This is a genomic window from Planomonospora sp. ID91781 (assembly GCF_015711595.1).
GTDB lineage: Bacteria > Actinomycetota > Actinomycetes > Streptosporangiales > Streptosporangiaceae > Planomonospora > Planomonospora parontospora.
The window spans coordinates 3894903-4006625 of record NZ_JABTEY010000001.1 but is presented as its reverse complement, the minus strand read 5'-3'; the positions used below and the strand labels follow the sequence as shown (position 1 = coordinate 4006625).

Annotated in this window: 106 protein-coding genes (1 of these 106 cut by a window edge); 33 read left to right on the top strand and 73 right to left on the bottom strand. The window is 74.1% G+C overall.

Annotation, left to right across the window (positions count from 1 at the left end; translation table 11 throughout):
- A protein-coding gene (locus HS048_RS18165; protein ID WP_196467591.1) for a sulfotransferase crosses the window boundary here: on the top strand, nucleotides 1-526 show its 3' portion. It extends 464 nt beyond the left edge of the window; the window shows 526 of its 990 coding nt (coding positions 465-990); its start codon lies off the left edge, out of view; the stop codon is at nucleotides 524-526.
- A gap of 126 nt (nucleotides 527-652) precedes the next feature.
- Here HS048_RS18165 and HS048_RS18160 read toward each other — a convergent pair whose 3' ends face one another.
- The 7 genes from HS048_RS18160 to HS048_RS18130 form a co-directional block, all read right to left on the bottom strand.
- Nucleotides 653-1639 (bottom strand): hypothetical protein, encoded by a 987-nt coding sequence (locus tag HS048_RS18160; RefSeq protein ID WP_230880872.1) that lies wholly within the window; start codon nucleotides 1637-1639, stop codon nucleotides 653-655.
- Between the two features lie 154 nt (nucleotides 1640-1793).
- Nucleotides 1794-4451: a fumarate reductase/succinate dehydrogenase flavoprotein subunit gene (locus tag HS048_RS18155; protein ID WP_196467590.1), complete on the bottom strand. Its 2658-nt coding sequence runs from the start codon at nucleotides 4449-4451 to the stop codon at nucleotides 1794-1796.
- Nucleotides 4452-4459: 8 nt separating this feature from the next.
- Entirely contained in the window at nucleotides 4460-5245 is a 786-nt protein-coding gene (locus HS048_RS18150) for an ABC transporter ATP-binding protein (RefSeq protein ID WP_196467589.1), read from the bottom strand.
- Complete coding sequence (locus tag HS048_RS18145; RefSeq protein WP_068901648.1) at nucleotides 5242-6009, bottom strand: ABC transporter permease; 768 nt, start codon at nucleotides 6007-6009, stop codon at nucleotides 5242-5244. Before HS048_RS18145 ends, HS048_RS18150 begins: the two co-directional genes overlap by 4 nt.
- Nucleotides 6009-7457 carry an ABC transporter substrate-binding protein gene (locus HS048_RS18140; RefSeq protein ID WP_068901650.1) on the bottom strand — a complete coding sequence of 483 codons (1449 nt, stop codon included), beginning with the start codon at nucleotides 7455-7457 and terminating at the stop codon, nucleotides 6009-6011. The genes HS048_RS18145 and HS048_RS18140 overlap by 1 nt, the downstream gene beginning before the upstream one ends.
- A 14-nt stretch (nucleotides 7458-7471) precedes the next feature.
- Nucleotides 7472-7699 (bottom strand): ferredoxin family protein, encoded by a 228-nt coding sequence (locus HS048_RS18135; RefSeq protein ID WP_196467588.1) that lies wholly within the window; start codon nucleotides 7697-7699, stop codon nucleotides 7472-7474.
- Nucleotides 7690-8487: a GntR family transcriptional regulator gene (locus tag HS048_RS18130; protein WP_068901654.1), complete on the bottom strand. Its 798-nt coding sequence runs from the start codon at nucleotides 8485-8487 to the stop codon at nucleotides 7690-7692. Before HS048_RS18130 ends, HS048_RS18135 begins: the two co-directional genes overlap by 10 nt.
- 287 nt (nucleotides 8488-8774) lie before the next feature.
- Here HS048_RS18130 and HS048_RS18125 point away from each other — a divergent pair, with 287 nt between their 5' ends.
- Nucleotides 8775-9311 carry a hemerythrin domain-containing protein gene (locus tag HS048_RS18125; protein WP_196467587.1) on the top strand — a complete coding sequence of 179 codons (537 nt, stop codon included), beginning with the start codon at nucleotides 8775-8777 and terminating at the stop codon, nucleotides 9309-9311.
- A 58-nt stretch (nucleotides 9312-9369) separates the two neighbouring features.
- Here HS048_RS18125 and HS048_RS18120 read toward each other — a convergent pair whose 3' ends face one another.
- Entirely contained in the window at nucleotides 9370-9714 is a 345-nt protein-coding gene (locus tag HS048_RS18120; RefSeq protein WP_196467586.1) for a ferredoxin family protein, read from the bottom strand.
- Nucleotides 9711-11306: an FAD-dependent oxidoreductase gene (locus tag HS048_RS18115; RefSeq protein ID WP_196467585.1), complete on the bottom strand. Its 1596-nt coding sequence runs from the start codon at nucleotides 11304-11306 to the stop codon at nucleotides 9711-9713. The genes HS048_RS18120 and HS048_RS18115 overlap by 4 nt, the downstream gene beginning before the upstream one ends.
- A gap of 407 nt (nucleotides 11307-11713) precedes the next feature.
- Here HS048_RS18115 and HS048_RS18110 point away from each other — a divergent pair, with 407 nt between their 5' ends.
- The 5 genes from HS048_RS18110 (at nucleotide 11714) to HS048_RS18095 (ending at nucleotide 15070) form a co-directional block, all read left to right on the top strand.
- Nucleotides 11714-11995: a heavy-metal-associated domain-containing protein gene (locus HS048_RS18110; RefSeq protein WP_196467584.1), complete on the top strand. Its 282-nt coding sequence runs from the start codon at nucleotides 11714-11716 to the stop codon at nucleotides 11993-11995.
- Nucleotides 11996-12137: 142 nt separating this feature from the next.
- The gene (locus tag HS048_RS37265) at nucleotides 12138-12311 is read left to right on the top strand and encodes a hypothetical protein (protein WP_230880871.1); all 174 of its coding nucleotides are present in this window, start codon (nucleotides 12138-12140) and stop codon (nucleotides 12309-12311) included.
- On the top strand, nucleotides 12296-12973 hold the full coding sequence (locus HS048_RS18105) for an MFS transporter (RefSeq protein ID WP_307832530.1): 678 nt from the start codon (nucleotides 12296-12298) through the stop codon (nucleotides 12971-12973). Before HS048_RS37265 ends, HS048_RS18105 begins: the two co-directional genes overlap by 16 nt.
- Nucleotides 12974-13173: 200 nt before the next feature.
- Nucleotides 13174-13455: a metal-sensitive transcriptional regulator gene (locus tag HS048_RS18100; protein ID WP_196467583.1), complete on the top strand. Its 282-nt coding sequence runs from the start codon at nucleotides 13174-13176 to the stop codon at nucleotides 13453-13455.
- A 442-nt stretch (nucleotides 13456-13897) separates the two neighbouring features.
- Nucleotides 13898-15070, top strand: coding sequence for a multidrug effflux MFS transporter (locus HS048_RS18095; RefSeq protein WP_196467582.1), 1173 nt, complete (start codon nucleotides 13898-13900; stop codon nucleotides 15068-15070).
- Nucleotides 15071-15216: 146 nt separating this feature from the next.
- Here HS048_RS18095 and HS048_RS18090 read toward each other — a convergent pair whose 3' ends face one another.
- The 14 genes from HS048_RS18090 to HS048_RS18025 form a co-directional block, all read right to left on the bottom strand.
- Nucleotides 15217-16359 (bottom strand): LLM class flavin-dependent oxidoreductase, encoded by a 1143-nt coding sequence (locus tag HS048_RS18090; RefSeq protein ID WP_196467581.1) that lies wholly within the window; start codon nucleotides 16357-16359, stop codon nucleotides 15217-15219.
- Nucleotides 16359-17540: an SfnB family sulfur acquisition oxidoreductase gene (locus HS048_RS18085; RefSeq protein WP_196467580.1), complete on the bottom strand. Its 1182-nt coding sequence runs from the start codon at nucleotides 17538-17540 to the stop codon at nucleotides 16359-16361. The genes HS048_RS18090 and HS048_RS18085 overlap by 1 nt, the downstream gene beginning before the upstream one ends.
- An 88-nt stretch (nucleotides 17541-17628) precedes the next feature.
- Nucleotides 17629-18822: an MsnO8 family LLM class oxidoreductase gene (locus HS048_RS18080; protein ID WP_196467579.1), complete on the bottom strand. Its 1194-nt coding sequence runs from the start codon at nucleotides 18820-18822 to the stop codon at nucleotides 17629-17631.
- The gene (locus tag HS048_RS18075) at nucleotides 18819-19274 is read right to left on the bottom strand and encodes an LLM class flavin-dependent oxidoreductase (protein ID WP_196467578.1); all 456 of its coding nucleotides are present in this window, start codon (nucleotides 19272-19274) and stop codon (nucleotides 18819-18821) included. The genes HS048_RS18080 and HS048_RS18075 overlap by 4 nt, the downstream gene beginning before the upstream one ends.
- On the bottom strand, nucleotides 19271-20449 hold the full coding sequence (locus tag HS048_RS18070) for an LLM class flavin-dependent oxidoreductase (protein ID WP_196467577.1): 1179 nt from the start codon (nucleotides 20447-20449) through the stop codon (nucleotides 19271-19273). The genes HS048_RS18075 and HS048_RS18070 overlap by 4 nt, the downstream gene beginning before the upstream one ends.
- Nucleotides 20446-21843 carry an NtaA/DmoA family FMN-dependent monooxygenase gene (locus HS048_RS18065; RefSeq protein WP_196467576.1) on the bottom strand — a complete coding sequence of 466 codons (1398 nt, stop codon included), beginning with the start codon at nucleotides 21841-21843 and terminating at the stop codon, nucleotides 20446-20448. Before HS048_RS18065 ends, HS048_RS18070 begins: the two co-directional genes overlap by 4 nt.
- Nucleotides 21844-22041: 198 nt before the next feature.
- Entirely contained in the window at nucleotides 22042-23286 is a 1245-nt protein-coding gene (locus HS048_RS18060) for an RNA polymerase sigma factor (RefSeq protein WP_196467575.1), read from the bottom strand.
- A gap of 8 nt (nucleotides 23287-23294) precedes the next feature.
- Nucleotides 23295-23705: a YciI family protein gene (locus HS048_RS18055; RefSeq protein WP_230881731.1), complete on the bottom strand. Its 411-nt coding sequence runs from the start codon at nucleotides 23703-23705 to the stop codon at nucleotides 23295-23297.
- A gap of 5 nt (nucleotides 23706-23710) precedes the next feature.
- Nucleotides 23711-24799, bottom strand: a complete 1089-nt coding sequence (gene egtD, locus HS048_RS18050) for an L-histidine N(alpha)-methyltransferase (protein WP_153054528.1) — start codon at nucleotides 24797-24799, stop codon at nucleotides 23711-23713.
- Nucleotides 24769-25539: an ergothioneine biosynthesis protein EgtC gene (egtC, locus tag HS048_RS18045; RefSeq protein ID WP_068901672.1), complete on the bottom strand. Its 771-nt coding sequence runs from the start codon at nucleotides 25537-25539 to the stop codon at nucleotides 24769-24771. Before egtC ends, egtD begins: the two co-directional genes overlap by 31 nt.
- Nucleotides 25540-26865, bottom strand: a complete 1326-nt coding sequence (gene egtB, locus HS048_RS18040; protein WP_196468022.1) for an ergothioneine biosynthesis protein EgtB — start codon at nucleotides 26863-26865, stop codon at nucleotides 25540-25542.
- Between the two features lie 56 nt (nucleotides 26866-26921).
- Entirely contained in the window at nucleotides 26922-28112 is a 1191-nt protein-coding gene (egtA, locus tag HS048_RS18035; protein WP_196467573.1) for an ergothioneine biosynthesis glutamate--cysteine ligase EgtA, read from the bottom strand.
- A 219-nt stretch (nucleotides 28113-28331) separates the two neighbouring features.
- On the bottom strand, nucleotides 28332-29090 hold the full coding sequence (locus HS048_RS18030) for a hypothetical protein (protein WP_196467572.1): 759 nt from the start codon (nucleotides 29088-29090) through the stop codon (nucleotides 28332-28334).
- Between the two features lie 158 nt (nucleotides 29091-29248).
- Nucleotides 29249-30250, bottom strand: coding sequence for a CapA family protein (locus tag HS048_RS18025; RefSeq protein WP_307832529.1), 1002 nt, complete (start codon nucleotides 30248-30250; stop codon nucleotides 29249-29251).
- 163 nt (nucleotides 30251-30413) lie between these two features.
- On the opposite strand from HS048_RS18025, the gene HS048_RS18020 reads away from it, so the two are divergent.
- Nucleotides 30414-31532: an LLM class flavin-dependent oxidoreductase gene (locus HS048_RS18020; RefSeq protein WP_068901940.1), complete on the top strand. Its 1119-nt coding sequence runs from the start codon at nucleotides 30414-30416 to the stop codon at nucleotides 31530-31532.
- Nucleotides 31533-31608: 76 nt separating this feature from the next.
- A complete protein-coding gene (locus HS048_RS18015) occupies nucleotides 31609-32250 on the top strand; it encodes an FMN reductase (RefSeq protein WP_068901678.1) in 642 nt (213 codons plus the stop codon).
- Nucleotides 32251-32371: 121 nt separating this feature from the next.
- Here HS048_RS18015 and HS048_RS18010 read toward each other — a convergent pair whose 3' ends face one another.
- Nucleotides 32372-32974 carry a phosphoribosylanthranilate isomerase gene (locus HS048_RS18010; RefSeq protein ID WP_196467570.1) on the bottom strand — a complete coding sequence of 201 codons (603 nt, stop codon included), beginning with the start codon at nucleotides 32972-32974 and terminating at the stop codon, nucleotides 32372-32374.
- 250 nt (nucleotides 32975-33224) lie between these two features.
- Here HS048_RS18010 and HS048_RS18005 point away from each other — a divergent pair, with 250 nt between their 5' ends.
- The 5 genes from HS048_RS18005 (at nucleotide 33225) to HS048_RS17985 (ending at nucleotide 36616) form a co-directional block, all read left to right on the top strand.
- Nucleotides 33225-33581, top strand: coding sequence for a helix-turn-helix transcriptional regulator (locus HS048_RS18005; RefSeq protein WP_196467569.1), 357 nt, complete (start codon nucleotides 33225-33227; stop codon nucleotides 33579-33581).
- Nucleotides 33578-34087: an SRPBCC family protein gene (locus HS048_RS18000; protein ID WP_307832528.1), complete on the top strand. Its 510-nt coding sequence runs from the start codon at nucleotides 33578-33580 to the stop codon at nucleotides 34085-34087. Before HS048_RS18005 ends, HS048_RS18000 begins: the two co-directional genes overlap by 4 nt.
- Nucleotides 34084-34563: a VOC family protein gene (locus HS048_RS17995; RefSeq protein ID WP_230880870.1), complete on the top strand. Its 480-nt coding sequence runs from the start codon at nucleotides 34084-34086 to the stop codon at nucleotides 34561-34563. The genes HS048_RS18000 and HS048_RS17995 overlap by 4 nt, the downstream gene beginning before the upstream one ends.
- A 145-nt stretch (nucleotides 34564-34708) precedes the next feature.
- On the top strand, nucleotides 34709-35677 hold the full coding sequence (locus HS048_RS17990) for an adenylate/guanylate cyclase domain-containing protein (protein ID WP_196467568.1): 969 nt from the start codon (nucleotides 34709-34711) through the stop codon (nucleotides 35675-35677).
- Nucleotides 35678-35944: 267 nt separating this feature from the next.
- Nucleotides 35945-36616, top strand: a complete 672-nt coding sequence (locus HS048_RS17985) for an HD domain-containing protein (protein WP_196467567.1) — start codon at nucleotides 35945-35947, stop codon at nucleotides 36614-36616.
- A 12-nt stretch (nucleotides 36617-36628) separates the two neighbouring features.
- On the opposite strand, the gene HS048_RS17980 is transcribed toward HS048_RS17985, so the two are convergent.
- The 4 genes from HS048_RS17980 to HS048_RS17965 form a co-directional block, all read right to left on the bottom strand.
- Nucleotides 36629-38329, bottom strand: coding sequence for a penicillin-binding transpeptidase domain-containing protein (locus HS048_RS17980; RefSeq protein WP_196467566.1), 1701 nt, complete (start codon nucleotides 38327-38329; stop codon nucleotides 36629-36631).
- 196 nt (nucleotides 38330-38525) lie between these two features.
- Nucleotides 38526-39725 carry an acetyl-CoA C-acetyltransferase gene (locus tag HS048_RS17975; RefSeq protein WP_068901688.1) on the bottom strand — a complete coding sequence of 400 codons (1200 nt, stop codon included), beginning with the start codon at nucleotides 39723-39725 and terminating at the stop codon, nucleotides 38526-38528.
- Nucleotides 39726-39735: 10 nt separating this feature from the next.
- Nucleotides 39736-40353 carry a TetR/AcrR family transcriptional regulator gene (locus tag HS048_RS17970; RefSeq protein ID WP_191897848.1) on the bottom strand — a complete coding sequence of 206 codons (618 nt, stop codon included), beginning with the start codon at nucleotides 40351-40353 and terminating at the stop codon, nucleotides 39736-39738.
- 14 nt (nucleotides 40354-40367) lie between these two features.
- On the bottom strand, nucleotides 40368-41141 hold the full coding sequence (locus tag HS048_RS17965; RefSeq protein ID WP_196467565.1) for an SDR family oxidoreductase: 774 nt from the start codon (nucleotides 41139-41141) through the stop codon (nucleotides 40368-40370).
- Between the two features lie 145 nt (nucleotides 41142-41286).
- Between HS048_RS17965 and HS048_RS17960 the strand changes: the two genes are divergently transcribed.
- From HS048_RS17960 to HS048_RS17940, 5 genes are all read left to right on the top strand, one after another.
- Entirely contained in the window at nucleotides 41287-42168 is an 882-nt protein-coding gene (locus tag HS048_RS17960) for an enoyl-CoA hydratase (protein ID WP_196467564.1), read from the top strand.
- Nucleotides 42158-43291 carry an acyl-CoA dehydrogenase family protein gene (locus HS048_RS17955; protein WP_068901695.1) on the top strand — a complete coding sequence of 378 codons (1134 nt, stop codon included), beginning with the start codon at nucleotides 42158-42160 and terminating at the stop codon, nucleotides 43289-43291. Before HS048_RS17960 ends, HS048_RS17955 begins: the two co-directional genes overlap by 11 nt.
- Entirely contained in the window at nucleotides 43288-44382 is a 1095-nt protein-coding gene (locus tag HS048_RS17950) for an acyl-CoA dehydrogenase (RefSeq protein WP_196467563.1), read from the top strand. Before HS048_RS17955 ends, HS048_RS17950 begins: the two co-directional genes overlap by 4 nt.
- A gap of 476 nt (nucleotides 44383-44858) precedes the next feature.
- Nucleotides 44859-45287 (top strand): SSI family serine proteinase inhibitor, encoded by a 429-nt coding sequence (locus tag HS048_RS17945; RefSeq protein ID WP_196467562.1) that lies wholly within the window; start codon nucleotides 44859-44861, stop codon nucleotides 45285-45287.
- Between the two features lie 187 nt (nucleotides 45288-45474).
- Nucleotides 45475-45918 (top strand): hypothetical protein, encoded by a 444-nt coding sequence (locus tag HS048_RS17940; protein ID WP_196467561.1) that lies wholly within the window; start codon nucleotides 45475-45477, stop codon nucleotides 45916-45918.
- Nucleotides 45919-46041: 123 nt separating this feature from the next.
- Here HS048_RS17940 and HS048_RS17935 read toward each other — a convergent pair whose 3' ends face one another.
- From HS048_RS17935 to HS048_RS17920, 4 genes are all read right to left on the bottom strand, one after another.
- Entirely contained in the window at nucleotides 46042-47115 is a 1074-nt protein-coding gene (locus HS048_RS17935; protein ID WP_307832554.1) for a nitronate monooxygenase, read from the bottom strand.
- Nucleotides 47115-47867 (bottom strand): CoA-transferase subunit beta, encoded by a 753-nt coding sequence (locus tag HS048_RS17930; protein WP_068901700.1) that lies wholly within the window; start codon nucleotides 47865-47867, stop codon nucleotides 47115-47117. The genes HS048_RS17935 and HS048_RS17930 overlap by 1 nt, the downstream gene beginning before the upstream one ends.
- Complete coding sequence (locus HS048_RS17925; protein WP_196468012.1) at nucleotides 47864-48775, bottom strand: CoA transferase subunit A; 912 nt, start codon at nucleotides 48773-48775, stop codon at nucleotides 47864-47866. Before HS048_RS17925 ends, HS048_RS17930 begins: the two co-directional genes overlap by 4 nt.
- Before the next feature lie 95 nt (nucleotides 48776-48870).
- On the bottom strand, nucleotides 48871-49623 hold the full coding sequence (locus HS048_RS17920) for an enoyl-CoA hydratase family protein (RefSeq protein WP_196467560.1): 753 nt from the start codon (nucleotides 49621-49623) through the stop codon (nucleotides 48871-48873).
- A 155-nt stretch (nucleotides 49624-49778) separates the two neighbouring features.
- On the opposite strand from HS048_RS17920, the gene HS048_RS17915 reads away from it, so the two are divergent.
- On the top strand, nucleotides 49779-50681 hold the full coding sequence (locus HS048_RS17915) for an SDR family oxidoreductase (RefSeq protein ID WP_196467559.1): 903 nt from the start codon (nucleotides 49779-49781) through the stop codon (nucleotides 50679-50681).
- Between the two features lie 27 nt (nucleotides 50682-50708).
- Here the strand turns inward: HS048_RS17915 and HS048_RS17910 are convergent, their stop codons facing one another.
- The gene (locus tag HS048_RS17910) at nucleotides 50709-51188 is read right to left on the bottom strand and encodes a MarR family winged helix-turn-helix transcriptional regulator (RefSeq protein WP_196467558.1); all 480 of its coding nucleotides are present in this window, start codon (nucleotides 51186-51188) and stop codon (nucleotides 50709-50711) included.
- Between the two features lie 81 nt (nucleotides 51189-51269).
- On the opposite strand from HS048_RS17910, the gene HS048_RS17905 reads away from it, so the two are divergent.
- Together HS048_RS17905 and HS048_RS17900 are read left to right on the top strand one after the other, a co-directional pair.
- Nucleotides 51270-51998, top strand: a complete 729-nt coding sequence (locus HS048_RS17905; protein ID WP_196467557.1) for a hypothetical protein — start codon at nucleotides 51270-51272, stop codon at nucleotides 51996-51998.
- Nucleotides 51995-52753 carry a CPBP family intramembrane glutamic endopeptidase gene (locus HS048_RS17900; protein ID WP_196467556.1) on the top strand — a complete coding sequence of 253 codons (759 nt, stop codon included), beginning with the start codon at nucleotides 51995-51997 and terminating at the stop codon, nucleotides 52751-52753. The genes HS048_RS17905 and HS048_RS17900 overlap by 4 nt, the downstream gene beginning before the upstream one ends.
- Before the next feature lie 433 nt (nucleotides 52754-53186).
- Here the strand turns inward: HS048_RS17900 and HS048_RS17895 are convergent, their stop codons facing one another.
- The 3 genes from HS048_RS17895 to HS048_RS17885 form a co-directional block, all read right to left on the bottom strand.
- A complete protein-coding gene (locus HS048_RS17895) occupies nucleotides 53187-54029 on the bottom strand; it encodes an alpha/beta fold hydrolase (protein ID WP_196467555.1) in 843 nt (280 codons plus the stop codon).
- On the bottom strand, nucleotides 54026-54463 hold the full coding sequence (locus HS048_RS17890; protein ID WP_196467554.1) for a MarR family winged helix-turn-helix transcriptional regulator: 438 nt from the start codon (nucleotides 54461-54463) through the stop codon (nucleotides 54026-54028). Before HS048_RS17890 ends, HS048_RS17895 begins: the two co-directional genes overlap by 4 nt.
- Nucleotides 54464-54600: 137 nt before the next feature.
- A complete protein-coding gene (locus HS048_RS17885) occupies nucleotides 54601-56301 on the bottom strand; it encodes an AMP-binding protein (RefSeq protein ID WP_196467553.1) in 1701 nt (566 codons plus the stop codon).
- Between the two features lie 268 nt (nucleotides 56302-56569).
- On the opposite strand from HS048_RS17885, the gene HS048_RS17880 reads away from it, so the two are divergent.
- Nucleotides 56570-57376 (top strand): SDR family oxidoreductase, encoded by an 807-nt coding sequence (locus tag HS048_RS17880; RefSeq protein WP_196467552.1) that lies wholly within the window; start codon nucleotides 56570-56572, stop codon nucleotides 57374-57376.
- A gap of 28 nt (nucleotides 57377-57404) precedes the next feature.
- Here the strand turns inward: HS048_RS17880 and HS048_RS17875 are convergent, their stop codons facing one another.
- Nucleotides 57405-58136, bottom strand: coding sequence for a class I SAM-dependent methyltransferase (locus tag HS048_RS17875; protein ID WP_307832527.1), 732 nt, complete (start codon nucleotides 58134-58136; stop codon nucleotides 57405-57407).
- Between the two features lie 361 nt (nucleotides 58137-58497).
- Between HS048_RS17875 and HS048_RS17870 the strand changes: the two genes are divergently transcribed.
- Complete coding sequence (locus HS048_RS17870; RefSeq protein ID WP_196467551.1) at nucleotides 58498-59031, top strand: calcium-binding protein; 534 nt, start codon at nucleotides 58498-58500, stop codon at nucleotides 59029-59031.
- Nucleotides 59032-59122: 91 nt separating this feature from the next.
- Here HS048_RS17870 and HS048_RS17865 read toward each other — a convergent pair whose 3' ends face one another.
- From HS048_RS17865 to HS048_RS17855, 3 genes are all read right to left on the bottom strand, one after another.
- Complete coding sequence (locus tag HS048_RS17865) at nucleotides 59123-59773, bottom strand: TetR/AcrR family transcriptional regulator (RefSeq protein WP_196467550.1); 651 nt, start codon at nucleotides 59771-59773, stop codon at nucleotides 59123-59125.
- 215 nt (nucleotides 59774-59988) lie between these two features.
- Nucleotides 59989-61221, bottom strand: coding sequence for a pectate lyase (locus HS048_RS38895; protein ID WP_196467549.1), 1233 nt, complete (start codon nucleotides 61219-61221; stop codon nucleotides 59989-59991).
- Between the two features lie 490 nt (nucleotides 61222-61711).
- The gene (locus tag HS048_RS17855; protein WP_196467548.1) at nucleotides 61712-62800 is read right to left on the bottom strand and encodes an epoxide hydrolase family protein; all 1089 of its coding nucleotides are present in this window, start codon (nucleotides 62798-62800) and stop codon (nucleotides 61712-61714) included.
- 291 nt (nucleotides 62801-63091) lie between these two features.
- On the opposite strand from HS048_RS17855, the gene HS048_RS17850 reads away from it, so the two are divergent.
- Nucleotides 63092-63532 carry a MarR family winged helix-turn-helix transcriptional regulator gene (locus HS048_RS17850; RefSeq protein ID WP_068901728.1) on the top strand — a complete coding sequence of 147 codons (441 nt, stop codon included), beginning with the start codon at nucleotides 63092-63094 and terminating at the stop codon, nucleotides 63530-63532.
- Nucleotides 63533-63598: 66 nt separating this feature from the next.
- On the opposite strand, the gene HS048_RS17845 is transcribed toward HS048_RS17850, so the two are convergent.
- The 7 genes from HS048_RS17845 to HS048_RS17815 all read right to left on the bottom strand — a co-directional run bounded on the left by HS048_RS17845 (nucleotide 63599) and on the right by HS048_RS17815 (nucleotide 71180).
- Entirely contained in the window at nucleotides 63599-64792 is a 1194-nt protein-coding gene (locus HS048_RS17845) for a lipid-transfer protein (RefSeq protein WP_196467547.1), read from the bottom strand.
- The gene (locus HS048_RS17840) at nucleotides 64789-65346 is read right to left on the bottom strand and encodes a MaoC family dehydratase (protein WP_307832526.1); all 558 of its coding nucleotides are present in this window, start codon (nucleotides 65344-65346) and stop codon (nucleotides 64789-64791) included. The genes HS048_RS17845 and HS048_RS17840 overlap by 4 nt, the downstream gene beginning before the upstream one ends.
- Nucleotides 65343-66581, bottom strand: a complete 1239-nt coding sequence (locus tag HS048_RS38540; RefSeq protein WP_304609659.1) for an acyl-CoA dehydrogenase family protein — start codon at nucleotides 66579-66581, stop codon at nucleotides 65343-65345. Before HS048_RS38540 ends, HS048_RS17840 begins: the two co-directional genes overlap by 4 nt.
- A complete protein-coding gene (locus HS048_RS37240; protein ID WP_230880869.1) occupies nucleotides 66581-67771 on the bottom strand; it encodes an OB-fold domain-containing protein in 1191 nt (396 codons plus the stop codon). The genes HS048_RS38540 and HS048_RS37240 overlap by 1 nt, the downstream gene beginning before the upstream one ends.
- Complete coding sequence (locus HS048_RS17825; RefSeq protein ID WP_196467546.1) at nucleotides 67768-68934, bottom strand: acyl-CoA dehydrogenase family protein; 1167 nt, start codon at nucleotides 68932-68934, stop codon at nucleotides 67768-67770. Before HS048_RS17825 ends, HS048_RS37240 begins: the two co-directional genes overlap by 4 nt.
- Nucleotides 68935-68972: 38 nt before the next feature.
- Nucleotides 68973-70220: an NADH:flavin oxidoreductase gene (locus HS048_RS17820; protein WP_230880868.1), complete on the bottom strand. Its 1248-nt coding sequence runs from the start codon at nucleotides 70218-70220 to the stop codon at nucleotides 68973-68975.
- A gap of 198 nt (nucleotides 70221-70418) precedes the next feature.
- Nucleotides 70419-71180, bottom strand: a complete 762-nt coding sequence (locus HS048_RS17815) for an SDR family NAD(P)-dependent oxidoreductase (protein WP_196467544.1) — start codon at nucleotides 71178-71180, stop codon at nucleotides 70419-70421.
- 286 nt (nucleotides 71181-71466) lie between these two features.
- Between HS048_RS17815 and HS048_RS17810 the strand changes: the two genes are divergently transcribed.
- Nucleotides 71467-73260 carry a class I adenylate-forming enzyme family protein gene (locus HS048_RS17810; protein WP_307832525.1) on the top strand — a complete coding sequence of 598 codons (1794 nt, stop codon included), beginning with the start codon at nucleotides 71467-71469 and terminating at the stop codon, nucleotides 73258-73260.
- Here the strand turns inward: HS048_RS17810 and HS048_RS17805 are convergent.
- Nucleotides 73244-74404 carry a steroid 3-ketoacyl-CoA thiolase gene (locus HS048_RS17805; protein ID WP_196467543.1) on the bottom strand — a complete coding sequence of 387 codons (1161 nt, stop codon included), beginning with the start codon at nucleotides 74402-74404 and terminating at the stop codon, nucleotides 73244-73246. The genes HS048_RS17810 and HS048_RS17805 overlap by 17 nt on opposite strands.
- Nucleotides 74405-74630: 226 nt before the next feature.
- Between HS048_RS17805 and HS048_RS17800 the strand changes: the two genes are divergently transcribed.
- Entirely contained in the window at nucleotides 74631-75560 is a 930-nt protein-coding gene (locus HS048_RS17800; RefSeq protein WP_196467542.1) for a 3-oxoacyl-ACP reductase, read from the top strand.
- Here HS048_RS17800 and HS048_RS17795 read toward each other — a convergent pair.
- The 3 genes from HS048_RS17795 to HS048_RS17785 all read right to left on the bottom strand — a co-directional run bounded on the left by HS048_RS17795 (nucleotide 75529) and on the right by HS048_RS17785 (nucleotide 78769).
- A complete protein-coding gene (locus tag HS048_RS17795; protein ID WP_196467541.1) occupies nucleotides 75529-76770 on the bottom strand; it encodes an MFS transporter in 1242 nt (413 codons plus the stop codon). The genes HS048_RS17800 and HS048_RS17795 overlap by 32 nt on opposite strands.
- 161 nt (nucleotides 76771-76931) lie before the next feature.
- On the bottom strand, nucleotides 76932-77762 hold the full coding sequence (locus HS048_RS17790) for an NmrA family NAD(P)-binding protein (protein WP_196467540.1): 831 nt from the start codon (nucleotides 77760-77762) through the stop codon (nucleotides 76932-76934).
- 146 nt (nucleotides 77763-77908) lie between these two features.
- Complete coding sequence (locus tag HS048_RS17785) at nucleotides 77909-78769, bottom strand: LysR family transcriptional regulator (RefSeq protein WP_196467539.1); 861 nt, start codon at nucleotides 78767-78769, stop codon at nucleotides 77909-77911.
- 62 nt (nucleotides 78770-78831) lie between these two features.
- Between HS048_RS17785 and HS048_RS17780 the strand changes: the two genes are divergently transcribed.
- On the top strand, nucleotides 78832-79812 hold the full coding sequence (locus tag HS048_RS17780; protein ID WP_196467538.1) for an aldo/keto reductase: 981 nt from the start codon (nucleotides 78832-78834) through the stop codon (nucleotides 79810-79812).
- A gap of 100 nt (nucleotides 79813-79912) precedes the next feature.
- On the opposite strand, the gene HS048_RS17775 is transcribed toward HS048_RS17780, so the two are convergent.
- Together HS048_RS17775 and hsaA are read right to left on the bottom strand one after the other, a co-directional pair.
- Entirely contained in the window at nucleotides 79913-80530 is a 618-nt protein-coding gene (locus HS048_RS17775) for a TetR family transcriptional regulator (protein ID WP_068901751.1), read from the bottom strand.
- A 121-nt stretch (nucleotides 80531-80651) separates the two neighbouring features.
- Entirely contained in the window at nucleotides 80652-81818 is a 1167-nt protein-coding gene (gene hsaA / locus HS048_RS17770; protein ID WP_196467537.1) for a 3-hydroxy-9,10-secoandrosta-1,3,5(10)-triene-9,17-dione monooxygenase oxygenase subunit, read from the bottom strand.
- 197 nt (nucleotides 81819-82015) lie between these two features.
- Between hsaA and HS048_RS17765 the strand changes: the two genes are divergently transcribed.
- Both HS048_RS17765 and HS048_RS17760 read left to right on the top strand, forming a co-directional pair.
- Nucleotides 82016-83173: a Rieske 2Fe-2S domain-containing protein gene (locus HS048_RS17765; protein ID WP_068901754.1), complete on the top strand. Its 1158-nt coding sequence runs from the start codon at nucleotides 82016-82018 to the stop codon at nucleotides 83171-83173.
- The gene (locus HS048_RS17760; protein WP_196467536.1) at nucleotides 83170-83469 is read left to right on the top strand and encodes a ferredoxin; all 300 of its coding nucleotides are present in this window, start codon (nucleotides 83170-83172) and stop codon (nucleotides 83467-83469) included. The genes HS048_RS17765 and HS048_RS17760 overlap by 4 nt, the downstream gene beginning before the upstream one ends.
- A gap of 144 nt (nucleotides 83470-83613) precedes the next feature.
- Here the strand turns inward: HS048_RS17760 and HS048_RS17755 are convergent, their stop codons facing one another.
- The 10 genes from HS048_RS17755 to HS048_RS17705 form a co-directional block, all read right to left on the bottom strand.
- Complete coding sequence (locus HS048_RS17755) at nucleotides 83614-84225, bottom strand: hypothetical protein (protein WP_196467535.1); 612 nt, start codon at nucleotides 84223-84225, stop codon at nucleotides 83614-83616.
- 353 nt (nucleotides 84226-84578) lie between these two features.
- Nucleotides 84579-86051, bottom strand: a complete 1473-nt coding sequence (locus HS048_RS17750) for an FAD-dependent oxidoreductase (protein ID WP_196467534.1) — start codon at nucleotides 86049-86051, stop codon at nucleotides 84579-84581.
- The gene (locus tag HS048_RS17745; RefSeq protein WP_068901766.1) at nucleotides 86048-86956 is read right to left on the bottom strand and encodes a VOC family protein; all 909 of its coding nucleotides are present in this window, start codon (nucleotides 86954-86956) and stop codon (nucleotides 86048-86050) included. Before HS048_RS17745 ends, HS048_RS17750 begins: the two co-directional genes overlap by 4 nt.
- 30 nt (nucleotides 86957-86986) lie before the next feature.
- Nucleotides 86987-88171: an acyl-CoA dehydrogenase family protein gene (locus tag HS048_RS17740; RefSeq protein ID WP_196467533.1), complete on the bottom strand. Its 1185-nt coding sequence runs from the start codon at nucleotides 88169-88171 to the stop codon at nucleotides 86987-86989.
- Between the two features lie 8 nt (nucleotides 88172-88179).
- A complete protein-coding gene (gene dmpG, locus HS048_RS17735) occupies nucleotides 88180-89199 on the bottom strand; it encodes a 4-hydroxy-2-oxovalerate aldolase (protein ID WP_068901769.1) in 1020 nt (339 codons plus the stop codon).
- Nucleotides 89200-89326: 127 nt separating this feature from the next.
- Nucleotides 89327-90223 carry an acetaldehyde dehydrogenase (acetylating) gene (locus tag HS048_RS17730; protein WP_374058778.1) on the bottom strand — a complete coding sequence of 299 codons (897 nt, stop codon included), beginning with the start codon at nucleotides 90221-90223 and terminating at the stop codon, nucleotides 89327-89329.
- A 66-nt stretch (nucleotides 90224-90289) separates the two neighbouring features.
- Nucleotides 90290-91075 carry a 2-keto-4-pentenoate hydratase gene (locus tag HS048_RS17725; RefSeq protein WP_068901772.1) on the bottom strand — a complete coding sequence of 262 codons (786 nt, stop codon included), beginning with the start codon at nucleotides 91073-91075 and terminating at the stop codon, nucleotides 90290-90292.
- Between the two features lie 172 nt (nucleotides 91076-91247).
- Nucleotides 91248-92453 carry a ferredoxin--NADP reductase gene (locus HS048_RS17715; RefSeq protein WP_230880867.1) on the bottom strand — a complete coding sequence of 402 codons (1206 nt, stop codon included), beginning with the start codon at nucleotides 92451-92453 and terminating at the stop codon, nucleotides 91248-91250.
- A 118-nt stretch (nucleotides 92454-92571) separates the two neighbouring features.
- Nucleotides 92572-94332 carry an FAD-binding protein gene (locus HS048_RS17710; RefSeq protein WP_307832524.1) on the bottom strand — a complete coding sequence of 587 codons (1761 nt, stop codon included), beginning with the start codon at nucleotides 94330-94332 and terminating at the stop codon, nucleotides 92572-92574.
- Nucleotides 94329-95165, bottom strand: a complete 837-nt coding sequence (locus tag HS048_RS17705) for an alpha/beta fold hydrolase (RefSeq protein ID WP_230880866.1) — start codon at nucleotides 95163-95165, stop codon at nucleotides 94329-94331. Before HS048_RS17705 ends, HS048_RS17710 begins: the two co-directional genes overlap by 4 nt.
- A gap of 388 nt (nucleotides 95166-95553) precedes the next feature.
- Here HS048_RS17705 and HS048_RS17700 point away from each other — a divergent pair, with 388 nt between their 5' ends.
- On the top strand, nucleotides 95554-96162 hold the full coding sequence (locus tag HS048_RS17700; RefSeq protein ID WP_084008842.1) for a flavin reductase family protein: 609 nt from the start codon (nucleotides 95554-95556) through the stop codon (nucleotides 96160-96162).
- 241 nt (nucleotides 96163-96403) lie between these two features.
- On the opposite strand, the gene HS048_RS17695 is transcribed toward HS048_RS17700, so the two are convergent.
- Nucleotides 96404-96568, bottom strand: coding sequence for a hypothetical protein (locus HS048_RS17695; protein ID WP_157237501.1), 165 nt, complete (start codon nucleotides 96566-96568; stop codon nucleotides 96404-96406).
- A gap of 251 nt (nucleotides 96569-96819) precedes the next feature.
- Between HS048_RS17695 and HS048_RS17690 the strand changes: the two genes are divergently transcribed.
- A complete protein-coding gene (locus tag HS048_RS17690) occupies nucleotides 96820-98334 on the top strand; it encodes a glycosyltransferase family 39 protein (RefSeq protein WP_068901779.1) in 1515 nt (504 codons plus the stop codon).
- A 124-nt stretch (nucleotides 98335-98458) separates the two neighbouring features.
- On the opposite strand, the gene HS048_RS17685 is transcribed toward HS048_RS17690, so the two are convergent.
- The 8 genes from HS048_RS17685 to HS048_RS17650 form a co-directional block, all read right to left on the bottom strand.
- The gene (locus HS048_RS17685) at nucleotides 98459-99343 is read right to left on the bottom strand and encodes an IclR family transcriptional regulator (RefSeq protein ID WP_068901781.1); all 885 of its coding nucleotides are present in this window, start codon (nucleotides 99341-99343) and stop codon (nucleotides 98459-98461) included.
- 207 nt (nucleotides 99344-99550) lie between these two features.
- Nucleotides 99551-99793 (bottom strand): hypothetical protein, encoded by a 243-nt coding sequence (locus HS048_RS17680; RefSeq protein ID WP_068901783.1) that lies wholly within the window; start codon nucleotides 99791-99793, stop codon nucleotides 99551-99553.
- 259 nt (nucleotides 99794-100052) lie between these two features.
- Complete coding sequence (locus tag HS048_RS17675) at nucleotides 100053-101045, bottom strand: Ca2+-dependent phosphoinositide-specific phospholipase C (protein ID WP_196467530.1); 993 nt, start codon at nucleotides 101043-101045, stop codon at nucleotides 100053-100055.
- A 179-nt stretch (nucleotides 101046-101224) separates the two neighbouring features.
- Nucleotides 101225-103885 carry an exo 1,3/1,4-beta-D-glucan glucohydrolase gene (locus HS048_RS17670; protein ID WP_196467529.1) on the bottom strand — a complete coding sequence of 887 codons (2661 nt, stop codon included), beginning with the start codon at nucleotides 103883-103885 and terminating at the stop codon, nucleotides 101225-101227.
- Between the two features lie 408 nt (nucleotides 103886-104293).
- Entirely contained in the window at nucleotides 104294-104989 is a 696-nt protein-coding gene (locus tag HS048_RS17665) for a sulfotransferase family protein (RefSeq protein WP_230880865.1), read from the bottom strand.
- Between the two features lie 90 nt (nucleotides 104990-105079).
- A complete protein-coding gene (gene cutA, locus HS048_RS17660) occupies nucleotides 105080-105424 on the bottom strand; it encodes a divalent-cation tolerance protein CutA (RefSeq protein ID WP_196467528.1) in 345 nt (114 codons plus the stop codon).
- Nucleotides 105425-105474: 50 nt separating this feature from the next.
- Nucleotides 105475-106485, bottom strand: a complete 1011-nt coding sequence (locus HS048_RS17655) for a hypothetical protein (protein WP_191896859.1) — start codon at nucleotides 106483-106485, stop codon at nucleotides 105475-105477.
- 307 nt (nucleotides 106486-106792) lie between these two features.
- Entirely contained in the window at nucleotides 106793-109180 is a 2388-nt protein-coding gene (locus HS048_RS17650; RefSeq protein ID WP_196467527.1) for a bifunctional diguanylate cyclase/phosphodiesterase, read from the bottom strand.
- Between HS048_RS17650 and HS048_RS38190 the strand changes: the two genes are divergently transcribed.
- Entirely contained in the window at nucleotides 109179-109301 is a 123-nt protein-coding gene (locus HS048_RS38190) for a hypothetical protein (protein WP_255529581.1), read from the top strand. The two genes, HS048_RS17650 and HS048_RS38190, sit on opposite strands and share 2 nt — an antisense overlap.
- Before the next feature lie 225 nt (nucleotides 109302-109526).
- Here the strand turns inward: HS048_RS38190 and HS048_RS17645 are convergent, their stop codons facing one another.
- On the bottom strand, nucleotides 109527-111659 hold the full coding sequence (locus HS048_RS17645; RefSeq protein ID WP_307832523.1) for an ATP-dependent RecD-like DNA helicase: 2133 nt from the start codon (nucleotides 111657-111659) through the stop codon (nucleotides 109527-109529).
- Between the last annotated feature and the right edge of the window lie 64 nt (nucleotides 111660-111723).

Below are 111723 nucleotides of genomic sequence, written 5' to 3'. Positions count from 1 at the left end.
GCACTACCTGGCCCTGGGCCGGTACGGCGAGCAGCTGGAGCACCTGTACACCCTGTTCCGCCGCGACCAGGTGCTGGTCTTCCGCTACCGCGACCTGGTCGACCGGCCGGCCCGGACGCTCGACCAGATCTGCGTCTTCCTCGGCGTGGAGACCGGGGTCGTCACCGAGATCCCCCGGGAGAACGTGACCGCCCATCCGGAGCCCGGCCATCGGCACCGGCTGCTCTCGGCCGCCCTGCGCGCCGGCGCGGAGGCGGGCAGGTTCCTGCCCGGCGGGCTGGGAACGGCGCTGACCGAGCCGCTGGAGGGACTGCTCCAGCGGCGGGGGAACGCCCGCCGGCCGCTCACCTGGGAGCAGCGCCGGCTGCTCATCCCCCGTTTCGTCCGGGACATCGAGCTGCTCCAGCGTGTCACGGGCGAGGACTTCGGCGACTGGCTCGGCCCCAGGGAGCGATCGGGCGGGCTGGTCGGCACCCGGCCCGACGGCCAGCGGCAGGCCCGCAACGGCCGCCCCCGATCCGGCTGACCCCGATCACGGGCCGGGCCCGATCCGGCCGGCCCTGCTTCGGCGCGCCCCGATCACCGGCGGGCCCTGCCCGCCCCTGCGGGCCCACCGGCCGGGCCGGCCGCCCGGGACCGCCGGCCGGGCCCGTCAGCGGAGGCCGGCGCCGGGTCCGGTGCGCAGCCCGGCGCGCAGCTCGGTGCGCAGCTCGTGGGCGCCGTCGGCGCGGGTGCACTCGTAGTAGAGCCGCAGGCCGCCGTCCGGCAGGTCGACGGCGTCGAGGTAGCGCAGGCCCCCGCCGCGGTGCGGGGAGAACGCGGCGGGGGTCTGCCCGACCGGGGCCAGCGCCGCCGGGTCGGTGCCGACCGCCACACCGGTCCGCTCCTCGTAGTTCTCCGCGGCGCTCGCCCTGCCGTCGTAGAAGGCCAGGACGAGGTCGCCGGTGAAGCGCACCACCGTCACCCTGGTGCCGCGCGCGTCCCACGCGCCGGGAGTGCCGCTCAGCGCCGTCCCGTGCCAGGTCCACTCCAGGCCGTCGCCGCTGGTGGCGTAGGCGGTCACCATCCGGTCGGCCTCGTCGGGGTCCGCCAGGGGGTGGCAGGACGCCCACAGGTGCCACACCCCGCCCCGGCGGACGATCACCGGGTCCTTCACCCCGGTCTTGGGGTCGCCGGGCAGGACCACCCTGCGCTCGCGCGGGTCGAACCGGGCCGGGTCGTCCGCCTCCAGCACCTCGACCCGCCAGTGCTTGGTCCCGTGCGTGGCGCAGCTGAGGTACAGCCGCCAGCGGCCGTCCTCGGTGCGCACCAGCGCCGGCCGCTCCAGGGACTCGGTGTCCATCTCCTCGCGGGTGATCGTCAGCAGGGTCTCGAACCGCACCCCGTCTCGCGACCGGGCGACCACGACGGCGTGACCGCGCCCCTCCCCCGGCGGCCTGCGCAACCGGTAGGCCAGGTGGATCAGCCCGTCGTCCCCCGCCACCGCGCTGGGAGCGCCGGCCCAGTGGCCCTCCCCCGCCTCCTGCGGGGCCACGGCCGCCACGGAGCGCCCGGGCTCCGGGAGCAGCGCGGTGATCCTGGGATCCGTCTCCTCGATCTGCACGGTCCCGACGGTAGGCGGCGTTGCGCTGGCGCTCATGGGGATTCACCATTCCTGGTCGCGGCGTCGACGGTTCTTGACGCGTACGCCGGAGGCCGCCGCGCCATTACCCCAAAGCCTAGTCGGCTTAGTAGGGAATCTGATGGAGAAACGGCGCGGCGGCCCTGCGTGTCCGGCCGGGCGGCGCCCGGTCTCAGCCGGGCAGCGCCCGGCGGGCGTGGGCCCGGACGTCGGCGTCGGCGTCGGACAGGGCCGTACGCAGCGCCCGGGCGACCTCCGGCCGCTCCGCCCACGCGCCCAGCGCGAGCACGGCCGCCTTGCGCACGTCGAGGTTGCCGTCGGACAGCGCCGCGACCAGCGGACCGGCCCCGGCCTCGGGACCGGCCGCCCCCAGGCACCGGGCCGCGCCGACCCGCACCTGCCAGGCGGGATCCTCCAGCGCCCGTACGGCCTCGGACGCCAGCGGGGAGCCGGTCGCCCCGGAGGACTCCAGCGCCGCCGCCCTGACCAGCGGGTCGGGATCGCCGGCGAGTTCCGCCAGCGCCTCCGAGGGCTTGCCGATCACCCCCAGGCCCCGGGCCGCCTGGACGCGGACCTCCCGGGAGGCGTCGCCCGCCGCCGCGGCCACCAGGCCGGACTCGTCGAGCGAGACCAGCCCCCGGATCGCCTCGATGCGCACCCGGTGGTCGGCGTCCCGGGTGCCCTCGGCGAAGGTCTCCGGCGTCCCCAGTCGCAGCGCGCGCAGCACGTCCAGGACGGTGCCGCGGACCGCGGCGTCCGGGCTCCCCGCCCGTCCGGCCAGGGCCGCGCCGAGCTCCGGGGTGGCGGGCAGCACCTCGACCAGCTCCCGCAGGCCGCTCGCCGCGGCCCGCCGCACGGTGCCGTGGCCGTCGTCGAGCGCGGCGGCCAGCGCCCCGCCCGCACCCTCCGGCACGGTCTCGGTGAGCGCGGCGATCGCCGCCCTGCGCACCTTGGGGTCGGGGTCGGCGAGGTAGGGGGCGAGCAGGTCCAGGGACGGCTGCTCCTCGGCGAGCCGGTGCAGCTCCAGGATCCGCGGTGAGCGCCCGACCGCCGTCCGGCCGGTACGCGACTCCGCCGCGCGCCGTACCGCGGCGGTCGTGTGGGCGCCGACGAGCACCGGCTCGGCCGCGACCGGCTGGAACTCCTCCACCGGCACCAGGTACGGCTCGACCGGCCGCTTGACGAACTCCATCGCCCCGTCGGGCCGCCTGCGCAGATTCAGGTGGAACAGCCAGGAGGCGTCGTCGCGCGCGGGCAGGTCGGCCCGCTCGTGGTACAGGCCCCAGCGGCTCTCGGTCCGCACCAGCGAGGAGCGGGCGGCCATCTCGGCGCAGTCGCGGATGAAGTCGACCTCGGCGCAGCGCATCAGCTCGTGCGGGGTGCGCCCGCCCATCTGCGCGATCTCCTCACGCATGCGCTCGAAGGACTCCAGCGCGATCTCCAGCTTGGCCCCGGTCTTGGGCGGGGCGACGTAGTCGTTGACGAAGCGCCGCAACTTGTACTCGACCTGCGGCTGCGGCGGCCCGCCGGGGTTGCGCAGCGGGCGGTAGACGAGCTCGTGGGCGGCGGCGACCTGGTCCTCCGGCAGCGTGACCGGCACCTCGTGGTGGGCCGCGGCGTGCGCCCCGGCGAGGTCCCCGAAGACGAACGCGCCGATCATGTAGTTGTGCGGGACGCAGGCCAGGTCGCCGGCCGCGTACAGGCCGGGGACGGTCGTGGCGCCGTTCTCGTCCACCCACACGCCCGAGGCCGAGTGCCCGCCGCACAGGCCGATCTCGGAGATGTGCATCTCCACGTCGTGGGTGCGGTAGTCGTGGCCGCGCCCGGCGTGGAAGGTGCCGCGGGTGGGCCGCTCGGTGGAGTGCAGGATCTCCTCCACCGCGCCGACGGTCTCGTCGGGCAGGTGGGAGAGCTTGAGGTAGATCGGCCCGCGGGCGGAGGCGATCTCGGCTGCCACCTCGGACATCATCTGGCCCGACCAGTAGTCGGAGTCGACGAACCGCTCGCCCCGGTTGTTGACCTGGTAGCCGCCGAACGGGTTGGCCACGTAGGCGCAGGCCGGGCCGTTGTAGTCCTTGATCAGCGGGTTGATCTGGAAGCACTCGATGCCGCTGAGCTCGGCGCCGGCGTGGTAGGCCATGGCGTAGCCGTCACCGGCGTTGGCCGGGTTCTCGTAGGTGCCGTAGAGGTAGCCGCTGGCCGGCAGGCCGAGCCGCCCGCACGCGCCGGTGGCCAGGATCACCGCCCCGGCCCGCACGGTGACGAACCGCCCGCTGCGCGTGTCGAACCCGGCCGCGCCGACCGCCCGGCCGCCGTCGGTCAGCACGCGGACCGGCATGAACCGGTTCTCGATCCGGACCCGCTCCCGGATCTCGCGGCGGCGCAGCACCCGGTAGAGGACCTTCTTGACGTCCTTGCCCTCGGGCATCGGCAGCACGTAGCTGCCGGAGCGGTGCACGCGGCGGACCGCGTACTCCCCGTACTCGTCCTTCTCGAACTTCACCCCGTAGCGCTCCAGCCTGCGGACCATCTCGTGGCCGCGGGTGGCGGTCTGGTAGACCGTCCTCTGGTTGACGATCCCGTCGTTGGCCCGGGTGATCTCGGCGACGTAGTCCTCGGGGCTGGCCTTGCCGGGGATCACGGCGTTGTTGACGCCGTCCATGCCCATGGCCAGCGCGCCGCTGTGCCGTACGTGGGCCTTCTCCAGCAGCAGCACCCTCGCTCCGCGCTCGGCGGCGGTGATCGCGGCCATCGTGCCGGCGGTCCCGCCACCGATGACGAGCACCTCGCAGTCCAGTTCGAGGCGGTCCTCGACCGGGGGGATCTCCATCACGGCTCCTACAGCTCCTTCAGAATGCGTTCACGCAGGTCGGCCCGGCCGGTCCCGGCCTCCTCGCCGGCGCCGCGCGGCGTCTCCAGCACGGCGCGGACCCCGGTACGGCCCAGCACCGCGACGCGGTCGGCCAGCAGCAGGGCCTCGTCCACGTCGTGGGTGACGAACACGACCGTCGCCGAGGTGTCGCGCAGCACGTCCAGCAGCAGGCGCTGCATCCCTGCGCGGGTCTGCGCGTCCAGCGCGCCGAACGGCTCGTCCATCAGCACCGCGCGCGGAGCGCCGACCAGGGCGCGGGCCAGCTGCACCCGCTGGCGCATGCCGCCGGACAGCTCGCGGGGCAGGTGCCCGGCGAACCCGCCCAGCCCGACCCGCTCGATCCACTCCCCGGCGGCCCGGGCGCGCTCGCGGCGGGGCACGCCGCGGATGCGCAGCGGCAGCTCGACGTTGCGCCGGACCGAGCGCCACGGCAGCAGCCCGTCGTCCTGGAAGACCATCGCGCGGTCCGCCGAGGGCCCGGTGACCTGCGCTCCGTCGGCGAGGATCCGCCCCTCGCCCGGCGGGAGCAGCCCCGCCAGCGCGCGCAGCAGCGTGGACTTGCCCGACCCCGAGGCGCCGACGACGACCAGGACCTCGCCCGGGGCCACGTCCAGCTCGACGCCGCGCAGCACCGCCTCCCTGCCGTAGCCGAGGACCGCGCCCTCCACCCGGAAGGCCAGGCCGGTGCCGCCCTCGCGCCGGGCCCCGTCCGCGGGGGCGGCACCGGCGGTGCTCTCCGCTACCGGCGTCATGCCCTGCTCCCTTCCGCGCGGGGCAGCCAGCGGGTGGCCCGCCGCCCGACCAGTTCGATGGCGGCCGAGGTCAGCCAGCCGAGGACGCCGATGGTGACCATGCCGACGATCACGCCGGGGTAGTCGACGACCGTGTAGGCGTGCCAGGTCCGGTAGCCGACCCCGAACTCACCGGAGATCATCTCGGCGGAGATCACGCAGATCCACGCCACGCCCATGCCGACCGAGAGCCCGCCGAACACGCCCGGCAGGGTGCCGGGCAGCACGACGTTCCACAGCACGTGGCGGCGGCTCCCGCCGAGCGTCCTGACCGCGTCCTCCCACAGCGTCGGCAGCGCCCGCACGGCGTGCCGGGTGCTGACCATGACCGGGAAGAAGGCCGCGGTGAAGGTGATGAAGACGATGCCCTGCTCGTCGGTGGGGAAGAGCAGGATCGCGATCGGCACCAGGGCGATGGCGGGGATCGGCCGGACCGCCTCCAGCAGCGGCAGCAGCACGTCCCCGGCCCGCCGGGAGCGGGCGACCAGGACGCCCGCGGTGATCCCGGCCGCCGCGGCGAGGCCGAAGCCGGTGAGGATGCGGATGAGGCTCTGCAGCAGGTCGAGGTAGTAGACCGGGGTCGCGAGCTGCCCGGCGAACCGCTCGGCGATCTCGCCGAGCGTGGGCAGGCGGTCGAACCTGAGCCAGAGGCGGGCGTCGGCCGCGGTGAGCGCCTGCCAGAGCCCGGCCGCCGCCAGCAGGGAGACCGCCCGGGTGCCGGCCATCACGCGCCCTCCTCGCCGGCGGCCCGCACGGCCGCCTTCAGGGCCTCGCCGTAGGAGACGGTCTCGGCGTCCGGGTGGGCGCCGAGGTAGGCCCTGGCCCCGTCCTCGGTGGTGAAGGGCAGCAGGCGGGCGTTCCCCGGCGCGTCCGGGTCCTCGACCCAGACGGACCGGTCGGCGAACCAGCGGGTCCCGGTGGCGGTGTCGGGGACGTAGGCGGCGCGGATCGCGGTCTTCGCGTCCTCCGCCGCGGCGACCTGGCGGAGCAGGCAGGTGGGCGTCGCCGCGGGCCGGGTGGCCGTCTCGCCGGTGAGCCAGAGCTCGGAGGCGGTGGCGGGGTCGTCCACGGGGACCGCGCAGACCGGGTCGGTGCCGGTGATCCGGGCGGGGTTGGCGGTGGAGGCGAGGTCGGCGTCGTAGGCCGGGCCGTACGCCCTGCGCAGGTAGGAGTCGTTGACGAACCGGGAGACGTCCACCCGGGTGAAGCCGTCGCCGATGCGCTCGAGGTAGGGCACGTCGTGCTCGTGGGCGGCCCTGAGCCGGGGTTTGAGGGTGACGTCGAAGGTGGAGATGCCGCCGGGGCCGTTGTAGAGGTAGACCACCTCCGCCGGGAGCCCGGTCTCCTCCGCGACCGACTCGGCGGCCTGCAGCGGGTGCTCGTGCAGGTGGCGGGTGGCGTCGATCTGCGCCTTGAGGAACGCGTCCACGACCTCGGGGTGCTCCGCGGCGTACGCCTTGCGCAGCACGACGCCGTGGAAGGTCGGCACGTCCAGGGCCGCGCCGTCGTACAGCAGGCGGGCCTTGTCCTGGAAGACCAGCAGGCCGGGCCAGGCGACGAACTGCGCGTACCCCTGCACTGTGCCGGCCTCCAGCGCGGACGCGCCGACCGGGGGCTGCTGGTTGACGGTCTCGACGCCGTCCACCGGGTCGATCCCGGCCTTCTCCAGCGCCTGGACCAGGGTGCCGTGCCCGGCCGAGCCGACGCTGGCGGAGATCTTCGTCCCTTTGAGGTCGGCCAGGGTCCTCGCCTCGGAGTCCTTGGCGACGACGACCATGTTGAGCGCGCCGCGCAGGTTGTAGCCGGTGATGGAGACCAGTTCGGTGCGGGCCGACTCGATGCCCTGGGTCCGGGAGGCGTTGATCAGCAGCGGGTAGTCGCCCATCGAGCCGATGTCGATCTTCCCGGCGACCATCTTGGCGGTGATCGGCGCGCCGGTGTCGTGGTCCTGCCACTCGACGGCGTACTTCTCGCCGAGCCGCTTCTCCAGGTAGCCGAGCGAGCGCAGCAGCGTGCCCGCGGTGACCGTGTTGATCGTCTTGGACTGGTAGCCGACGACCACCCGGATCTTCCCGGCGGCGTCGCCACCGCCGTCGCGCGCGGCTCCGGCGACCGAGCAGCCCGCGACGGCCAGCAGCAGGGCGGCCGCGGCCGCCGCACGGAAGGGACTCATCTTCGCAGGATCCTTCATCGCAGCAGGTAGGGGATGTCGATGGTGACGGCGCCGGTGGGGCAGCGGGCCGCGCACGGGCCGCAGTACCAGCACTCGTCGACGTGCATGTAGGCCTTGCCCGTCTCGTCGCTGATCGCGAGCGAGTCGAGCGGGCAGGCCTCGACGCAGAGCGTGCAGCCGTCGATGCACAGGGCCTCGTCGATGGTCACCGGGACCTCGACGCGCTGGTTGATCAGGGGCATGCGCCCTCCTCGGGGTCGTCGGAGTCGCGGCGCAGGTGGCCGCGCATGGCCAGGCGGTCGCCGCGGAAGCGGACGAACTCCAGGTCGACCGGGCGCCCGTCCGCCAGGTGCGTGAGGCGCTCGACCATCAGCAGGGCGGCGCCGCGCGGGGCGTCGAGCACGGCGGCGGTGTGCGCGTCGGCGTTGACGGCCTCCAGGGTCAGCTCCGCGGTGCCGAGCGGCTGTCCGGCGATCCGCTCGAGCAGCACGAAGACGTCGTTGCCCTCGAGATCGGCGTCGAACAGCGGCTCACCGACGTCGCGGACGAGGTAGGTCAGGTCGAGCGAGAGCGGCAGGCCGTTCAGGCGGCGGAGCCGTTCGAGGTAGACGACCTGCTCCCCGGCGGCGAGCCCGAGCCGGCGGGCGACCGCGGCGGGCGGCTCGATGAGGCCCATGGTGCGGACCTCGTTGCCCACCCGGCCGTGCTCGTGGAGCGTCTCGGCCAGGCCGAGCAGCCGCTGCAGGCCGTGCGGGTACTTCTCCGCCGCGACCGTGGTGCCGATCCCGGGGCAGCGTTCGACGAGTCTCTCCTCGCGCAGCAGGTCCAGCGCCTGGCGCACGGTGTTGCGCGAGGTGCCGAACTCGCGGGCGAGCGCCGCCTCCAGCGGCAGCCGGCCCGTGCCGAGCCCGCCGTACAGGATCTCCCTGCGCAGCAGGTCGGCGACCTGCCGGGCGCGGTCGGCCCGTGGCCGCCGCGCGCCGGTCGCGGCGGGTGCGACCGCCGCCTTCTCCGTGCCCGTCTTCTCCATGCCCGCCTCCGGCGTCCGCCGACCTGATGACGGGCATTACCCTACTCAACCGATAGGGATAATCGTATAACGGCCGGATTACGCCACCCGGGAGACCGTCGGCGGGCCTCCGACCTGCCGCTGCTCCGCGCCGGCGCGGAGACCCGCCGGCGGATTCGCCCGCACGCGACGGCGGCGCAGCCCGCTCAGCCCCCTTCGCCGAACCGGTGCGTCCCCTTCGGAGGGAATTCGCCGTCTTCAGCGGCTTCGGGGACACTGGGCGGAACCACCCCACCCGAAGGAAGCGCATGGATGCACGTTCCGAGGCCGGCAGCCGCCTCACCGCCCTGGGCACGCAGTTGCTCGAGGTGCACCTCTGGCTCCGCGAGATGCTGGAGGACCTCCAGGACGGCATCGACGACTACTTCGACGGCAAGGGGCTTCCCCCGCGGGACCTGCGCGCCCACTGCCTGTCCTTCTGCACGGCGCTGACGCGCCACCACACCGGCGAGGACAGGGGTGCGTTCCCCGCGATCGCCGAGGAGTACCCCGAGCTGCGCAAGGTGCTCTCCGACCTGCGCACGGACCACAACCAGCTGGACTGGCTGATGGGGAACCTGCGGAGACTGATCGAGTCCCTCCCGGATGAACCCGACCCGGCCGCGGCCGCCAGGGTGCGCGAGGAGGTGACGGCGTTGTCGGCGGTCATGCAGACGCACTTCATCTACGAGGAGAAGAAACTGATCTCCGTGCTCAACTCGATGGACGTGCCCGAGTGGCGTGAGAACCGGCCCGCCTTCCTGCTGATCGACGACGAGGACGGACCCGCGGCTCCCTCCCGGTGAGGTCCCGCACCGGGAGGGACGGCGGCCGCCCGGCCGGGAGCGCGACCCGGCGTGAGGCTCAGGAGACGATGGCCCCGGCGGATCCGGGCAGGGCCGGGCCGACGGCCAGCCGGGCGCCCGGCGTGCGGCCGTGCCCCCAGCCGATCTGCCTGCGGTAGCCGCCGAGCAGCCCGCTCTCCGCGAGGGCGGTCTCGTCGGGCGGCTCCGGCAGCGGGTGCGCCCGCGGGGCCACGAACAGCGCGTCGGCCGGGCAGTACGCCTCGCACATGAAGCAGGTCTGGCAGTCGGCCTGCCGGACGATCACGGGCACGCCGTCCTCCCCCGTGTCGAAGACGCCGGTCGGGCAGACCTCGACGCACTTGTCGCAGGCGATGCAGCGCGCACGGGAGACCAGTTCGATCACGACGCCACCGCCGCCGCGCGCTCCGGCGCGAACTCCGGCTCGGGCGCCGTCCACACCTCGTCCAGCCCGCCCGAGACGATCCGGTGGTGCTGGCCGGGGTCGGCGTGCGGGAAGTCCTCGCGCTTGTGCATGCCGCGGCTCTCGGTCCTGGCCAGCGCGGAGGCGTACATCCAGCGCGCGTGCGCGGCCATCGCCGCCGCGGAGCGGGCGCGCGCGACGTCGGCCCCGTCGGCGTGCAGCGACCGGCGGGCCTGTTCCCAGACCTGGTCGAGCGCCGCCAGCGCGGGCGCCAGCCTCTCCCCGTGCCGCAGGTAGTTCTTGTCGTACGGCAGGACCTCCCGCTGGACGGCCTCGATCACCTCCCGGTACGGCTGCCGCCCGCCGGACAACGGCCGCAGCCCCGCTCCCCCGGTTCCGCGCAGCTCCCGGCCCGCCGGCCGGGCGCCCGCCGCGCGGGCGTGGCGGGCGGCCGCCACCCCCGCCCAGGTGCCCGACGACATGGCCCAGGCCGCGTTGTGGCTGCCGCCGCCGGTGAACCCGCCGCAGATGGGCTCCCTGGTCGCGGCGTCGCCCGCGGCGTACAGGCCGGGGACGGAGGTCGAGCAGTCGGGTCCGGCCAGGCGGATCCCGCCGGTGCCGCGGACGGTCCCCTCGGCGAGCAGCGTGATCGGGAACAGCTCGGTGAAGGGGTCGATGCCCTGACGGTCGAAGGGCAGGAAGAAGTTGGGCTGGGCCAGCCGCATCGCCTGCCGTACCCCCTCGTCGGCGCGGTCGATGCGGCAGAGCACGGGCTCCGACAGCAGCGCGCGGGCGATCACCGAGCGGCCGGCCGTGCTGCCCGCGCCCTCCAGGACGCCGCCGTCGGCGTGGTAGAAGGTGGCGAAGGAGTAGAAGGCCGTCTTGGTCACCGAGGTGAACTCGGGGGCGATGGCGTAGGCGTTGGAGAACTCCATCCCGGACATCTCGGCCCCGGCCTCGGCGGCGAACAGCGCGCCGTCGCCGGTGTCGACGTCGCAGCCGAGGGCCTTGCTCAGGAACGCGCAGCCGCCCGTCGCCAGCACCACCGCGCCCGCCCGCACCCGGTAGCCGTGGCCGTGCCGCCTGCGGTGCCCGGCGGCGCCGGCGACGGCGCCCTCGGCGTCGACGAGCAGCTCGGTGACCGGGCTGTGGTCAAGGACGCGCACCCCCGCGCGCCGGACGCGCAGGCGCATGCGGCGCATGTACTCCGGTCCCTGCAGGCCGCGCCGGATCTGCCGGCCGTCCTCGCCGACCGGGAAGGGGTAGCGGCTCACCTCCGCCAGCTCGTTCATGTTGGCGTAGGTCTGGTCCAGGACCCGGGCCATCCAGCCCCGGTCGGCCAGGTAGCCGCCCAGCCCCTCCCGGGAGGCCATGGCCTGCTCGCGGGCCGCCGGATCGGGCCGGACGTACCAGACGCCGGTGCCCGCCGCGGCGGTCGCGCCGCTGGTGCCCAGGTAGCCCTTGTCGGCCAGGATCACGTCGGCTCCGGCCTCGGCGGCCTTGACCGCGGCCCAGGCGCCGGCGGGACCGCCACCGGCGACCAGCACGTCGGCTGTGAGATCGAGTTCTGCCATGACCGCTCCTCACGGGTTCACCGGACCGTCCTCGCGGGGCGGGCCGTCCGGCCGGGGGACGCGAGCCCGGCCGGACGGCCTGCCGCCCAGCGACGGCGAACCGGCCGGACCGGTCCGGGCGCCGTCCCTGGATCGCATCCCCGACGCTACGTCCCGCCCGGCACTAAGTCAATTTTTCCTACTGGTTTTACATGGAAAATGTCCCGCATCACGTTTCCGGTCGTCAGCGCTTCCACCCGCGCATGTCGGCACGGCACGGAACCAGGCCGCTTTCGAGCGCCCTGGCTCCCCGGCCGACTCCGGCGGTTCCGGATGGCGCGCCCACTTGAGGAATGGAACCCATAGGGGGTATGTTGCGGACACGTGAACGGATACCCCCCAGGGGTAAACAGAGAAGGGATGCACCCATGTGCACCGCATGCTCCTGCAGCACCACCGACGCCACCGCCGCGCGGGCGGAGAACAGTGAGGGCACCGTCTACACGGTCACCGGCATGACCTGCGGCCACTGCGTCTCGTCGGTCTCCGCCGAGATCGGCGGGGTCCCCGGCGTGAGCGGCGTCGCGGTGGACCTGCCCACCGGCGCGGTCACCGTCAACGGCGCGGGCTTCTCCGACGAGCAGATCCGCCAAGCGGTGGAGCGGGCCGGCTACACCCTGGCCGACGCGACGCCGGTGACCGCGTCCTGACGACCGGGCCCGGCAAAGAGGCGGTGGGCGTGCACTGGCATGCACGCCCACCCGCGGGGCCGGTCCGACTCTGAATCACACCCAACCCCCTACGACGCATCCTGCCATCCGCGGCACGGAGGCGAGAAACCAGGAGTACGGCATGAACGCCGTCGATCCCCGCAGGTGGCAGGCACTCATCGTGCTCGCCGCCGCGCAGTTCATGGTCATCATGGACACCTCCATCATCGGCGTCGCCCTGCCCGACATGCAGCGCGACCTCGGCTTCTCCCTCGGTGGCCTGCAGTGGGTCTTCGCAGCGTGCGCGAGCCGTTGATGCCGCTCGCCATCTGGAGGACCCCGGGCCTGGCGGTGGCCAACCTGGCCATGGCGCTGCTGGGCGCGGCGTGGATCCCGATGTGGTACTTCCTCAACCTGCAGCAGGTCCTCGGCTACGGCGCCTTCGCCGGCGGCGCGGCGCTGCTGCCGACGACCGTCGCCATCATGATCTTCATGATCGGTATCACCGCCCGGCTGCTCGGCCGCCTCGGCGCCAAGCCGCTCGTCACGGGTGGCCTGCTGGTGCTGGCCGCCGGGGCGGCGGGCCTGTCGCCGGTGCGCCCCGACGGGGCGTTCGTCTCCGACGTGCTGCCCGCCTCCCTGGTGGCGGCGGTGGGCATGTCGCTGGCCTACATCCCGGCGATGATGTCGGCCCTGTCCGGGGCGCGCCCCGAGGACAGCGGGCTGGCCTCCGGCATCGTCAACACCACCTACCAGGTCGGTCCCGCGCTCGGCCTGGCGGTCATGACCGCGATCGCCACCTCGCGGGGCGCAGCCGAGGCGGGCGGCGTGTCCCGGCTCACCAACGGCTTCCAGGCCGCCTTCATCGGCGCCGGGAGCGTCGCGGCGGCCGGCGCCGTCCTGACCCTGCTGCTCATGCGCCGCCCCGAGCCGGTGACCACCGAGGCGGACCCGGAGCAGGAAGCGGTACGCGTCTGATCCGGCCCGGAGGCGGAGACGCCGCTCGGCCGGGCCGCAGGTGCCCGTCATCACGATCCCGCCAAGGGCTGTGATGGTGGGCACGCGGCGGTCCGGGCACCGGGCGACCAGGTGACCGGGAACCCGGGCCGCAGTACCGGAATACCTTAGGGGGGTAAGGTGCTCCGTAGGATGAGACGCGAACGACCGGAGGCGGGGACATGGCGGGATACAGCCACGACAGGCAGAACCACCTCAAGCGGCTGCGCCGGATCGAGGGCCAGGTGCGCGGCCTGCAGCGAATGGTCGACGAGGACCAGTACTGCATCGACATCCTCACCCAGGTGGCGGCCGCCAACCGGGCGCTGCAGTCCTTCGCCCTGACCCTGCTGGAGGAGCACATGGCGCACTGCGTGGCCGACACCACCGCCAGGGGCGGCGCCGAGGCCGAGGCCAAGGTCAAGGAGGCCTCCGACGCCATCGCCCGCTTGGTGCGCTCCTGACCGCTCGACCGGCGGAAGCCCCTGACGGAGAGCCGGGACCGCACGCCGCAGCCTCCGCACGCGATGAATTCATGTATTCCCTATTGACTTATAGGGAAATATTGGCCAGAGTCGGGAACGCGGGCGGCAGCGCGCCTCCGCCACCTCCTCCAGCCGCCCCGGCGGCAGGCGGGCGCGCTCCGCCCCGCACCCGCACAGTGGCGGTCCTCCGATCCGGGGGCCGAAGGGCTCCCCCGCCGTCGGGAGGAGCCCTTCCCGCGGGCGGGCACGCCGTACGGAGCGGGTGCCCACGGCCGCCGAGGCCATCGATCCGGAAAGAGAACATGAACCTGCACACCAGCGCCTCCCGGGCGCGGACCCCGTGACGGGGAGGGAGGCCCGCGGATCCGCCGCCGTGCTCAGGCCCGCGCCGCCGGCCGCACTCCCGCATGGACGCACCGCGATGTCCGTCCTGCTCGGCGCGCTGACCTCGATCGGTCCGCTCGCCATCGACCTCTATCTGCCGGCGCTCCCCCGGCTCGCCGCGGACCTGGGCGTGAGCGCCTCCGCCGCCCAGCTCTCGCTCACCGCGTTCATGGTGGGCCTCGGAGCCGGGCAGGTGGTCGTCGGGCCGCTCAGCGACGCGTTCGGCCGCAGGCGCCCGCTGCTCATCGGGTTCGCGGCCTTCTGCGCGGTGTCCGTGCTGTGCGCGACGGCCCCGTCCATCGAGTTCCTCGTCGCGCTCCGCCTGCTGCAGGGGCTGACCGCCGCCACCGGCGTCGCCCTGACCAAGGCGGTCGTCCGCGACCTGTACGGCGGGACCGAGGCGGCCAGGTTCTTCAGCATGCTGATGCTGGTGACCGGGCTGGTCCCGCTGCTGGCGCCGCTGCTCGGGGCGGAACTGCTCCGGGTCACGCCGTGGCCGGGCCTGTTCGGGGTTCTCGCGGGGGCCGGCGGGCTGCTCTGGCTCGCCGCGCTGCTCGCCCTGCCCGAGACGCACCCAAGGCACCTGCGGACCGGGAGCGCTCCCGGCGCGGTCCTGCGGCCGCTCGCCCGGGTGCTCGGGCACCGGGCGTTCCTCGCCCCCACGCTCACCGCGGCCTTCGCCAGCGGCGCGATGTTCTGCTACGTCTCCACCGGCTCCTTCGTCCTGCAGGAGGTGTACGCGCTCTCCCCGCAGGGCTTCAGCCTGCTGTTCGGCGTGAACTCGATCGGAATGATCGCCTGCGGCCAGCTGGCCGGCCGGCTGGCCGGGCGCGTCTCGATGCACCGGCTGCTCGCGGCTGGGCTGACCCTGTCCGGCGCCGCCGGGGCGCTGCTGCTCACCGCGGCCCTCGCCGGCCTCGGGCTGCCCGTCGTGACGGCCGCCCTGTTCCTGATGACCTCCGGGACGGGTCTGGTCTACCCCATGGCGCTGACCATCGCCATGTCCAGCCAGCCCAGCTCCCGCGCGGGGAGCGCCTCGTCCCTCTTCGGACTGGCGCAGTGGACCGCGGGCGGGATCACCGGCCCGGTCGCGGGCGCCTTCGGCACCGGCTCCCTGACGCCGCTCGCCGCCGTCGTCGCGGTCCTTGGCCTGGCGGGATGCCTGGCCGGAACCCTGCTCATGCGCGGAGGGAACCGCGCAGGCGGTTGAGGAGGAAGACCGGGGTGCGGGGAAGAGCCGGGCGCGGAGGCCGGCGGCGCGCCGGGCGGGTGCGTCCCGGACGGGTCTCTCCCGACCCGACCGGATACGGCCGGCCCCGGCGCCGCCTGCGGGACCGGGGCCGGGGAGCGCGGAGATCAGGAAGCGCCGAAGGGGACCAGGACCGGGGGCGGCGCGGCGACGGTGCGGTTCGGATGCGTCCACAGGCCGCGCCGTTCGAGCAGCGGCAGGACCCCCTCCCCGAACCAGTACGCCTCCTCCAGGTGCGGATAGCCCGACAGGACGAACTCGTCGATGCCGAGCCCGTGGTACTCGGCGATCCGGTCGGCGACCTCCTCATGGCCGCCGACCAGGGCCGTGCCCGCGCCACCGCGCACCAGGCCGACGCCCGCCCAGAGGTTGGGCGCCACCTCCAGCCCGTCGCGGGAGCCGCCGTGCAGCTCCCGCATGCGGCGCTGCCCCTCGGACTCGCTGCGCCGCAGGCCGGCCTGGACCCGCTCGACGGTCGCGGGGTCGGCGCCGTCCAGCAGCCGCGCCGCCTGCGCCCACGCCTCGGCGGCGGTGTCGCGGGTGATGACGTGCAGCCGGATGCCGAACCTGAGCGTCCGGCCTTCGGCCGCGGCCAGGCCCCGGATCCACTCGATCTTCTCCGCCACCGCGGCCGGGGGCTCGCCCCAAGTCAGGTAGACATCGCAGTGGCGGGCTGCGACCGGCCCGGCGGCCGGGGACGAGCCACCGAAGTACAGCGGCGGGACCGGGTCCGGCACCCGGGCGAGTCTGGCGTCCTCCACCGTCAGATGGGCGCCGGAATGGGAGACCGGGCCGCCCCGCCACAGTTCCCGCACGATGTGCAGGAATTCGTCCGTGCGCGCGTAGCGGGCGTCCTTGCCGAGGAAGTCTCCGTAGGCGCGCTGCTCGTGGGACTCGCCTCCGGTGACGACGTTGAGCAGCAGACGGCCCTCCGAGTGCCACTGGTAGGTGGCCGCCATCTGGGCGGCCAGCGTCGGGCTGACGAACCCGGGCCGGAAGGCGACGAGGAACTTCAGCCGCCGGGTGGCCTCCACCAGGAACGCCGTGGTCAGCCAGGCGTCCTCGCACCAGGCACCGGTCGGGGTGAGCGCGCCGGCGAAGCCGAGGTCCTCGGCCGCCCGGGCGATCTGGCCCAGATAGCTCCGCGTCGGCGGGCGGTCTCCTCCGGCGGCGCCGGCCTGCACACCGTGGCCGCCTCCGACGATGTGACGGCTGTCGCCGTTGGTGGGCAGGAACCAGTGGAATTCCATCAGATCACTCCGTGTCGCGGCGGGTGGGTGCCGTTGAGCGTGTACCGGCCGATGTGCTGGATCTTCCAGCGCACCGGGTCATGCAGCGTGTGGGTCCGAGCGTTGCGCCAGTGCCGGTGCAGGTTGAGGGCCTCGAGGCTGGAGCGGGTGCCGGAGACCTCGAACACCGCGTCGGCAAGCTCGATCGCGGTCCCGTCGGCGTGCGCCTTGGCCACGGCCACCGCGATCGACGCCGCGGCGGCGCTGTCCTCGGTGAGGTCGGCCCGGGCCGCGTCGACGGCCCGCCCCGCTTCGGCCAGCAGCGTCTCGGCAGCCCTGAGCCGGACGGTCAGCTCGCCGAAGCGCTGGATGAGCAGGGGATCCTCGGTCGCCGTGCCGTACCCGCTCTCGAACCACGGCCGGGACCGGGTGCGGACGAAGTCCGCCGCGTCACGCAGGGCGGCTCCGGCGATGCCGACGTCGATGGCCGCGTGCAGCAGCTGAGCGTATGCGCCGTGCAGCTGGGGACCGGTGAAGGTCAGGTGGTGGGGAACGACGTGCCCGGCGGGCACCCGCACGTCCGTCAGCCGGACGGTGCCGCTGGCCGTCAGGCGCTGGCCCATGCCGGCCCAGTCGTCGACGATCTCGACGCCGGGTGCGCCACCGGGCACGTAGGCCACGTACGGGAGCCCGTCGTCGGCGAGCGCGAGCACCGGGATCCAGTCGGCGAACAGCGCCCCGGTGCTGTAGTGCTTCTCACCGGTGAGCACGTAGTCTCCGGCGCCGTCGGCGCGCAGGCGCGTGCGGTAGTCCTGCACATGCCTGGTTCCCGCCTCCGACTGGGCGTTGCCGAACCGCTTCCCGGTCAGCACCTCGCCGAAGAAGAACTCCCGCTGGGCGGCGTCCCCCTGCTGCTTGAGCACGTTGACGTAGACGAAGTGGCTCTGCGGGATCTGCGCGAGGTTGGGGTCGCCCATGGCCAGGAGCCGGAACACCTCGGCGACGGTCGCGGCGCCGGCGCCGGCGCCGCCGTACCGCGCGGGCACGGTGATGCCGAGCAGCCCGCTGCCGGAGATCAGGTCGAGTTCGGCGCGGGGCGGCCGCCGCGCGGTGTCCCGGTCGGCGGCCTCCTCGGCGATGTGCTGGGACAGCTTCCCGGCGACGTCGAGGGCCTCGGCGTCGGAGCCGATCACGTGGGTCATGCCGGAACCCGTTCCGGTGCGCGGGCCGGGGAGGCGCAGGAGGGCACGGCGCGCAGCGGGGCCCCGGCGGCCGGGGTCTCCGCGGGCGTCACCTCCCGTGCCATGCCAGGGCCAGCAGCTCGTAGGAGCGCACCCGGTCGGCGTGCGCGTGGGTGACGGTGGTGACCAGCAGTTCGTCGGTTCCCGTGACGCGCCGGAGCACGTCCAGCCCGCCGGCCACCGTCTCCGGCGAGCCGACGAATCGCGTGTCGAGGCGGTCGGCGACCAGTGCCCGGTCCTCCTCACTCCAGGAGTGGGCATCGGCCTGCTCCGGGGTGGGGTACGGGATGGCGCCCTGCCCGCTGCGGATGCTGCGCACCCACAGTCCGTACGGCTTGGCCAGCTCCCGCGCGGCGGCGTCGTCCTCGGCCACGACCGCGTCCGCGGAGACGATCACGTACGGCTCCGCCAGCGTCTCCGAGGGCTTGAACGCCTCCCGGTAGGTCTCCACGGCCTCCAGCACACCGGACGGGCTGACGTGGTAGTTCGCAGCGAACGGCAGGCCCCGCTCCCCCGCGACCTGTGCGCTCTGGCCGCCGCTGCTGCCCAGGATCCACAGCTCGACGCCGGCGCCCTCTCCCGGTACGGCGTGCACGGGCAGCCCGTCGGGCGAGCGGTAGGTCCCGTTCAGGAAGGCGGCGATGTCGTCGACCTGGTCGGCGAAGTCGGGGGTCCCCGCCCCCGGCTGCTGTAGCAGCGAGGCCTGGAAGGCCAGCCGGGGGGAGGACACGAGCACGGAGTAGTCGAACGGGGGCGGGATGAGCAGGCCGTCGACGACCCGGGCCTCCCTCTCCCGCCCGGCCGCGGAACCGGTGCCGCCCGGGCCGGGGCCTGCCGGGCCGGGGCCTGCCGGGCCGCCCCGCCTGCGCTGCTCCGGAACCGCCTTCCCGGCCTCCTCCGCCCGGCGTTGTCCGGAGCGGCCCAGGCCGAGATCGATCCGGCCCGGGTGCAGCGCGTCGACGAGGCCGAACTGCTCCACCACGGCCAGCGGCGTCTGGTGGCCGAGCTGCACGGCTCCGGAGCCCACCCTGATCCGGTTCGTCGCGGCCGCCACCAGGGCGATGAGCACGGCCGGCGCCGAGCTCGCCACCCCGGCGGCGAAGTGGTGCTCGGCCAGCCAGTAGCGGTGGTACCCGTACTCCTCCGCCCGCCTGGCCAGGTCGAGGGTGTTGCGCAGGGCGTCCGGCACGGTGCCGCCGTCGGGGACGGGCGAGAGGTCGAGGATCGAGAGCGGAACGGTCATGGCGTCCTTCCGGGGAACGGCCGGCTGGGGATCTCCTTGCGCAGCACGAGGGCGATCTCGGCCTGGAACGGCTCCAGCGCCCCGCGGTGCTGGACCCCGGTCAGGCCATCGGCGGGATCGTGGCCGTAGTGCGCCCAGCGCTCCCGGTAGTGGTCGACCAGTTCGGCGTAGCCCCCGAAGGCCCGCACCGGGTCGAGCAGGCTGAGCGTGGTGGCGGCGGCGAACAGCCTGATCTCGGAGGTCCGCGCGGCGATGTGGCTGAGCACCACCGGTGGGGAGGAGGAGATGAAGGGCCGTTCGTGCCGCTCGCCGACGCCGAACCCGTCGAAGCCGAGCTCCTCGGCGAGGACCGCGTCCGCGACGACCTCGCGGAACCGCTCGGTGGTGGGCTTCGTCCTGCCGGCGACCGGATCGGGGCCGTGCGCGATGAGGGCGATGGCCAGGAACCTCACGCGGTCACCGCCCCGGCGTACCGGTTCTCCGAACGGGGCAGGCCGAGCAGCCCGCGCAGTGTGCCCGCCTCGTAGGCGCCGCGGAAGGCGCCGCGCCTGCGCAGCGCCGGGGTCAGGCCGCGGGTGACGGCCTTGAGATCGTACGGCAGGCTGCCGGGCCGCAGCCGGTAGCCGTCGATCCCGGCCGCCCGCCAGTCCAGCAGCAGGTCGGCCAATTCCTCCGGGGTGCCGGTGAACACGGCGGCGTCGGAGGTGAACTCGCTCCCGTCCAGTTCGTCGAGGCGCGCCTTGCGGGCCGCCGCGTCGCCGCCCAGGAAGACGACCAGATCGGCGAAGACCTTCAGCGGCTCCCCCACGCGGGGGGCGGCCCGGACCTGCCGGACGATCGCCGCGGCGTGGTCGCGATCGCGCGGGGTCACGTGGACCACGTCGGCCGAGCGGGCGGGCAACTCGTACGGCACGGCGGACGATCCGTGGTCGAGCACGGTGACGACCGGCTGCCCCTGGGGCGGCCGGGGAGTGATCGACGGTCCCCGCACCGAGAACCCGCGGCCGGTGAAGTCGGTGTAGTGCACCTTGCCGCGGTCGATGAAGCGGCCGGTGGCCGCGTCCCGGATCTCGGCGTCGTCCTCCCAGCTGTCCCAGAGGCGGCGGGCCGCCTCCACCGCGTCGGCCGCCTCCTCGAACAGCTCGGCGAGGAGCTCCCCGTCCGGGGCGGCCGGGTCGAGCTCGGGGACCTCGCGGCGCCCGAAGTTCGCGGCCTCCGCCCGCCGGGCGGAGACCCTCGGCCGCCAGCCCGCCCGGCCCCCGCTGACATGGTCCAGGGTGGCGATGCCGATCGCGACGTGGAACGGCTCGGTGTGGGTGGTGGTGGCGGTGGGGACGAGCCCGATGTTCCTGGTGAGCGGGGCGAGCCGGGCCGCCAGGAGCACCGCGTCGAACCGGCCGCGGACCTGGTCGGACCTGTCGTCCACGGCGTCGGGCAGGCTCGTCTGCAGCGCGAGGGAGTCCTCGATGCTGACGAAGTCCAGCAGCCCGCGCTCGGCCTCGGCGACGAGCCCGGCCCAGTAGCGGGCGGTGAAGAGCTTCTCGGGCCTGGCCGTCACCTGGCGCCAGGCCGCCGGGTGCCAGCCCGCCCCGTCGAGGGCGACGGCCAGGTGCAGGGGTCGGGTCATGACGCTTCTCCCAGTGAGGCCGGGGCCACCGGGACACCCGGGACGGCGGCGCGCGGCGCGGCGAGGCCGAGGTGATCGCGGAGGGTCCGGCCGGTGTACTCGGTGCGGAACACACCGCGCTCCTGCAGCAGCGGGACCACGGTGTCCACGAAGTCGTCCAGGCCGCCCGGGGTCAGGTGCGGCACGAGGACGAAGCCGTCGGCGGCGCCGGCCTGCACGAACTCGTCGATCTGCCGGGCCACCGAGGTCGGGGAGCCGACGAACGACTGGCGGCCGGTCATCTCGATGACGAGTTCGCGGACGGTCAGGTTCTTCTCCTCGGCCACCGCCCGCCACTTCGCGGCGACCGCGGCCCGGTCGGCGAGCCGTACCCTGCCCTCGGACACGTCCCGATCGGGTACGGGCTCGACGTCGGGCAGCGGCCCCTCCGGGTCGCAGCCGGACAGGTCCCGGCCCCAGATCTGCTCCAGGAAGGCGATCGCGGTCTGCGGCCCGACCTGGAGCCGGCGGATCTCGGCGGCCTTCTCGGCCGCCTCGGCGTCGGTGTCGCCGAGCGCGAACGTCGCGGCCGGCATGATCTTCAGGTCGCGGTGCGCACGGTCGTACCGCGCCAGGCGCCGCTTGACGTCGGCGTAGAAGGCCCGGCCGTCCTCCAGCGTGCCGTGGCGGCTGAAGATGACGTCGGCGGCCGAGGCGGCGAACTCCCGGCCCTCGTCCGAGTCCCCCGCCTGGATGATCACCGGGTGCCCCTGCGGGGAGCGCGGCACGGTGAAGTGCCCCTCGACGGTGAAGTGGCGGCCGGAGTGCCGGACCTCCCCGATCCTCTCCGGCCGGGCGAACACGCCGCCGTCCTGGTCGGCGGCGATCGCGTCGGACCGCCAGGAGTCCCACAACGCACGGGAGACCTCCACGAACTCCGCGGCCCGCGTGTAGCGGTCGGCCCGGTCGAGGAAGCCTCCGCGCCGGAAGTTCTCACCGGTGAAGGCGTCGGAGGTGGTCACCACGTTCCACGCGGCCCGGCCCTCGCTGAGGTGGTCGAGGGTCGCCAGGCGCCTGGCCAGCTCGTAGGGCTCGTTGAAGGTGGCGTTGACCGTGGCGGCCAGCCCCAGCCGCTCGGTGACGGCGGCCAGCGCCGACAGCACGGTCAGCGACTCGGGGCGGCCGACGACGTCCAGATCGTGGATGCGCCCCTTGTGCTCACGGAGCCGGAGGCCCTCGGCCAGGAAGAAGAAGTCGAACCGGCCGCGCTCGGCGGTCCGCGCCAGGTGGACGAAGGAGGAGAAGTCGATCTGGCTCTCCGACCGGGGGTCGGCCCAGACGGTGGTGTTGTTGACGCCCGGGAAGTGCGCCGCCAGGTGGACCTGCTTGCGGGGGCCGCCCGCTGGTGTCGGCATCGGGAACGCTCCTCGGCTCGGGGGCACGGGATCCTCGGGGAGCGGGAACGGTCCGGGACCGCGGAGCCGCTCGCCCTCTCCGCGGTCCCGGGCCCTCCCCCGACATCCATTTACCTATACTTACGGTAGGTAAATGGGGTTTTTATGTCAACACCTCCCCGGGAACACCCGCGGCGGGTCACCGGGACGGCGGGCGGCTCAGTGCCCGCCGGTCAGCCGGGCCGCGCGGGCGTGCAGGTAGCGCTGCTGGGCCAGGCCGGTCGCCCGCCGGGCCGCCTCCAGGTAGGCCTCGTACGCCGCCGCGCGGTCGCCGGCCTCCTCCAGCAGGTGCGCGCGGACCGCGTGCAGCCGGTGGTCCCCGGCGATCCGCTCGTCCGTCCCGAGCTTCTCGACCAGGTCCAGCCCCGCGTGCGGGCCGCGGGCCATCGCCACCGCCACGGCCTGGTTCAGCGCCACGACGGGACCGCCGGAGACCCGCATCAGCAGCTCGTACAGCGCCGCGATCTGCGGCCAGTCGGTCTCCGCGGCGCTCGGCGCCTCCGCGTGGACCGCGGCGATCGCCGCCTGGAGCTGGTAGGGGCCGACCGGTCCCCGGGGGAGGGCCGCGGTGATGAGGGCCACGCCCTCGGCGACGGCCCCGGCGTCCCACCTGGTCCGGTCCTGCTCGGCCATCGGGACCAGCCCGCCGTCCGGCCCGGTGCGCGCCGGCCGCCGCGCGTCGGTGAGCAGCATCAGCGCGAGCAGCCCCGCCACCTCGCCGTCTCCGGGCAGCAGCCGGTGGACCGTGCGGGTCAGCCGGATCGCCTCCGCCGAGAGCTCGACGCGGTACAGGTCCGGTCCCGACGTGCTGGTGTAGCCCTCGTTGAAGACCAGGTAGAGCACGTGGAGCACCGCGCCGAGCCGCTCGGCGCGCTCCCCGGGCAAGGGCATCCGGAAGGGTGCGCCGCTGTCCCTGATCCGCTGCTTGGCCCTGCTGATCCGCCGGGTCATGGTCGCCTCCGGCACCAGGAACGCGCGGGCGGCCTCCGCGGTGGACAGGCCGCCGACCGCCCGCAGGGTGAGCGCGATCTGCGACGCCGGGGAGAGCGCGGGGTGGCAGCACATGAACAGCAGGATCAGCGTGTCGTCGCCCTCCGAGGGCGGCCGGTCGGCGGCGGGCGCCGTCCGTCCGCCGGGAGGCGTCCACCGGGTGACGGCGTCCTCGCGGTTCCGCCGGGCCTGCTCGCTGCGGAGCAGGTCGGTCAGCCGGCGCGAGGCGACCGTGATCAGCCACCCCCGGGGGTTGCCGGGGACGCCCTCCCGGGGCCACTGCACGGCGGCCGCCAGGAGCGCCTCCTGCACCGCGTCCTCGGCGGTGTCGAAGTGCCCGTAGCGCCGTACCAGCGCGCCGAGGACCTGCGGCGCCAGCGGGCGCAGCAGGTCCTCGACCTCGGAATCGGGCACGGCGGGGATCAGAACTCCAGGTCGCCCTGGGAGCCGGCGAGCGGCCGCACGTCCGCCACCGCGCGCGCGACGACGTCGGCCGGGGCCGGGCACTCCGCCAGCCGGGCCGCGATCTCGGTCGCCCGGTCGAAGCTCTCGCACTCCACGATCCAGTAGCCCGCCAGGACCTCCTGGGTCTCGGCGTACGGCCCGTCCGTCACGACCGGCACGCCCTCCCGCAGCGGCCCGACCCTGCGGGTGTGGACCGGGGCGGTCAGGCCCCGCGTCTCGACGAGCTCGCCGGACTCCTCCAGGTCCTTGTTGAAGGACTCCATGAACGCGCCCACCGCCGCGAAGTCCTCCGCGGACCAGGCGCCCGGCTCACCGGGCCGGCCCGCCATGGCGTCGTAGTCCTGCTGCGAGGCGTAGGTCAGGATCATGTACTTCACGGTCTCTCCTCCGCTTCCGGCACCGGCTCTCCGGCGCCCTCAACGGAGACGTCGGAGCCGCCGCCCCGTCCCGGACACCGGCCCGCGGCCGGATCTCGAACCGGCTCGCCATTCTCCCCGACTCCGGCGACGCACAGGGCGAAGTCGCCCGGCGGGTCGGTCCACCAGTGCTCCACGGCGAACCCGGCGCCCTCCAGCTCGGCGCGCACGCCCGCGAGCCGGAACTTGGCGGAGATCTCGGTACGGATCTCCTCCCCCGCCGCGAAGTCCAGCTCCAGGTCCAGGTCGGGGATGCGCACCCGCTGGCCGGTCGCGGAGCGCAGGCGCATCTCCATCCACTCGGCCTCGGCGTCCCAGACGGCGACGTGCTCGAACGCCTCGGGCACGAAGTCCGCGCCCAGCTCCCGGTTGACGACGCGCAGCACGTTCCGGTTGAACTCGGCGGTGACCCCCTGCGCGTCGTCGTAGGCCGCGAGCAGCCGGACCGGGTCCTTGACCAGGTCGAACCCGAGCAGCAGGGAGTCGCCGGGCCCCAGTGCCGCGCGCAGTCCCCCGTAGAACGACCGGCGCTCCGCCGGGGACAGGTTGCCGACGGTCGAGCCCAGGAAGGCGACCAGTCTCCTGCCCCCGTCCGGCAGGACGTCCAGGTGCCGTTCGAAGTCGGCGACGATCGCCCGCACGGACAGGCCGGGGTACTCGGCGCCGATCCGCCGGGCGGAGGCGACCAGGAAGTCACCGCTGACGTCGACCGGCACGTACCGCCGGAGCGTGCCGGCCGAGCGCAGCGCGCCGAGCAGCAGCCGGGTCTTCTCCCCCGAGCCCGCACCCAGCTCGATGAGCGTGTCGGCCCCGGTCGCGGCGGCGACCTCGGCCGCCCGCCCGCGCAGGATCGCCTTCTCGGCGCGGGTGAGGTAGTACTCCTCCAGCCGGGTGATCTCCTCGAACAGCCCGCTGCCGCGCTCGTCGTAGAACCACTTGGGCGGCAGCGTCCGGGGAGCGGCGGCCAGCCCGTCGTACACGTCCCGGCGGAGCGACTTGGCCAGGTCGTCCGGGGTCAGGTGGCGCTCGACAACGGGTTCGGACATGCGATCTCCTTGATCGGGCGGATGACGGCGCCGTGCGCGTCCGCGGTGACGAGGGAGCCGTCGGGGACCGGCCGCCAGCGGGCGTCGTCGTCGAAGGGTTCGGAGGCGATGACCACGGATTCGCCGTCGCACCGCAGGTACAGGCTGTCGCCGCAGGCGGTGGCGGCCAGCCGTACGCCGTCGGTGGCGAGCAGGTTGTAGCGGCCGGGCGCGAGCGCGGCGGCCCGGGCGGCGACCGACGCGAGCGCGCCGTCCAGCGGACTCCCCCGCCGCCAGAGCCGTACGGCCATGGCGAACAGCAGCGCGGAGTCGACGGGGGCGCGGGCGTCGGGGACGCCGCTCTCGCCGAGGCCGCGCAGCCGCTCCTCCACCGCGGCGAAGGCGTCGATCCTGCCGTTGTGGCTGAACAGCCGGTCGTCGCAGGTGAACGGCTGGGCGCAGGACTCGTCGACGGGGAAGCCCGGGGTGGCGCTGCGCACCGCCGCCAGCACGCAGGCCGACGAGACCACCTGCGCGACCTCGGCGAAGGAGGCGTCCGCCCACATCGGCGCGGCCCTGCGGTAGCGGACCGGGCGGGCGCGGCCGGGGTGGTACCAGCCCACCCCGTACCCGTCGGCGTTGACCAGCCCGTGTTTCTGGCGGCGCGGGGCGTAGGACTGGGTGAGCAGGGAGTGCTCCGGGACGTGCAGCAGTTCGTGCAGCGTGACGGGCGGCCCGAGGTAGGCCAGGTGGCGGCACATCTAGGCGGCGTCCCGGGCGCAGCGGAACCCGGCGAAGATCTGCCTGCGGATCGGGTAGTCCCAGTTGCGGAACGTGGCCCGGGCCACCGACGGGTGGGTCGCCCACGAGCCGCCGCGCAGCACCTTGTACCCCGTGCCGAAGAACACCTCGGAGTACTCCGCGTAGGGGAAGACCGCGAACCCGGGGTAGCCGGTGAAGTCGGTCGAGGTCCACTCCCACACGTCGCCGATCATCTGCCGGCAGCCGTACGGCGAGGCCCCCGCGGGGAACGCGCCCGCCGGGGCGGGGCCCAGCCTGCGCTGGCCCAGGTTGGCGTGGTCCGGTCCGGGATCGGCGTCGCCCCAGGGGAAGCGGCGGGAGGTCCCGGTCGCGGGGTCGAACCGGGCCGCCTTCTCCCACTCGGCCTCCGTGGGCAGCCGCTTGCCGGCCCAGCGGGCGTAGGCGTCCGCCTCGTACCAGCACACGTGCTGCACCGGCTCGTCCGGCGGGAGCGGCTCGGTCCGGCCGAAGCGGCGCCGCGTCCACTGCCCGCCCTCCCGCGCCCAGAAGGCCGGGGTCCGCTTCCCCGACCGGTTGCGCCACTCCCACCCGGCGGGCGTCCACCAGCGGGGGTGGTCGTACCCGCCGTCCGCCACGAACTCCAGGTAGGCGCGGTTGGCGACCGGGGCGGCGTCGATCCAGTAGGCGGGCAGGTGCACGGTGTGGGCGGGGCGCTCGTTGTCGTAGGACCAGGGGTCGCCTCCCCCGGCCCCTCCCCCGTCCGTGCCCATCGTGAAGGGGCCCTCCCCGACGAGGACCTCCGCCGGCCCGGGAGGGGCGCCGGGCACCGGAGCGGGCCGTTCGTCCAGCACCGGGCCGCCCCGGCGGAGCTGGTGGGTGGCGAGCATCGTCTCGTCGTGCTGGTGCTCGTGCTGGACGACCATCCCGTAGACGAAGCCGCCCGCCAGCAGCGGCCGGTCGGGGGTGAACCGGACCCGGCCGAGGGAGTCCAGCACCCGCGAGCGCACCTGGTCGAGGTAGCTCCGCGCCTCGCGCGGCGGCAGCAGGGGCAGCGCGACCCGGTCCGCCCGGGGGTGCTCGAAGGCGTCGTAGAGCCGGTCGATCTCCGGCCGGAGCGGCGCGTCCCCGGCCGCGGCCCGCACCAGCCACTGCTCCTCGTAGTTGCCGACGTGGGCCAGGTCCCACACCAGCGGGGACATCAGCGGCGAGTGCTGGGCCGTCAGCTCCCCGGTGTCCAGGACGTCCACGGTCAGCCCGAGGCTGCGCCGCCGTACGGCCTCCAGTTCGGCGGCGACGCGCTCCTTGATCCCGTCCTCGGTGCTCATGTCCGCGGTGGTCGTGTCCGCGCTGTTCACGCCTTCGGTGGTCACATCCTCGGTGGTCAAGTCGGCACCTCGCAGAGCAGGTCGTCGGCCGGGCACCGGCCGGGTTCGACGTAGCGTTCGATGTAGGCGTCCACCAGGGGCACCAGGTCGGCGGCCCCGATCCGGGGCAGGGCGTCGCGGGCCGCTGCGAAGCAGGTCCGCGCCGCCCGGGCGAGCCCCGGCCCGCCCGGTCCGGTGCGGGCCGCGTCCTCCCAGGCGTCCGGGGGCAGGGGTTCGACGGCCTCGGCGCACGCGTCCGCGGCCCGGGGGTCGTCGGTCAGGGCGGCCGCGACGGCGAGCGGCACCGGCCACCACGGTTCGGGCAGGGCGTCGATCATCCGCAGCTCGAACCAGCCGCGCGGCCGGACCGGCGGGAACAGCGTGCTCAGGTGGTAGTCGAGGTCGTCGGCCGTCGGCCGGCCGTACCGGCCTCCCCCGAGCCAGTCCCGGAAGGTGAGGCCCGGGTCGACGGCCCACGGGCCGTCCCGCCGCCGCACGGCCATGACCCGCGCGTCGAGCGCGTAGCGCGCCCAGGCCGCCGCCGGGTCGGGGCCGCCGTCCGGCACGGTACGGCTGCGCGACGGGTCGAGCGCCGCCCAGAGGGCCTGCCGGGTGGAGCGCCGGCCGGTGGGGCGCCCCCGCCACAGGGGCGAGTTGGCGAACGCCGCCACCAGCACCGGCCCCAGCCGGTGCAGCAGCCGCCAGCGGGCGCGCGCGTCGGCGGGGTCGCTGCCGATGTCGAGGCAGACCTGGATGGAGGCGGTGCAGCACATCATGGCGCGCCCGGCCGCGTTGCGGGCGTCGAAGTACGCCTCCATCGCGGTGTACCGGGGGAGGTCCAGCTGCCGCAGGGGGGATCTGTGCGGATCCAGCCCGTATCCGGTGCGGCGCAGTCCCGCGACGGCCAGGTGCGGGTCCAGGTGGCGCAGATCGGCCTCGAGGGCCCGGCGCGCGGCGGCCGGACCGGGCAGGGGCGGGGAGCTGAGCTCCAGCTGGCCGCCGGGTTCGTAGGTGACGGCGCTGCCCGAGGGCAGCGGGGAGGCCGCCTGGACGGCGGCGGTGAGGCGGGGCAGGGGGACGTGCTCGCCGGGTCTGGCCGGATCGGTGACCAGCCATTCCGACTCGATGCCGGTCAGCCCGGGCGGGCCGGTCTTGAAGCAGATCCCGTGGACATGGTCGTAGACGTCGTCTTCGGTGAGAAAGGACATGCCACCTCCCGTCCGGCACACGGTCTCCACCATCTCCCAGGGACCGGAGCAAGACAAGATCTCAGAAGAACATCGCGTCCGCCTCGCCGATCGACGCCGCCCCCGTCCCGATGATCCTTCGAGGCGCGCGTCGCGATCGAGGCGGTCGGGGCCGCCGGAAGCCGGGCGCCCCTGCGTTCCTCCGGCCCGACCGCGCACCGCGGCTCCCGCACACGCCCGTCAGCTGGTGAAACGTCCCTCACGGGTGTACCTGCACGCCCCGCTGAGGCAGTTGGGGCTGGACCCCCAGCCGTCGTCGTAGGTGACCTTGCGGTGGCGCTTGACCGTGCCCTTGACCTTTTCCGACTGAAGCCCCGGGCCGACCTTCACGTCCGCGTGCTTCCACCAACCGGTGCCGTTCCAGTAGTACAGCCGGTGCCGGGCCCACAGATGACTCGGTGAGCCCGCCGGCAGGCAGTTGAAGACGAAGCTCTCCGCACGACGCTCCTTGAAACCGCCGAAGTCGAGGGTGGTGTACGACTTGGGAGCCAGGCCTGCCTGGGCGTTGTCGTGCCAGAGGTGCCAGCCCCAGTGTTCGGCGGTGCACGACGCGGAGAGCACGGCGCCGGCCGGAGCGGTCAGGCCGCGTACGGTGACCGGCTCGCTGGTGATCCGCCGCCCCTGCAGCTCGGCGGGGAGGTCGGTGCCGTGGTCCTCGACGAGGCGCCGGGGCACCGGCACGTCGGACGGGGTGATCTCCAGGTAGGTCTGCAGGTAACTGTTGCTCCGCTCCCAGTCGATGAGCGGCGCGCCGCCGATGATCCCGAGCTGGGACATCCCCACTTCGTTGGAGGGCCGGCTGTCGGAGAAGCTCACGGTGAGACCGGTCGTGTACTCGATGTGCGCCAGGGGGATCTCCCTGTCGCTCTCCTCGGGTTCGGCCACGGCCGGGGAGGAGGTGAGCACCATCGTGGCGGCGATCGCTGCGATCAGTTTCATGTCACTCCTTGCGGTTGGAGTCGCCCGAGCAGAACGTTAGGCACCGGCTCTTGTCCGTGACCATGTAAAAGTCCTCACTGGGACCACTTCGCCGGGGTCGACCCGCTGACCGGCCCGGAGCGGTCGATCACCTACCGCGCCGACGAGCGGGGGGCCGCTCAGCGGAGGTCCAGGACGAGCAGGCCGTCCTCCTCCCGGACCTCGGAGCCCAGGGCCGCGCAGGCGGCGGTGAACCGGTCCCGGATCCACTCCCGGTCCCCGCCGCGGGCCGGGCCGGTGCGGCCGTACTCCAGTCTGAGCGGCACCGCGCGCAGCCGTACCGGTCCCCGCCCGTCCAGGGTGACCAGGAAGAGCAGGCCCAGGTCGTTGCGGAGGTCCGGGTCGGCGTAGTAGTCGTCGACGAAGTCACCGAGGTCGTACAGGACGGGCGGGGCGACGCCGTGGAACAGGTGCGCCGAGTGGCCCGCGACCAGGTCCGCCCCCGCGGCGACCAGCGTCCCGGCGGCGGAGCGCACGTACGGCAGGGGCTCCGTGGTCATGTTGGGTCCCCAGTGCGGGGTGACCAGCACGAGGTCGGCCTTCTCCCGCAGCGCGCCGATCCGGTCGGTCAGCCAGGACGGGACGCCGTACGGCAGGCCGGCGTAGGCGACCCCGGGGGTGTCCGGGCCCGCGGCGAAGTCGTCCGGGTGGTCGGTGACGCCGAGCACGCCGATCCGCAGACCGCCCGCCGCCAGGACCGCGCCCGCCCTGGCCTCCTCCTCCGTCGCCCCGGCCCCCACCGTCCGGATCCCGGCCCGGTCCAGGTGGCCGAGGGTGTCCAGCAGCGCGGTGCGCCCGTAGTCCAGCGCGTGGTTGTTGGCCAGCGTGACGCATCCGACCCCGAGCCCGGCGAGCAGCCCCGCGGCCCGCGGCGGGGCCCGGAAGTGGAACGGCTTGCCCGGCGCGTCCCAGGGCTCGCCCCGGGCGGAGACGCAGCACTCCAGGTTGAGCACGACGAGGTCGGCCGCGGCGAGGTGCGCGCGGATCTCGCCGGACAGGTGGTCCGCGGGCCCGGCCAGCAGCTCGCCGACGCCGCGCCCGAGCATGGTGTCCCCCGCCAGGGCGAGGGTGGCGGTCGCGGAGGTCACGGAGGCCGTCACGGAGGCCGTCTCAGAGGTCACGGAGGTCATCGTCCCTCCCGGTCGAGGGCTCCCTGCGCCCTTACCCGCTCTCACCGGAACGATTCCCCCGCGCCCGCCGGGAGGGCGGCCGGAGGGAATACGCTCTCGTTCTGTAGCGCTGAGGAAAGTTGAAAGTTCAACGATATGGAGGACGGTGAGCACGATGCAGTTCGGGATCTTCACCGTAGGCGACGTCACCACGGACCCGACCACGGGCAGGACGCCGAGCGAACATGAGCGGATCAAGGCGATGGTGGCCATCGCCCTCAAGGCGGAGGAGGTCGGCCTGGACGTCTTCGCCACCGGCGAGCACCACAACCCGCCCTTCGTGCCGTCGTCGCCGACGACCATGCTCGGCTACATCGCCGCCCGGACCGAACGGCTCATCCTCTCCACCGCCACGACCCTGATCACGACCAACGACCCGGTCAAGATCGCCGAAGACTACGCCATGCTGCAGCACCTGGCCGACGGGCGCGTCGACCTGATGATGGGCCGCGGCAACACCGGGCCGGTCTACCCCTGGTTCGGGCAGGACATCCGGCAGGGCATCCCGCTGGCCGTCGAGAACTACGCGCTGCTGCACAGGCTCTGGCGCGAGGACGTCGTGGACTGGCAGGGGCGCTTCCGCACCGCCCTGCAGGGCTTCACCTCGACCCCCCGGCCGCTCGACGGGGTCCCGCCGTTCGTCTGGCACGGCTCGATCCGCAGCCCGGAGATCGCCGAGCAGGCGGCCTACTACGGCGACGGGTTCTTCGCCAACAACATCTTCTGGCCGAAGGAGCACTTCATCCGGCTGATCGGCCTCTACCGGGAGCGCTTCGCCCACTACGGCCACGGCACCCCGGAGCAGGCGATCGTCGGGCTCGGCGGCCAGGTGTTCATGCGGAAGAACTCCCAGGACGCGGTACGCGAGTTCCGCCCCTACTTCGACAACGCCCCGGTGTACGGCCACGGCCCGTCGCTGGAGGAGTTCACGGCCGAGACCCCGCTCACCGTGGGCAGCCCGCAGCAGGTGATCGACCGGACGCTGACCTTCCGCGAGTCCTTCGGCGACTACCAGCGCCAGCTGTTCCTGATGGACCACGCCGGCCTGCCGCTGAAGACCGTGCTGGAGCAGCTCGACATCCTCGGCGAGGAGGTCGTGCCGGTGCTCCGCAGGGAGTTCGCCGCCCGCCGTCCCGCCGGTGTGCCGGACGGCCCCACCCACGCGGCCCTGGTCGCCCGCCGTACCGCCGGGACCGCCGGGGAGACCCCCGTCCCCACAGGTCCCGCCGCCTGATCCGCCGTACCGCCGGGGAGACCCCCGGCCCCGCCGCCTGATCCACCCTCCCGCACCCACCGCACTGGAGAACCCGATGGAAACCCTGAAGATCGTGGCCGTCTCGGCCGGTCTCGGCCGGCCCTCGTCGACGCGGCTGCTGGCCGACCGGCTCGCCGGGGCGGTCCGCGCACAGCTGGCCGGAGAGCGGGCGGTGGAGGTACGCGTGGTGGAGCTGCGCGACCTGGCCGTCGACATCGCCAACAACCTGGTGACCGGGTTCCCCGGCGCCGCGCTGCGCGAGGCGGTCGAGGCGGTGGCGGAGGCGGACGGCCTCATCGCCGTGACGCCGATCTTCACCGCCTCCTACAGCGGGCTCTTCAAGTCGTTCTTCGACGTGATCGAGAACACCGCGCTCACCGGCAAGCCCGTACTCATCGCGGCGACCGGCGGCACGGCGCGCCACTCGCTCGCCCTGGAGCACGCGCTCCGCCCGCTCTTCGCCTACCTGCGCGCGGTCGTCGTCCCCACCGCGGTCTACGCCGCGTCCGAGGACTGGGGTTCGGCCGGGGACGCGGGCGCCGACGGCCTCGCCGCCCGGATCGACCGCGCGGCGGAGGAACTGGCCGCCCTGGTGACGGGCCGGTCCGGATCTGGATCCAGCCCCGCCCCGCGGGCCTCCGACCCCTACGATGCCGTCGTCCCCTTCGAGCAGCAGCTCGCGGCGTTGCGCCCCTGACCGGGAGCCGCGCGGCAGGGCCCCTGCCCGCCGCCGATGCGGGACGACACCGCCGGCGCGGCGCTCCCGCCGACCGGCCCGCGGGCCCCGCGTCCCGGCCCCGCCAGGGCCGGGACGGCCGCTACGCCTGCTTCGCCCCGCCGCGGGCGGCGGCGACGAACTCCCGGATGAGCCCGGAGTCCTTCACGCCGGGCGCGACCTCCACCCCGCTCGACACGTCGACCCCCCACGGGCGGGCCTCGGTGATCGCGCGGGCCACGTTCGACGGGTCGAGGCCTCCGGCCAGCATCCAGCGGCCCTCCGGGCGCCCGCGCACCGCAGACCAGTCCCACGGCTCGCCCGAACCCGGCCGGGGCGCGTCGACGATCAGCAGATCCTCGTCGAAGGCGCCGCAGCGCAGGTCCGCGCCCGCCGCGCCCGCGCGCACCAGCGTGAGGCCGAGGTCCTTCAGCGCGGTGAAGTCCCCGTGCGGATGAGCGCCGTGCAACTGGACGGCGCGCACCCCGGACTCCAACGCGGCCGCCCGCACCTCCTCCGGCGCCTCTCCGGCGAACACCGCCACGGTCAGGACGTGCGCGGGCACCGCCGCGGCCAGCTCACGCGCATGCTCCGGGGTGATCCGCCGGGGACTGCGGGTGAGGACGAAACCGATCGCGTCCGCGCCCGCCTCGACCGCCGCGGCCACATGCCCGGGCTCTCGCAGCCCGCAGATCTTCACGTACACGCTGTGCACCCTAAGGCCTGTCCCGTGGATCCACACGCATAGGGCCGCCTCGGCGCCGGATCGCGGCCGTCGCCCGCCGACGGCACCCCATCCGTCCGTCGCCCGCCCACGACATCTCGTCGTCCATCGTTCGTCGGCAGCCCCTCGCCCGTCGGTCGGCGTGTGGGCGGCCACGGAGCCACGGTCCTTGACAGGCCGCGATCCGGCACGCTAAAAAACCATCTGGTTATAAAACCGAAAGGTAATCAACATGGCTGCCGACGTTCTCGACGCGACGTTCGCCGCGCTGGCCGACCCCACCCGGCGGGCGATCCTCGCCCGGCTGATGGAGGGCGAGGCCACGGTGACCGAGCTGGCCGCGCCGTTCACGATGAGCCAGCCGGGCATCTCCAAGCACCTGCGGGTGCTGGAGCGCGCCGGACTGGTCTCCCGGGGGCGCGACGCGCAGCGCAGGCCCTGCCGGCTGGAGGCCGCCCCGCTCAAGGAGGCCGTCGACTGGCTGGCGGGCTACCGCTCCTACTGGGAGGAGAGCTACCGGCGGCTGGACGCCCTGCTCGACGAGCTCGGCCACGAAGGGCCGGACGCCCCCGAGCGGGAGACCCCGTGACGCCGCGGCGGGAACAGGGCGAGGGCCTGACGGTGCGGGCGCTGCCCGGCACCGGCCTCGTGCTCACCAGGACCTTCGCCGCACCCCGCCGGCTCGTCTTCGACGCCTTCACCCGGCCCGAGCTGCTCCGGCGGTGGCACGGCGCGCGCGGCTGGCACCTCGTCGTCTGCGAGGTCGACCTGCGTCCGAGCGGCGCCTGGCGCTTCGTGTCGCGCGGGCCGGACGGCGCCGAGATGGGCCTCGGCGGGGTGTTCCACGAGGTCGACGCGCCCGGCCGACTGGTCCAGAGCGAGGTCCACGACGGCTGGGAGGAGGGCGAAGCCCTCGTCACGACCGTCTTCGACGAGCGGGACGGCCGGACCGCGATGACCACCACGGCACACTACCCCTCGCGGGAGATCCGCGACAGCGTGCTCCGCACCCCCATGGAACGCGGCGCGGGTGAGGCGTACGAACGCCTCGCGGGGGTGCTCACCGAGATGACCATGAAAGGCGAACCTCGATGACCGACATCCAGCCCACTCCGGCCCGGCCCGCGCAGACGGAGATCCCGGCCGACGTCGCCGACGTCCCGGCGGACCCGGCCGCGCCGCCGGTCCGCCCCGGCATGTTCCTCCTCGAGCTCGTCCCGGTGCCCGTCACCGACATCGACCGGGCCAAGGCCTTCTACGCCGACCGCCTCGGCTTCCAGGTGGACGTCGACGTGCGGCCCGCGGACGGGGTCCGCGTCGTCCAGCTGACCCCGCCGGGCTCGGCCTGCTCGATCACCCTGACCGAGGGCATCGACTCCCTCGACATGCCGGCCGGCACGTTGCGCGGCCTGCACCTGGTGGTGAGCGACATCGAGAAGGCCCGCATGGAGCTCATCGAGCGCGGCACCGACGTGGAACCGGTCGAGGATCTGGGCGGCGTCCACTACGCCCGTTTCGCCGACCCGGACGGCAACACCTGGACGCTCCAGCACATGCCCTGGCGCGTCTGACGGCTTCCGGCACGGGGATCGGCCCGGCACGGGGATCGGCGGACGGGGCGTCCCGGTCGTCCTGGCATCTGGCAGCATGCAGGATGTATGTTGCGATTCCCCCTCGGGGGCCAGAACGAGCAGGTTGACCACGGTCGAGGATCCGTTGACGGACGAACTGGCGGGCGCGTTCCTCCGGCAGCACCGCCGCTACACGAGCCACCAGGTGGCCGCGATGGCCGGCGTGCCGATGTACCGCGCGCGGCGGTTCTGGCGCGCCTTCGGCTTCGCCAACGTCCCGGACGACGCGGTGGAGTTCACCGACTCCGACGTCGAGGCGCTCCGGACGCTGGTCGGCCTGGTCCGCGACGGGACCTACGACGAGGAGCACGCGCTCCTGGTGACCCGGTCGCTGGGCAGGGCCACCGCCCGGCTGGCCGAGTCGCAGGCCGTACTCGGGGCCGAGGTCCTCGACCAGGCCGGCGTCCCGCTCGGCGAGCGCGCGTCCGCCTGGCGGACGCGGGCGGACCGGGTGGTGCCGGACCTGGAGCAGCTGCTGGTCTACGCCTGGCGGCGGCAGCTGGCCGCCGCGGCGGGCCGCGTCGTGGACCAGGAGACGAGCACCGTACGGCTGGCCGTGGGCTTCGCCGACCTGGTCGGGTTCACCCGGCTGAGCCGCCAGATCACCGAGACGGAGCTGGCCCGCCTCGTCGAGCGCTTCGAGAGCCGGTCGGCCGACGTGGTCACCTCCTCGGAGGGCCGGGTGGTGAAGACGCTCGGCGACTCGGTGCTGTTCGTCGCCGACACCTCCGCCGCGGCGGCCGAGATCGCCCTGCGGCTCGTGGAGGTCCACGCCCGGACCAGGGGCATGCCCGCCCTGCGGGTGGGGCTGGCCGTCGGTCAGGTGATCGGCCGCATGGGCGACGTGTTCGGCACCACGGTCAACCTGGCCAGCAGGCTCACCGCGCTCGCCCCCGCCGACGCCGTGCTCGCCGGGCCCGCGGTGGCCGAGGAACTGGAGGGCGACGCCTCCTTCGAGCTGCGGCCGGTGAACCCGCTCACCGTGCGCGGGATGGGCGAGCTGGTCCCGTACGTCATCGCCCGGGGCCGACCCGCCTCCACGCCGGCCGGATGATCCCTCTCCCTGACACGGAACGCACCCCGGCCGGACGATCCCCCTCCCGGACACGGAACGCACCCGGGCGGGAGGGAGCCGGACACCACCCCGACCTTCAGGCCGACTGAAGCTTCAGTTAGGCTTCAGGCATTCTGAAGGCAGGGGTCCGCGGACCGCGCTCTTCCGTGGTGCGCCCTCCTGCCGCCATCGCCTCCGCGCCGGCGGAGCCGGCCGTCCGGCGCCGCTTCCGCGGCGCCCGGCGGCCACACGGAAGGGACGACTCCGATGGAATCCTACGGCGACCTGCCGTTTCCTCGCACCGACCTCGCCCTGAACGCGATGCGCTTCGCCCGCGGCATCGAGGACCCCGCGATCTTCAACCACAGCATGCGCACCTACCTCTACGGCCGTTTCATCGGCGAGGAGCAGGGCCTGCGGCCCGGCCGCGACTATGACGACGAACTGCTGTTCCTGGGTTGCGTGCTCCACGACGTCGGCCTCAGCGACGAGGGCAACGGCGGCCGGCGCTTCGAACTCGACGGCGCCGACCTGGCGGCCGGCTTCCTCCGCGAGCAGGGGGTGGCGTCCGACAGGGTCGAGGTCGTCTGGGACGCGGTCGCCCTGCATCTGTGCTACGACATCGCCCTGCGCAAGCGGCCGGAGATCGCGCTGGTCACCGCCGGCGCAGGCTTCGATCTCGGCCCCGGCGGGCCGTACAGCCTCCCGGACGGCTACGCCGACCGCGTCCACGCGGTGCTGCCCCGCCTGCACGCCGCGGCCGTCCTGTACGACGCGATCGTCGGCCAGGCGGCCGGCAACCCGCACAAGGCTCCGCCGTACACCATGCCCGGCGAGCTCCTCCGGCAGCGGACCGGCGAGGAGTGGCCCACCTGGCACGGGCTGATGACCCAGGAGCCGAGCTGGCACGACTACGACGGCTACCGGCCGCAGCCGTGACCCCCGATGGATTCAGAGTGCCTGGAGGAAACGGGCGGCGACCGGGGCCGCCACGGCGGCGCCGCTCCCGCCGTTCCGGACGAGCACCGCGAAGGCCAGGTCGCCCCGGTAGCCGATGAACCAGGCGTGGGAGGGCATGCCGGTGACCTCCGCGGTGCCGGTCTTGCCCGCCGTACCGGGGGGCAGCCCCGCCCTGGCGGCCGTGCCCCGGGTGACCGCGGCGTCCATCATCGCCCGCAGGCCGGCCGCCACACCCTCGTCCAGCGGCACCGGGGCGGGAACGTCGGCGGGCGGCTGCTCGGTGGTGATCGCGGGCCTCCAGGTGCCGCTCGCGACCGCGGCGGCGACCTCGGCCATGCACAGCGGGCTGGCCAGCACCGAGTGCTGGCCGATGGCGTCGGCCCCGAGGTCGTCCGCGGTGACGGCGTCCCGGATGCGGCAGGTGCTCGCGCCCGGCTTCTCCCGGAAGCCGAACCGGTCGGCGGCCTCGGCGCGGAGCCCGCCGCCGCGGAGCCGCTCGTGGGCCTGCTGGGCGAAGGTGGTGTTGCAGGAGAGCGCGAAGGCCGTGGCCAGGGACACGGTGCCGTGGTCGGCGCCGCCGTCGTTGTCGAAGTGCCGGCCGTTGGGGAGGGTGTAGCCCCCCGGGCACGGGACCGGGGAGTCCGGGGTCAGGCCGGTGCGCAGCAGCGCGGCGGCGGTCACCGCCTTGAACGTCGAGCCCGGCGGGTAGAGACCCGCGAACGCCCCCTTGGCGCCCAGCGTGTCCGCCACCGCGCGCACCTGGCCGGTCGGCACGTCCACGGCCACGATCGCGGCGGGCTGCCCGACGCCGTCCAGGGCGCGGGCGGCGGCGGCCTGCACGGCCCGGGAGATCGTGGTCCGCGTGCCCGGCACCTCGGGGGCGCGGGCGGCCAGCAGCACCCGGCCCGAGGGCTCCTCCACCAGTTCCACGTCGACCGCCGTGCCCTCCAGCCCGGTGTAGTGGTCGCCCGCCCTGCTGTCGCGGGGGAACGGCAGGCCCTCGCGGGTGAGCGTGGCGGGCCGGGGCACCGGGGTCTCCCTGCGGCGCAGGGTCCCGCCGCCGGCGAGCGCGGGGTGCAGGGTCTCCGGCGACCAGAGCACCTTCCAGGAGCCATCCCGCCGCGCCAGGCGCAGGACCGACGAGAACTCCCACCGGCCCAGCCCCGCGACCTCCCGCGCCCCGGAGAAGGGGACCTCGGCGGTGTCCCCGCCGCCGGACGCGGCGCCGGGGGTCAGGGAGACCGACGTGACCCGCAGCTCGGCGCTGAACCTGCGGTGCCGCTCGGCGAAGTCGGGGGGCGGGTCGGCGACCAGGCCCGCCATGGCGGTCAGGTCACCGGCCCGCCAGGCGTCGAAGTACCTCGCCGCGACCGGCCCGGGTCCCTCCGGCGGCGCGGGTGCGGGTGTCGGGGGCGCGGACGCCGCAGGGGCGGGTGTCGGGGGCGCGGGTGCCGGAGACGTGGCAGGCGCGGGTGTGAACACGGCGGACGGGGCGGGCTCGGAGTCCGGGACCGGCGAGAGCTCCATGACCCGGGTGCGGGCCGGGCCCGGGCGGGACCGCTCGGCTGCGCCCACGCCGTCACCGGCGTCCCCGGCGTCCGCTCCGGCCACCAGCGAGTAGAGCCCGAACAGGACGATCGCGATCGCCACGGCGATCAACGCGAGGAACCGCCGGTCCCGCATCGCGTCCATGTTCCCCGTGCCCCGTTCCCCGTTGACATGCGCCGAGGAGAAGATCGTAGAACGGCAGGTGATCAGGGACCATGATTTTCCTTGATTGTTCCGCTTTTCATATGTGATAGGCGGTCATTTCAGGTCCGGTGAACTCACCCGGCGCGCCAGAGTCCTTCCTCGATGCGGGTGCATGAGCCGGCCGATGAACCCGTGTTCATAGACGTTCGATGACGGTGACGTTGGCCTGGCCGCCGCCCTCGCACATGGTCTGCAGGCCGTACCGGCCGCCGGTGCGCTCCAGCTCGTGCAGGAGCGTCGTCATCAGCCGGGCGCCGGTGGCCCCGAGCGGGTGGCCCAGCGCGATCGCGCCGCCGTTCGGGTTGACCCGCGCCGGGTCGGCGCCCGTCTCCTTCAGCCAGGCCAGCACGACCGGGGCGAACGCCTCGTTGATCTCCACCACGTCGACGTCGCCGATCGCCATGCCCGCCTTCCCCAGCGCGTACGCCGTGGCGGGGATCGGCGCCGAGAGCATCCGGATCGGGTCCTCCCCGCGCGCGGAGAGGTGGTGGACGCGGGCGCGGGGACGCAGGCCGTGGACGCGCACCGCCTCCTCGGAGGCGATCAGCAGGGCCGCGGCGCCGTCGGAGATCTGCGAGGCCAGCGCCGCGGTCAGCCGGCCGCCCTGCACCAGGGGCCGCAGCCCGGCCATCCTCTCGGGCGAGGTGTCGCGGCGCGGCCCCTCGTCGTGCTCGACGCCCTCCAGCGGCGCGGTCTCCCGGGTGAACCGCCCCGTGTCGATCGCCCGGACCGCCCGCCGGTGCGACTCGCAGGCGAAGGCCTCCATCTCCTCGCGGGAGACGCCCCAGTGCTCGGCGATCATCTCGGCGCCGCGGAACTGGGAGACCTCCTGCTCGCCGTACCGGGCCCGCCAGCCCTTCGAGCCGGTGAAGGGCGTGTCGAAGCCGAGCGCCTGCCCGGCGGTCATCGCGTGGCCGATGGGGATCTGCGACATGCTCTGCACGCCGCCGGCCACCACCAGGTCGGCGGTGCCGGAGAGCACGGCCTGCGCGGCGAAGTGCACCGCCTGCTGCGAGGAGCCGCACTGCCGGTCGACCGTGACGCCGGGCACCTCCTCCGGCAGGCCGGCCGCCAGCCAGCAGGTGCGGGCGACGTCCCCGGCCTGCGGGCCGACCGTGTCCACGCACCCGAAGACCACGTCCTCCACCGCGGCCGGGTCGACCCCGGAGCGCTCCATCAGCGCGGTCAGCACGTGCGCGCCCAGGTCGGCGGGGTGCACCCCGGACAGGCCGCCGCCGCGCCGCCCCACGGGGGTGCGGACCGCCTCGACGATGTAGGCCTCCGCCGTCCGGGAGGCCGCTCGGGGTGCCGTTCGGGGGGTCGTCCGGCTGGCCACGGTGAACTCCTCAGGTCTCCAGGATCCCTTCCAGGACCATCACGATGTACTGCCGGGCGATCTCGTCCGCGCTCAGCGGGCCGTCGCTCCGGTACCAGCTCGCGGCCACCCAGACGGTGTCGCGGATGAAGCGGTAGATCAGGCCGGTGTCGAGGTCGGCGCGGAACTCCCCGTCGAGGACGCCTCGGTCCAGCACCGAGAGCCACATCTCACGGAAGCGCCGCATGGAGTCGAGCAGGTAGGAGAAGCGCGGGCTCGCCGCCAGGTGCCTGGACTCGTTCTGGTAGATCATGACCGCCGGGCGGTACAGGTCGATCATCCGGAACGACTCGGCGACCAGCTGGTGGAAGGTCTCCCGCGCACCGAGCCCCGCGGCGGTGATGCGGTCGTAGGACGCCCACATGTCGGTCAGGAACGTCGAGAGGATCTCGTCGACCATCGACTCCTTGGAGTCGAAGTGGTAGTAGAGGCTGCCGCCGAGTATGCCCGCCGCGTCCGCCACCTCGCGGACCGTGGTGGCGGCGTAACCCCGTGACGCGAACACCTCCGCGGCCGTGGCGAGCAGCTCGGCCCGCCGCCCGGCGCGGGCGGTGGCGGTGCTCTCGGAGTCTCGGCGTCGTGGGCTCATGGGAGACGGACCTCTCAGGGGTGCTGGCTGGAGACGGAGACGACCTCTCCGGTCAGGTAGGAGGAGTAGTCGCTCGCGAGGAAGACGATAACGTTGGCGACCTCCCAGGGCTCCGCCGCGCGCCCGAGCGCCTCCTTGGCGGTGAGCTCGGCCAGCAGCTCCTCGGTGGTCACCCTGACCAGGTTCGCGTGCATGGCCAGCGAGGGCGCCACCGCGTTGACCCGCACGCCGTACGGCGCGGCCTCGACGGCCGCGCACCTGGTCAGCGCCATGACCCCGGCCTTGGCCGCCGCGTAGTGGGCCTGGCCCTCCTGCGCCCGCCAGCCGACCACCGAGGCGTTGTTAACGACCACGCCGCGGCCCCGCGGCTGCATCAGCGCCAGCGCGGCCCGGGTGCAGCGCATGGTCCCGGTCAGCGTCACGTCGAGCACCCGGCTCCACTGCTCGTCGGTCATCTCGACGAGCCTGGCCGTGCCGCCGAGCCCGGCGTTGTTGACCAGCACGTCCACCGGACCCAGGCGCTCCTCGGCGGTCGCGAACAGGGCGCGCACCTGCGCCTCGGAGGTCACGTCGCACGGCACGGCGGTCACCGCCCCGGTCCCGAACTCCTCCTCCAGCGTGGCCAGGGTCCCGGCCAGCCGCCGCTCGTGGGCGTCGCTCACCGCCACCCGGGCGCCCTCCTCCAGCAGGCGGCGGGCGCAGGCGCCGCCGATGCCGGTGCCCGCGGCGGCGGTCACCACCGCGACCCGGCCGCGCAGCAGGCCGTGCCCCGGGACGTACGGCGGCACCCCGGGAGACTCCGGGAACTCCGGGGAGGCCGGGCGTCCCGGCGGCGTCGGTGACGGCTTCACTGCCGCGGGCCCCTCTCCTCGTCGGGCTTCACGTGATTTACTCTACCAAACAGTTGTTAGAAAGAATGAGAGGGTACCCCCGATGACCGTGGTCCGCTACGAGCGGCGCGGACCCGTGGCGGTGGTCACCATGAACCGCCCGGAGTACCGCAACGCGCAGAACTCCGCGATGACCTACGCCCTCGACGAGGCCTTCTACCGGGCCGCCGCCGACGACGAGGTCAGGGTGGTCGTGCTGGCCGGGGAGGGCCCCCACTTCTCCGCCGGGCACGACATCGGCAGCCCCGGCCGCGACGCGCACGTCTCCTTCGGGCGCAGGGCCGGCCTGTGGTGGGACCACGTCGGCAAGGAGGGCGCCGAGAGCCGCTTCGCCCGCGAGTCCGAGGTCTACCTCGGCATGTGCCGCCGCTGGCGGGAGCTCCCCAAGCCGATGATCGCGATGGTGCAGGGCGCGTGCGTCGCGGGCGGGCTCATGCTCGCCTGGGTCTGCGATCTGATCGTCGCCTCCGACGACGCGTTCTTCGCCGATCCGGTGGTGCGCATGGGCATCCCCGGCGTGGAGTACTTCGCCCATCCCTGGGCGATGCCGCCGCGCGTCGCCAGGGAGCTCCTCTACACCGGCGACCGCATGACGGCCGGACGGGCCTACGAGGTGGGCATGGTCAACCGGGTCGTGCCCCGCGAGCGGCTGGCGCAGGAGGTCTTCGCGCTGGCCGGGCGGATCGCGGCCATGCCCCGCCTGGGCCTGGCGCTGGCCAAGAAGGCCGTCAACCAGGCCGAGGACCTGCAGGGCATGCACGCCGGGATGGACTCGGTCTTCGGCCTGCACCACCTCGCCCACGCGCACAACGCCGAGACCGCGGCCGACGCCCTGGCCGGCATGGATCCCCGGAGCATGAAGGCCGCCGCCGCCGGGTCCGCGTCCGCTCCCGACGGGCCGGAGGCGGCCGTCGATGGACCTTGACCTGTCGTCCGCCGAGCCGTTCCGCGCCGAGGTGCGCGACTGGCTCCGCGCCCACGTGCCCGCCGTACCCCTGCCCTCGCTGGAGACCGCGGAGGGCTTCGCCGCGCACCGCGCCTGGGAGCGCGAGCTGTACGACGCGCGCCTGTCGGTCGTCTCCTGGCCCGCCCGGTACGGCGGGCGGGACGCGAGCCCGCTGGAGTGGCTGGTCTTCGAGGAGGAGTACCACGCCGCCGGGGCGCCCGGCCGGGTCGGCCAGAACGGCGTCAGCCTGCTCGCCCCGACGCTCTTCGCGCACGGCACCCCCGAGCAGCTGGAGCGGATCCTGCCGCCGATGGCCTCCGGCGAGGTCGTCTGGGCCCAGGCCTGGTCCGAGCCGGAGGCGGGCAGCGACCTGGCCTCGTTGCGCGCCACCGCGACCCGGGTGGACGGCGGCTGGCGGCTGAACGGCCAGAAGACGTGGAGCTCGCGCGCGGCCTTCGCCGACCGGGGCTTCGGCCCGTTCCGCTCCGATCCGCGGGCCGAGCGGCACCGGGGCCTGACCTACCTGATGTTCTCCCTGGACGCCGAGGGCCTAACCCGCCGCCCGATCGGCCGCCTGGACGGCAGGCCCGCCTTCGCCGAGCTCTTCTTCGACGACGTGTTCGTGCCGGACGCCGACGTGGTCGGCGCACCGGGCGACGGCTGGCGGGTGGCGATGTCCACCACCGGCGACGAGCGCGGGCTCACCCTGCGCAGTCCCGGCCGGTTCACGGCCGCCGCCGACCGGCTGGTCGCGCTCTGGCGCGAGCGCGCCGACCCCGCCGACGGCGCGCTGCGCGACCGGGTGGCCGACGCCTGGATCCGGGCCCGCGCCTACCGGTTGAAGGGTTTCGAGACCGTCTCCCGCACCGACGGCGCCGGGGCCGGGGCCGAGTCGAGCGTCAACAAGGTCTTCTGGTCGGAGCTGGACCTGGCGCTGCACGAGACCGCGCTCGACCTGCTGGGCCCCGACGGCGAGCTGGAGGGCGAGTGGCTGGAGGGCTACGTCTTCTCCCTGGCCGGTCCGATCTACGCCGGGACCAACGAGATCCAGCGCAACGTCATCGCCGAGCGTGTGCTCGGCCTGCCCAGGGGGCCGCGGTGAAGTTCGTCCTCGACGCCGGACAGCGGTTGTTCGGCGAGACCCTGCACAAACTGCTGGCCGGGGCGGACACCCCGGCCGTGATCCGCGCCCGCGCCTGCGGGGACCCGGAACCCTGCCGGGCCCTGTGGCGCTCGCTCGCCGGGGCCGGGGTCCTGGCACCGGCGGTGCCCGAGGCGGCGGGCGGGGCGGGGCCGCTCCCGGTGGAACTGGTGACCGCCTTCCACGAGCTGGGGCGGCACGCCGCACCCGGGCCGCTGGCCGAGACCGCCGCCGCCGCCGAACTCCTGGCACGGCTCGGCCGCTCCCCCGGCGACGGACCCGGTGGAGGGCCTCCCGCCGGTCGCTCCCCCGGCGACGGACCCCCGACCGGCGGGCCCGGTGACGAGCTCGGTGGCGGGCCCGGTGGTGACGGGCTCGCGGCGGAGTGGCTGCCGCGCATCGCGGAGGGCGCGGCCGCCGTCTCGCTCGTCCTGCCGCCGGCCGTGCCGTACGCGCTGGACGCCGACCTCGCCGACGCGGTCTGGGTGGTGGACGGCGACCGGCTCTGCGAGGCCGTCCCGGGGGCGGCGCGGTCCTCACTGGACCCCGCCCGGAGGCTCTCCCCGGTCGCGGCGGGCACCGTGCTGGCCTCCGGTCCGGCGGTGCGCGCGGCGGCGGAGGCCGCCTGCGACCTGGGCACGCTGGCCTGCTCCGCCCAGCTGGTCGGGCTGGGCCGCCGCCTGCTGGAGGCCACCGTGGAGTACGCCGTGGCCCGGCACCAGTTCGGGCAGCCGATCGGCGCCTTCCAGGCGGTCAAGCACCGCCTGGCCGACACCCTGGTGGGTCTGGAGTACGCCCGCCCGCTGGTGTACGGCGCGGCGCTGGCCTACGGCTCGCCGGACTTCCCGCGCGACGTGTCGGCCGCGAAGGCGGCGGCCTCGGAGGCCGCCTACGCGGCGGCCCGGACCGCCCTGCAGGTGCACGGCGCGATCGGCTACACCGACGAGTACGACCTCGGTCTCTGGATCCGCCGGGCCCGCGCCCTGCACACCGCCTGGGGCTCCCCCGCCCTCCACCGCGCCCGTGTCGTCGCCGCGCTGACGCGCGGCTGATCCCCTTCCACCGTGCCCGTGTCGCCACCGCACTGACGGGCTCTCGGTCCCCGGTGCCGCCCATGCCGTCACCGCGCTGACGGAATGTGACCCATATCACTTTCGCGGAAAAACGCGCCAAAGAAAGTCCACCGCGAAAATCGGTCACTTCGGATTACCACATTCACATGGAAGCGCGACCTGGGCCGCGGCACCGTGGACGGGTATGGCCGCGCGCGACCGCCGCGCCCGGCGACCGGTCACGCCGACCGCCGAGGAAGCGCTTTCTGATTGAAATATCAATCAGCTGCCCGGATGAGGACACGAGCCGGTTTGCCCCGTAGATATTCCCGTCCTAACATCTCATCGCGAAAGGATCCCCTGCCTACCGGCGGCGGATTTCCAATCCTTCCCTCCGAAGGATGGGCGGCGATTAACCCCTTCGCCGCCCGCCGTACCGGAAACCGCAACCGCGGTACAAACAGATGGAGGCATCGATGAGCATCAGCCGGTTCACCGGCGGTCGTGCGGCGCGGCTCGCGCTGGTCGCCGCCGCGGCCCTGACGCCGCTGCTGTGGGCCCCGCCCGCCGGCGCCGTCCCCGCCGAGCCGAGCGCTCCGGGCGGGTCGTACATCCTGACCGTGCAGCCCGAGCTCGGATCATCCCCGGTCAGAGCGGTGACGCTGACCTGCGGCCCCGACGGCGGCACGCACGCCTACGCCGCGACGGCCTGCGACCAGCTCCGCCGCGCCGCCGGCCGGGTGGAGCGCATCCCCGAGGACCCCGGCATGTGCACGCGGGAGCACGCCCCCGTCCGCGTCACCGCCACCGGCACCTGGAACGGCCGGCACCGGCACTTCGCGCAGACCTATTCGAACCACTGCACGGCAGTGCGCGCCACCGGCGGATCCCTCTTCGCCTTCTGAGCCGCGGTAATCCGCCTTCCGGCCACCGCCGCCCGAGGAGAACGGCGGCGCCCGCCGGAGTTCACGACGTCCGCGCGCGGGCTCATGCCCGCGCGCGGACGGCGCACGCCTTCCGCTGCCATTCTCGACATAGATCGATAAATGTCGGCGGTAAAATAGACGCGATATTCGGAAGGAAGCCTTCATCATGAGGAAAATGCTCTTCGCGGCGGTGCTGGCAATGGCGACGGCCGGTTCCACGACGGCCTGGGCCGAGGCCCCGGCGCCGTCCGCGACCGGCTCCGCGCGGATCGCCTTCCAGAAGTCGGGCGGGTTCGCCGGGATCGACCAGACGATCACGATCACCCGGGACGGTGCGGCCCGGGTCCGCGGCGCCGCGAGGATCGCGGAGTTCCGGTTGACCGACGGTGAGTTCCGCTCCCTGCGCCGCGAGCTCGACGCGGTCTCGACGTGGCGCTCCTCCCCGGCGGGCTGCGACATCGCCGACCACTTCACCTACACGCTGAGCCACCGCGGTCGGCAGGCCACCCGCTGCCATGAGGTGCCCGCCGACTGGCGGCCCGCGGTCGTCCGTCTGGAGGGCCTGATCGACCGCGCCCTCGCGGACCGGGCGGTGGTGCCGCGCGGCTGAGGCGGCCGCGAAGCGCGCGGCCGGACCCGTCCGGGGCTCACCGGCCGCGCGGCCGGACCGTCACGACGCCGGACCGGTCACGGACTCGGGAACGGACCGGTCACGGACTCGGGAACGGACCGGTCACGGACTCGGGAACGGTGGGCGCAGTCCCGGCGGGTCCCGCAGGACGCCGGCGGCCCGGGTGACGACGGCGTCGATCAGCTCCTCGCAGGAGGGCAGGTCGTCGAGGAGGGCCACCACCTGGCCGGAGGCCATCACCCCGAGGTCGGGGCGGCCGTCGACCATGGCCGCCCTGAGCAGCATGGGCGTGTTGGCCGCCATCAGCACCTGGGACCAGGTCAGATCTCTGCCGTGCTTCATGGCCAGGCCGTCGCGGACCATCTCCGGCCAGGACATGCCGGAGAGCTTCCGGAAGCGGGCGGCGTTGCGCACCGCGCGGGCCAGGCCGGTCAGCCGGCCCGCGCCCTCCAGCCCGTCCACCAGCGGCGTGCGCAGCACCCGGTGCGGCACCCCGTCCACCTGGCGGGTGACCACGGTCTCCGACGCGGCCAGGTAGAGCCGTTTGACCGCGTCCGGGACCGGACTGTCGGAGGTGAGCAGGAACCGGGTGCCCATGGCCACGCCCGCCGCGCCGTACGCCAGGGCGGCGGCCAGGCCCCGGCCGTCGAAGAAGCCCCCGGCGGCGATCACCGGGATGCCGACGGCGTCGACGATCTGGGGCAGCAGCAGCGTGGTGGCGACCGGACCGGTGTGGCCGCCGCCCTCGCCGCCCTGGACGAGCACCGCGTCGGCGCCCCACGCGGCGACCTTCTCCGCGTGGCGGCGCGCCCCGATGGACGGGATCACCACGACGCCCGCGTCCTTCAGCCTGGCGATCAACTCCGGGCGGGGTGCCAGCGCGAAGGAGGCGACCCTCACCCCGTGCCTGATCAGCAGATCGACGCGGTCGCCCGCGTCGGAGGCGTCGGCGCGCAGGTTCACCCCGAAGGGCGCGTCGGTGCGCGAGCGGACCTCCTCGACGGCGGCGGCGAGCCGGTCGAGCGTCATGGTGGCCGAGGCTAGGATGCCGAGCCCGCCGGCGTTCGCCGTCGCCGAGACCAGCCTCGGTCCCGCCACCCAGCCCATGCCGGTCTGAACGACCGGGTGGCGGACGCCGGTCAGGCGGGTGAGCGGCGTGTCCAGCACCTGGTCGATCACGCCCGGACCTCCCGGTCCCGCAGTCCCCGGGGGTCGAGCACCTCGCGGATCAGCCGGAGCTCCTCTTCCACCGGCCACCGGGTCTGCGGCACCTCGCCGTCGATCACCAGGTCGAAGCCGGTGGCCGCGACGACCTGCCCGACCTCCACCCCGGGGTGGACCGAGACCAGCCGCATCGACCCGTCCGGCGTGCCGAAGTCGAACACGCCCAGGTCGGTCACGACCCGGCGCAGGTCGTGGAAGCGGGAGGCGCGCGCGCCCAGCTCCGCCGCGCGGTCGGAGCCGACCCCGCTGACCACGTCCGCCTTCGGCACGAACACCCGGGTGGAGTGGCGGGGGATCCAGTAACTGACCGGGTTGCAGAGCGTGTTGCCGGGGGCGCCGCGCACGCCGAGCAGCTGCGAGACCGGCCGGGTCCAGTCGCCGATCGCCGAGATGTTGGTGTTGCCGTACCGGTCGATCTGGGAGGCGCCCATCATCACGTGCCGCCGTCCGTTCTGCACCAGCCACAGGTGGTCGCGGAACGGCAGCCAGCCCTCCGCAGGACCCGCGGGCGCGCCGACCGGCACCGGCTCGGCGGTGAGCAGCGCGCCGCCGTCGGTGGTCAGCAGACCGGGTTCGAAGGTGAGCCGGGCCAGCCGGGCCCCCAGGACCGAGCAGGTGCCCATCGCCGCCGCCAGGATCTCGCCGTCGCCGCGCCAGGCCTCGGCGCAGGCCGTCACGCAGACCTCCGCGCGGCTCGCGCTCATCCGGCCCGCTCCTCGTGCCAGCGCCGCACCGCGTCGCGGTAGGCGGTCTCGTCCCCGGACAGGAACCGGCCGGCGAAGGCCGCCCACGCCTCCGGGTCCGCGGCCGAGGCCGCGTAGTGCCGCTGGAAGGCCTCGTCGCGGCCGTGGTCCCCGCACTCGGTGAAGTGGGCGCCGGCCGGGGCCTCGACCACGCCGGCCACGTGCATCCGGCTGACCAGCAGTGTCTGCGGCGGGCCGGCCAGCCCACCCGGGTCCACCAGCCGCTCGCAGCTCAGATAGGTGCGGGCGGCGGCCTTGGCGAACAGGTCGTCCAGGTACGGGTCGGGGCCGAGGTACCGGCCGTTGCCGCGGGTGTCGGCCCGCTCGAGGTGGATCAGCGCCGCGTCCAGCGTCAGCGCCGGCACCGCGACCAGTTCCTCTCCCTCCTCCTCCGCGCTCTCCTCTGTGCTCTCCCCCGCACCCCGTCCGGCGCCGCCGTACGGCCTCCCCGCGGCGTCGTACGGCGAGCGGACCGTGCGCAGCCCCGGGTTGACCCGCATGACGTCCGAGCCGAGCCCGGCGCGGATCGGCAGGAACGGCAGCCGGTGCGCCGCGGCGAGCAGGCCGAACATGAACATGCCCTCGTCGTACTCGGTGAGCCCGACCGCCCCGCTCTGCCGGGCGGCCCGGAAGTGCGGTTCCAGGGGGATCGAGTCGAGCGTCACGAAGGGGGCGACCACCCGGCGGACCTTGCCCGCCGCGCACAGCAGGCCCACGTCTGGCCCGCCGCACGACACGATCGTCAGATCCTTCAGGGCGGACCCGCAGACCGCGCGGACCAGGGCCATCGGCTTGCGCCGCGAGCCCCAGCCGCCGATGCCGACCGTCATGCCGCTCTCCAGCGAGGCGACGACCTCCTCGGCCGTCATCACCTTGCTCACCGGCCCGCTCACCGCGCCTCCCCCGCTGCGCGGACGGCCCCCGTCCCCCCGCCCGCCGCGCCGGACCCGCTCCCGGCGGCCCGTCATCCCCGCGCCCTCTCGGCGACGAAGGCGTCGCGGTGCCGGTCGCCGGCGCCCATCAGGTTGAGCTCGAAGGTGAAGCCCTGCTCGAAGCGGTAGCTGCGGTTGACGTCGACCGGGTCGATGCCGTTCAGCGACTCCTTGGCCCGGCGGATCACGTAGGGGTCCTTGGCGGCGATCTGCTCGGCGACCTCGAAGGCGGTCTCGCGGAGCCGGTCGGCGGGCGCGACCGCCAGCACCGAGCCGAACGCGTGCAGCTCGGCCGCCGTGACGTTCCGGCAGGTGTAGACCATCGCGCGCATCAGGTGCTGGGGGACGAGGCGGGCCAGGTGGGTGGCGGCTCCGAGCGCGCCCCGCTCCACCTCGGGCAGGCCGAAGTAGGCGTCCTCGGCGGCGACCACGATGTCGGCGTTGCCCGCCAGGCCGACGCCTCCGCCCAGGCAGAACCCGTGCACGGCCGCGACGACCGGCACCTCGCACCCGTAGACGGCCGCGAACGCCGCGTGGCAGCCGCGGTTGGCGCCCACCAGCGCCTCGAACCCGGAGGCGGCCTGCATCTCCTTGATGTCCACCCCGGCGTTGAACCCCCGGCCCTCCGCGCGGAGCACCACGACACGGCTCCCGGCGTCGCCCCCGGCCTCCCGCACGGCCTCCGCCAGCTCGAACCAGGCCTGCACCGGCAGGGCGTTGACCGGGGGGACGTCCACGACGATCTCGCGGACGCCGTCGCCGTGCTTCCTGGTGGAGATTCCCATAGGCTGCCTTTCCACCAAACATTTGTTAGAAATTAAGGTAGCAAAGGAACGGCGCGACCGCCTCCCCCGAGCGAGCGGGGGGCGGGCCGGCCCTTCCGCACCGCCGTCACCGCCGTCACCGCCGTCACCGCCGTCACCGCCGAGGAGAGCCGACGATGATCTGCAAGGACCGCGTCGCCGTCGTCACCGGGGCCGGGCGCGGTCTCGGCCGCGCGCACGCCCTGGAGCTCGCCCGGCAGGGCGCCAAGGTCGTGGTCAACGACCTCGGCGTGAGCGCCGCCGGGGAGGGCGGGTCGGAGAGCCCCGCCCGGCGGGTGGCCGAGGAGATCCGCTCGCTGGGCGGCGAGGCGGTGGCCGACTGCTCCGACGTCGCCGACGGCGGCGGGGCCCGGCGCCTGGTGGAGACCGCCCTGGAGGCGTACGGCCGGCTGGACGTGCTGGTCAACAACGCGGGCTTCCTCCGCGACCGCATGCTGGTGAACCTGTCGGAGGACGAGTGGGACGCGGTGGTGCGCGTCCACCTCAAGGGCCACTTCCTGCCGCTCAAGCACGCCGGGTTGCACTGGCGGGCCGAGTCCAAGGCGGGCCGGCCGGTGGACGCCAGGGTGGTCAACACCTCGTCCGGGGCGGGCCTGCTCGGCAGCGTGGGGCAGGGCAACTACGCCGCGGCCAAGGCGGGCATCGCGGCGCTCACCCTGGTGGCCGCCGCCGAGCTGGCCCGGTACGGCGTGACCGTCAACGCGATCGCCCCGGCCGCCCGGACCCGGATGACCGAGCGGGTCTTCGCCGCGACGATGGCGGCCCCGCGGGACGGCTCCTTCGACACGATGGCCCCGGAGAACGTCTCCCCCCTGGTGGCCTGGCTCGCCTCGGCCGGGTCGCGGGGGGTGACGGGGCGCGTCTTCGAGGTCGAGGGCGGCCGGATCTGCGTGATGGAGGGCTTCCGGCACGGCCCGGCCTCCGACAACGGCGCCCGCTGGGAGGCCGCCGGCCTCGGCCCGGTGATCACCGGCCTGCTGGCCGACGCCGCCGCCCCCGAACCCGTCTACGGGGCCTGAGCCGGGGCGCCGCCTGAGCCGAGGGCGCTATCCGCGGAGCCGCTGGTAGCCGGGGTGGACACCCGGCTGCAGTCCCTGGTCGGCGGCGATGCGCCCGAGCAGGTCGGCGAGGTGGCCCCGCTGCTCCGGATCGAGGGCGCGGGTGAGCTCGGCGCCGTGGGTCTCGGCCGCGCTCCGCACCCTGCGCAGCATCTCCTCCCCCTCGTCGGTGAGGTGCAGGGCGTGCAGCCGGCGGTCGGCCGGGTTGCGCCGGCGCTCGACCAGTCCCCGCCGCTGGAGCTCGTCGACGAGGGCGACCACCTTGCTGGGCAGGGCGCCGAGCGCCCCGGCGAGGACCTGCTGACTGCACCCGGGCCGAACGGACACCAGGCGCAGCACCCCGGCGTGCGCGGGGGTCAGCTCCAGGGATTCGATGCGCTCGGCGAACTTCGCCGCGGCGTGCTCGCCCAGCTGCGCCAGGAGGAACGCCACCGCGGCCGCGGTCTGCCCGTCGGTGCTGTCTGCCACGAGTCCTACTATACACAACACGAATCATTCGTGGTATGAATCGTTCGACAAATGAATTAATGACTGATCCGGAGGATCTCCATGACGACGGCACCGTCGCGCCGCGGCCAGGGCGGCCCGCCCCTGACACTTCTCGCGGCCCTGTCCACGGCGTTGTTCCTCGCGAGCCTCGTCGCCGGCGCACTGGTATCCGGCCGGGGCCATCCCTCGGTCTACGCCGAGGCCGCCGACCGGCTGGGATACCTCACCACGCAGCCGCAGGCGCTGCGGCTGGCGGGGCTGCTGCAGTTCTCCTCGGCGGTGCCGCTGGCGATCCTGGCCGCGTCCGTGCACGCGAGACTGCACCGGCTCGGAGTGCGGGCACCGGGCGCCGGCATCGCCCTGGCGGGCGGGATCATCTCCGCCGCCGCCCTGATGCTGTCGGCGCTGCTGCAGTGGACGATGTCACGCCACGGCGAGGCCGACGCGATCCTGCTGGTCCTGCACGACCTGACCTTCCTCACCGGCGGCCCGGGTCACGTCGTCCCGCTGGGGCTGCTGGTCGCCGGGGTGGCCGTGCCCGGACTGCTGCTGAAGCTGCTGCCCCGCCCGGTGGCCGCAGCCGGCTTGGTGATCGCGGTGGTCGCCGAGCTCACCACGCTGACCCTCCTCGTCCCCGAGGCGGCGTACCTGCTGCCGGTGCGCTTCGCCGCCCTGGCCTGGCTGGTCGTGGCCGCGGTCCGGCTGCCGGCCGACCGGCGCCGGATCTCGTCCGGTCCGGCCGCGGCTCCCGCGCCCGACACCGCTTCCGCCTCCGGGGAGAGCCGGTGACCACGACGCTCGAACGTCCCCGGGGCCGACGTGTGCTGTTCGCCGTCGTCCTCACCGCGTCGTCCGCGGTGGCCGCCGGCGTGCTCACCGCGTCCACCGCACGCACCCTCGCCCCGCACTGGTCCGCCGACCTCGACCGCCTGGCCCCGGTGGTGGTCGCCGCCGTCTACGCGGCGATCGCCGCGGCGCTGCTCGTCACGGTGGGACGCGACCGCCGCGCCCGCGGCCTCTATCTCGGCCTGGCCCCCGTACGGCCGTCCGGGTACGCCCTCGGAGCCGCGGTATGGGCGGCGGCGTACCTCGCCGGCGCGGTCGGATATCTCATCGCCGGGTGGTTCGGCGTCCCCGCCGGGCAGGTGTGGCAGGTGCTGTGGGCGATCGGAGCCGACGACGGCCGGCTCGCCGACGCCTCACCGGCCCTGGCCGCCGTCATCCTCGTCCGCGCGTGCCTCCTGGCTCCCGTCGCGGAGGAGCTGCTGTTCCGCGGAGTGCTGTACGGCTGGCTCCGCGCCCGCCTCCCGGCCTCCTGGACGATCACCGTCACCGCCCTCGGATTCGGGCTCATCCACCAGGTCCCCCTCTTCATCCCCCTGGCCGTCGCGGTGGGCCTGGCCGCCGGCTGGATCCGTGAACGCACCGGATCGACCTGGGTGCCCATCGCGGTCCACGTCCTGCAGAACGTCCTCGTCGTCCTGCTGTCGCTGGCACTGACCGGCTGGCACCCCGCCGTCTCCCTCGCCGCTCAGGGACCATGAGAACCCGGCCGGCACCGGCGGCCGGGCGGGGGACCTCGACCGGGCGTCCGCACCGCCCGGGAAGAACGGCGCCGCAGCACCGGCCCGCGTTCCGGGCGGCCACCCCCGTAGGGCCGCCCGCTTCACCACCGGGTCGTCCTGGCCAGCCGGTGTGTCTGCGACTTCCGTGGTAGCCGTGTACCGCGGAAGTCGCAGGCCGGCTTTCAATCCAGCGCCGGACGCGCCCCTCCGGTCCGACCCGGCACAATCGTCCGGCGGCGCCGATCACGAACGCCAGCACCGTTTCCTCCTGCGGTTCAGCTGCTCCGCAGGCCGCGCCTCCTGCGCCCGGGCCCTGGGGAGAGGCACCCGGGCGCAGGAAGCGCCCAGGGGCGGACGCCGGGTGCGAGACGCCCTCCGGGTCGGCGTCCGGCCGCCCTCGCGTCGTCGGCCGTCAGCGCAGGAACGCCAGAACCCGCTCTGCCACGACCGATGCGTTCTTCCCTTCCGGCCCGAAATGGTCGAGGCCGCCCAACGTCTCGAGGACGGCATCGGGAAGGGTGTCGCGCAGAGCGTCGAACTCCGCCCTGCTCGCGCGCGCGGTACGGCCTCCGCAGAGGAGCAGCACCGGAGCGGTGACGGCGGCGAATTCGGCGAGGCGACCGTACTGTGCCGCCAACTGCCCGTGTTCGGCCAGATTGGCATCGAGCAGGGGGAGCATCCGCTGCCAGCTCGGCCCCCGGAACGCGACACGCAGGGCCAGGCGCAGATACCAGTACGGCATCCTGCTCACGAAGGCCGGTGCGCCGCCCGAGCCCCGGATGAAGTGAACGAACGCGCCGTGCGGATCGCCCGCGGCCAGCCGTTCCCGGTAAGGGTCCATCCAGGCGGTGGGGACGGGGAGGCAGGGCACTCCGGGCTCATAGACCGCGATGCGGTCGAGCACCCGGGACGAGCGCGCGGTCTCGAGGACGACGAGTCCGCCGTAGCTGTGCCCGAACGCCGAGCGCGCTCCGGTCTCCGCCTGGACGGCGAGGAGATCGTCCACCTCCTTTCCCAGGGTGTACCGGGGACCCAGCGGGCCGCTGGCGCCCCGCCCGCGCCGCTCGACGAGGTGCACCGTGAAGGAGCGGGCCAGCGCGGAGGCCAGCGGCAGGTAGTCCTCCGCCGTCCGCAGGGCGCCGCCGACCACGATGAGGCCCGGGCCGTCGCCCATCGTCCGGTAGCCGATCGGCGTGCCGTCGGCCGACAGGACCGTGTACCGGCGTGCCGGCGGGGTCCGGGTGCTCCGGTTCACTTGGCCGCCTCCTTCTCCCACTGGGTGAACGTCTCCAGCAGTCGCGCGGTGTGACCTGCGTACTCGTCGTACGGCACGCCGCTGTGTTCGACGAGCAGGGCCAGCCGCTCTTCGAATCCCTGCCGGGCCGAGGCCACCAGCCGCTCTCCCTTGTCCGTGAGGCTCAGCCTCCGGCGACGGCCTCCGGCGGGGTCGGGCCGCACGTCGAGGAATCCGTCGGCGGCGAGGACGGCGGTCATGCGGCTCACCGACGGCTCGGTCACCCCCAGATAGTCCGCAAGCACCCGTTGCGTCGAGGCACCCAGCTCCCCCACCAGGGTCAGCGCCAGGAAGCGGCTGTAGGACACGCCGTACTCGGCGCGCAGGATCCGGTCGGCCGCCCGGTCCAGGCGGGCGGTGAGCACATGCAGGTCGAGGCTTAGATTGCGTTCCACATCACTAACTTAGCATTGCAAGTTAGCATTGCAAGTCGCGATTCCGGCCGGTTCACCCGAGAGGGGCAGTCCGCCCGCCGAGCACCGGCGGAGAGTCCGTTCCGGGTGGGATCCGGCGGTCGCCTCGCACGGGCGGCTCACCGGGCCGCCCGTCGTTCGTCCGGGTCGGCGGCCCGCGGCCCCGCCGCCGGACCGCCGAGGAGCGCGGCCTTGTGCACCTTCCCCGCCGCGTTGCGCGGCAGGCCGTCGACGACGAGCACCTCCCGGGGCACCTTGAAGTTCGCCAGCACCGCCCGGCAGTGCGCGACGAGCGCCTCGGGGGTGGCGGCGGCGCCGGGCCGGAGCACGACGTAGGCGCGGCCGACCTCGCCCAGCCGCGCGTCGGGGACGCCGACCACGGCGGCCTCGGAGACCGCCGCGTGGCGGGCGAGGACCTGCTCGACCTCGGCCGGGTAGACGTTGAACCCGCCGACCGTGAGCATGTCCTTCGACCGGCCGGTGATCGTCAGGTTGCCGCGCCCGTCGAGGCGGCCCCGGTCTCCGGTCACCAGCCAGCCGTCCCGGACCGCCTCCGCGGTCGCCTCGGGATCGTCGAGGTAGCCGAGCATCACGTTGTGCCCGCGGACGAGGATCTCGCCGTCCTCTCCCGCGGGGACCGGCCGGCCCGCACCGTCGGCCACCGCGACCTGCACTCCCTCGATGGGGCGGCCGGAGGTGCCGGCCACGGTCGCGTCGTCGTCGTCGAGCGAGCAGGAGGTCACCGTGCCGCACGACTCGGTGAGCCCGTACGCCGTGACGACCTGCGGGAAGAGCTCGGCCCGGAGGCGTGCGACCAGCGCGACCGGGACCGTGGCGGCGCCGGTCACGGCGAGCCGGAGCGACGACAGGTCGTACCGGGGGCGTTCCGGCGCGTCCAGCATCGTCGTGTAGATCGTCGGCGGACCGGGCAGGACGGTGATCCGCTCGGCCTCGATCAACCGCATCGTCTCGCCGGGCTCGAACACCGGCTGGAGCACCATCGTGGCTCCGCGCAGCAGGCAGGCGAGCACGCCCGCCTTGTAGCCGAAGCAGTGGAAGAACGGGTTGACGATGAGATAGCGGTCCCCCGGCGACAGGCCGGTCCGGCCGCACCAGGCCTCATAGGTCCGGACGTTCTGGCCGTGGGTGCACATGACCCCCTTGGGCCTGCCCGTCGTGCCGGAGGTGAAGAGCACGTCCGCGACGTCCCCGGCGGTCACCGACGCCGACCGGGCCCTCGCCGTCTCCTCGGGAACGGATGCGCCCCCGGCGAGGAACTCCTCCCAGCTCGTCGTCCCGGGTCGCGCCTCGCGGTCGAACGCGACCACGGCGGCGAGATCCGGCAGCCCCGGGACCGGCGGTCCGTCCCCGGTTCCGTTCCCGTCCCTGCTCCCGCCCGCACCCGTGCTTGTGTCCGCACCCGCACCCGCACCCGCACCCGCACCCGCACCGAGCATGGCCAGGTAGTCGTTGCCGAGGAAGCCGTCCTCGACGAAGAGCGTCCGCGCCCGGCTCCTCGCCAGCACCCACCGCGCCTCCTCGCCCTTGTAGCGGGTGTTGACCGGGACCAGCACCGCCCCGGCGCTCACCGCGCCCAGCGCGGCCACGATCCACTCCAGGCCGTTCGGCGCCCAGACGGCGATCCGGTCCCCCCGCCCGGCGCCGGACGCGGCGAAGGCCCGGACCGCTCCGCGGACCCTGTCCCGCAACTCCCGGTACGTCACCCGGACCGGACCGTCCACCACGGCCTCGGTCTCCGGGTGGTCGCGCGCGGCGCGGTCCAGGACGCCCGGGATCGTCAGTGCGTCGTTCTCGCTCATGAGCCTCCCCTGTTCCGTCTGAATCCGCCGGAGTCCGCCCGAGCCCGCCGAAGACCGCCGAAGTCCGCCCGAGTCCCCGGAGGCCGTTCACCGGGGTGTCCATGGTGCCGCCCGGCATCCGGCCGCACGGGCGGCCGTCCCGGTGACCGGTACACGCACCCGCTCCCCGATGCGGCGTCCCGGTGACCGGTACGCAGCGCCCGGCCCCCGCCGCGCCGCCGTACCCTCCCCGGGACCGAAGGGCCGCTCTAGGGAGGGACGCGACGGCATGGGGACGGACACCGCGACGGGCACGGCGACGGGCACGGCGATGGACTTCACCGGCCGGGCGGTGCTGGTCACCGGCGGGACCAGGGGCATCGGGTTCGCGATCGCGGAGGCGTTCCTCGCGGCCGGGGCCGAGGTGGTCGTCTGCGGGCGCACCGAACCGGCGGCCCTGCCCGGCGCGGGCGGGCGGACCGCCCGTTTCGTCGCCGCGGACGTCCGGGACGCCGCGGCGGCCGCGGAACTGGTGGAGCGTACGGCGGGCCTCCTGGGCCGGCTCGACGTCCTCGTCAACAACGCCGGGGGCTCACCGTCGGCGGACGCGGCGACGGTCTCGCCGCGCTTCGTCGCCAGGGTCGTGGACCTGAACCTGCTGGCGCCGTTCCACGTGGCGCAGCCGGCCAACCGGGTGATGCAGGGCCAGGAGGGCGGCGGCTCGATCGTCAACATCGGCAGCGTCGCCGCCCACGACCCGCAGCCGGGCATCGCCGCCTACTCCGCCGCCAAGGCGGGACTGCTGGCGCTCACCCGGGCGCTGGCCCTCGAGTGGTCGCCGAAGGTCCGGGTCAACCACATCACCACCGGTCTCGTCCGGACCGAGGCCGCGGCGCAGGTGTACGGCGAGGACGGCGGCGCGGCCATCGCGGGGGTGATCCCGATGGGGCGGATGGCGGCGCCCGCCGACGTCGCGGGCGCCTGCCTCTACCTGGCGAGCGCCCTGTCCTCCTACGTCACCGGTGCGGACATCGCGGTGCACGGCGGCGGCGAGGTCCCCGCCCGATACGTCGTGACCCGCGCCCGGACGACCTGAACGGCCTGAACGGCCTTCCGGGCGAATCTCAGGCGCGGCGCGCGAGGGTGACGATCTCGCGGCTGTCCCCGGTGACGGGACCGCGCCGCCAGTCGCCGTACTGCGCCTCGACCGCGAGACCGGCCTCGGTCAGGAGCCTCCCCAGCGCCGGCACGTCCAGGAAGCGCAGGGTCGAGCGGTCGACCCGCAGGACGGCGCCGTCCGGGCCGCTGGTCGTCATGGTGAACGTCACGACGTCGCCGCGGACCGACTCGACCCGGTGCGCTATCCGGAGCGTGCGGCCGGACGCGTCCACGACCTCGGAGGCGTTCGCCGGATTCCAGTCCTCCCACGCTCGTGCCCGAGGGTGACGCGTCTCGAAGGCGAACAGCCCTCCGTCTCGGAGCGCCGCCCGGATGGCGGTGAGGGAGGCGCGCAGCTCGTCGTCGCCCACGAGGCACTGGAACGCGTGGCTGACCATCGTCACCAGGTCGAACTCCCGGTCCCAGGCCGCTTCGGCGGCGACGCCCTCGACCCACTCGATGTCGGTGCGCCGCCGGGCCCGTGCGAGCGCCGCCCGGTCGGGGTCCATCCCGACGAGCCGTCCGGGATGACCGCGTTCACGCGCGTGGTGCAGCATGCCGCCCGTCCCGCACCCCACGTCCAGCACGGCGCCCGCGGTCATCACCAGGCCGTCGTAGAACGCGTCGGCGGGATACAGCCCGGCGTCCCACGGGTTCAGCAGGTCGTAGAGTTCGGCGGCGCCGGCGTCGGAGAGCACCGCAGCAGTCTCCGCGTACGGCGGGCGACCGGCAACCGGATTTCCGCCCGCCCGCCGCACCGTCGCCCGCGGCTTCGGCCGCTCCCGGCGGGTGGAGACGGTCTCCTCGACGACCCCGCGGCAGTGCGTCGCAAGCGTGCCCGGCGCGTTGCAGCCTGCCCTCGTGCGGGGCGTCCCGTCGTCCAGCGTGCTCGGCGGGCGCAGCCCGCCCCATATTGGCTTGACAGCATGTCCGGCCAACCTTCATGCTCAATTCAACCGTACACAGTGTCCTACGAAAGAGTTGCCCGACATGACTCACCGCACCACCCGATCGCACGACCACAACCTCGCGGGGCCCAGAACACAGACAAGGAGCATGATGAGAAACGCACTACGCACCCTCGCCCTCGGAGCACTCGTGGCGGCGCCGCTGCTGGCCATGTCGGCGCCGGCGCACGCCCTCACCAACGTGACGTCGAGCGGCGGCCAGCTCTCCGTCAACTCGGCGAATGTCAGCGACGACATCTCCATCAGCGTCGAGAGCGGCTTCCTCGTGGTGAGGAACAACAGAGACACGCTGATCACCGCGGGCGTCTGCCAGCAGGTCGGCACCAACACGGTGCGGTGCCCCAGCGGGGGTGTCACCAACATCGTCGCCAACCTGCAGGGCGGCAACGACATCCTGAGCAACAACACCGCCCTGCCCTCGAGGGTCTTCATGGGGCCCGGAGTGGACACCTTCTTCGGCGGCCCGGGCAAGGACTTCGTTTCAGGCAACGACAACGACGACGTACTGCACGGCAGGGGCGGCAACGACATCCTGGTCGGCAACGCCGGGTTCGACCAGGGCTTCGGCGGCGCGGACAACGACTTCTGCGACACCGAGACGCTGAACTCCTGCGAGGACTCCTGACCGGAAGGGCCACTCCGATGATCAGGGTGACCCTTCTTCTTCGGATCAGGTCATCCTCGTGGTGGTCCGCCGGCCCCGGTCCGACTCGGCGTCAGGCGCCCCGGCTGCTTGCAGCCGGGGCGCCCGGCGTCCGGCACACGGCTCGCTCGGCCATGTCCACCAGGATGTCGGCCGCCTCGTCGACCGTGTGGCTGCGACCGGTCACCAGCAGGTCGAGGCTCTCGAAGCTCGTCAGCACCCACAGCGCGTCGACCGCCTCGTCGACGGTGAGCCCCTCGCGCAGCTCGCCCTCCCGCTCGAGGTGCTCGGCCAGGCTTTGCACGCCGGCCCGCCGGTCGGTCTCCATGTGACGTACGGCGCCGCCGGCGGACTCGGGGTCCAGCCGGTCCATGGCATGGAGCACGCGGTAGACCGCCAGCTCGCCGCCCTTCATCCGGCTGGCCGCCCGGATGCCCTCGCGCAGGTGTTCGCGCGCGTCGGTGGCGCCCACCGCCCTGCCGAGCTCGCCCAGACCGGTGCGCTCCCAGAGATCGACCACGAACGCGTCGAACAGGCCCGACCGCGAGCCGAAGTCGGCGTAGATCGTCGACCTCGACACCTTGGCCAGCTCAGCCACCCGCCCCAGGCTGGGCTGCTCGGTCGGCGCCTCGCGCAGGCACTGACCGACCGCGTCCAGGATCCGACGCCTCGTCTCCTCCGCGGCCTCAGCGCGGAGCACCTGCTGATACTTCCGGGATGCCATGCGCCCATCATGGCATGTTCATCCGACAAACAGTCTGCTCAATGACTGCTACCGCGTGCACATCCACGACGGCCGGGCCGGGCGGCACGACGGCCGGGGCCGGCGTCCATCCGGTCGGCATGCCGTCCGGCCGGGCCGCGCCCGCGCGGCACGCAAAAAAGAAGGGGCGCCCACCGTGCGGTGGGCGCCCCTCCTGTCGAGGACGCGTCTACGGCCTACCTGTAGGTGACGTCGCTCTTGGTGACCTTGCAGTTGGCGTCGTTCCAGCCCTCACCGATGTAGCTGGGCTCGCTGCCCTTGCTGACGCCCTTGTACTTGCCGCAGACGGTGGCGCTGCCGTCGACGACGAGGCGGGTGATGGTGGCGGTGTCGCCCCAGTTGCTGTTGATGCCGGCGACCATGTCGACGTCGGAGACCAGCACGTTGTCGATCCTCACGTGCCGCTGGTGCGAGCTGGAGCAGTTGCCGCACGCCCGGTACAGCTTGCCCGAGCCCTTGAGGTAGAACCCGGAGATGCTGACCGTGCCGTTGCCGTTGTGCTGGAACGTCTTGTCGGAGCCGGACCTGGCGCCGCCGCCGATGACGTAGGAGGTGCCGCCGCCGGTGCCCTTGAAGGTGGCCGCGTCCTCACCGATGTCGTTCCACCACACGTTCCTCAGCGTGCAGGTGCCCTCGCAGTGGACGCCGTCACCGGCGGGGGAGCCGATGATGACGTTCTGCAGGGTGCCACCGTTGGCGATCTTGAACATCGGGTCCTGCGACTCGCTCTGGCCGCCGTCACCGATGCAGCAGTAGGTCTTCATCCCACCGTCGAAGGTGCCGGACACCGACACGGTGCCGGAGATCTTCACCGAACCCGCCGAGGACGGCCACTGGCCGGTCGGCGTGCCGGTACCGGGGTTGCCCGTGGGGGTGACGGTCGGAGTGACGGTCGGGGTCGCGGTGGGGGTCGGGTTCGAGCCGCTGCCGGCGTAGGTCTCGAACTCGGCGATCCGCGGTGCGCCGGATGCGCTGGTGATGTCGAGGGTGAGCTTCTTCAGCGAGGTCGAGGCGAAGGAGACGGTGCCCGGGTTGCCGCTGCCGCTGGCCAGGACGGAGCCCTTGTCGGCGTTGAGCAGGCGCCATGAGCCGATGGAGCCGCCGCCGGAGGCCTGCTTGATGACGGCACTGCTCACCGTCGTGGCGCTGCCCCACTTGACCGAGACGTAGCCGGTCGAGCCGCTGGGCGACCAGTAGGTGCTCGTGTTGCCGTCCTTGACGTTGCCGTAGCTGGTGCCGTCGGCCTTGCTGGAGCCGTCGGCGCCGCCGCTCAGGCTCAGGTTGGTGTCGACTGCGGCAGCCGACGCGGGGAGCGTCGTGGTGGCCACGAGACCGCCGACCATGGTCGCGGCTGCCGCGATGGCAACGGTCAGGCGGGTCCGGTGCCGACGCCGTTTCATGTTGGTCATGGATGTTTCCACTGTTCCTCCATGCTGCCGCCAGGCATGTCGGCGGCGGGGGGTTGATGTGGGGGTGCGCTCTCCTGGGGAGGGGCTCGGAACACGCTTTTCCTCGAGGAGGAGCTTGGAAAACGCTTTCCTGGCGGGAACTTATTACCCTCTGACCGCTCGAGTCAATAGGGCGAAGCAACCAAGAAAGATCATTCAGGTATGCCGCCCAAAGCCCCCAAAGCCTGTCCCGTGAATCTCCTTCTCAGGAGTCCGGCCTGGTCACCGAGGTGGCAGGCATGGCACACCGGGGAGAAGCGGCAGGCAGACACACCCACCGGATCCTCGGCGCCCTCCTGTTCGTTCAGAGGTACGGATCAGCCGTCACCGAGGCCCCGGACGGCACCGGCTGCGGTGACCGGCCGGCCACCACCGAGATCGGGTCCCGCAGACGGTCTGCCGACCATGAGACGGCGCGTCGATCACCCGGCCGAGGTTGCGAGCCGGACCACTACTCGTACTCGATGTGGTTCAGAAAGAAGTCCCGGACGTCCTCGGCGAGCAGTTCCGGCACCTCCATCGCGGCGAAGTGGCCGCCGCAGTCGAACTCCGACCAGTGCCTGATGTCGTACAGCCGCTCGGCCAGCGGCCGCACCGACTGCGTGATGTCGTGCGCGAACACCGCCACGCCGACCGGCACCGGGCACGGCGCCGTCCCCCGCGGGGTCTCGCGGGACAGCCGCGCAGAGGAGGCCGCGGTGGCGGTCAGCCAGTACAGCGAGATGCCGGTGAGCATCCGCTCGTCGCTGATCGGCGAACGCGGGTCCGTCCACTGCGCGAAGCGCTCGGCGATCCAGGCCAGCTGGCCGACCGGAGAATCGGTCAGCGCGTAGCCGATGGTCTGCGGGGTGGTGGCCTGCAGGGCCTGGTACGGCGGGCGGTTCGCCATCAGCTGCCGGATCTTGTCCAGCCGGGCCTGGTCCGTTTCGGACAGTTCGATGCCGGCGTCCGGGACCGGCCGGGTCGGCAGGTAGTTGACGTGCACCCCGACGACCCGCTCGGGCGCCGCCGCGCCGAGCGCCATCGAGATGCCCGAGCCGAAATCACCGCCCTGCGCGCCGTAGCGCTCGTACCCGAGACGGCGCATCAGCTCGGCCCAGGCCCGCGCGACCCGGACGATGTCCCAGCCGCGCTCGCGGGTCGGCCCGGAGAAGCCGAAGCCCGGGATGGACGGGATCACCAGGTGGAAGTCGCGTGACAGCGGCTCGATCACGTCGAGGAACTCCAGGAACGAGCCGGGCCAGCCGTGGGTGAGGATCAGCGCGAGCGCGTCCGTTTTCGCGGACCGGACGTGGACGAAGTGGATGTTCTGGCCGTCGATCTCGGTGGTGAAGTGCGGAAGCCGGTTGAGTTCGGCCTCGTGCGCACGCCAGTCGTAGCCGGTGCGCCAGTGTTCGGCGAGTTCCTTGAGCCGTGCCAGCGGGAAGCCGTAGTCCCACCCGGCGTCGGCGACCTCGTCGGGCCAGCGGGTGCGGGAGAGCCGGTCGGCCAGGTCGTCGAGGTCGGCCTGGGGGACGTCGATGCGGAAGGGCTCGATCATGGTTTTGACTCCGGGGGATTCGTTCGGCGCCCGCATGTCCGGGCGCGTCGGCGTCGAGGTCAGGGTCGGCGTCGAGGGCGACGTCGGGGGCGACGAGGTCGGTGGCGGCGTCGCCCTACCGCTCCTCGCCGCACAGGCACGCGAAGGGGGCGGACGGGCCGGTGATCCCGACGCGGTCGGTGATCAGTGCGTGCGTGGACATGACCCTCCCTTTCCGTTGGCGCGTCCAACGTTGGCGGCACCAACTGTACATGCATTCGTTGGCTTGGCCAACGATGTAGGGTGGCTGTCGTGGAGGAGACACCCGCACGCCTGGCCGGCAGACCGAGCTGGCTGCTCACCCAGCTCGCGGTGCACGCCCACCGGCTGGCTTCGGACGGCTTCGGCGAGGTGGGCGCGCGCGGATACCACTACCGGATCCTGGCCGCGCTGGAGGAGTTCGGGGTGGCGAGTCAGGCCGAGCTCGGCCGCCGGTGCAACATGGACCGCAGCGACGTGGTGGCGGCGGTCAACGAACTGGCCGGGCGGGGTTTCGTCGAGCGGACGCCGGACCCGGACGACCGGAGACGCAACCTGGTGACCCTCACCCCGGCGGGCGAGGGTCAGCTGCGGCGCATGGACCGGGCGCTCGACAGGGCGCAGGAGGAGCTGCTCGAGCCGCTCCCGGCCGAGGAGAGGCGGACCTTGGCCGACCTGCTCACCCGGCTGCTCGCGCACCACCGGCGGGGGTGAGCACCGGCCGCCGGCGGCGCGCGGGCGGCCGCCCGGCCTCCGTGACGCGTCCGCGAGCGCCCGCGCTCACCTGTCCGGGCCCAGGATGAGGCCGCTGGTGGGCACGCCCGTGCCCGCGGTGACGATCACGTCGCCGGGCGCGGCGGGCTGGTTGACCGAGGTGCCGCGGACCAGGCGCACGGCCTCGGCGACGCCGTTCATGCCGTGCAGGTAGGCCTCGCCGAGCTGGCCGCCGTGGGTGTTGCAGGGCAGCCGCCCGCCGAGCTCCAGATGCCCGTCGGCGATGAAGTGCCTGGCCTCTCCCCGGGCGCAGAAGCCGAGCTCCTCCAGCTGCGGGAGCACCAGCGGGGTGAAGTGGTCGTACAGGACCGCCGCGCCGACGTCGTCCGGCCCCAGGCCGCTCTGCGCGTACAGCTCCCGGCCGACCAGTCCCAGCTCCGGGATGCCGGTGATCGACGGCCGGTAGTAGCTGGTCATCATGTGCTGGTCCGCGCCGGAGCCCTGCGCCGCCGCGCGGACGACCGCAGGCGGGTGCGGCAGGTCGCGGGCCCGCTCGGCCGAGACGACGACCAGGGCCTGACCGCCGTCGCTCTCCTGGCAGCAGTCCAGCAGGCGCAGCGGCTCGGCGATCCAGCGGGAGGCCTGGTGGTCGGCGAGGGTGATCGGCCGCCCGTGGAACCAGGCGGCCGGGTTGACCGCCGCGTGCTTCCTGTCCACCACGGCGACCCGGCCGAAGTCCTCGCTGGTGGCGCCGTACTCGTGCATGTAGCGGCGGGCGAACATCGCGACCCACTGGGCGGGCGTGGACAGGCCGAACGGGGTGATCCAGGAGTAGGCCGCGCCGTCGGCGCCGGTGTCCGCCGGCCGGTCCGCCTGGCCGAGGCCGTAGCGCACGCCGGAGCGCTCATTGAAGGCGCGGTAGCAGACGACGACGTCGGCGACGCCGGCGGCGACGGCCATCGCGGCCTGCTGGACGGTGCCGCAGGCGGCCCCGCCGCCGTAACCGACCCGGGAGAAGAACCGCAGCTCGCCGATGCCGGTGCTGCGGGCGACGTGGATCTCGGAGTTGGTGTCGGCGGTGAACGTCACCAGCCCGTCGACGTCGGACGGTTCCAGCCCGGCGTCGGCGACGGCGGCCAGCACCGCCTCGCAGGCCAGCCGGAGCTCGCTGCGCCCGGAGTCCTTGGAGAACTCGGTGGCGCCGATGCCGGCGATCGCGGCGGCGCCGGAGAGCGGTCCGGGACGGTCGCGCCGGGTCATGCGGCGCCCTCCTTCCCCGGCCGACGTCCCCCGCCGTACGGCCCGCCCTCCAGGCGACCGTCGCTCTCCGGGCGACCGTCGTTCCTCGGAGGACCGCCCTCCCTGTCGGCGGGACCGGTTCCGGAACGGCCACCGCGCGGGAGCCGTACGATGACGGTGCCCATCACGTGGGCGCCCAGGCCGTTGGCGCCGCGGACGGCCACCTCGACCCGGCCGTCCCCGTCGTCCTTGGCCGTGACGGCGCCGGTCAGCACCATGGTGTCGCCTGGGTGGTTGGGCGCGCCGAGCCGGATCCTGATGGCCGTGACGACGGCGGCGGGCCCCGCCCACGCGGTGACGAACCGTTCGACCAGGCCGTTGGTGGTCAGGATGTTCATGAAGACGTCCTTCGAGCCCCGGGCGACCGCCAGCTCGGGATCGTGGTGCACGTCCTGGTAGTCGCGGGTGGCGATCGCGGTCGCGACGATCATGGTCCTGGTCAGCGGGATCACCAGCTCCTCCAGCGTGTCGCCCACCGCGACCTCGTCGTACGTCCTGGAGCGCGGCGGGGTCACGACGCCGCCCTCCCGTCCGCCAGCGCGTCGCCGAGCCGGGCCAGTACGGCGCTCGCCCCGCCCAGGGTGCCGGCTATCTGCCGTCCCCACAGGAAGTGGCGATGCACCGGGTAGTCGACGTCGACGCCGATCCCGCCGTGCACGTGCTGGACCCGGTGGACCACGTTCAGCCCGGCCTCCGCGGCCCACCACTCCGCGACCGCGACCGGCACGGCCGCCGCCTCGGGCTCCTCCCCGATCGCGCAGACGGCCCGCCAGAGGCAGACCCGCATGGCGTCGAGCTCGATGTAGCAGTCGGCGAGCTGGTGCTGGACCGCCTGGAACGTGGCCAACGGGCGGCCGAACTGCTCCCGCGCGGCGAGGTGGCCGGCGGCCAGCCGCAGCGCGCCCTCGGCGACGCCCAGTTGGAGGGCGGCCAGGGCGACCGAGGCGAGCTCGACGGTGCGCTCGACGGCCCCCGCACCGGGGAGGCCGACCGCCTGCGCGGCCGCCCCGGTCAGCACCAGGTTGCCGGCGAGGTCCCGGCTCGTGGTCTCGACCCGCTCCCAGGCGACGCCATCGGCCCTGCCGGGCCCGCCGGTACGGCCGGCGCCGTCCGCCCGGTCGGCCCGGTCGGCTTCGGGGCCTTCGGCGGCGCGGTCGGCGCGGTCGGTTCGATCGGCGTGGCCGGTCCGGTCGGTTCCGGTGGCGACCAGGAACAGACCGGTCCCGGTCTCGGCGGTCGCGGAGACGAGCACGTGGGCGGCCCCGGAGGGCGAGGGCACGACCGCCTTCACACCCGTCAGCCGCCAGCCGCCGTCCGCGCTCCCGTCCGGCCGGGCCGTGCACTCCGGCGCGCGCGGCTCGTGCGGGCCGAACTCCTCCAGCGCCACGGTGAGCCGCACCGACCCGTCCACGACCCTCGGCAGCAGGTCGCGGTGCTGCTCCGCCGTACCGTGCGCGGCGACCGCGAGCGCACCGACGAGCGCCGGCCAGACCGGTACGGGGGCCACCCGGCGACCCTGCTCCTCCAGCAGGACGCAGAGCGCGGCCGGTCCCAGCCCGGCGCCGCCGTACTCCTCGGGCAGGGCGACGCCGAGCAGACCGGTCTTGGCCAGCTCGGTCCAGAGGTCCTCGTCGATCCGGTCCGGGGAGCCCTCGACGGCGCGGACCCGTTCGGTGGCGGCGCGGTCGGTGAAGACCTCCCGCGCCAGGTCGCGGACCGCCTCCAGTTCCTCGCCGAGGGTGAAGTCCATCAGCTCTCCTCCTGTCCGGCCGGCCGGAACACCGGGAGCGACAGATCGGGGTCGGGGTCGATCCAGTCGAGGACGACGGGCATGCCGATCTTGACGGCCTCGGGGGCGACACCGGTCAGGCCGGTGATGAGCCGGGTGCCCTCGGCGAGCTCGACGAGGGCGACGACCAGCGGGAACTCGAAGGCGGGGTGGCGCGGGTGGTGGTTGACCACGTAGCTGTACACGTGTCCGCGACCGGAGGCCTCGACGGTGTCCCAGTCGAAGCAGCCGCACCGCGGGCAGCAGGGGCCGGGCGGGTGCCGGAGGGCCTTGCACCCGGCGCAGCGCTGGATCACCAGCCGGTGCCCGCGAGCGGCCTCGAACCAGAACGCGTTGTCCCGGTTGAGCGCGGGCCGGGGCCGCAGCGCTCCGGGTCCTCCGTCCCGCCCGGCCTCGGACCGGGACTCCCCTCCGGCGGCACCGGAGGGCTCCTTCCCGCCCTGTCCGCTCCGTTCCTTCCCGCCCTGTCCGGCCTGCTCCCGGCGCCCTTCCCCGTCCGGGCCTCCGCCGGGCCTCCTGGCGGGGTCGAACCACAGGATGCGCCAGCGCTGGACGGCCACGACCTCGCCGCCGCCGTCGCGGTAGGTCTTCAGCGTGGTCACGAAACGCCCCGCACCGAGGGCGGTGGCCTTCTCCGGGGAGATCGACTCGACGACCTCCTCGACGCCGACGCGGTCCCCGGGGACGAGCTCCCGGTGGAACTCGAACTCCGAGTCGGTCGCCACCACCGAGGTGTATCCGCCCTCCTCCAGCAGGGTGAGCAGCTCACCGTAGGTGCCTGTCCGCTGCGACCTCCTGGCGGCGTACCCCGGCATCGTCCAGGCCTGAACCATGGAGGCGGGGGCGACGACACCGGGCCTGCCCGCGGCGCGGGCCGCCGCCTCGTCGAGGTGGACCGGGTTGCCGTCCTCCATCGCCTCGGCCCAGTGCCGGATCATCGGCAGATTGACCGGGTCCGGGCCGAGCCGGAGCGGGGACAGCTCCCGTCCGGTGAACGCCTGCAGCCGCTCCTCGTAACCGTCCGCGCGGTCCTCCGGCGACGCGTGGCCGTCCGCACGACCCCCCGGCGACGCGCGGCCGTCCGCGCGGTCCTCCGGCGTCTCGGAGCCCGGTCCCGCGGACGCCGCCGGACCACCGGTCCGCCCGCTCATGCGGCTCGTCCCCGCCGGGGCAGGCCCAGCCCCTGGGTCGCGACCATGTCCCTGAGGACCTCGTTGACGCCGCCGCCGAAGGTGTTGACGATGCCCTGCCTGGACAGCTGCTCGATCTGCCCGGCGAGCACCGCGCCGGGCGACTCCGGGCGGATCCGGCCGGCCGCGCCGAGGATCCCGGTCAGCGTCCGCTGCACGTCGATGTGGGTCTCGGTGCCGTAGACCTTGGCCGCGCCCGCGTCCGCGCCGGAGAGCACGCCCCGCTCGACCGCGCTGGCCATCTTCCAGTTCAGCAGGCGCATCGCCTCCAGCCGGGCGTGGGCGCGGGCGAGGTCGCGCCGTACCCAGGGCAGGTCGAGCGCGCCGTTCTCCCCGGCCCAGGCGAGGACGTCCTCCCAGAGCCGGATCATCCGCCCGCCGAGCGCCGCCAGACCGATCCGCTCGTGGTTGAGCTGGGTGGTGATCAGGCCCCAGCCGCCGTCGACCTCGCCGACGACCGCGCTCGCGGGCACCCGAACGCCGCTGTAGTAGGTGGCGGTCACGGTCATCCCGCCGACCGTCCGGATGGGGCTCCAGGAGAAGCCGGGAGCGCTGGTGGGAACGATCAGGATCGAGATGCCCCGGTGCTTCGGGGCGCCGGGATCGGTACGGCAGGCCAGCCAGATGTGGTCGGCGGTGTTCGCGCCGCTGGTGAAGACCTTGGCCCCGTCGACGACGAACTCGTCGCCGTCGCGGACCGCGCGGGTCGTCAGCGACGCCAGGTCGGTTCCGGCGCCGGGCTCGGTGTAGCCGATGGCGAAGACGACGTCGCCGGAGAGGATGCCGGGCAGGAGGCGGCGGCGCTGCTCCTCGGAGCCGTGGCGCATCAGCGTGGGGCCGACCGTGTTGACGGTGACGAACGGGAACGGGATCCCGGCCCGCTGGACCTCGTCGAAGAAGACGTACTGGTCCTCGGCCGACCGGCCCTGCCCGCCGTACTCGACCGGCCAGCCGAGGCCGAGCCAGCCGTCGGCGCCGAGCCGGCGGACCACCTCGCGGAAGCGGTCCCCGCCCACGCCCTCCTCGCCCGCGCGGCGGCGCTCGTCCTCCGGCAGCAGGTCCGCGAAGTAGCTCCGCAGCTCCGTGCGGAGCCGCCGTTGCGCGGCGGTCTCCCGCAGGTCCATGTCCGCTCTCCTTCCCGAGAAGTCGCCCGCCACCGTTTTCAGGGGGCGGTGGCCCGCCTGCCCGTGCCGCCCGCGGCGGGGCCGCGCGGGGCCGGTGGATCGTCGAGCACGCAGCGGGTGCCGCCGTAGATCGCCGCCATGCACTTGTTGCAGTGCACGCAGGAGGATTCGGTTCCCGCGTCGGCCCGGATCCGCTCGACCAGGTCCGGTTCGCGCAGCAGCGCCCGGGCCATGGCGACGAACTGGAACCCCTCCCGCATCGCCCGGTCCATGGTCCGCCGGTTCGTGATCCCGCCGACCAGGACGAGCGGCAGGTCCACCGCCGCGCGGATCCGCCGCGCGTCCTCGAGCAGGTAGGCGTCCCGGTAGGGGTGGTCGTGCAGGAGCAGTCCGCCGAACAGCCGGACGCCGAGCCGCAGCGGCGGGCGCATGGCCGCGGCGAACTCCTTCAGCGGCGCCTCGCCCCGGAACAGGTACATGGGGTTGAGCAGCGAGCTGCCGGCGGTGAGTTCGAGGGCGTCCAGGGAGCCGTCCCGCTCCAGCAGGCGGGCGACCTCGGCCGCCTCGTCGATCCGGAGGCCGCCGCGCACCCCGTCGTCCATGTTCAGCTTCGCCAGGACCGCGATCCGGCCGCCGGTCGCGTCGCGGACCGCGCGGGCGGTCTCCAGGCAGAGGCGGGCCCGGCCCGCCAGGTCGCCGCCGTAGGAGTCGGTGCGACGGTTGAGCCGCGGGCTCAGGAAGGAACTGGCCAGGTAGTTGTGCCCGAGGTGGATCTCGACGGCGTCGAATCCCGCCTCGGCGGCCATCGCCGCCGCACCGGCGTGGGCCCGCACGATCCGGGTGAGGTCGTCGCGGGTCGCCGCCCTGGTGAAGGTCGCGGTGGCGGCGTGGAAGCGCCTGCTCGGCGCGAGGGCGGGCGCGCGGTTGGATCGGGGGTCGGCGACCGGGCCGGCATGGCCGATCTGCGCGGAGACCGCCGCCCCCTCGGCGTGCACGGCCTCGGTCAGCCTGCGCAGGCCGGGCAGCGCCTCGGGGCGCCACACGATCTGCCGCCGGTCCGTCCGGCCTTCGGGGGCGACCGCGCAGTAGGCGACCGTGGTCATCCCGACGCCGCCGGCCGCGTGCCGGACGTGGAACGCGATGAGCTCGTCGGTGACCAGGCCCTTCCTGGTGAGCCCTTCGTAGGTGGCCGCCTTGATGACGCGGTTGCGCAGGGTCACCGGCCCGAGCCTCGCCGGGGCGAGCACGTCCGGGACGTCACCGCCGGGGGGTGCTGTGCCGGTCAAGGGATCCTCCGTCCGCGCACCCGGTCGGGCGGCGCCGTCGACGTTAACCGTCGGGACCGCCCGGCTCCCGGACCGGTCCCGCTGACCGGGAGCGCCGCCGGTGCGGGGCCCGCCGGTAGGGGCGTCCGCCGCGCCGGACGCGGCACCCTGGACTCGCCGCATCCGGGAGCCGGCACGGTCGTCGGCCGGAGACGGTCGTCAGCCGAAGTTGGCCTGCCCGCCGTCGAGTGGGACGGTGGCGCCGGTGAGGTAGCGCATGCCGGGGCCGACGAGCGCCACCACGGCCCGCCCGATGTCCTCCTCGCAGTCCCCGACGTAGCCGAGCGGGATCGTCCTGCGGAACTCCTCCGCCTCCGCGGGGTTGGCCTCCATCCACCACCGCAGTCCCGGGGAGAGCGCGTGCGGGGCGATGGAGTTGGCGCGGATGCCGTCGGCGCCCCACTCCGCCGCGGCCGTCCGGGTCAGCGACCGGATGGCCTGCTTGGCGGCGGCGTAGGCGCCGTAGGTGCTCGGGTCCCAGCGGACCATGGCCGAGCTGACCAGGTTGACGATGCTGCCGCCGCCCCGCCGCTTCAGGTGCGGGTGGCAGGCCCGCATGAAGGCGAAGGCCGCGAAGGGACCGCTGCGGAAGCCCCGTTGGAAGTCGTCGTCGCTCATCGCGAGCAGCGGGCCGAACGCACCCGAGTAGGCGTTGTTGACCAGGATGTCGATCCCGCCGAACCGCGCCGCCACCCGCGCCACGACGTCCGGGACGGCATCGGTGTCGCTCACGTCGCACGGGAACGGCTCCGCCTCCGCCCCGCGTTCGCGGATCAGCCCGCAGGTCTTCTCCAGCTTGGCCGGGGTCCGGCCGAGCACCGCGACGGACGCGCCCTCCGAGGCGAGGGCGAGCGCGATGCCCCGCCCCACCCCCTGCCCGGCTCCGGTCACGATCGCGGTCTTGCCGTCGAGGCTTCCCACCCGTTCTCCCGTCTCGCTGCAGCCGCCGCCGACCCGCAATGGTGGGACGGCGGCGCTCCCCCGGTGGCGGGAGGTCCCGCTCACCGGGAGCCTGCTCCCGGCACACGGCGGACGGCGCGGCGCGGCGGTCCCGGTGACCGGGACTCCTCGTCCCGCGCCGCCGCCGGCGGTCACAATGGGCGGCCGTGACCGCGTGCCGGGCCGTGCCCACGGCCCCGTACCGGTCGGTGCCCATGGCCGCGTGCCGGGCGGGGCCTTCCCGATCCGGCGGGAGGAGGGGGAGACGGTGACCGTACCTGCGGACCCGGGAGCCGCCGCGGCGGAGATCATGGCGCGGCTGACCGGCCCCGGCGGCGAGTTCGAGCTGGTCGAGGAGGAGGTGCTCGGCTCGCGGATGCGGGTGTTCGCCCACCGGCACGGGAACCTCGGCGAGGTGCTCGCCGCGTCGGCCCGGTTCGGCGACCGCGACTACGTGGTGACCGAGCACGAGCGGCTGAGCTTCGCCGCGCACGCCGTACGGGCCGCGTCGCTGGCGCGGGCGCTCCGCCAGGAGTACGGCGTGCGCGCGGGCGACCGCGTCGCGATCGTCGCGGCCAACTCCCCCGCCTGGATCGTCGCGTTCTGGGCCACGGTCGCGCTGGGCGCCGTCGCCGTGGGCTGCAACGCCTGGTGGACGCGGCGCGAGATCGCGTACGCGCTGGAGCACGCCGGGCCGAAGGTGGTCGTCGCGGACGCCGGGCGGGCGGCGGCGGTCGGGGACGGCCTGCGGGACGGCGGGAACGGCGCCCGGGGCGGTCCGGCCGTCCTGAGCGCCGAGGAGGACGTCCCCCGCCTGGCCGCCCTGTTCCCGGACGCGGTCCCGCCGGAGTGCGGCGCCGCCGAGGACGATCCGGCGGTCATCCTGTACACCAGCGGGACGTCCGGGCGGCCGAAGGGGGCGGTGCACTCGCACCGGAACCTCACCTCGGTCATCGAGTACCACCGGCTCAACGACGCCGTGGCCCGCGCGTTCGGCGACCCGGCCGATCCGGCCGACAGGCGCCATCTGCTGGCGCTGCCGCTGTTCCACATCGCCGGCCTGCACAACCTGGCCGTGCCGCGCCTGGCGACCGGCAGCGCCGTCGTCATGCACCTGGGCGCCTTCGACGTGGAGCGGGTGCTGCGGCTGATCGAGCGGGAGCGGGTCACCAACTGGGGCGCGGTGCCCACCATGGCGCACCGGCTGGTCGAGCACGGCGACCTGTCGGGGTACGACCTGTCGTCGCTGACCGCCTTCGCCCTGGCCTCCGCGCCGTCCTCGCCCGCGTTCAAGGAGCGGCTGAGGGCGGCCCTGCCGGTCGCGCGGCACGCCCTGGTCGACAGCTACGGGCTGACCGAGTCCTCGACCGCCGTCTCGGTGGCCACGCCCGCGGACCTCGCGGAGGCGCCCGGCACGCTGGGCCGTCCCGTCGCGACCGTGCAGCTGGAGATCCGCGGCCCGGACGGCGGAGCGCTGCCCGAGGGCGAGGAGGGCGAGGTCTGCGTGCGCAGCCCGTTCAACATGCTCGGCTACTGGCGGGACCCGGAGGCCACCCGGAACGCGCTCCGCGAGGACCGGTGGCTGCACACCGGTGACATCGGCACGGTCGAGGGGGGACGGCTCCGCCTCACCGGCAGGCGCTCCGATCTGATCATCCGCGGCGGGGAGAACGTCTACCCCGCCGAGGTGGAGGGCGTCCTGGCGGAGCATCCCGGCGTCCGCGAGTGCGCCGTCGTCGGCGTGCCCCATCCGGACCTGGGCCAGGAGGTCGCGGCGGTGGTCGTCACCGGTGGCGGGCGGCCGGTCGGCGAGGACGAGCTGCGGGCGTACGCCGCGGAGCGGCTGGCCTACTTCAAGGTCCCGGCCAGGTGGCGGATCACCGCCGCCCCTCTCCCCCGCAACGCGACCGGCAAGGTGGTCCGCCCCGAGGTCGAGCGCTCCGCCGCCGGAACGGCCGGAAGCACCGGAGACGCCGGAGACGCCGGAGACGCCGGGAGCCCGGGAAGTCCCGGAAGCGCCCGCGGCGGCCGGACTGCGGGAACCGTCAGATCCGCTCGATGACGGTGGCCGTGGCGTGGGCGCCGCCGGCGCACATGGTGACCAGGGCGGTCGACCGGTCCGATCGCTCCAGCTCGTGCAGGGCCTGGGTGACCAGCCGGGCGCCGGTGGCGCCGACCGCGTGCCCGAGGGCGATCGCGCCGCCGTTGACGTTGACCCGGTCCATGTCGGCCCTGTGGACCCGGGCCCAGGAGAGCACCACCGAGGCGAACGCCTCGTTGATCTCCACCAGGTCGATGTCGGACAGCGTCATCCCGGCCGCGCGGAGCACGTGCTCGGTGGCCTGCACCGGCCCGTCCAGGTGGTAGTAGGGGTCGGAGCCGACCATGCCCGAGGCCACGATGCGGGCCCGGGGCCGGAGTCCGAGGGCGCGGGCCCTGTCCATGCTCGTCAGGAGCACGGCCGCCGCGCCGTCGCTGATCTGCGAGGTGGTGCCGGCGGTGTGCACGCCACCCGGCACGACGGGCTTCAGCTTCGCCAGGGCCTCGGCGCTCGTCTCGCGCAGTCCCTGGTCGCGGGTGACGACGGCGGTCTCACCCGTCGGCCCCTCCGGGCCCACGACGGGCGCCTCGACCGGGACGATCTGGCCGTCGAACCGCCCCTCGGCCCACGCGGCGGCGGCGCGGCGCTGCGAGGCCAGGCCGAGGGCGTCGGTGTCGGCGCGGGTGATCCCCCGTCTCTCCGCGATGCGCTCGGCGGCGGTGAACTGGTCGGGCATGTCCACCGACCAGCCCTCCGGGCGGGGGCTGCCGGTCTCTGGGGTGATCGCCTGGCCGAGGAAGACGCGGCTCATGGACTCGACCCCGCAGCCGATCCCGGCGTCGATCGCGCCGGACGCGATCAGCCCGGCGACGAGGTGGACGGCCTGCTGGGAGGAGCCGCACGCGCAGTCGATCGTCGTGCAGGCCGTGCCGTACGGCAGGCCGGCGTGCAGCCAGGCCTGGCGGGTGACGTTGTTCGACTGCTCCCCCGCCTGGGTGACGCAGCCGCCGACGACCTGGCCGATCCCGGCCGGGTCCACTCCGGCGCGCTCCAGCAGGCCCTTCTGGACGAGGCCGAGCAGCTCGGCCGGGTGCAGCCCGGACAGCGCGCCCCTGCGGCGGCCGACCGGCGTGCGCGCGGCGTCGACGATGACGGCTTCGGCCATGGCTTCTCCTCGTTTCGGTCGGTCCCGCCGGAGGGACGCACGGGCGGGCGGGCGGCCGGGACCGGCCCGCGGACCGGCCGCCGGGCCCGGCTCCACGGCGCGAGGCTAGAACGGATTCCCCTTCCGTACGCCTCGCGTCCCACTGAGTGGTGCGGTGCCGCCGATCGGAAAGGAACGCGTACTAGTTTTCCCTCCACCGTGACCGCGCACGACGGGAGCCGAGGACATGAGCGTGGACGTCACCCTGGAGGGCAGGACCGCCGTCGTCACCGGCGCGGGCGCCGGGCTCGGCCGCAGCGAGGCGCTGGCGCTGGCCCGGCGCGGCGCGAACGTCGTCGTCAACGACGTCGGGCCGGGCGCCGGCGACGTCGCCGCCGAGATCGAGGCGCTCGGCCGCAGGGCCGTCGCGGTGACCGGCGACGTCGGCGAGTGGTCCACCGGCGGGCTTCTCGTGCGGACCGCCGTGGAGGTCTTCGGCAGCCTGGACATCGTGGTGAACAACGCGGGCGTGCTCCGCGACCGGATGCTGTTCAACCTCACCGAGTCCGACTGGGACGAGGTCGTCCGCGTCCACCTCAAGGGCCACGCCGCGGTGTCGCGCGCGGCGGCCGCGCACTGGCGCGCGGCGAGCAAGGCCGCCGGCGGGCCGGTCTACGGGCGCGTCGTCAACACCTCCTCCGAGGCGTTCCTCTTCGGCTCCCCGGGCCAGCCGAACTACGCCGCCGCCAAGGCCGGCATCACCGCGCTGACCCTCGCGACCGCCCAGGGCCTGGCCCGGTACGGCGTGCGCGCCAACGCGATCTGCCCCCGGGCCCGCACCGCCATGACGGCGGGCGTGTTCGGTGAGAGCGCGCCCGCCGGCGGGCCCGACCCCCTGGACCCGGACCGGGTGGGGACCTTCGTGAGCTACCTGGCCTCCCCCGCGGCGGACGGGATCAACGGCCAGGTGTTCGTCGTCTACGGCGACATGGTCGCCCTCCTGGCGCCGCCGACGGTGGAGCGGAGGTTCACCGCCGCCGGCGACGCGTTCTCGGTCGAGGAGCTCGACGGGCTGCTCACGCCCTACTTCGGCGGACGCGGACCGCAGGAGACCTTCGCCGCCCACGACGTGGCGCTGCTCGACGCTACGGGAGCGGGGAGCGCCCCCTCCTCCTGAGCGCGCCCCGTACCGGCACGAGCGCGAGGAGCCCGTACGGCACGGCGAACAGCGCGAAGACGACGCCGTGCCCGGCGAACGCGGAGGCGGCGGCGTAGAGCCCGTAGACGAGGACCGTCGCCAGTCCCGTGCCCAGGCTCGCCAGGGAGGTCACCGTCGCGCGGCTCGGTCCGGTGATCCCGTCCTGCAACCGCGCGTCGGCCGTCACGCTCGCCAGCTGGAAGACGCAGAAGGCCGCGGCGACCGCGGCGAGCCCTCCGGGGCGCCCGCTCAGCGCGCCGCCGGCCAGGGCGAGCGCGCCGAGTCCGAGCAGCGCCGCGAACCCCCGGGCGCCCAGCCGGTGCCCGGCCCCGGCGAGCAGGGCGCCGGCCGTCACGCCCGACCAGACCAGCAGCACCCAGAGCGGTACGGCGGGCCCGGGGACGCCGGTCTCCTGCGCGAGCAGGGCGACGTACTCCTCCAGCGCGCCCCAGACGGCCGCCGTCGCGGGGACGAGCAGCAGCGCCCGCCGTACGGAGCGGTCGCCCCGCACCTCGGCCAGGCCCGCGCGCAGGACCGCGGCATACCGGCGGAGGCCGTCCGGGCCGTCCTCATCCGGGCCGTCCTCCTCAGGGGAACGCCGCGCGCGGTGCTCGGGGAACGCCAGGCCCGCGACCGAGCACAGCAGGCAGGCGAGCACGCTCGCCGCGCCCAGCGCCCCATGGCCTCCGGCGGCGAACACCGGGCCCGCGGCCGCGGTGGCCGCGGCGACCCCGCACATGCCGGCCACCTCGGCGCGGCCGATGACCCGGGCGTACCGGCCGGCCTCGCCGAGGCGGTCGAGCTCCTCGTACACGAGCGCCTCGAAGGCTCCCGAGGCCATCGCCCCCCGGATTCCCCACAGCACGAAGCCGAGGGCGAACGCCCAGTAGGAGGGGGCGGCGACCCAGAGGGCGTAACCGGCGGCCGCCGGGAGCGGGGCCAGGACCAGCAGCAGCCGGCGCGAGACCGCGTCGGCCCACACGCCGGAAGGGACCTCCAGCACGATGCCGGTCACCGACCAGATGACGAACAGCGAGGAGATCTCGGCGACGGACAGCCCGGTGTCGGCGAACAGCAGGGCGTACACCGGGTACAGCAGGATGAGATCGTCGAGGAACGTGTAGACGTAGACCGCGGCTGCCAAGCGGCCCGCGCGCGTTCCGGGCGCACGGGAAGAAGAAATGATCATGAGGTCTTTCCCTGGGGGCGATTCGGACGTCCGGAAGCCGGTGCTCCCGGAGGTCCGCGGCAGCGCGCCCCGCGTCGACCTCTAGCGGTGGGTTAATGTCGCCATGTCACGCCCGTGATTCTAGGGCCTGCCCCGTGAATCCTCCAGCCGGAGCCACCGGCTCAGCCGGCCGCGACCCGGGGCGTCCGGAAGCGTTCCGCGTGCTCGGCCGCCCACTGCGCGAACGTGCGCGCCGGGCGGCCGGTCACCCGTTCGACGGTGTCGACGACGGTCCTGGAGTCGGCACCGGCGGCGGCGTACCAGCCGATGACGTATTCGGCGTCCGCCCGGGACACACCGGTGGCCGTCAGCCTGTCGACGGCCTGCTCGTGCGTGATCGACACGAAGGCGATGTCCCGGCCGATCGCCCGGGAAAGGGTCGCGATCCTTTCCCGAGGGGTCAGGGATTCGGGCCCGGTGAGGTTGTAGGCCCGCCCCGCGTGGCCGCCGTCGAGCAGCGCGACCGCCGCCACCGCCCCTATGTCGGCCTCGTGGACGAGCGCGCTGGGATGGTCGTACGGCTCGCGCACGACCCCCTCCGTCCGGATCGATTCGGTCCAGGTCAGCGTGTTGGACATGAACTCCTGCGGTTCCAGGCGCGTCCACTCCACACCCGAGTCGGCCACGGCCTGCTCGACCGGCCCCACGAAACCTCCCCACACCACGGTGATGCGCCGTACCCCCGCGTCCACCGCCCGCCGCACCAGCTCGGGCCCGGCCTCGGCGAGCCCCGCCGTCACCGTGACGTGCAACCGGCCGACGCCGTCGAGGGCGGCGCCCAGTTCCTCCGGCGCGGTGTGCGTGCCGGCAACCACCTCGACGCCGGCCGGGAACCGGCCCGCGGCCGCGGCCGGATCACGCGTCAGCGCCCGGACGCGCTCTCCCCGGCGGATCAGCTCCGCCACCACGTGCCGGCCGGTGTTCCCGGTGGCGCCCGTCACCAGTGTCGTCATGGTCGAACTCCTTCCGTCGCCGACGACCCTAGAAGCTCGACTTGACTTGAGGTCAACAGGCCCGCCCGGCGTCACCCGCGTCGGCCTCTTCGGCGAAGCGGCCCACCGGTGCGCGGTGGGCCACGGGCGGCGTACATGGCCGCCGGTCATGGCAGCGCGTCGAGGAAGGCGCGGACCTGCGGACGGTGGTCGCCCCGGCGCCAGGCGACGGCCAGCCGGGCCGGCGGCAGCCCGCTCACCGGCCGGTACACCACTCCCGGCCGCGAGTAGAGGGAGGCGTTTCCCTCCGCGATCAGTGCCACACCGAGGCCGCCGGTGACCCCCTCGAAGGTCTCGTCCGCGGTGCTCGCCGTCGCCGCGATGACCGGGTCGTCGTCTCTGGCGTCCCGCGCCAGCCAGAAGTCCCGCAGCGGACCCGCCTCTGCGGGCAGCGCGATGAACGCCTCGTCCCGCAGCTCGTCGAAGGGGATCTCCTCCCTGCCCGCCAGCGGGTGGGAGTCCGCCAGCGCGACGAACCTGCGCTCCACGGCCAGCACCCGGGTCTCCACGCCCGCCACCGCGGGCAGCCAGACGAAGGCCACGTCGGAGCCGCCGTCGGCCAGTCCCGCGCTCGGATCGGTCCAGTTGACCAGCCGCAGGGAGAGCTCCCAGCCCGGCATGGCCGCCCGGAACCCCCTCAGGGTCTCCTGCTGGATCCCCCGGCCCACGGCGGTCTGCATGCCGACGACCAGGGTGCCGCTGGGCGCGGCCGCCCGCGCGGCCTCGACCCCCGCGTTCCACCGCCCGAGCAGCTCGCGGGCGAAGGGCAGCAGGGCCCGGCCCTGCCGGGTGAGCGCCATCCCGCCGTGCACCCGGTCGAAGAGCGGGAAGCCGAGCTGCCGTTCCAGCGTCCTGAGCTGCTTGGACAGCGCGGGCTGCGACACGAACAGCCGGCCCGAGGCGCGGGTGACGTTGAGTTCCTCGGCCACGGCGACGAAGTAGCGCAGCTCGCGCAGGTGCACGTCCATTCCCTCTGGTTATCGCAGAAGATCTTGGACGGCAAGCCGCGGCGGGCCGCAGGATCGTCGGCATGAGGACACGCGAACTCGGGGGCCTGCGGGTCCCGGCGATCGGATTCGGCGCCATGGTGCTCTCCCCGGGCGTCTACGGCGACATCGACGACGACCGCGCGGACAAGGCGATCAGGGCGGCGCTCGACGCGGGCGCTACCCACGTGGACACCAGCGACGCCTACGGAGCGGACGGGCACAACGAGCGGCTCGTCGGCCGGGCCCTCAGGGGGCGGCGCGAGGAGGTGGTCGTCGCGACGAAGTTCGGCCTGGCCGTACCGGAGGGCGAGAGCGCCCGGGCCTTCCCCGTGGGCTACTCCTTCGGCGAGCTGAGGGTGAACGGCGAGGCGAGGCTGGTGCGCCGCTACGCGGAGCGGAGCCTGGCGAACCTGGGGATCGACGCGATCGACCTGTACTACGCACACTATCCGGACCCCGGCGTGCCGATCGAGGAGACGGCCGGGGCGATGGGCGAACTGGTCCGCGACGGCCTGGTCAGGCACCTCGGGCTCTCCAACGTGACCGCCGAGCAGCTCAGGAGGGCGCACGCGGTGCACCCGATCGCGGCGGTGCAGAGCGAGTGGTCGATGTGGCGGCCGATCGACGCCGGACTGCTCGCCGCCGCGCGTGAGCTGGGCGTCGGGATCGTCGCCTGGAGCCCGCTGGGCAACGGGTTCCTCACCGGTTCCGTGCGGGCCCTGGGCGAGGACGACTTCCGGCGCCACGCGCCGCGCTTCTCCGCCGAGAACCTCGCGGCCAACAACGACCGGTACGCCCCGGTCCGCGATCTGGCGGTCGACCTGGGCGTCACTCCGGCCCAGCTCGCGCTGGCCTGGCTGCTCCACCAGGACGAGCACGTCGTGGCGATCCCCGGCAGCCGCACCCCCGCCCACATCGAGGAGAACGTCGCGGCGGCCGGGTTCACCCTGCACGCCGACACCCTCTCCCGGATCGACGAGGCCCTGGCCGGCTTCGAGGTCACCGGGGGGACGCTGCTGTGACGGATCCCGGTCGCCGCGGCGCCCGGTCATCACGGCGCCGCGGTGACCGGGATCCGGACCCGGCCGCGGGAATCGGGCGCGCCGCGCCGACGACCCCGCCTCAGTCCTGCGGGGCGTTCGAACGCGGGGCCAGCAGGAGCCGGCAGGCGAGCCGGATGTCGCTCTCGGTGTCGGCGATGGAGGCCCGCCCGTTGAGGCTGAACTGCAGCACGCCGTACCAGCACTGCAGCAGGAGCCGGACCAGGGTGACGTCCTGGACGGTCGGGTCGTCGATGCCGAGGACCCGCAGGATGATGCCGCCGAAGGTGCCGTCGATCCGGGCGGCGTCGGCGACCGCGGCGGCGTTGGCCGCGTTCGCCGACTGGAGCATCGCGGTCGCCAGGGCCGGCTTGCGCAGCAGCTGCCGGCTGGCGCTCACCAGCACGTCGCCGACCGCGTCCTCGGGGCTCGTGCCGGGTGCGGGCTTGGGCAGGTTCTCGCCGAACCGGTCGATCTGCTCGGCCATGACGGCGGTGAACAGGTGGGTCTTGGAGGGGAAGTACCGGTACAGCGTGCCGATCGCCACGCCCGCGGCCTTCGCCACCTCGTGCATCTGCACGCGCTCCAGGCCGTTCTCCGCCCCGATGTGCGCGGCCGCGCGGAGGATGCGCAGGTGCCGGGCGCGCTGCTCGGGCGAACTGGGCTCGGCGGGCGGCCTGACTTCGGCGATCCTCGGCACGTTCTCCCCCGGTCGTCTGCGATGCCGGATAGACAATACACACGGCCCGGGGCGGGGCCGCCAAGCCCGGATACCGGTCAGCGGGACGCCTCCGGCCCGCTTCCGGCGCGCGCCGGACCGCTCAGACGAGGTCGTCCTCGACGGTCAGGCCGAAGGCGCTCCTGCCGTACATCGCCAGGGCCCGCTCGACGTCGTTGGCCACGTGCACGCTGCCCGCGTGGGCGTCGCGCCAGGCGCGCTCGATGGGGTTGCCGCGCCGGAGCGAGTTGCCGCCGGCCGTCTTGAACAGGATGTCCATCGCCTCCACCGCCCGCTCGGTCCCGCGGACCTGGTCCCTGCGGGCGCGCAGCCGCAGCTCCATCGGGATCGCGTCGCCCCGGACCGCGTGCCGGTACACCTCGCGCACGTTGCGGTCCGTCTGCAGGATCGCCGCGTCGATCTCCGAGGCGGCCCGCGCGACGGCCACCTGGGCGAACCTGTCCTCGGCGAACCTGCCACCGCCGAGGCTGAGCCGTACCCGGTCGCGCATCGCGGCGAGGTAGGCGTCGTAGCAGCCCGCCACCGCGCCGATCACCGGCGCGGTGATCGCGGAGGTGAACAGCGTCGCGAACGGCATGCGGTAGAGCGGGCCGGTGTTGGCCTTCTGGCCGGGGCCGCGCAGCTGGGCCTGCTCGTAGTTGCGCATCGCACGGTGCGCGGGAACGAAGGCCCGCTCCACGGTGATGTCGTTGCTCCCGGTGCCGCGCAGGCCGATCACGTCCCAGACGTCGTGGATCCCGTAGTCGGCGCGGGGCACCAGCACGCTCATGAAGTCGACCGGCCTGCCCTCCGTGCCCACCACCGTCGCGCCCAGCACGGCCCAGGACGCGTGGTCGCAACCGGAGGAGAAGCTCCACCGGCCGGACATCTCGTAGCCGCCCTCCACCGGGGTGAGCCGCCCCATCGGCGCGTACGACGAGGAGATCAGCGCGTCCGGGCTCCCGCCCCAGACCTCGTCCTGCGCGGCCTCGGCGAACATGCCGGCCTGCCACTGGTGCACGCCGAGCAGGGAGGCGACCCAGCCGGTGGAGCCGCACGCGCCGGAGATCTCCCGGATCACCGCGAAGAACTCCGCCGGGTCGCACTCGGCGCCGCCGTACCGCTTGGGCTGCAGCATCCGGAAGACCCCGGCGGCGGCGAGCTCGGCGACCGTCTCCTCCGGTATCCGCCGGTTCTCGTCGGCGGACCGGGCCCGCCCGGCGATGCCCGGCAGCAGCGCGCGCACCGGCTCCAGGACCTCGTCGCTCATGGTCTGCGCTCCCCGTGTCCGCTTGTGCCCGCCCGTGCCGTCAGGTGCAGACCACGATGGTGCGCCGGGCGGCGGCGGCCCCGGTGCGGCCGTCCCGGCCACCGGGACTCCCGGCCCGTACGGCGCCGCCCCGGCCTACCGTTTCGCGGAAGGCCGGGAATCCGGGAGGGTGCGCGTCCTGAGGGGATGGGTTCAGCGTGACTGCAGCCGAGACCGAGCGGGACGGGGTCCGCGCCATCGAGGCCGGCGCCGTACCCGCACGCTTCGCCCGGGGATGGCACTGCCTGGGCCTGTCCGAGCGGTTCAAGGACGGCCGGCCGCACACCGTCGACGCCTTCGGCGCCAAACTGGTGGTCTTCCGGAGCGGCGACGGCAGGCTCAACGTGCTCGACGCCTACTGCCGGCACATGGGCGGGGACCTGTCCCGCGGCACGGTCAAGGGCGACGAGATCGCCTGCCCGTTCCACGACTGGCGCTGGGGCGGCGACGGCCGCTGCAAGAAGATCCCCTACGCCCGCCGGGTCCCGCTGCGCGCCCGCACCTCGGCGTGGACCACGATGGACCAGGACGGCATGCTGTTCGTCTGGAACGACCCCGAGGGCAACCCGCCGCCGCCCGGCGTCACGATCCCCCGCATCGAGGGCGCGACGCGCGACGACTGGACCGACTGGGTCTGGCACGAGACCCTCGTCGCCGCGAACTGCCGCGAGGTCATGGACAACGTGGTCGACATGGCGCACTTCTTCTACGTGCACTACTCGTTCCCGACGTACTTCAAGAACGTCTTCGAGGGCCACGTCGCCACCCAGATCATGAAGGGCCTGAGCCGCCCGGACGCCCGGCCGCCCGCCAAGGAGGGCCGGCCGGGGATGCTCGGCAACACCTCCGTGGCGGCGTACCACGGGCCGTCCTTCATGATCGACGACCTGACCTACCACTACGAGGGCATGGACATCGACTGCGTCCTGATCAACTGCCACTACCCCGTCGACGCGGACTCCTTCGTGCTGCAGTCCGGCATCATCGTGCAGCGCAACGAGCGGCTGGGGAGCGCCGGGGCCGACGAGATGGCCGTACGGCTGGGCGCCTTCATCCTCAAGGGCTTCGAGCAGGACGTCGAGATCTGGAAGAACAAGGCCCGCGTCGACAACCCGCTGCTGTGCGAGGAGGACGGGCCCGTCTACCAGCTGCGCCGCTGGTACGAGCAGTTCTACGTGGACGCCGCCGACGTCGCGCCGGAGATGGTGGAGCGCTTCGAGTTCGAGCTGGACACCACCCGGCCGGTCGAGGCGTGGAGGAAGGAGGTCGAGGAGAACCTCGCCCGCAGGGCCGCCGCCGGAGGCGGGACCGCGTGACGGCCCGCCCGGACGAGCGGCTGCTGGACGGCCCGCCGATGAGCCCGGTGCGCTGCCGGACGTGCGGCGCCGCGGTGCGGGCGCGCAAGGCCGGCTGGCAGCAGACCAGCATCCAGTGGAGCGCCGAGGCCGTGGAGACCTGCCTGGAACGGCGGGCCTCCGTTCCAGGTGAAGGCCCGAACGGGGGCCTCTTCCCCGCCTGCGAGGCGCTGCGCGAGTCGATCGTCCGGGCGGCGCTGGACGGGGAGCTCCCCGTGCCGGACGACACCGGGGACGGACCCCGGCCGGCGCCGTGAGACCCGTTTCCGATCTCGCGCGGCAGGGCGGCGGGAGCGGTTGCGCCCGCCTCGACACCGCCGCTCCGGGACGTCCCGGTGAGCCCGCTCGGCTCGGGTGCGTCCTGAGCCGAGCGGTCCCGTCGTACGCCGGGAGGAGGGAGCTCAGCCTCGTGAGGCGTCAGGCGCTCCGAGCGGCGGCACCGACTCGGAGGTCGGCGCGGGCAGCGACGGCGCGGCCGGCTTCGTCTCTCCGCGCAGGTGCGTGGCCGGCACGTGCTGGTACCCCGACCAGACGCTGCCCCCGCGCCACTCCCCCGCGTCCGCGGCGTACACGTTGGACAGCGTGCCGTAGTAGCCCGCGCCGCAGGCCGGCCCGTTGCCCGCCGCGTTGCCGTAGTGGACGGTCGCGCTGGGCCCGTAGGGTCCGGCGAACTGGCCCGTCGACTGGCCGGTGGTGCCGTACTTCCAGCCGGAGGTCCGGCAGACCGCCCAGGAGGATCCGTTCCACCGGTACACGTCGACCTTCAGTGCGCCTGAACGGGTCACGCCGGTGGTGCAGCCCGGGTTCAGCGCGTGGGTGTATCCGTCTCCGACGTAACCGATGAGGCCGCCGGAGACCGCCCGGAAGAGCCGCGCCTCGCCTTTGACGCAGAGGCTGGAGCTCTGGTAAACGATCTTCTCGGCCGCGTGCGCCGGCTGGGTCCACGCCGTCGTGAACAGCAGCGCGAAACCCCCGTGCAGCACGGTCTTCAGAGCCAGGCGAGATCTCGCCATGATTCCCCCGTTCGTCGTCCGACTGTCTCTCAGGAAGCGGGCGCCGGGCAGGCGCCCGCGGGGCGGGACACGTCTTCCGCCCGTTCGTCGCCGCACGCGGACGGCCGTCTCCCCGGACGTGAGGTGAACGCCGCCCGCTGCGGAACGCGGCTCCGGAAAGGGAAGAATCCACAGGAGTGCGGGCGCCTCGGCGACCTCGCCGGATGCGCACCCGCCTCGCGGAACCGCAACAGCGTCATCCCCGGGCACCCGCCCGCGCAATCTGCGGAGAACGTCAAAGCGCACGGGACAGAATCTTCCGGGGAGCCGTTTCAACGGCGATGACGGCCCCCGGGCGGGGGCGTCGCCGCGGATCACCCGGCGGACCGGGCCGCCGCGCGACCGGCCCGGCGGCCGAAGAACGTGCCGTCGCCCAGCGACGTCCCGCTGACGTAACCGTCGCCGTGCAGGCCGGAGCTGGCCCGGCCCGCGGCGAACAGGCCCGGGATCGGCCGCCCCGACTGGTCCAGCACCGCCCCGTCCGGGGTGGTGTGCAGCCCGCCCAGGGTGAACCCGGCCACGCCCGTGTCCCTCCGGCCGCCCGCGCCGAACCCCAGCCGCGGGTCGACCGCGGCGAAGGGCGGCCGGAGCGGCCGCAGCCACCTGCGGTCCTTGTGGAAGTAGGGGTCCTCGCCCCGTTCCGCGTGCCGGTTGTAGACGCCGACCGCCGTCTCCAGCGCCCCGGCGGGCACGCCGAGCGACTCCTCCAGCTCCGCGAGCGTCTCGGCGGCGAACGCCGGGCGCACGCCCCACAGGTCCCGCCGGGGGACGTCCTCGTAGCCCTCCTCGTCGACGACCACCCAGTACGGTCCCGGCTGGTGCAGCACGGCGGCGGCGCTGAACACGCCCGGGTAGACGTCCTCGTTGACGAAGCGCTGCCCGAGCCCGTTGACCAGCAGGCCGCGCACGGCCAGCGCGGGCAGGGCGGTCAGCGCGATCTGCACGGCGGACATGCGGCGGGTGGCGGCGCCGAGCGCCGCCGCCATGCGGATGCCCCCGCCGTCGTCGAGGCCGTCGCTGACCTTGCCGTGTCCCAGCAGCACCGGGGCGTGCAGGGCGAGCATCTCCTCGGAGTCGACGAAGCCGCCGGTGGTCAGTACCACCGCCCGGTGCGCGCGGTAGGCCGTCCGCTCGCCGTACCGGCGGGCCAGCACGCCCGCCACCCGGCCGCCCTCGTCGACGACGAGGTTGGTGGCCAGGGTGTCGGCGTGGTCGGCGGCCCCGGCCTCCCGGGCGGCCGCGACCAGCTTCTCCATGAGGAGCCAGCCGCCGAACGACTCGGTCGCGGGCCGGTGCCCGCGCGGGGCGGGCCGGGCGACCGTGTTGTACGGCCAGGCGTTCTCGCCCAGCCACATCAGCCCGTCCGCCGTCGGCGGCACCCAGCTCGGCGCGTCGAACAGTCCCTCGTTGAAGGTGAGCCCGCGCTCGCACAGCCACCGGAAGTGCTCGACGCTCCCGTCGCAGTACAGCCGGATCTTCTCGGTGTCGGCGTGCGGGCCGAGCGCCGCGACCAGGTAGGCGAACATGTCGCCGGGGGTGTCGTCGAAGCCGCAGGCCTTCTGCAGCGCCGTACCGCCGCCGAGGTAGATCTCGCCGCCGGACAGCGCCGAGGAGCCGCCGGGCCCGCCGGCGCGCTCCAGCACGGTGACGCGGGCCCCCGCGGCGGCGGCCTCGTAGGCCGCGGCGGCGCCCGCGCAGCCGAAACCGACGACGAGCACGTCGCACTCGTGGTCCCAGGCGCCGACCGAGCCGGCACGGACCGGCTCCACCGGCGGCACGGCGCTCATGCGCGCGGGGTGAAGGCCGCCAGCGGTTCGGAGCCGGACCAGTCGTGGCCCCAGTAGCTGTCCGCGGTGATCTCCTCGGCGGTGTAGTGCGTCTCGTCGACGAGCAGGCCGCCGGTGCCGTACTCGATGTCCCAGCCGCCCGGCGCGCGCACGTAGAAGGAGATCATCTTGTCGTTGGTGTGCCGACCCAGCGTGGAGGAGACGGAGAATCCCAGCCGGTTGACGTTGTCCAGCGCCCGCCCCACGGCGTCGAGGCCGTCGACCTCGACCATGAGGTGCACCAGGCCCGGTTCCTCCCCGTGCGGGGCGGGGCAGACCGCGAGGCTGTGGTGGCGCCGGTTGACGCCCATGAAGCGCACCCGCGGCCCCTTCCCCCCGCCGACCCGCATGGCGCCGCGCGGCAGGAAGCCGAGCACCTCGGCGTAGAAGGAGACCGTCTCGTCCGCACGGGTGGAGGGGATGACCACGTGGCCCATGCCCTGCTCGCCGGTGACGAACCGCTGGCCCATCCCGGTGAGCACCGGGGCGTGGTCGAGGACGGGGCCGAAGAAGACCTCGACCGGGGTGCCCGCCGGGTCGTCGAACGCGATCACCTGCTCGGCGCCGCGCTCGGCGGACTCCCGCGCCGAGAGGACCTTGACCGCCGTGCCCGACGCCTCGACCGCGCGGCCGACCGCGGCCAGCGCGAACTGGTCGCGGACCTCCCAGCCGACGGCCAGCACCCGGTCGGTCTCGCCGGGCAGCACGACGAGCCGCGACCGGCGCTCGTCCATGCGCAGGTAGAGGCCGTCCGGGTCCGGCCCGCCGCCCTCGGCGAAGCCGAGACCGTCGATCACCAGTTCGCGCCAGCGCCCGAGGTCGCGTGTCCGGACCTTCAGGTAGCCGAGCCCGCGGATCTGCGTCATCTCATCACTCCGGGTTCGTCCGTCGGGGTACTAGATCATCGAGCGCAGCGGGCCCGGCGGGGGCTCGACGCCCAGGTCGGTCAGGGCGGCGGCGTGGAAGACCGCGCCGGGCACGTGGATGGCGTGGGCCAGGCCCATGTGCGCGTCGCGCCAGAAGCGCTGGACGGGGTTGTCCGCGCGCATCGCGTTGCCTCCGGAGCGGGCCATGATCTCGTCGACCGCGCGTACGGCGCGCCAGGCCGCCTGGACCTGGACCCGCCGGCCGGCCGCGCGCTCGGCGAAGGAGACCTCCCGGCCGGCGGCGACGGCGTCGTACATCCGCGACACGTTGTCGAGCAGCGCGCACCGGGAGGCCGCGATCTCCCCGGCCGCCTCGCTGATCGCGTAGAGCACGTACGGGTCGTCCCGGACCTTCGTGCCGGTGATCTGCACTCGGCCCCGCTGGTAGGCGAGGTGGTGGGCGAGGGCGCCCTCGGCGATGCCGACGACGGCGGCGGTGATGCCGAGCGGGAACGCGCAGGAGAACGGGACGTGGTAGGTCGGGCTGGTCAGCCCCGCCTCCCTGGGCGCGCTCCCGTCGACGACCTTGGAGAACGGGATGACCCGGTAGTCCGGGACGAACGCGCCGGAGACGACGACGTCCTTGCTCCCGGTGCCGCGCAGGCCGACCACGTCCCAGGAGTCCGGCACGATCTCGTAGTCCGCGCGCGGCAGGATCAGGTGGAGCGAGACGGGCGGCTGGACCGGCCTGCCCTCGGCGTCGCCGAGCAGGCCGCCCAGGAAGATCCAGTCGCAGTGGTCGGTGCCGGAGGAGAACTGCCAGCGGCCGTTGAGGACGTAGCCGCCGTCGACCGGCCGGGCGACGCCCATCGGCGCGTACGGCGAGGCGATCCAGGTGTCCCGGTCCTCCCCCCAGACCTCCTCCTGCACCCGGGGGTCGGCGAAGGCCATCTCCCACGGGTGCACCCCGACGATGCCCGCGACCCAGCCGGTCGAACCGTCGAGCGCGGCGACGCCCATCACCGTCTCGGCGAACTCCCTGGGATGGGACTCCGAGCCGCCGTACGCGGCCGGCTGGAGCATGCGGATCACGCCGGCGTCCCGCAGCGCCTTGGCCGCCTGGTCGTCCAGCCTGCCGAGGGCCTCGCCGGTGACGCCGAGCGCGGCGATCTCCTCGGCGCGCTCCGTGATGGCGGCGAGCACGTGGTTGGTCATTGCGGTCCTCACTTCTCCGCGAGGGCGACGGCGATCTCGATGAGCTGGTCCTCCTGGCCGCCGACGAGGTTGCGGCGTCCCGCCTCCAGGAGGATCTCGGTGCCGGAGACCCCGTACCTGGCGGCCTGCCGGTCGGCGTGCTTGAGGAAGCTGGAGTAGACGCCGGCGTAGCCCATGGTGAGCGAGAGCCGGTCGAGCAGGCACTCGCCGTCCATGACCGGGCGGACCACGTCCTCCGCGGCGTCGATGATCTTCGGGACGTCGATGCCGGTCCGGATGCCCAGCTTCTCGGCGACGGCGGCGAACGCCTCGACGGGGGTGTTGCCCGCCCCCGCGCCGAAGCGGCGCGTCGAGCCGTCGATCTGGACGGCTCCGGACCGGACGGCGATGACGGAGTTGGCGACGCCGAGCCCGAGGTTCTCGTGGCCGTGGAAGCCGACCTGGGCGTCGGAGCCGAGCTCGGCCACCAGGGCGGCGACCCGGTCGCCGGTCTGCTCCAGGATCAGCGCGCCGGCGGAGTCGACGACGTACACGCACTGGCAGCCGGCGTCGGCCATGATCCGCGCCTGCTTCGCGAGGACCTCCGGCGGGCGGCTGTGCGCCATCATCAGGAAGCCGACGGTCTCCAGGCCCAGGTCCCGGGCCAGGCCGAAGTGCTGGACGGAGATGTCGGCCTCGGTGCAGTGGGTGGCGATCCGGCAGACGGCGGCGCCGTTCCCGGCGGCCTCCCGGATGTCGTCCAGGACGCCGAGGCCGGGCAGCATCAGGAAGGCGATCCTCGCCCGCCGCGCCGTCTCGACGGCCGCCCTGATCAGCTCCTGCTCGGGGGTGCGGCTGAACCCGTAGTTGAACGACGAGCCGCCGAGGCCGTCGCCGTGGGAGACCTCGATGACCGGCACCCCGGCGGCGTCGAGGGCGCCGACGACGGCGCGGACGTCCGCGACGGTGAACCGGTGCTGCTTGGCGTGCGAGCCGTCGCGCAGCGACGAGTCGGTGACCCGGACGTCGAGGTCGGCGCGGTAGGGCATGGGCGGGTCTCCTTGACTCGGGCGGAGTCGCGCGGGCTCCGGGGGCGGCGGCGGGCCCTCGGGGTCGGGCGGATGCGGCGGGAACGGACGGGAGCGGCGGGCGGGAGCGGCGGGCGGGAGCGGCGGCTCAGGCGGTGGCCCGCCGGGCGAGGATCCGCCGCGCGAAGCCCTCGCCGACCCGGGTGGCGGCGGCGGTCATGATGTCGAGGTTGCCGGAGTACGGCGGGAGGTAGTCGCCCGCGCCTTCCACCTCCAGGAAGACCGCGACCCGGGCGAGCCCGTCGCCCACCCGCGCGAGCCCGTCGCCCACCGGCGCGAGCCCGTCGTCCACCGGCGCGGGATCGTCGAACTGGGGCGCGGCGCGCAGCCGGTAGCCGGGCACGTAGGACGCCACCTCGGCGGTGACCTCCTTGATCGAGGCGGCGATCGCCTCGCGGTCGGCGTCGGCCGGGATCGCGCAGAACACCGTGTCCCTCATGATCATCGGCGGCTCGGCGGGGTTGAGGATGATGATCGCCTTGCCGCGCGCGGCGCCGCCGATCCGCTCGATGCCGTGGCGGGTGGCGATCGTGAACTCGTCGATGTTCGCCCGCGTCCCCGGGCCGGCCGACGGGGAGGCGACGCTGGCGACGATCTCGGCGTAGGCCACCTCGGTCACCCGGGAGACGGCGTGCACGATCGGGATGGTGGCCTGTCCCCCGCAGGTGATCAGACTGACGTTGGGCGCGTCCAGGTGGCCGCCGAGGTTGACCGCGGGCACGACCGCGGGCCCGAGCGCGGCGGGGGTCAGGTCCACGGCCCGGATGCCGAGCGCCTCGTAGCGGGGGGCGTTCTCCCGGTGCACGCGGGCGGAGGTGGCCTCGAAGACGAGGTCGGGCCGCTCCCGCCCGGAGAGCAGCCGGTCGATGCCCTCGGCGGAGGCCTCCAGCCCTTCGTCCGCGGCCCGTTTCAGGCCCGGGCTCCCGGGGTCGATTCCGATCATCCAGCGGGGCTCGATCGACTCGGAGCGGAGCAGCTTGTACATCAGGTCGGTCCCGATGTTCCCCGATCCGACGATCGCGGCGGTCGCCTTGCTCAAGGTCTCGTCCCCTCACTCGAATCGGGCGGTCACGGAGCCGAGCCCGGCGAACTCGGCGCGGAAGACGTCGCCGGGGCGCACGTCCACCGCGCGGGTGCAGGAGCCGGGCAGGATCAGGTGCCCGGCTTCGAGCTTCACCCCGAAGGAGGCGACCTTCCCGGCCAGCCAGGCCACGGCGGTGGTGGGGTTCCCCAGGACGGCCGAGGTGTCGCCGCGCGCGACCTCGGTGCCCCCGCGGTACAGCACCGCCTCGATCCCGGCCGGGTCCAGCTCGCCGGGGCGGACCCGGGCGGCGCCCAGGACGACCCCCGCCGAGGAGGCGTTGTCGGCGACCGTGTCGGCCAGGCCGATCCGCCAGTCCCTGATGCGGCTGTCGATCAGCTCGATGCTCGGCACGATGTACTCGGTGGCGGCGAGCACGTCGGCCTCGGTGCAGCCCGCGCCGGGCAGGCTCGCGCCGAGCACGTAGCCGATCTCGACCTCGACGCGCGGGTGGCAGTACGCCCCCGCCGGAATGGGGACGTCCTCGGCGAGCACCATGTCGTCGAGCAGGTGGCCGTAGTCGGGTTCGCCGACGCCCATCATCCGCTGCATCACCTCGGACGACAGGCCCACCTTGTGCCCGCGCACCCGGGCCCCGCCGGCGAGCCTGCGGCGGATGTTGAGCAGCTGGATCTCGTAGGCGTCGACGACGTCGATGCCGGGGAAGGCGGCGGTCAGCGGCTCGATCGGCGCCCGGTCCCGCTGGGCCGCCCGCAGCAGGGCGGCCGCGGACGCGCGTTCCGCCGGATCCAGCATCGCACCCTCCTGGCGTCGGGGTCAGCACCGCGCCCGGACCGGCGGTGCCCCGGGGCGGCCGGGCCGCTCCCGTCCCGGTCCCTCCCGTTCCGGGGTCAACGCTCCCAGCGTCGCGCCGTCCGCGGCGGTCCCCTCCCGCTCAGTGGGAGGGCACCGGGACGCCCCCGGCCGGTCAGGCGTCGTAGGTGACCTTGAGGCGTTCGCTGACCGGGACCGCCTGGCAGGCGAGGATGAGGCCGTCGGCCAGGTCGCGGTCGTCGAGGACCTGGTTGCGCTCCATCGCGACCTCGCCCTCGACTAGCACGCAGGCGCACGCGCTGCAGGACCCCTCACGGCAGGAGTACGGCGCGTCCAGCCCCGCGGCGAGCAGCACGTCGAGCAGGCGCGCGCCGCGGGGCCAGGCCACCGTCCGCGTCCGGCCGTCCAGTTCGACCTCGACCTCGGCCTCCGCGGCCTCCGCCGGGCGGGCCGGTCCGGCGGGACCGGCGGATCCGGGAGCGGGCACGGCGGCGGGGGAGGAAGCCTCGGTGAGACCGGACACGAGGGCGTCGGACACGGGGACAGCGGGCGCAGGAACACCGGGCGCGGGGACAGCGGGCGCGGAGGCACCTGATGCGGGGGCGCCGGGCGCGGGCCGGGCGGTGAACGGGTCGGCGGCCAGTGAGGTGAAGCGTTCGGTGCGCACCCGCTCGGGCGGCACGCCGAGGCCGGTGAGGGCCTCGACCGCGAGGTCCATGAACGGCCCGGGACCGCAGACGAACGCCTCCCGCCCGGCGTACGGCCCGGCCACCGCCGCCAGCCCCGCCGCGGTGGGCAGGCCCTGCACCGACTCCAGCCAGTGCAGTACGGCCAGCCGGCCGGCGTGCTCCCGGGCCAGCGCGGCCAGTTCGTCCCGGAAGATCACCGAGTTCTCGTCCCGGTTGGCGTAGACGAGGACGGCCGACCCGGTCCCGGCGTGCAGGCAGGACTTGAGGATCGACATGACCGGTGTGATGCCGCTTCCGGCCGCCAGCAGCAGGAAGTCGCCGTCGAGCGTGCGGGGGGTGAAGGCGCCGGAGGGCCGCAGCACCTCCAGTACGTCGCCCTCGGTGACGTGGTCGCAGATCCAGTTCGACCCGTGACCGCCGGGGACCCGCTTGACGGTCACCTTGAGCTTCTCGTCGCAGGCCGGGGAACTGGACAGCGAGTAGCAGCGTGCCGTACCGCCCTCGGGGCCCCCCTCGCGGCCGCCGGGGATCCGGATCGTGAGGAACTGCCCGGGCCGGTAGCCGAACCGGCCGCGGTCGCCGTCGGCGGGTTCGAGCACCAGCGAGTGCGCGTCCGCGGTCTCGCGGACGACCTCGACGACACGCACCCTGAGCGGTCCGGGCTGCGCCATGGTCGTCCTCCTCGGGTCTCGGGATCCGGGCCCGCCGTCTCCGGGCTCACCACTTCCGGGCCACCGTCTCCGGGTTCACCGCCTCCGCCCTCCGGCCGGTCCGGGCCCGCCCGGGCCGTCAGGCCGGCCCGGACCGGCCGGGGTCGCCGCCGGCGCGGGCTCGCCGCGCGACGTGCCCGGCCGCGATGTACCCGAAGACGATCGAGGGTCCGATCGTGGCGCCGGGACCGGCGTACTCGTTGCCCATCACCGAGGCCGAGACGTTGCCGGTGGCGTACAGGCCCTCGATCACCGACCCGTCCGCGCGCAGCACCCGGCTGTGCTCGTCGCAGACCAGGCCGCCCTTGGTGCCGAGGTCTCCGGCCTCGATGCGGACCGCGTAGTACGGCGGGCGGTCGATCACGTCGAGGTTCGGGTTCTTCAGCGTGGGGTCGCCGTAGTAGCGGTCGTGGGCGCTCTCCCCCCGTCCGAAGTCGGCGTCCCGGCCGGCGCGGGCGAAGCCGTTGAAGCGCTCGACGGTCTCGGTCAGGGCATCCGGGGGCACGCCGATCCGCTTGGCCAGCTCGGCGACCGTGCCGGCCCGGTGCACCACGCCCGCGTCGTAGAACGCCTGCGGGATCGGCGCGCCGGGCAGGATCTGCGCGAACGGGTAGCGGGCGCGGGCCCTGGCGTCCATCACGAACCACGCCGGGACGTGGCCGCCCGCGAGCTGGTCGTGGACGAAGTTCACGTACGGCGCGGACTCGTTGGCGAACCTCCGCCCGTCCGCCGCGACGATGATCGACCGCGGGATGCAGCGTTCGGAGACCAGCGGGATGGCCGCGCCCGCGGGGTGCCGGACCGCCGGCATCCACCAGGCGTCGTCCATCAGGTCGAGCGCGGCGCCGGCCCGCTCCCCCGCCAGGATGCCGTCGCCGGTGTTCTCCCGGGCGCCCATGCTGAAGTCGGCCCGGCCGCCCTCCGGCAGGTACTTCGCGCGCAGTGCGGGGTTGTGGTCGAAGCCGCCGGTGGCCAGCAGCACGCCGTACCGGCCGCGCAGCCGCAGGGTGCGGCCCTCGCGCTCGACGACGACGCCGGTGACGGCGCCGTGCCCGTCGACGACGAGGTCGGTCATGGACGTCTTCAGCCAGAGCGGGACCCCGGCGTCCTTGAGCGCCATGCGCAGCCGCGCGACGAGCGCGCGCCCGCCGGTCGCCATGTGGCGGCGGCGGACCAGGTTCGAGGCGACCCGCCAGGCTGCCACGAGCGTGGCGCGCCGCCCGCGCCAGGTGCGCCGGGCCATCGCCAGGTCGTGGTAGTCCTTCGCGGTGATCCACAGACCCAGCGGGCCCTTCAGGCTGTTGGGACGCTGGTGCCTCTCGTCGGGCCCCAGCCTGCGGGTGTCGAACGGCAGCGCCTCGATGGACCGGCCCAGCGCGCGGCCGCCCTCCAGCTCGGGATGGTAGTCGGCGTACCCCTTGGTCCAGGAGAAGCGCATCCACCTGCTCCGGCAGAGCAGCTCCATCGCGGCCGGGCCGTGGTCGACGTAGGCGTCGAGCCGCGCGGCGGGCACCCGCCCGGCGGTGAGCAGGTCGAGGTAGCGGCGGACGGCCTCGCAGCTGTCGTGCTGCCCCCTGGCGCGCAGCACGGGGTTGCCGGGGATCCAGATGCCGCCGCCGGAGATGGCGGTGCTGCCGCCGTACCGCGAGCCCTTCTCGACGACCAGGGGCTCCAGGCCCTCGGCGGCGGCGGTGAGCGCGGCCGTCATCCCGCCGCCCCCGCTGCCGACGACGACGAGGTCGAACTCGGCGTCCCACCCCTGCCCGCCCACAGGGCCTCCTCCGCCGGCCGCACGGGCGGCGCCGCCGTGCCCGCCGTGCCCGCCGGTTCGCCCGCTCACGGGGCCTCCTCGCGGGTCAGGAAGGCCAGCACGGCGCTCTCCCAGGCCGCCCGCTGCTCGATCATCACCCAGTGCCCGCAGTCCGGGAAGACGTGCAGCTCGGCGCCGGGGATGGTCCGCATCGGCACCAGCGCCATGTCGAGGGGGCTGACCCGGTCGTCGCGGCCCCAGGTGATCAGCGTCGGGGCCTTGAGCCGGTGCAGCGTCGCCCAGTACGGCGGGGCGTCCGACCGCGCGGCGGCGGCGCGGGCGGCGAGCGCGGCGCGGCCGTACATCCGGCGGGAGGCGGCGAGCGTGTCCGGCTCGGTGGCCTGCGCCCAGCGCTCCTCGACCATCTCCTCGGTGACCAGGGCCGGGTCGTAGACCATGGAGTGCAGCCAGCGCACGAGCGCCTCGCGGGTGGGGTGCTCGACGAACTCCGTGAGCAGCCTGACGCCCTCGCCGGGTCCGGGGCTGAACAGGTTCACGCCCAGCCCGCCGATGGTGACCAGGCGGCGCACGCGGGCGGGGTCGGAGATCGCCACCTGCGCGCCCACGATCCCGCCCATGGAGTTGCCGATCACGTCGGCCCGCTCGATCCCGAGCCCGTCGAGGAGGCGGAGCGCCGCGCCGGGTGCGGCGGCCATGGGGTGGGCGCCGGTGGGGTCGCTGACGCCGAAGCCGGGGAACTCCAGCACCAGGCAGCGGAAGCGCCCGGCGAGGGCGGCCAGGTTGCCGCGGTAGTTCCGCCAGCCGGTGACGCCGGGACCGGACCCGTGCAGCAGCAGCAGGGGCGGGCCGTCACCGGCCTCGTGGTAGCGCAGCACGCCCTCGTCGGTCGTGAGTTCGCGCAACGTCGACTCACGGCTCAACCCCTGACCCGGCCCGTGGATCGGCCCCTGACCCGGCTCATGGTCCGGCCTGTGACCCTGCCCGTGACTCTGCCCGTGGATCGGTCCGTGACTCGGCTCCGTGCTCATCATCCGCCTCGGTCCATCCGCCTCGGTCGCCGGGAACGGCCGGCGGGAGCACCGGCCTCGCAGGAACGTAACCGGGGCCGCCGACCGGTCGCGGCGGTGGTCCCGCTGGCCGGGACCCCCCCGCGACCGGGAGCCCGGCACCGCGCCGGCCGGGGTCCCGGAGCCTTCCGCTCAACGGGACCGCCTCGCGCGGGTACGGCGACGCGCGGCCTACGTTCTCCCGGTACGGCCGCCCGCCGTACCGGGAGACATGAGGTGAGCCATGACAGCCGAGCCCGTGACGCGCACGGCAGGCGCCGGCGACCCGGCCGGCACGACCGCCACCGCCCCGCCCACCCCGCTGGAGATGCGGCGCGCGATGGGGGCGTTCGCCACCGGTGTCACCGTGGTCACCGGGGTCGACGGCGGCGAGGCGGTGGGCTTCGCCTGCCAGGCGTTCGCCTCGGTCTCGCTCGAACCGCCGCTCGTGCTGTTCTGCGCCGGCCACGGCGGCCGCACCTGGCCGAGGATCCGCGACTCCGGGCGGTTCTGCGTGAACGTGCTGGGCGAGGACCAGGTCGATCTGTGCGGCCGGTTCGGCTCCGGCACGGGCAGGAAGTACGACGGGCTCGACTGGGACCTGTCCCGGTGGGGCACCCCGGCCCTGCGCGGCGTGCTGCTGCGGGTGCACGCCGAGGTGTCCGACGTGCACGCCGCCGGCGACCACGACGTGGTGATCGGCCGGGTCCTGGAGGTCGAGGCGGGCACCGGTCAGCGCCCGCTGATCTTCTTCCGGGGGCGGTTCGGCGTCGATGCCCGGGAGCCGCAGGCGCGGGCCGCGGAGGCGGCGGGCGCGCCGGTCCTGTGGGGGTGGGGCGACCGCTGGGGCTGAGGACGAACCGGGCCCGGAACAGGCCGAGGACCTCGTCGGCGAGACGTTCCTGGTCGCCTTCTCCCGCCGCGGAACCCGCGACCTGGCCTGTCCGGACGCCCGGCCCCGGCTCTTCGGCATCCTCACCGAGCTCACATCCCGCCGGCACCGCACCGAGGCGGCCCGCTACCGGGTGCCGTTGCGAGCACCCGTGGACGGCCACGAGCACTCACCCGCCGGCCGGTGCCCGCCGGGCACCGGGTCAGGCGATGACTCCGCCGTAGAGCCAGACGCCCGATTCATCGTCGGGAAAGGGCTCGTACAGAACCTGCTGATCCTTGAAGAGGATCACGCACGCGGTGCCGGCCTTCTCGGTCCCGGCCGACAAGAACGTCAGTCCGTCCAGCGGTCCGCCCAGCAAGGTCACCGGTCTCCGTTCCTGCATGGCTTCTCCCTTCGGGTCTCACCCCGCCCTGCCCCGCGAGCCTCCCCGTCCGCCTGGGTTGATCTTCATTTTCGGTTCGTCACATCGAGGCATTACCAACGGTCACGTGCCCGGCGGGGGCCGGCCCGGCGCGCGGGTCCCGCCGGGCACGGGCTTCCCGGCTCCGCGCCGCCGACTCCGTAGGAGGCGGTTAGGGGTGGGAGGCCGGGCCTGCGGTGCCCTTCACTGGCGGCATGGTGGAAACACGTGTCTCCCCGCCGCAGGAGAGGGCCGGCCTCGTCGACGGGCTCCCGCAGGTGGCCTGGCGCCCGGTCGCGGCGGTCGCCCTCGTCTTCCTCACGGTGCTGCTGGCGTTCAGTCCCTGGTACGGCTACTACAAGGACGAGCTGTACTTCCGCATGCTCGGCGAACGTCCCGACTGGGGATACGTCGACCAGCCTCCCCTGACCCCGTTGCTGGCCAGGGCGGCCGTGCTCCTCCTCGGCGACACCGTCACGGCCGTGCGGGTGCCCGCCGCGCTGGGCGCCGCGCTGCTGGTCGTGCTCGTCGCCCTGATCGCGAGGGAACTGGGCGGAGACCGTACGGCGCAGCTCCTCGCGGCCGTCGCGGTCACCACCGCCTCCTACACCGTCGTGGGCGGGCACAGCCTCCTCACGACCAGCTTCGACGCCCCGCTGTGGGCGGCGGCGATCCTCTTCGTGCTCCGGGCGCTGTCGCGGACGGACGGGAGGTGGTGGCTCGCCGCCGGAGCGGTCATCGGGTTCGCGACCTACAACAAGCTGCTGATCGCGATCCTCGTCATCGGGCTGGCCGCCGGCGTGCTCGCCGCCGGTCCGCGGGGGGTGCTCCGCGACCCGCGGCTGTGGGCCGGAGCCCTGATCGCGCTGGCGGTCGCCATGCCGAACCTGCTGTACCAGATCACCAACGACTGGCCGCAGGCGACGATGGCGGCGGCGCTGAGCGAGGACCGGGGCGCCGAGATGCGCGCCGTGTTCGTGCCCATGCAGGTCCTGCTGCTCGGACCGGTGGGAGGGGTGTTCGCCGCGGCCGGGCTGGTCCGGCTCTGGCGCGACCGCCGGGTGCGTTCCCTGGCGGTCGCCTACCCCGCGTCGGCCGCCGTGGTGCTGCTGATGGGAGGGCGGTTCGACTACGCCGCCGGGCTGCTCGTCCTGCTCCTCGCCGCCGGGTGCGTGAGCGTGGCCGGGTGGACGGCCGAACGGGCCGGACGGCGGTGGCTGGCCGTCGGCGCGGTGGCGCTCAACGGCGTCTACTGCGCCGCGTTCAACCTGCCGCTGATCCCGGCGGCCTCGCTGGCCGGAACCCCCGTCCCGGCGTTCAACGAGGTCACCGCCGACCAGATCGGCTGGCCCGAGTTCGCCGCCCAGGTCGGCCGGGTGGTGGACGGGCTGCCCGCCGCCGACCGGGAGGGCGCCGTACTGCTCGCCGGCGGGATGGGAGAGGCCGGCATGCTCGACCGCGAGGCCGACCGCGGCGTGCTGCCGCCGGTCTACAGCGGCCACAACCACCTGTACCGGTACGGCCCGCCGCCGGACCGGGCCGGCGTCGTCGTCTCCGTCAAGGTGCCGCTGGACCTGCTGAACACCCAGTTCGGCACCTGCTCCGAGGCGGGACGGGTGGACAACGGACTCGGCGTCCCGAACGAACGGCAGGGCCTGCCGATCTACGTGTGCCGCGGTCTCAAGGAGCCCTGGGCCGCGGCGTGGCCGCGCTTCCGGCTCTACGGGTGAGGCCGTCCTGGCCCGAGGCCGCCCTGGAGCGGCCGGACAGCGAAGGGCCGCCGGGCCGGACGGCGCGGGGTGCCGGTACCGGGCGCCCCACCGGCTCCCCGTCGTCTCTCCGCCCGCGGCGGCGTCAGAACCAGTCGCCGTCCTGGCCGGTGGCCAGGAGCCGGTTCACGGTCTCCGCGGACCACGTCCGGTCCGGGACCACCGCCATCAGCCGGGCCCGCCGAGGAGCCTCCGCAGCCGGGAAGAGCGCCTCCGAGACCTGCCGCGCGGCGCAGGCCACCAGCGGGGCGACCTTCTCCAGCGGGGTCCGCGCGTCCCCCACCAGGGAGATCGCCGCCACCGGCCCCTCGGGGCCGCGGATCGCCGCCGCCGTGCAGGCGATGTCGGGGAAGCACTCCCCCCGTTCGAAGGCCAGCCCCCGGCGCTGCCGTACCCGGTTCAGCTCCTGGTGCAGGATGCCGATCTCGCCGATGGTGCGGCCGGTCAGCCGGCCGATGGCGCCGATCCGGACGTCGACCTCCTCGGGCTCGAGCCAGGCCAGCATCGCCTTGCCCAGCGCGGTCGAGTGGGCCGGGGCCCGGCCGCCGACCCGGGAGGGGACCGAGGCGGCGAACCGCCCGCCCACCTTGTCGAGGTAGAAGACCTCCGCCCCGTCGAGGACCGCCAGGTGCACCACGAGACCGGTTCTGAGCTGCAGGTCGTGCAGGAGCGGCGCGGCCGCCTCCCGGACCTCGCCGTGGCCGTCGCCGCCGCCGAGCCCGAGTGCGCGCGGCCCCAGGCCGTAGCCGGAGGAGGTGTGCTCGATCCAGCCGAGGCGGACCAGCTGGTCGAGGATCCGGTGCGCCGTCGAGCGCGGCAGGTGCGTACGGCGGGCCACGTCCTCCAGGGTCAGCCGGGTGGAGCGGCCGGTGAACGCGTCCATGATCAGGGTCATCCGCTCGACCATCGACGGCGGCAGGTCGCGCCGGGCGGGCGCCGTCGGCTCCGGCTCGGGGGTGAGAGCGGTCATCGAACCCTCCGGTCCAAAACTGAAATGAATTCTCATCTCGGAATGTAGCAACGGGACACCGGGCGTGGAAGATCCGGGACCGGCCGGATCTCCCCGGCGTACGCGCTCCGGTGCGCAGGACGCGGCGAGCGGGTCGCGGGCCGTGGTGCGCGGGCCGCAGTGAACGGGCCGCCGCCCGGCCGCCGCCGCGCGGGGGCCCGGTGGTCCTCACCGGCGGGGCTTGCCGGTCCGGGGCTTGTCGGTGAGCTGCTTCTCCGCGACCTGGAGCAGGTCGTCCGCGGTCATCCCGGCCGTCCGCTCCACCCGGCTCAGCGTGTCGGCCGCGTCGCAGACCTCCGCACTCGCGTGCACCGGGCCGCACGCGGCCAGGATCGCCCAGGCGGCCAGCGGCAGGACGAGGGTGTTGCCCAGGACGCGGAGGACGATGGCGAGAGTGGCGATGAAGGTCATGGCGGTGATCCCCTGTGTGCCCCTTGGAGAAGTGCGGGCCGTCCGGCCCTCTTCCTCCAGTAGGCCCGCCGGGAGTGGCGGCCGGAGTGCACGCGGGGTGCGGAACGGTTGCCGCCGCCGGGAAGTCCTCAGTTCCGCCGCCGTGCGGCCGATGACCGCCCTCTCCCGGACGGCCCGTACTTCTCCGAGGGGCGCACCGCGGGATCCCGTACGGCCGCCCCGCCGGTCGCCCGCCGCCTCGCCGCGGTGGTGGACCCCGTCAGCACCCGGTGCGGGTGTGCGGACCCTGCCAGCCGGGGACGTCGCGCCAGTCGCTGGACACGACGGTCGCCCCCAGGCAGCCCAGCGTCCGGGTCCTGGCCAGCGCCTGGTCCGCGGGCGGGTTCACCGGGTCCAGCGCGGGCGCGACCTCGTGGGCGGAGGTGACCGCGGTGAAGTAGTCGCCGTAGAACGCCCGCCGCTCGGCGGGCAGCCCGGCGAAGGACGCGGCGCTCCCGTCGAAGACGACGAACCAGGGCCGCAGGGACTCCTCGTACCCATGGCGCGGGTCGGCGGCGCCGTACCCTCCCCTGGGGACCGGGAAGACCTGGGCGTCGGCGGGGTGGTCCCGCAGGTGCCGGGCGTACTCCAGCTCGGTGGGCAGGCTGTCGTTCTCCGCGGTGCCCCGGATCACGTAGACCAGGATCCTGCCGCGGTGGTCGGCGGGCCAGGCCCCTGCGCGCGCGGCGTCGTCCGGGGTGGCGTGGCCGCCCATCAGGTCGGCCGGGGTGAGCATCGCGTCGCCGAAGCGCTCCCGCAGGACGGCGTCGAGCTCGTCGGGCCCCCGGCCCCGGTTGTCGTGGAACCCGTCTTTCATCTCCAGCTTGACGACCAGGAGCTCGTGCCCCGGGTTCGCCTCGTGCCAGGCTCTGATGTTGTCCAGGCAGTGCGTGAACTGCTGGTTGCGCGCCGAGTCGCGCAGTTGGCCGACCGTCGCGCCCCGCTCGCAGTTGTTGTCGCTCCAGAAGGGGTTGGAGTGACTGACGGTCCACTGGCCGAAGAAGGTCCACAGATCGATCTCGATCATCCGGTTCCCGGCGTCGAGCGCGTCGACCAGGTAGGGGTAGGCCGCCCTCTCGTAGGCGTTGTGCACTCCGCCGAAGGTCAGGTCCGTCAGGGCGGGCTCGGCCGCGCGGGCGGGACCGCCGCAGACGGCGGCGACCATCGATGCGGTCAGGGCGGCGGTGACGGCGATGCGGGAGGGGAAACGCACGGATGCCTCCGGGAGGGTCGGAAGGCGGTCCCCGCGGCGCCGTCGGACGTGTCAGGCCGATCTTGACCAGGATCCGCGCGCTCCGCAAGACCCGTTCCCGCGGCGCGACGGGGAGGCCGCGCCATGCCGGGCCCGGGCTTCCGGGCCCGGCATGGCTCAGGTCAGGACCTACGGACCGGTCAGCTCAGGTCCGAGCATTTCCTCGCGTCCGGGTCCGCGGCCGCCTTCGGCACCCAGCGGACGTTGGCGAACGACGCGGAGAAGGCGCCCTCGGTGTAGACGAGGAAGGGCGTGTTGACGTTCTCCAGGTCGAGGCCCCCCGCCGCGAAGCAGGAGACGGGGATCTTGACCGTCGACTTCGTCCCCGCGGGCAGCCCCGCGAAGAGGGAGGTCGCCACGACCTCCGCCAGGCACGGGTAGACGCAGTGGGTGCTGATGACGGTCCTGGCGGCCGGCGCCTGGTGCACGACCGTGTCGAAGACCAGCGCGGCGTCGGAGTTGAGGTAGCCGCGCAGGTCGGTGCCCCCCGCCGGGTTCTGCAGGTAGATCTGCGCGGGGCCGGTCCCGGTCCAGGTCGCCTTCAGGCCGTCCTGCTGCACGTTGACGTCGGACTGCACGACGTTGATCTCGGCGTGCGCCGCCTGGCCGTCGGGGCCGATCTCGGTGCCGCCCCAGTTCTCCGCCGAGCCGATGAAGCTCTTGTACGGCGCGACGTCGGTCCGGTTGAAGATCTCCAGGTCCTCGCTCGCCTCACCGCCGCCGCCCGTGGAGCCGCAGCCGAACTCCGGCGCGGTCTCGTCGAGGGTGCCGATGGAGCTCGCCTGGCCGGAGCGCAGGCCGTACCCGAGTGGGAAGAGCGGGTCGTAACCCTCGTCGCCGGCGTTGAGCGGCGCCTGGCAGGCGGCCTTCGGCCAGGAGTACGGCAGCTTGCCGGTGTAGCCCTGGTGGTGGCGGCCCCGGACCAGCAGGTCGGCGACGCCGCCGCCCTCGGTGCCCGGCAGCCACGCGACGACGAAGGCGTCGGAGCGGTTGAGCTCCTTGTTGACCCAGAGCGGGCGGCCGGTGACGTAGACGGTGACCACCGGGGCGCCCTTGCCCTTGACCTTGTCGAGCACGGCGAGGTCACCGGGGTAGATCTTGGCCGCCTCCAGCGAGCGCCGCGCGAGGTCGCCGACGCCCTCGGCGTACGGCGTCTCGCCGATCACCGCGACGACCGCGTCGAACGCCGCGGGGTCCACGCCGTCGGCCGTCTCGCTGAACGTGACGTTCGCCTCGCCCAGCGCCTCCTTCAGGCCGCCGAGGATCGTGGTGCCGTTCGGGAAGTCGGCGTTGGTGTTGCCGGTGCCCTGCCAGGTGAGGCTCCAGCCGCCGGTCTGGTTCTGCAGGCTGTCGGCGCTCTTGCCTACCACGAGGACCTTGGAGTTCCTGGCCAGCGGGAGCACCTTGCCGTTGTTCTTCAGCAGGACCTGCGACTTGCGCACGGCCTCCCGGGCCAGCCGCCGGTCCTCCAGCGCACCGGCCGAGCCGGCGTGGGCGCGCTTGGAGGGCTTGCGGCCGTCGAGCACGCCGGCGCGCAGCTTCACCCGCAGGATGCGGGTGACCGCGTCGTCGATGCGGGCCATCGGGATCTCGCCGCTCTCGACCTGGGCGATCGTGTTGGCGATGAACGCCTTCCAGTCGTTGGGGACCATGACGACGTCGATGCCCGCGTTGATCGCCTGGGGGCAGCTGGCGTTGGTGCACCCGGCGACCTGGCCGATGCCGTTCCAGTCGGAGACGACGACGCCGTCGAAGCCCATCTTCCCCTTGAGGATGTCGCTCAGCGCGCGCTTGCTGCCGTGCAGCTTGCCCTCGTTGATGCCGAGCTCCTCGTTCGTCCAGCTGTTGAACGAGACCATCACGGTCTGGGAGCCGGCCGCGAGCGCGCCGTAGTAGCCCTGGCCGTGCATGTTGATCATCTCGGCCTCGGACGAGGGGTTGACCCCCTGGTCGACGCCCTTGACGGTGCCGCCGTCGCCGATGAAGTGCTTGGCGGTGGCGATGACGCCGCTGGAGCCGATGCGGAGCGGGTGGCCGCCCTGCAGGCCCTTGACGGCCTCGTAGCCGTAGGCGCGGACGATCCGGGGGTCCTCGGAGAAGCCCTCGTAGGTGCGGCCCCACCGGTCGTCGCGGACGACGGCGAGCGTGGGGGCGAAGGCCCAGTCCTGGCCGGTGGCGCGGATCTGCCTGGCCGTCGCCGCTCCGATGTCGCGGATGAGGCACGGGTCCTGCGCGGCGCCCAGGCCGACGTTGTGGGGGAAGATCGTCGCACCGTAGACGTTGTTGTTGCCGTGCACGGCGTCGATGCCCCAGATGACGGGGATCTTCGTCCGGGTGGCCACCGAGGCGTCCCAGTAGGCGTCGGCGAGGTCGAGCCAGGCCTTCGGCGCGGCATGCTTGTCGCGGCCGGGCCAGGAGCCGCCGCCGTTGAGCACCGAGCCGATGGCGTACTGCCCGACCTCCTCCGGGGTGATCGCCGCGATCTCCGGCTGGGTCATCTGGCCGACCTTCTCGGCCAGGGTCATGCCGGAGACGATCTTCGCGATCCGCCTCTCGTCCAGGGGGTTCCGTTTGATGCGGCTGTCGATCCTGGGCCAGTCGGAGAGCGCGGGCAGGCTCTTCTCGATGCGAGCGCAGCCGCGGAAGTCGAGAGAGGGCTTTCCGATCACCGGCTGTCGACCGCCCGCGGACTCGGCGCCCGCGCTCGGCATCCCGGTGACTCCGGAGGCCAGGACCGCGAGACCCGCCAGTACGGCGAGCCTGCTCCTCCTGGCGCCCGGTCGGGCGGAAGGTGTGGTCATCGAGGGTCCGTTCTCGAGGTGCTGCGGAAGGGCGTGGCGGCTCCCCCGTGATCCGCACTGCGCAGATCCTGACGCCGTGATGCCGGTCCCGTCAATAGTTTCCTGAGAGCGCTCTCTGAAAATAGAGACGTGTTCCCCGTCGAGACGGGATGATCCCGGGAACCGTTCCCAGCACGCTCGATCGGCGCCCAGTTCGAGCTCAACCGCTTCCTGCGCGAGTGGCATGCCGCGCACCCCGGCGCCGGCCGCCGGGCCGCCCTCCAGGCCTGGCGCGAGCACCGATCGCTGCCCGTCGACGCCCGGCCCGGGGCCTGAGGGAACGCGGAGAACGGGCCTGAGGCGACGCCGGGGACCCGGGGGCGGGAGAACCGGCGCACCGGCCCGCCCGCGCCGGTCCGCCGTACGGGCCTACCCGCCGCGCCGCAGGAGCATGGGGAGCATGCTCCCCCTGGCGTGCCGTTCGAAGTCGGCCTTGTCGTTCACCCTCGGGAACGGCTCGTCGGGCACCGGCACTCCCAGGAACCCGCACAGCGGCTCCCAGCCCTCCCGGACCTCGAAACGGAGCAGCCGCTCGGGCGGGATCGCCGCCACGACCTCCTCGATGTGGGCGCGGAACGTCTTGAGGACGTGCTCACGGTCGTCCGTACGGCCGTCGAAGACCCGCCGCCCGACGGTCAGGTCGGTCATCCGGATGAACGCGGCGAAGTCCGTGCCCAGCAGGGACGAGATCCCGAGGAGGGCCCGGCCGGCGAGCGTGGTCCCGCGCTCGTGCTGCCGGAGGATGGTGGCCTCCATGCTCGCCAGCCAGCGCTCGGGATCGCGCACCGTCAGGACGACCTTGGCCTCGGGGTAGTGGGCGGCCAGTTCGCGCCAGTAGGCGGCGGACGGCCAGTCCACGCAGGATTCGTAGCCTCCCAGCAGGTCGTCCCAGTCCACCGGCCGCCCTTCGGCCAGGGCGAGCCACCGGCGCGCCTGCCCCGGCCGCTCGAACACCTCAGTCATGTGGTGGCACGGCCCGAAGCCCAGCCGCTCCAGGGCGGTCTTGAGTGAGAGCGTGCCCGTACGGCCGAATCCCGCACCGATCACCCGCATGAACCCCACCATTCCGATCGGATATCGCTCTACGGCTGTACGAGCAATCTCCCACCGGCGGCGGAACCCGGCAAGGGGCGGCCCGCTCCCGCCCGGCCCCGGCTATCCGACCGGGGGCCGGAAGGTCTCGCGCCTGATCCAGTCGAGGTAGTCGGCGGTGCCGGCCGCCAGGACGACCGCGACGATCTGCGGGACCTCGTAGGAGTGCAGCTCCCGGACCCGCCGGGCGAGCTCCTCGAAGCGCTCCGCCGTGGTCTTCATCAGCAGCAGCCACTCCTCGGCGCGCCGGACCTCCCCCGCCCACCGGTAGACGGACTCGATCGGGCCGAGCAGCTGCGCGTCGGCGGCGAGCCGCTCCCCCACCGCCGCGGTGCGGATCCGCTCCGCCTCCGCGCGGTCGGCGGCGGTGACCCGCACTTCGAGGCAGTCCGAGGCGTCGTGAGGCATACGAGGTGTCCGATCCGGGAGGTGGTCCGCCGGCCGGGTCCCACCCTATTTCAGTAGACCGAGATGTGCGGGTGGTCGTAGTGGTTGGCGGTGACGCCGCCGCGGTCCGACATGGTCCGCCAGGTGCCGGTGCGCACGTGCCAGATGCGCTGGCGGAAGATGACGTACATGATGCCGAGTCTCCGGGCGTTCTCGACCGCCCAGGCGGAGATCTCGTTGCCCCGCCGGGTCTCGGCCGCCGTCGGCATGGCGCCCCCGCTGCTGAGCATGAAGTCGCAGGCCCGCCCCAGCGGATGCTCCCCGCCCCCGGCGATGCCCCCGTCGACCCGGTAGCAGCCGATCCCGAACCGGGAGCCGAAACGCTGCGCGATCAGCTGCCGGACCAGCCGCATCCGGGGGGTGATGTGGTCCGGCCCGGACGGCAGCTGGGGCACCCAGGTGCCGTCGGCCCGGCGGATCCCGGGGGTCGGGTAGAGCAGGTCTATCTTGTCCTTGATCTGCTCGATCAGCTCCTCTGCCCGCTTCTTGTCGTCGTCGAGCTCCTCGAGCGCGTCGCGGAGCTCGGCGGCGCGCTCCCGCGCCGACTCGCGGGCCCGCAGGTGGGCGTCGCGCACCTCGGTGAAACTCCGCAGCCTGGCGTCCTGGTCGGCGACGACCTGCCGGGTGAGGGCCAGGCGGTCCAGCAGGGCGGTGGCGTCGGCCTCGCCCACCAGCGCCGCCACCGACGTCAGGCCACCGGTGCGGTACCGCTCGGCGGCCAGCAGGCGGATCTCCTGCGCGGCCAGGTCGAAGTTCCGCTGCGCGCGCTCCAGGTTGCCGCGGGCCACCTTCTCCACCCGCTCGACCTTCTGCAGCTGGACGCGTCCCTCGTAGTACTCGGCGATCAGGGTCTCCGACCGCTTCTGCAGCTGGGCCAGTTCCTTGCGGAGCTGCTTGGCGCCCGGCTTGGGCGCGGCGTGGCCCGCCGAGGTCGCGCCCAGGCACAGGGCCACCGCGACGAGCGAGGCGAGCAGGGCCCGGAGCGCATCGCGGTACCGCTCCCCGCGGAGTGCCGCCGCCACGCTTCCCCTCTCGCCGAAGATGTGAGGCGCCGGCTGCCGGGATGCCGAGTTGGGGCGCTCTTCGTCCGATGGACGATATTAGGGGATGATTCATCCACCCGGCCTGCCGGACCGAAAACCCGTTCTCCTGGCACGTTCCGATACGGTTCGGCCCGGCCGCACGTCCGGAAGCCGTACGCCCGATCGCGCCGGGCGCACGGCGACGACCGCCGGCTGCCCCGGCTCCCCGGACCGCGCGCCGGAGGACGGCGCCGCGGCGCGGGGGCGGGACCGGGGCGCGGGCCCGGGCGCGAGCCGGAGCCGGGCGTCAGGCCGCGGTCTTCGAGGGCGCCACCTGGAGCATGTCGTCGATCGCACGGGCGGGGGCGGGCTGGGAGAACAGGTAGCCCTGGGCCAGCGGGCAGCCCATCTGCTGCAGGACCGCGGCCTGCTCGCGGGATTCGACGCCCTCGACGACGGTGGACAGGCCCAGGCTGGCCGAGAGCTCCACGATCGCCTTGGTGAAGGCGCGGGCCTGGTGGGGGTCGGTGTCGGTGAGCGGGGCGGTGAACGAGCGGTCGATCTTGAGGATGTCCACCGGGAGGGTGCGCAGGTAGGCCAGCGAGGAGTAGCCGGTGCCGAAGTCGTCGAGGGCGATGCGCACCCCGTGGGTGCGCAGCTCGGCGAGGAGCTCGACGATGCGGCGCGTCTCGGCGGCGGTGGTGGCCAGCAGCATGCTCTCGGTGACCTCCAGGGTCAGCGCGTTCTCCGGCAGCGCGTAGCGGGCCAGGACGTCCAGCACCGTGTCCCGGAACGCGCGCTCGCGCAGCTGCCGCCCGGAGACGTTGACCGTCACGGCGATGCCGTACCGCTCGTGCCAGCGCTGCGCGTCGGCGCAGGCCTGGTTCAGGACCCAGCGGCCGATCTCGACGATCAGCCCGGTGTCCTCGGCGACGGGGATGAACACGTCCGGCGGGATGGGCCGGCCGCCGGCCGGGGTCCAGCGCAGCAGGGCCTCGACCGCGTAGATCGTGCCGGAGGTCAGGTCCACGACGGGCTGGTAGGCCAGGGTGAACTCCTCCCGGGCCAGCGCCTGGCGCAGCCCGACGGCGATCTCCGCGTGGTGCAGGCGCCGGGCGCGCAGCTCGCCGTCGAAAACGGTGATCTGGTTCTTGCCCGCGGCCTTGGCCGCGTACAGGGCCAGGTCGGCGTCGCGCAGGGCGTCGGACGCGGTGGCGATGGCGGTGCCGGTGAGAACGCCGATGCTGGTGGTCAGGTACAGCTCGCGGCCGTCGAGCAGGTAGGGGGCCCGCACGGTCTCCAGCATCCGCTGGGCCACGGCCATGGCCTCGCCGGTCTCGGCGCGCGGCAGCAGGATGGCGAACTCGTCGCCGCCGAGCCGGGCCAGGATGCGCTCGCCGGCGACCAGTTCGCGGAGCCGCTGGGCGACGACGGTGAGCACCTCGTCGCCCACCGGGTGGCCGTAGGTGTCGTTGACGTCCTTGAAGGCGTCCAGGTCCAGCAGGAGCAGCGCCGGATGGGGGGCGTCGGGGGCGGCGGCGTGCGAGGTGATGACGGTGTGCAGGGCCTCGCCCAGCAGGGTGCGGTTGCCCAGCCCGGTCAGCGGGTCGTGCGAGGCGCGGTGGGACAGGCTGCGCTGCAGGACGTCCTGCCGGTGCAGGGCGACGCGCAGGTCCGCCGCCTGCGCCACGCTCACGCACACGACGGTGCTCAGCCGCAGCACCAGCAGCACGGCCAGCAGCACGGTCAGCAGCGTGACCGAGCTGCCACCGTGGGCGCCCGCGCCCGCGGCCGGGCCGGCGCCCGTGACCATCGGGACCACGACGGAGACCAGCGGACTGACCAGCGTCAGCGCCAGTGCCAGCGCCAGGACCGCGGCCAGCCGCGCCCGGGTGAAGGGGGCGGGCTCCTGCGTCCGGTTCGCGGCGGCCATGCTGGGGTGCAGCATGGCCGCGCCGGTCAGGACCGCCCAGCCCAGCCAGCAGGCCGTGGAGACGGCGCCGTACACCTCGTTCGAGGTCTGGTTCAGCAGGTAGACGACGTCGGAGAAGAACATGGCGGCGTAGGACGCGCCCAGCAGGCTCAGCCCGGGCACGCGGCCGCTGTCCAGGGCCAGGCGGATCACGAGCCCGAGGATGAACAGGTCGACGACCGGCAGCGCCAGCGCGAAGACCAGGTCGGTGTCGATGTGCGCGGCCTGGTCGGCGACCGGGCCGATGAGCAGCGTCCAGAGCGGCATGGCCACGCCGACGGTGATGGTGCCGGCGTCCAGCAGCGCCGCCCAGCGCGGGCCGGAGGCCCGCAGGCTCAGCATGACCAGGGCGACCAGCGCCAGGCCGTAGGCGGCGAGCGTGCCGACCTGGTACACGCCCAGCAGGAGGGGGCTCCTCAGCCAGCCCCAGCCGACGCCCCAGCCGAGGGCGCTCACCAGGAGCGTGATCAGGAGACCGGCGCCTATCAGCCGCCACGGCCGCGAGCCGGTCAGCCCGTTCCGGCGCATCCCGGTCAGGACGGCCAGCGCGGAGGCTCCCGGCAGCAGCACCCAGGACAGCGTCTCCACGACCGGTGACGCACCCGCCGCGAACGGGACGGCCACGGCCGCCAGGCCTCCCAGCACGAGGAAGACCAGCCAGGCGCGCGGGTGGCCGGCAAGGCGGGAGCCCGTACGGGCTGCCGCGAAGAGGCTCTGCATCATGATCTCTCTGGTGGCCTGCCGGGTGCTCCCGCCCGCGCGCCCGGACGGCGCGGCGGGGAGGGAGGTCGGCAGCGGTTACGGGCCTGCGGGCGGCGCGGGCCTGCCGGTTCTCCTCCTGTGAGGTCGGATACGCCCCTATCGGTGTGCGGCCATCCGAGCTGACCGGAAGAAGGTGACGATCGGGTAAAGACAGGACCCTGCGGGCGTCCCGTCCACCCGGAGCCGTCTCCCCGGCGGCCCTCCCCCGGAACCGTCCCCGGGCCCAGCCCAGCGGACCCGGCCCAGCGGACCCGGCCCAGCGGACCCGGCCCAGCGGGCCCAGTCCCGCAGGCTCAGTCCCGCAGGCTCAGTCCCGCAGGCTCAGCGCGAGCCTGCGGGCGATCCCGGTGTTGCGGCGGTGCCCGAGCCGGTTGACCGCCGTCTCCAGGGCCTCGCGCTGGCCGACGAGGACCACCCACGACCGGGCCCGGGTGACCAGGGTGTAGAGCAGCCTGCGGCGCAGCATGACGCCGCCGGCCTCGGCGACGATCGGCGCGACCACGAAGGGGTATTCGCTGCCCTGGGAGCGGTGCACGCTGACGGCGTACGCGTGGGTCAGCTCGTCGAGCTCGCCGAAGCCGTACTGCACGCTCTCCCCCTCGTCCGTGCGGACCTCCAGGAGCCTGTCCTGCCGGACGATCCCGGTCACCGTTCCGGTGGTCCCGTTGAAGACCCCCTTGTCGTAGTTGTTGCGGACGGACATGACCCGGTCGCCGGTCCGGAAGACCGAGGCGCCCGACCAGTGCTCCTCCTTCCCCTCCCCGGCGGGGTTGAGCCGCTCCTGGATCATCCGGCCGATCTCGGCGGTCCCGGTCGCGCCCCTGCGCATCGGGCACAGGACCTGGACCTGGTCGGGGCCCACGTTCTGCTTGCGCGGGATCGCCACCGTCGCCAGGTGGACCACCCGCTCGGCGACCCGGCCGGGATCGTCGACCTCCTCGAACCAGAACCCCCTCCGGCCGGGGAGATCGGGCACCCGGCCGGCCCGGATGCGGTGGGCGACCTGGATGATCCCGCTCTCCTCCGCCTGGCGGAAGACGTGCGTCAGCCGGGTCCGCGGGACGGCCTCGACGCGCAGCAGGTCGGCCAGCACGTTGCCGGGCGCGATGCTCGGCAGCTGGTCGCCGTCGCCGACGATCAGCAGATGGCTGCCCGAGGGGACGGCCGCGGCCAGGCGGGTGGCCAGGTGCAGGTCCAGCATGGAGGCCTCGTCGACCACGACCAGGTCGGCCTGGGAGGGCGTCTCGGTGAACAGCGTGCCGGGCTCCGGATCCGGCCGGCGGGCCAGCATGCGGTGCACGGTCATGGCGGGCAGCCCGGTCAGCTCCGACAGCCGCTTGGCGGCCCTGCCCGTCGGGGCGGTCAGGGTCACCGTGCCGCCGGCCGCCCGCACCGCGGCGGCGACGGCCTTCACCGTGTGGCTCTTGCCGCATCCGGGGCCGCCGGTGAGGACGGACACGGTGCTGGTCAGGGCCATGGCCACGGCCGCCCGCTGGTCCTCGTGGAGCCCCGGGTCCTCCGGCCACGTGCGGACGGGCAGCGCCGAGGGAGCCCGGCAGAGCCTGGTCAGGTGGGCCGTCAGGCCCATCTCGCGGCCGTGCACGTGCTTGGCGTAGACCACGGTCTGGTCGGGGTCGTCGGGAGACGCCTCGACGACCACCCGGCGCTCGGCCCGCAGGGCGTCGACCGCCCGGCGGACCGGCTCCCGGTCCTGGTCGACCAGTTCGGCGGCCCTGCCGACCAGGACGTTCAGCGGCAGGTAGCAGTGCCCGTCGCGGGCGCCCGCGGTCTCCAGCGTGTCCAGGACCGCCGCGCCGATCCGCTCCGGGCTGTCCTCCGGGACGCCGGACCTCAGCGCGATCCGGTCGGCCGTGCCGAACGCGATCCCCCGGACCTGGCCGATGAGGCGGTACGGGTCGGAGGCGAGGACCTCGCCGGAGTCCGCGCCGTACACCTGGTAGATCTTCGCCGCGAGCATCGGGCTGACCCCGAACCCCTGCAGGACCGCCATCAGCGCGGCGATCTCCTTCTGCTCCTCCCATGCCCGGGCGATCTGCGCCTGCCGGGCGGGCCCGATGTTGACGACCTCCCTGAGCCGCTCCGGCTCGGCGTCGATGACCTCCAGCGTCGCCTCCCCGAAGTGGCTGACGATGGCGTGGGCCAGCCTCGGGCCGATGCCGCGGATCAGGCCCGAGCCGAGGTAGACCCGGATCGCCCGGACGGTGGCCGGGGCCACCCGCTCGCATCCGTCCACCGCGAAGTGCCTGCCGTGGCGCGGGTGCTCGCCCCAGGAACCGGCGAGCCGGAGCGCCTCGCCGGGCTGGATCCCGGTCAGGGCCCGGCCGGAGGCGATGAAGTCCGGCACGCCTTCGGCGCTCATCCGCGCGACGGTGTGGCCGTCCTCGCGGACGTACACCAGGTGCTCGACGGAAACGTCCACAGCAGGATCCAACCGGATACGACCGACAGAAACCTCCAGGCGGGGCCTGTACGGCGTCCGCCGC

Bases quoted from the DNA above. Each gene is read 5' to 3' on its own strand.
- HS048_RS18160 (WP_230880872.1), bottom strand. From the start codon at position 1,639: ATGAGCGCCAGCGCAACGCCGCCTACCGTCGGGACCGTGCAGATCGAG.
- HS048_RS18155 (WP_196467590.1), bottom strand. From the start codon at position 4,451: ATGGAGATCCCCCCGGTCGAGGACCGCCTCGAACTGGACTGCGAGGTG.
- HS048_RS18150 (WP_196467589.1), bottom strand. From the start codon at position 5,245: ATGACGCCGGTAGCGGAGAGCACCGCCGGTGCCGCCCCCGCGGACGGG.
- HS048_RS18145 (WP_068901648.1), bottom strand. From the start codon at position 6,009: ATGGCCGGCACCCGGGCGGTCTCCCTGCTGGCGGCGGCCGGGCTCTGG.
- HS048_RS18140 (WP_068901650.1), bottom strand. From the start codon at position 7,457: ATGAGTCCCTTCCGTGCGGCGGCCGCGGCCGCCCTGCTGCTGGCCGTC.
- HS048_RS18135 (WP_196467588.1), bottom strand. From the start codon at position 7,699: ATGCCCCTGATCAACCAGCGCGTCGAGGTCCCGGTGACCATCGACGAG.
- HS048_RS18130 (WP_068901654.1), bottom strand. From the start codon at position 8,487: ATGGAGAAGACGGGCACGGAGAAGGCGGCGGTCGCACCCGCCGCGACC.
- HS048_RS18125 (WP_196467587.1), top strand. From the start codon at position 8,775: ATGGATGCACGTTCCGAGGCCGGCAGCCGCCTCACCGCCCTGGGCACG.
- HS048_RS18115 (WP_196467585.1), bottom strand. From the start codon at position 11,306: ATGGCAGAACTCGATCTCACAGCCGACGTGCTGGTCGCCGGTGGCGGT.
- HS048_RS18110 (WP_196467584.1), top strand. From the start codon at position 11,714: ATGTGCACCGCATGCTCCTGCAGCACCACCGACGCCACCGCCGCGCGG.
- HS048_RS37265 (WP_230880871.1), top strand. From the start codon at position 12,138: ATGAACGCCGTCGATCCCCGCAGGTGGCAGGCACTCATCGTGCTCGCC.
- HS048_RS18100 (WP_196467583.1), top strand. From the start codon at position 13,174: ATGGCGGGATACAGCCACGACAGGCAGAACCACCTCAAGCGGCTGCGC.
- HS048_RS18095 (WP_196467582.1), top strand. From the start codon at position 13,898: ATGTCCGTCCTGCTCGGCGCGCTGACCTCGATCGGTCCGCTCGCCATC.
- HS048_RS18090 (WP_196467581.1), bottom strand. From the start codon at position 16,359: ATGGAATTCCACTGGTTCCTGCCCACCAACGGCGACAGCCGTCACATC.
- HS048_RS18085 (WP_196467580.1), bottom strand. From the start codon at position 17,540: ATGACCCACGTGATCGGCTCCGACGCCGAGGCCCTCGACGTCGCCGGG.
- HS048_RS18080 (WP_196467579.1), bottom strand. From the start codon at position 18,822: ATGACCGTTCCGCTCTCGATCCTCGACCTCTCGCCCGTCCCCGACGGC.
- HS048_RS18070 (WP_196467577.1), bottom strand. From the start codon at position 20,449: ATGACCCGACCCCTGCACCTGGCCGTCGCCCTCGACGGGGCGGGCTGG.
- HS048_RS18065 (WP_196467576.1), bottom strand. From the start codon at position 21,843: ATGCCGACACCAGCGGGCGGCCCCCGCAAGCAGGTCCACCTGGCGGCG.
- HS048_RS18055 (WP_230881731.1), bottom strand. From the start codon at position 23,705: ATGATCCTGACCTACGCCTCGCAGCAGGACTACGACGCCATGGCGGGC.
- egtD (WP_153054528.1), bottom strand. From the start codon at position 24,799: ATGTCCGAACCCGTTGTCGAGCGCCACCTGACCCCGGACGACCTGGCC.
- egtC (WP_068901672.1), bottom strand. From the start codon at position 25,539: ATGTGCCGCCACCTGGCCTACCTCGGGCCGCCCGTCACGCTGCACGAA.
- egtB (WP_196468022.1), bottom strand. From the start codon at position 26,865: ATGAGCACCGAGGACGGGATCAAGGAGCGCGTCGCCGCCGAACTGGAG.
- egtA (WP_196467573.1), bottom strand. From the start codon at position 28,112: ATGTCCTTTCTCACCGAAGACGACGTCTACGACCATGTCCACGGGATC.
- HS048_RS18030 (WP_196467572.1), bottom strand. From the start codon at position 29,090: ATGAAACTGATCGCAGCGATCGCCGCCACGATGGTGCTCACCTCCTCC.
- HS048_RS18020 (WP_068901940.1), top strand. From the start codon at position 30,414: ATGCAGTTCGGGATCTTCACCGTAGGCGACGTCACCACGGACCCGACC.
- HS048_RS18015 (WP_068901678.1), top strand. From the start codon at position 31,609: ATGGAAACCCTGAAGATCGTGGCCGTCTCGGCCGGTCTCGGCCGGCCC.
- HS048_RS18005 (WP_196467569.1), top strand. From the start codon at position 33,225: ATGGCTGCCGACGTTCTCGACGCGACGTTCGCCGCGCTGGCCGACCCC.
- HS048_RS17995 (WP_230880870.1), top strand. From the start codon at position 34,084: ATGACCGACATCCAGCCCACTCCGGCCCGGCCCGCGCAGACGGAGATC.
- HS048_RS17985 (WP_196467567.1), top strand. From the start codon at position 35,945: ATGGAATCCTACGGCGACCTGCCGTTTCCTCGCACCGACCTCGCCCTG.
- HS048_RS17980 (WP_196467566.1), bottom strand. From the start codon at position 38,329: ATGGACGCGATGCGGGACCGGCGGTTCCTCGCGTTGATCGCCGTGGCG.
- HS048_RS17970 (WP_191897848.1), bottom strand. From the start codon at position 40,353: ATGAGCCCACGACGCCGAGACTCCGAGAGCACCGCCACCGCCCGCGCC.
- HS048_RS17960 (WP_196467564.1), top strand. From the start codon at position 41,287: ATGACCGTGGTCCGCTACGAGCGGCGCGGACCCGTGGCGGTGGTCACC.
- HS048_RS17955 (WP_068901695.1), top strand. From the start codon at position 42,158: ATGGACCTTGACCTGTCGTCCGCCGAGCCGTTCCGCGCCGAGGTGCGC.
- HS048_RS17945 (WP_196467562.1), top strand. From the start codon at position 44,859: ATGAGCATCAGCCGGTTCACCGGCGGTCGTGCGGCGCGGCTCGCGCTG.
- HS048_RS17940 (WP_196467561.1), top strand. From the start codon at position 45,475: ATGAGGAAAATGCTCTTCGCGGCGGTGCTGGCAATGGCGACGGCCGGT.
- HS048_RS17930 (WP_068901700.1), bottom strand. From the start codon at position 47,867: ATGAGCGCGAGCCGCGCGGAGGTCTGCGTGACGGCCTGCGCCGAGGCC.
- HS048_RS17925 (WP_196468012.1), bottom strand. From the start codon at position 48,775: ATGACGGCCGAGGAGGTCGTCGCCTCGCTGGAGAGCGGCATGACGGTC.
- HS048_RS17920 (WP_196467560.1), bottom strand. From the start codon at position 49,623: ATGGGAATCTCCACCAGGAAGCACGGCGACGGCGTCCGCGAGATCGTC.
- HS048_RS17915 (WP_196467559.1), top strand. From the start codon at position 49,779: ATGATCTGCAAGGACCGCGTCGCCGTCGTCACCGGGGCCGGGCGCGGT.
- HS048_RS17905 (WP_196467557.1), top strand. From the start codon at position 51,270: ATGACGACGGCACCGTCGCGCCGCGGCCAGGGCGGCCCGCCCCTGACA.
- HS048_RS17885 (WP_196467553.1), bottom strand. From the start codon at position 56,301: ATGAGCGAGAACGACGCACTGACGATCCCGGGCGTCCTGGACCGCGCC.
- HS048_RS17880 (WP_196467552.1), top strand. From the start codon at position 56,570: ATGGGGACGGACACCGCGACGGGCACGGCGACGGGCACGGCGATGGAC.
- HS048_RS17870 (WP_196467551.1), top strand. From the start codon at position 58,498: ATGAGAAACGCACTACGCACCCTCGCCCTCGGAGCACTCGTGGCGGCG.
- HS048_RS17865 (WP_196467550.1), bottom strand. From the start codon at position 59,773: ATGGCATCCCGGAAGTATCAGCAGGTGCTCCGCGCTGAGGCCGCGGAG.
- HS048_RS38895 (WP_196467549.1), bottom strand. From the start codon at position 61,221: ATGACCAACATGAAACGGCGTCGGCACCGGACCCGCCTGACCGTTGCC.
- HS048_RS17855 (WP_196467548.1), bottom strand. From the start codon at position 62,800: ATGATCGAGCCCTTCCGCATCGACGTCCCCCAGGCCGACCTCGACGAC.
- HS048_RS17845 (WP_196467547.1), bottom strand. From the start codon at position 64,792: ATGACCCGGCGCGACCGTCCCGGACCGCTCTCCGGCGCCGCCGCGATC.
- HS048_RS38540 (WP_304609659.1), bottom strand. From the start codon at position 66,581: ATGGACTTCACCCTCGGCGAGGAACTGGAGGCGGTCCGCGACCTGGCG.
- HS048_RS37240 (WP_230880869.1), bottom strand. From the start codon at position 67,771: ATGAGCGGGCGGACCGGTGGTCCGGCGGCGTCCGCGGGACCGGGCTCC.
- HS048_RS17825 (WP_196467546.1), bottom strand. From the start codon at position 68,934: ATGGACCTGCGGGAGACCGCCGCGCAACGGCGGCTCCGCACGGAGCTG.
- HS048_RS17805 (WP_196467543.1), bottom strand. From the start codon at position 74,404: ATGGCCGAAGCCGTCATCGTCGACGCCGCGCGCACGCCGGTCGGCCGC.
- HS048_RS17800 (WP_196467542.1), top strand. From the start codon at position 74,631: ATGAGCGTGGACGTCACCCTGGAGGGCAGGACCGCCGTCGTCACCGGC.
- HS048_RS17795 (WP_196467541.1), bottom strand. From the start codon at position 76,770: ATGATCATTTCTTCTTCCCGTGCGCCCGGAACGCGCGCGGGCCGCTTG.
- HS048_RS17790 (WP_196467540.1), bottom strand. From the start codon at position 77,762: ATGACGACACTGGTGACGGGCGCCACCGGGAACACCGGCCGGCACGTG.
- HS048_RS17785 (WP_196467539.1), bottom strand. From the start codon at position 78,769: ATGGACGTGCACCTGCGCGAGCTGCGCTACTTCGTCGCCGTGGCCGAG.
- HS048_RS17780 (WP_196467538.1), top strand. From the start codon at position 78,832: ATGAGGACACGCGAACTCGGGGGCCTGCGGGTCCCGGCGATCGGATTC.
- hsaA (WP_196467537.1), bottom strand. From the start codon at position 81,818: ATGAGCGACGAGGTCCTGGAGCCGGTGCGCGCGCTGCTGCCGGGCATC.
- HS048_RS17755 (WP_196467535.1), bottom strand. From the start codon at position 84,225: ATGGCGAGATCTCGCCTGGCTCTGAAGACCGTGCTGCACGGGGGTTTC.
- HS048_RS17750 (WP_196467534.1), bottom strand. From the start codon at position 86,051: ATGAGCGCCGTGCCGCCGGTGGAGCCGGTCCGTGCCGGCTCGGTCGGC.
- HS048_RS17745 (WP_068901766.1), bottom strand. From the start codon at position 86,956: ATGACGCAGATCCGCGGGCTCGGCTACCTGAAGGTCCGGACACGCGAC.
- HS048_RS17740 (WP_196467533.1), bottom strand. From the start codon at position 88,171: ATGACCAACCACGTGCTCGCCGCCATCACGGAGCGCGCCGAGGAGATC.
- dmpG (WP_068901769.1), bottom strand. From the start codon at position 89,199: ATGCCCTACCGCGCCGACCTCGACGTCCGGGTCACCGACTCGTCGCTG.
- HS048_RS17730 (WP_374058778.1), bottom strand. From the start codon at position 90,223: ATGTACAAGCTGCTCCGCTCCGAGTCGATCGAGCCCCGCTGGATGATC.
- HS048_RS17725 (WP_068901772.1), bottom strand. From the start codon at position 91,075: ATGCTGGATCCGGCGGAACGCGCGTCCGCGGCCGCCCTGCTGCGGGCG.
- HS048_RS17715 (WP_230880867.1), bottom strand. From the start codon at position 92,453: ATGGCGCAGCCCGGACCGCTCAGGGTGCGTGTCGTCGAGGTCGTCCGC.
- HS048_RS17700 (WP_084008842.1), top strand. From the start codon at position 95,554: ATGACAGCCGAGCCCGTGACGCGCACGGCAGGCGCCGGCGACCCGGCC.
- HS048_RS17690 (WP_068901779.1), top strand. From the start codon at position 96,820: ATGGTGGAAACACGTGTCTCCCCGCCGCAGGAGAGGGCCGGCCTCGTC.
- HS048_RS17685 (WP_068901781.1), bottom strand. From the start codon at position 99,343: ATGACCGCTCTCACCCCCGAGCCGGAGCCGACGGCGCCCGCCCGGCGC.
- HS048_RS17680 (WP_068901783.1), bottom strand. From the start codon at position 99,793: ATGACCTTCATCGCCACTCTCGCCATCGTCCTCCGCGTCCTGGGCAAC.
- HS048_RS17670 (WP_196467529.1), bottom strand. From the start codon at position 103,885: ATGACCACACCTTCCGCCCGACCGGGCGCCAGGAGGAGCAGGCTCGCC.
- HS048_RS17665 (WP_230880865.1), bottom strand. From the start codon at position 104,989: ATGGTGGGGTTCATGCGGGTGATCGGTGCGGGATTCGGCCGTACGGGC.
- cutA (WP_196467528.1), bottom strand. From the start codon at position 105,424: ATGCCTCACGACGCCTCGGACTGCCTCGAAGTGCGGGTCACCGCCGCC.
- HS048_RS38190 (WP_255529581.1), top strand. From the start codon at position 109,179: ATGATCTCTCTGGTGGCCTGCCGGGTGCTCCCGCCCGCGCGCCCGGAC.
- HS048_RS17650 (WP_196467527.1), bottom strand. From the start codon at position 109,180: ATGATGCAGAGCCTCTTCGCGGCAGCCCGTACGGGCTCCCGCCTTGCC.